The organism is Archangium lipolyticum (assembly GCF_024623785.1).
Taxonomy (GTDB): Bacteria; Myxococcota; Myxococcia; order Myxococcales; family Myxococcaceae; genus Archangium; species Archangium lipolyticum.
In genome coordinates, this window is the sequence record NZ_JANKBZ010000034.1 from 1 (window position 1) to 112,365 (window position 112,365).

The window sequence follows — 112,365 nt, forward strand, 5'->3', positions numbered from 1 at the left end:
CCCTGGAATCGACTCACGCCGACTCGCTCCGGAGTGCCGCTTAGAATTGACTGCGGTTTCCGCAATCTGTCTTCTTGGGCTTGCTATTTGGTTTTCAAAGACCGAGTCGCTTGTTGCTGGGGCGACTTTCTGCTACGTTGTGTTTCTCAGCTGCACCCCATTCAACCTCGGGGGCCGCATTCTTTATTTCGGAGCGGCTTTTCTGTCAAGCGGCCGTTGCCGCTTCGCTTCACCGCTTCGCCTCGTTGGGAAGTAACATCGCGCCGGAGCGCTTTGTTTCTTCCTTTTTTCGAGGAGGGGCGCGGAACCTACTTCGCTTCCGCTTCCCGTGTCAACTCGCTTCGTCGACTCTCTTCTTCCCGCCAACCCGGCTTTGTCGCCAATGCGACTTTCGCCGTTTCGGAGGGCGGCGGCTTCTACCACCACCGCGTTGGGAGTCAACTCGCTTCGTCGACTTCGTATTTCGTCTGTCACTGCTTCGTCCGGGGGACTCCGTCGCCAGTGCGACTTCGCCTGTCCGTCCGAGGGGCGCGGCTTCTACCTCACCGCTCCGTGGAGTCAACCGCTCATTTCAGCCGGTCGGTTCCGCTCGACATGGGCTTTTTCAGCCGCACCGCCGAGATGCCCTGTATCTAGGACCGCGTTCAGAACTTGTCAACTTCATCGACCCGCTCTGTCCCGTTCAGGCTCGCTACCCCGCTCATCCTTCAGCGTGGAGACGCCAGCCTTCGGTCATATTGATGCTCAAAAGAACAGCCCCACGTCGCTGAAGTGTCACCGGTGTGACACCGCGCCGTCAGGTGAGGCGGCTTATCCACCAACTGATCAGGCGGCGCAAGCTCTTTCACCTGCACCGCTCTGTGCGCCCCACCCGGACTCACCGTCTCCGCGGCACATCCCGCAGTCAGCTCATCCAGCTCCGGTTCGAGGTGGTGTGGGGGAAACCACACCCGGCGCTCAAGACATTCCCTCGGGGTCAGCGCCCCGAGTCCGAGGTCCCAGGCATCTCCAACCGGAGTTTCGCGAGATCCACCCGCCCCCGCCTGCAGCGCTCGGCGATGACCACCGAGTGCAGGTCCTTATAGGCGCGCTCGAAGTCGTCGTTCACGATGATGTAGTCGTAGGTCGCGATCCCCCGCTCGATCTCCGAGCGAGCCGCCAGCATCCGGCGGCGGATGGTCTCCTCGGAATCCGTCCCACGATCGCGCAGGCGCCGCTCGAGCTCATCCATCGAGGGCGGCAGGACGAAGGCAAGCACCGCGTCGGGGTGCTTGCGCTTGATCGCATGCCCGCCCTGCACGTCGATGTCGAAGATGGCCACGCCCCGCCGTGCCCGGGCCTCCTCCACCACCGCCTGGGAGCTCCCGTAGAAATGGCCGTGGACCTCGGCCCATTCGACGAACTCGCCCCGCTCGATCCGCTCCTGGAAGGAAGCGACATCCACGAAGTGGTAGTCCACCCCGTCTTGCTCCCGGCCTCGCGGCTTCCGGGTCGTGACGCTGATGGAGAAGATGGCGTCCGGCAGCTCGCCGAGCAGACGGCGCGCCAGGGTCGTCTTTCCCGTCCCCGACGCAGCGGAGAGGACGAGCAGGATGCCAGGCTGGAATGGAGTGGGCTCGCTCATTCGACGTTCTGAACCTGTTCGCGGATGCGCTCGACTTCTGCCTTCATCGACACCACTCGCGTGGAGATCTCCGCGTGCTGGCTCTTCGAGCCCGTGGTGTTCACCTCGCGGTGCATCTCCTGGACGAGGAAATCCATGCGACGGCCCGACGGCTCGCTCCCCGCTATCAGCTGACGGAACTGCTCGAGGTGACTCGCCAGCCGGGTCATCTCCTCGGCAATGTCCGTCCGCTCGGCGAACACAGCCACCTCCTGCGCCAGTCGCTGCTCGTCCACGGAGATGCCACGCGCCAGCTCGGCCACCCGCTCGGCCAGCCTCTGCCGGTACTCCTCCACCGACCGGGGCGACAGCTCCGCCACCTCCCGGCTCCAGCGCTCGATGAGCCCCAGCCTGGTTTCCAGGTCGGCCTGGATGGCCCTTCCCTCCACCTGGCGCATCTGCTCCAGCGCGCCCAACGCCTGTGCCAGCGCCTCCTGTACCGCCTTCGAGGCCGACTCCACGTCCATGCCCCGCTCCTCCAGCCGCACCACGCCCGGCTGGTTCGCGACATGGGCCCAGCCCACTTCGATCTGATCCCCGAGCGCCCCAGCGACCTCCCGGAAGGCCCGCGCGTACTCCCTCGCCAGCGCCACGTCCACCACCGGCACCGTCCCGGCCGCCGTCGCCGTCTGACGCTTGATGAAGACCTCCACCGAGCCGCGGGCGAGCCGGTCCTTCACCTGCTTCACCACCACCGACTCCAGCGCCGCCAGCTCCCTCGGAAGCCGTGCCTTCACCTCGCAGAACTTGTGGTTCAGCGAGCGCAGCTCGACCGAGAACTCCTCGTCTCCTACCCGGGCGCGTCCCGCGCCGAATCCCGTCATGCTCTTCAGCATTGGCGGCTTGCTAGGCGCTTCCGGCCAACAGGTCAAGCCACCTGCGCGAATCCTCTCTGCTATGGTCCGCCCCCCGATGGTCTGGCACAAGCGGCTCGAGTCCTGGGCGAAGCTGGCACTCGCTCTCGTGGCCTCCGTCCTCCTCTGGCGCCCTGGTCGCCGGCGGAAGGCCGGAGCGCCCCTCCCCTCCCCCAAGCGCGTCCTCCTCGTCCGTATCGACAACCGGGTCGGCGAGGCGCTCCTCACCACCCCCCTCCTCAGCACCCTCAAGGCCTCCCCCCAACCCCCGGCGGTCCACGTCCTCGTCCACTCCAAGGTCGCCCGCGTCCTCTCCGGCCACCCCCACGCCGACCGCATCATCCCCTTCGACCGGCGGCTCATCTGGCTCGGCGCGCTCGCCCCCGGCATCCGCGCCCTGCGCCGCGAGCGCTATGACGTCGTCGTCGACTGCGCCAACTGGTCCACTCCCTCCGTCACCTCCGCCCTCATCTCCCGCCTCGTGGGGCCTCGTGCCATCGTCATCGGGCCCCGCCAGTGGCCCATTCATTACCTCCACTCGATCTCCGTCCCCGCCCGCTCCGATACCCCTCGCGAGGTGATACAGCGCGTCCATCTGCTCGATCCCCTCCTCCAGGGCCCTCCCCATGAGCTGATGTCCTTCCGCGAGCCCCAGGTCAGCGATTCGTTCCGCGCCTGGCTCGAGGCGGGCTCCGGCTCTCCCCGCGCCGTCGTCAACCCCGGCGGGCGACTCGGCTGGCGCCGCATTCCTCCCGAGGCCTTCGCCTCCGCCGCTCGCGCATTGATCGCCTCCGGCCGTACACCTGTCGTCACCTGGGGCCCCGGTGAGGAGGAGCTCGCTCGCGCGGTCGTCGCAGCCGCCCCCGGCGCCGTGCTCGCTCCCCCCACCAGCATCGACGAGCTCGCCGCCCTCATGCGCTCCGCCGGTCTCACCGTCTGCAACAACACCGGCCCCATGCACCTGTCCGTCTCCCTCGGGACTCCTACCCTCGGACTCTTCCTCCGCATGGACATGGCTCGCTGGGGACACCCCCATCCTCCCCACCGCATGGTCGACCTGACTCCCGTGGTCGACTCGGGTGGCGATCTCGAGGCCCGTGTCTTCGAAGAGGTGCGGGCCTTCGCCCAGGGGTTGGCCGCGCAGGTCTCCGCCCAGTGAGGTCAGTAGCGGCGCGCCGAGGCGTTCAACAGCTCTGGTACTGAGTCCCTGATCGGGTACGCCAGACGGCAGTGCTCGCAGTGCAGCTCGTCCTCGGACCCAGGGGTTGAAGCGCGAAGACCCTCACCCCAACCCTCTCCCAGAGGGAGAGGGGGCTTTCCTCGGGATTGGAACACCAGTGCGCCCTTGCAGCTGGGACAGGCCAATGTCGCGAGGAGTTCGTCGGGGAGCCTCATGCTCGCGCTCCTACTTCGTTCCTCGCTCCGACTGCAGCCTCTTCGCGAGCTCCGTCGTGCTGTGGTTCTTTGGATCTCCCGCCACCGCTACACGTCCCCCGTAGGCTCTTACCTCGTCCGCCTCGGGAATCGTGTCCGGCGTGTAGTCCGTCCCCTTCACGTGCACGTCCGGCTTCAGCTCCCGGATGATGTTCCTCACGTTCGGCTCATCGAACACCACCACCCGGTCCGTACACGCCAACGCCGCCACCATCTCCGCCCGCTCTCCCTCGGGGATGTGTGGTCGGCCCGGCCCCTTGTACGCCCTCGTCGAGGCGTCCGAGTTCACCGCCACCACCAGGTAGTCCGCCAGCTCCTTCGCCCCCTCCAGATAGCGCACGTGCCCCACGTGGATCAGATCGAACACCCCGTTGGCCAATGCCACCGTCTTCCCCTCCGCCCTCCAGCGCTCGCGCTGCTCCACTACCTCCGACAGCTTCCCCACCTTGTGGCTCGTATTCACCGCGCACTCCTCAGCTCGCCCAGCAGCTCGTCCCTCGCCACCGTCGCCGTGCCCAGCTTCTGCACCGCCAGTGAGCCCGCCACGTTCGCCAGCCGCGCCGCCGCTCCGAAGCTCCCCCCCGCCGCCAGCCCCAACGACAAGGCCGCGATCACCGTGTCCCCTGCCCCCGTCACGTCCACCGCTTCCTTCGCTCCGTGCACCGGGATCATGTCCACCCCTCCCTTCGCATCGAAGAGCGCCATCCCGTGCCGGCCCCGCGTCACCAACAGCGCCTCGCACTTCAACCGGCGCACCACCTCGTGCCCCGCCTCCACCAGCTCCTCCTCCGTCCTCAACGCCCGGCCCACCAGCGCCTGCAACTCCGGCTCGTTCGGCTTGCACACCGTCACCCCGGAGAACGCCATCAGGCTGTACCGGCTGTCCACGCACACCGGCAGCCCCTCCGCCGCCAGCTTCCGCAGCGCCTCGCGCATCTCGTCCCCCACCACCCCCGCCCCATAGTCCGACACCACCACCGCGTCCGCGTCCTTCGCCGCCTCCTCCACCCGCTTCACCAGCGCTCGCCTCAGCCTCGGCGGCAACGGCCCCCTCTGCCCCCGGTCCAGCCTCAACATCTGCTGCCGCGTCGTGCTCAACCCGCCCGCCAGGATGCGCGTCTTCGTCTCCGTCTCCACGCCCCTCGCACTCACCGCGCTCAGCTCGATTCCCGCTTCGTCGAACAGCTTCCGCAGCGCCCGCCCCATCTCGTCCGCCCCCAACACCCCCACCGCCGTCACCTGACCCGATAGCGAACGCACGTTCGCCGCCACGTTCGCCCCGCCCCCCAGCTTCACCTCCGAGGACTCGTGACGAACGATCAGCACCGGCGCCTCTCGGCTCACCCGGTCCGTCTGGCCGTAGATGTAATGGTCGGCAACCAGATCCCCCACCAGCAGCACCCTCCGGCGCGCGAAGGCCAATGGAAGCTGGGCCAGGGTGGGAGTCGCTCGGGCGGGCAGGACGGCAGCCATGGCGGCGCGTTGTCCCACAGCAGCACCCCGCCGACAAGCCGACCTTTTCCTACCCGAGCCCGAGCGCCCGCCGGAGGTGCGACTCTCCCTCCAGCACCTCCACCCCCAAGCGCACCGTCCACGCCTCGAAGCCCCCAGGCAGCCTCACCCGATCCTTCTCCGTCGTCACCACCCTCGCCCCCAGGCTCGCCGCCCGCGTGCCCACCTCGTGCAGCTCCCGCTCCGTGAATCGGTGGTGGTCCGGGAAGAAGGCCGTCCCCCTCACCTCGGTCCCCAACTCGCCCAGCGTCCTCAGGAAGCCCTCCGGCCGAGCAAGCCCCGCCAGCGCCATCACCGGTCGTCCCGATAGCGCCTCCGGCGGATGCGGCGTCCCCGAAGGATCCACCCACGCCGTGGGCCGATAGCGCGTCCTCACTCGCGGCGCTGGCAGTGGCGGCAGCTCCGGCCCCGGCGTCGACGCGGCTCGCACCCAGAAGAGCGTGGCCCGGCCCAACCCCGAGAGCGGCTCCCTCAGCGGGCCTCTCGGCAACATCCTCCCATTGCCAAACCCCACCGCCTCGTCCACCACCACCACGTCCTCGTCCCTCGCCAGCTTCCGGTGCTGGAATCCATCGTCGAGCAGCACCACCTCCAGCCCGAACTCGTCCCTCGCCCGGCGCGCCAGCTTCCGCCGATCCGCTCCCACCAACAGCCTCGCCTCCGGGCAACGGCGCGCCAGCAACAGGGGCTCATCCCCCGCCTCCTCCACCGACGGCAGCGGCCCCTTCCCCGTGAAGGTGAGCGGCTCCTTCGACTCCCTCCCGTACCCTCGCGTCAGGATTCCCACCCGCCTCCCCTCCCTCACCAGCAGCTCCGCCAGGTACAGCACCGCCGGCGTCTTCCCCGTCCCTCCCACGTTCAGGTTGCCCACCGACACGACCCGCACCCCCTCCACCCGCTCTCCTCTCCACACGCCCGCGTCGTAGAGCGCTCCCCTCAGCCTCACTCCCGCCCCGTATCCCCAGGCCAGCACCTCCAGTGGCGCCAGCAACGCCCGTCTCCCCCAGGGCTCCGCTCTCCCCGGGTAGAAGACCCGCTCGATGGCCGTCGGCTCGCTCACCGCTCCGCCCTCGCCTGCTCGTACAGCGCGAGCATGTCCTCCGCGATCCTCGCGTTGCTCGGGTGCGCCACCAGCGCCCTCTCCCCCGACTCCGACGCCGCCAACACCGCCTCCGGCGTCGGCTCCTCCACCAGCGCGTCCGCCAGCGACGGCAGGTTTCCCTCCGCCACCGCCACCACTCGCACCCCGCAGGCCCTCGCCTGCACCGCCGCTCTCGCGCTCCAGTCGTTCCCCAGGCCCAGCACCCAGACCTCGTCCAGTGCTCGCAGCCAGCGCGCGAACGCCTCGCCTCGCTGGTAGCCCGCGAACGTCACCGCCTCCTCCAACCCCATCGCTCGCACCTGCTGCCGCACCGGCTCCAGCAACTCTCCATCCCCCACCAGCACCAGCCTCGCCCCCGCGTGCGCCTGCCGCAGCTTCGCGAAGGCCTCCACTCCCACTCCGTGCCGCCGTGACGCCTGGAAGGTCGACACCATCCCCACCAGCGGCGCCCCCGTCAGCCCCAGCTCCCTCCGCAATGCCTCGCGATCCTCCGCCGGCCTGAACATCCCATCCACCAGCGGAGGGAGGACCCTCACCCGATGGCCCAGCAGCCGTGTCACCAGTGACGACGCCGGCACCGTGTACGCGTCCGCGTACGGCAGCGACGCCCTCAGCGACCTCGGCGCGTGCACCGAACGGATCAGCACCGCTCTTCTCGGTCTCGCCCACCTCGCCACCAGGTGGTCGTGCGTGAAGTGCGTGTGCACCACGTCCACGTCACGGGCCCTCAGCCCTCGCATGTCCTTCCAGATCCCCCACGGCGGGGACTTCACCGAGAGCTCCAGACCGCCCTCATCCAACAGGCCCAGCGTCTCGAGGCGCGGTACCGCCGGCTCCTCCGCCGCTACCTCCGTCCTCCGGCGATCCACCGCCACCGTTACCTCGTGCCCCTCCTCGCGCTGCGCCAACGCCAGCAACGCCACGTTCTCCGCGGGACCACTCCAGAAGGGACTCGCGAGCAGGTGGAGGATTCTCATGGCTCTCAGGTCTCCATCACGGTCACGCCTACCCTCACCCCGTCCCTCTCCCGGAGGGAGAGGGGAGGATTCGTGCCATCTGATCCACGTTGCGCTGGCTCGCTCCGGAGATCTGTCTCACCGTCGCCCTCGCCAACTCCCCCAGCGCCGTCACCGTCTCCGGCTTCGCCAACAGCTCCGTCATCACCCGGTACAGATGGTCCGCGTCCTTCACCTGGATCCCTCCCCTCCCCACCAGCACCTGCACGCTGTCCCGGAAGTTCTCCATGTGCGGCCCGAACAGCACCGGCTTCCCCTGCCCCGCTGGTTCCAGGATGTTCTGGCCCCCTCTCTTCGTGAACGACCCTCCCACGAACACCAGCGTCGCCAGCCTGTACGCCCTCGACAGCTCTCCAATCGTGTCCAGCACCACCACCCGCCCTCCCTCCTCGTTCCCCTTCGACCGCAGCCCCGCCCCCAACCCCGCCTCCTTCGCCAATGCCACGATCCTCCCCGCCCTCTCGATGTACCTCGGCGCGATCACCAACCGCAGCTCCGGGTGCGCCCCCAGCAGCCTCCGGTACACCCCCAGCAGGTGCTCCTCCTCCCCCTCGTGCGTGCTGCCCGCGATCCACACCCGCTCCCCTTCCTTCAGCCCCAGCGCGCTCCGCAGCGTCTCGTCCTCCCTCCCCACGTCCGCCGCCGCCAGCGCGTCGAACTTCGTGTTCCCCGTCATGAACACCCGCTCCCGCGGCGCCCCCAGCCCCAACACCCGCTCCGCCTCGTCCTCTCCCCTCATCAGGAACAGATCCATGTCCCTCAGGGGATTGCCGATGAGCGAGAACAACAGCCGGTACTTCCCCTGATGCGCCGGGGAGAAGCGCCCGTTCGTCAGCGCCACGCGCACCCCCGCCCTCCTCGCCGCCCGGATGAGGTTGGGCCAGATCTCCGTGTACTCGAGCACCAACAGGTCCGGCTGGATGGCCCGCACCGCCCTCCTCGTGGCTCCCCACAGGTCGTAGGGCGCGTACACCACCCCGTCCACCTGCTTCGCCAGCCGCTCGCGCCCCATCATGTAGCCCGAGTTCGTCATCGTGGAGAGCACGATGCGGCACCCCGGGAAGCGCTCCCTCAGCGGTCCGAACATCGGCGAGAGCGCCAGCAGATCCCCCGCGCTCGCCCCGTGCATCCAGATCGTCGGCCCCGGCCCTCGCGGCGGCAGCTCCCCCTCCGCGTAGAAGCCCAGCCGCTGCCGCAGCCCGTGCCGCGTCTTGCGGTGCAGTGACAACACCGGAAAGAGCACGGCGAAGAGCAGATAGCTGGCGAGGATATAGAGGAGGCGCATGGGGACCCGGGCCGCGGACCCTCTACCAGATGCACCCCCGTCCCGCAGCACGCTCCACCGCTTCCACCCACACCACCCCACTCACGGCCAGAGCAAGATTTTCTCACCTTTTGTGAAAACGGTAAAAACGCAATTTATCAGCAATCCTTGAAATGACTGTCCTTTTTTGGCACACTGCTTCGCGTCCCTGAGGCAACAGGGACACAGGAGGCAGCACAGTGGAGAATCGGATCCGCGGAGTCATTGGAATCGCGGCCCTGTCGATGATGATGGGTGCCTGCAACGAGAACACCGCCCCTGCGGGCGACAAGCCGGCGGGAGTGCGGACGCTGGCCTCGGCCCTGGGCAACAGCAGCACCGTCGTGGATGCGGAGAAGGACGGCACCGCCCGGTTCATCACCGGCGAGCTGGGCACCCTGCCCGCGTCCCTGTCCGCCGAGGCCGCCCTCACCGCGGACCTGGCCCCCGCGCTGGCGAGCATCGCTCCCCAGTTCAAGCTCGAGACGAACAACCTCATCCTCAAGCGCGCCTACGCCGACCGGCAGGGTGACCTGCACTACCGCTATGGCGTGCTCCACAACGGGCGGGCCATCATCGGCGGCGAGCTGCGCCTGCACGCGCGCAACGGGAAGATCTTCGCGGCCAACACCAACGTCCGCGGCGACCTGGCCGGCCCCGAGAAGGCGTCCGTGGCCCCCGAGGCCGCCATCAGCGCGGCGGCCGAGGACCGCGCCGCTCCCCAGGGTGCCCGCGTCGAGGGTGAGCCGTCGCTCTCCTACTTCCGCGCTGGCGACAAGCTGGTCCTCGTCTACGAGGTCCGCCAGAAGGGTGAGCAGGCCGACGGCACCCCCGTGGATGACTCGGTGCTCGTGAACGCCGTCGACGGCTCCATCGTCGAGCGCATCTCGCACGTGCACACCGCCCTGAACCGCAAGCTGTACGACGGCAAGACGCTGTCCACCCTGCCGGGTACCCTGGCGCGCTCCGAGGGCGAGGCGCCGGTCGCCGACGCCGTGGTCAACACCAACTACGACCACCTCGGCACCGTCTACAACTGCTACAGCAGCCTGTTCGCCCGTGACTCCATCAACAACGCGGGCGCCACCCTCATCAGCACGGTGCACCACCGCGTCAAGTACGTGAACGCCTTCTGGGACGGCACCCAGATGGTGTACGGCGACGGCGACAACGTCACCGCCACCAACCTGGCCAACTCGCTGGACGTGACCGCCCACGAGCTGACCCACGCGGTGACGGACAACGAGTCGGACCTCATCTACTCGGGTGAGTCCGGCGGCCTCAACGAGTCCATGTCCGACATCTTCGGCGCCGTGTGCGAGTGGTACGGCGACGGCAAGGTCGTCAGCGACCGCACCTGGCTCATCGGCGACGACGTGTGGACCCCGGCCACCCCGGGTGACGCGCTGCGCTACATGGCCAACCCCACGCAGGACGGCGACTCGCTCGACTACTACCCGGACTACGCCTCGGGCGTGGACGTGCACTACAGCTCGGGCATCTCCAACCTGGCCTTCTACCTGCTGAGCCAGGGCGGCACGCACCCGAAGGGCAAGACCACCCAGGCCGTCGCGGGCATCGGCATCGAGAAGGCCGCGCAGATCTTCTACAAGGCCAACGCCGACATCATGACGCCGAGCACCACGTTCGAGCAGGCGAAGATCGCCACCGAGCAGGCCGCTCAGCAGCTCGGCTACGACGCGGCCACCATCGCCTCCGTCTCCAACGCCTGGAAGGCCGTGGGCGTGGGCGTGCCCGTTCCTCCGCCGGTCAACACCCCGATCGAGAAGAACGTCCCGGTGACCGACGTGTCCGGTACCAAGGGCTCCAAGCAGTACTACAGCTTCACGGTGCCCGAGGGCGCCACGGACCTGACGGTCAGCATCAGCGGCGGCACGGGTGACGCGGACCTGTACCTGCGCTTCAACAACGCGCCGACCACCACCCAGTACGACTGCCGTCCCTACAAGTCCGGCAACGCGGAGTCCTGCGTCGTCGCCGCTCCGTCCCAGGGCACCTGGTACGTGATGCTCAACGCCTTCAGCGCCTACACGGGCGTGACCCTGTCGGTGACCTGGAAGGGCGGCTACATCCCCATCGAGGAAGGCGTGAAGCTCTCCGGCCTCTCCGGCGTCGCGGGCTCCGACCAGGTCTACAAGCTGCCGGTGGTGACCTCGACGAGGGCCAACACCCGCACCGACCTCTACGTGATCATCTACGGCGGCAAGGGCAACGCGGACCTCTACGTGCAGAACGGCTCGGCCCCCAAGGCGTACGAGTACGAGTGCCGCGGCGTGAGCGAGCACAACCTGGAGATCTGCCGCATCAAGGGCGTGCGCGACGGCAACTACTACATCCAGATCTTCGGCGCGAAGGGCGGCTACGAGGGTCTCAACCTGGTGGGCAAGACCACGACGGTGCGCGTGCGCCCCGGCCACCACGACCGGGATGACTTCGGCGGCATCGGTGATCTCGCCGGCCTGGGCATCAACATCAACGACTGATCGCAGCTGACACGGAGCCGGGGGCGAAGCGTGGCTCCCGGACCCGGATTCACCCTCGGGTGACAAGGGACACCGCGCCGATGCTGGGCGGCGCGGGGGTCCCAACCTGAAGGGGCTGTACCAAGAACGGCTGCTCCCGAGTTGTTCCGGGGGCGGCCGTTCGACTTTGCGGGCCATGGGCCACGGCACGGTGGGGAGGACGGGGACTACACCCTCACCCTTTCCCTCTCCCAGAGGGAGAGGGGTGGATGCGCGGGTAGCCCCCCTGGTTCAGGGGGCTTCGCTTCTTGGGAGCACTCGCACCGGGCTCGGGACGATCCAGGGTCGCCACGTCGTGCCGAAGAAGCTCCCCGGTGCCCGCCCCCAGACCTCCACCTGCACCGCTCCTTCCTCCACCAGTTCCACCGACCGGCCATCCGGTCTCAGCCTCCCCGCCCCCCAGACCTCGAGCCGCACCTGCTCTCCCGCCTCCGGGGGGAGTTGCACGGTGAGCACCTGGCCCACCCGAGCCTCCCGTCGCTCCGCGTCCAGGCCCTCCAACGCGAAGCCCTCGGGTTCGCCCAGCGCCCGGAAGGCGCACACCGCCCTTCCACTCGCGAGCCCCTTCACCACCACCTCGGCCGCGGCGCGCGGCTCCTTCGGTAACACCGGGGGAATGCCTCCCTCCGAGGGCGGCAGGTACACCGCCAGCGCCCGGAAGACGTCCTCGTAGCGCGGCAGCCCGTGCGCGTCGTGCGAGCACAGCGCCACACGCGGCTTCTCCCGCTCGAGTTCCAACAGCCGCGCCGTGGACTCGGGTTGCGGCTCGACGAGCAGCATCACCCCGTGCACCGGCTGGCCGAAGGACGCCCCCACCGCCGGCAGCAACCGGCTGAACGGGTGGCGCAGCGCGTCCCGGAAGAACGTGTCCGCGGAGTAGAGCTCGAAGCCATCCGCCCGCCTCGCGGCCTCCTCGTGCCGCCAGGGGTTGCGCTTCTGCACCGGGTGCGCGAGCACGCTCACCCCGCCCGCCTTCTCCACCGCCGCCTCCGCCTCCCCTCCGTCCATCCACGGCCGCACGCCCTCCAGCGGCTGCCTCATGCCGAACGCCACCAGGTGGCCGTGATCCGTCGAAATCTCCACGCCCGGCACCAGCAACACCCCGTCCATGAAGACGGGCTCGCGCGGTGCGAAGTCGTTGTGGTCCGTCAGCACCACGAAGCGCAGGCCCGCCGCCTTCGCCGCCGCCGCCACCTCCTCCACCGTGCCCCTCCCGTCCGAGCGCGTCGTGTGCACGTGGAAGGCCCCTCGCACCCACTCGGGTGCGCCCTCCTGGCGCGGCACCACCGGGTACTCGGCGAAGGAGGCCGCCAGCGTGAAGAACCCCGCCACCCCCAGCAACAGCAGCACCAGCCCCAGCAGCGCCCGGAGCAGCTTCCCCACCACCGCCGACGCCTTCACGCCGCGCCCCGCTCCGGCGCCGTCTGCAGCGCCCACAGCCGGGCGTAACGGCCTCCCGCCTTCAGCAACTCCTCGTGACTGCCCCGCTCCACCACCCGTCCCGCCTCCACCACGCACAGCAGGTCCGCGTCCACCACCGTCGACAGCCGGTGCGCGATGACCAGCGCCGTCCTCCCCGGCAGCACCGCCGCCAGCGCCGCCTGCACCTCGCGCTCGCTCTCCGGATCCAGGCTGCTCGTCGCCTCGTCCAGCACCAGCACCGGCGCCCTCGACAGCACCGCCCGCGCGATGCACAGCCGCTGCCTCTGCCCTCCGCTCAGCTTCACGCCCCGCTCCCCCACCCGGGTGTCATAGCCCTCGGGCAGCGCCCGGATGAAGCCGTCCGCGTTCGCCACCCGCGCCGCCTCCTCCACCTCCTCGCGCGTGGCTTCCGGCCGCGCATAGCGCAGGTTGTCCAGCACGCTGCCCGAGAAGAGCAGCGGCTCCTGCGTCACCAGCGCGAACTTCGCCCTCACGCTCGCCGCCGTGTAGCGGTCCACGTCCACCCCGTCGAAGAGGAGCCGTCCCTCCTGGGGGCGCTCGAAGCGCAGCAGCAGCTGGGTGAGCGTGCTCTTGCCTCCACCGCTCGGCCCCACCAGCGCCACCACCTTCCCCACCGGCAGCTCCAGCGTCAGCCCGTCCAGCGCGCGTCGATCTCCATAGGAGAAGCGCACGCCCTCCACCTGGATGCCCTTCTCCAACGCCGGCGCGGCCGTGGCCCCCGGCGCGTCCTCCACCGGGTGCTTCAGATCCAACAGCGAGAAGAGCCGCTCCCCCGCCGCGCCCGCCTGCATCGCGAACTGCGTCACCCGGCCCAGGTCCTTCACCGGCTGGTACACGAGAATCACCGCGGTGAGGAACGACAGCAGGGACTCGGGCTCCATCGCGTGGGTGGCCGCCGCGTAGGCCAGCGCTCCCGCGAGCGCAGCCGCCGCCAGCACCTCCATCACCCCGGGCACCCCACCCCGCGCCCACGCGGCCTTCACCAGGGCCCGCTCGTGTGCCGTCGCGTGCGCCGAGAAGCGCGCCAGCTCCGCCGCCTGCCCGTTGAAGGCCTGGATGGTCCGCATGCCGCCCAGCCCCTCCTGCAGCTGCCCCGCGAGATGACCGAGCTGCACCTGCCCCTCGCGCGTGCCCTTCAGCGCCTTGCGCGTCAGCCTCGAGGCCGGCAGTGCCGCCAGCGGCAGCACGCACAGCATCAACGCGCCGAGCATCGGACTGAGGGACAGCGCCACGCCCGCCAGCACCACCACCTGGAACGAGTCCCGCAGGTACGAGCCCACCGTGTACATGGCGGCCACCTCCACCGCCTGCACGTCCGCGGAGAAGCGGCTGAGCAGATCTCCCATCCGCTCGCGCGACAGCTGCGCCGGAGACAGCGAGGTGAGGCGGACGAAGAGCGCCCTCCTCACGTCCGCCGCCACCTTCTGGGCGAAGTAGCCCATGAAATAGAACTGGCCGAGGTACCCCACGCCCTTCACCACGCCCACCGTCACCACCACCACCGGGAAGCCCCAGAGCGCGGCCTCGCGCGGGAGGCTCGACAGCCAGGGCACCGGCTGCGCGCCCCCGAAACCCTCCGAGCCACCCGACAGCAGGAAGCGCAGCGCCGGCCCCATCAGGTACGCGTACGCCCCCGTGGCCAGGCCCACCACCGCCATGCACGCGAAGGCCGCCACCAGCACGCCCACGTGCGGCCGGGCGAACCCCAGCAACCTCCACAACGACTTGTGCATCACCGACCTACTTTGCGCAGCGCGGCCTTCGCGAGCTTCGCGTTGGGGTTGAGCTCGAGCACCTTCAGCAGCTTCTTGCGTGCCCCGGATTCGTCACCCATCTCGCTGTCGATGATGGCCGAGATGATGATCGCCCGCTCCAGGTACGCGTTGAGCGAGAGCGCCTTGCGCAGCACCTTCTGCGCCGCCTTGGCCCGGTCCTCGCGCGGCCCCGTGCCCGCCAGGAACGTGGCCCACGCCAGGTACGAGTAGTACTCGGGCTCCTGCGGGTTGAGCGTCACCGCCTCCTCGAAGTGGATCAGCGCCGAGCGGTACTGCTTGCGCTTCAGCGCCGCCTCGCCCCGCCGCAGGATGATCTCCGCGTCCACGTTCACCGTGGTGGAGCGCCCCACGTCCATGCGCGACATGAGGTACTGCAGGTACGCCTTGCGCTTCTCCTCCACCGACAACACCCGGTAGGCCGCCGACAGCTTCTCCTGCACCGAGTCCAGCAGGTCCTTCGTCTCCGAGGTGTCGAACTCGGCGTAGCTGTCCGGGTGGAAGCGCGTGGCGAGCTCGTGGTAGGCGCGCTCCACGGCCTCGGAGTCCGCGGCGATGTCCAGCCCCAGGCAGCGGAAGTAGCTGCCGGTGATGATCTTCACCGCGCCCTCGCGCAGGGACGCCTCCGTCTCCGGCGGCAGCGGCTTGCGCTTGCGCGGAGCGATGGACTCCGGCACGGCCACCACCTCGCCCGGTCCGGTCGCCACCGGCACCGGGGAGAAGCTCATGCAGCCCGTCAGCTTGAGGAACCACAGCAGCGAGTACCCGCGCCGCAGATCCCCTCGCCCGTGCGCCAGCAGGTCTCGCAGCGCGATGCGCCCGTTCACCTGCATGGCGATCTTCAGGTCCTCCGTGTTCATCCCCAGCGCGCCCAGATCCCTGCCGAACTCGGGCGTGCGCACCGGGAACTCCGCCTGGTGCGAGCGCAAGGGGGCCGCCATCACCTTCAGCGGCAGGGCCCGCCGCGCTCCATCGAGGATCGGCGCCAGCGCCGGCGTCTCCACCGTGGCCACCTCGGCCTGGAACTCCTCGCCCGGGTAGAAGGCGTAACGGCCCTCGCGCATGCCGATGACCTGGGCCAGCCGGTCGCTCGTGTAGTCGCGCAGCAGCTGCAACAGCTCCTCGCCCGCCGCCTCCACCCCGGCCTCGGCCAGCGCCGCGCCGATGCGCAGACCCGAGCCCAACGCCTGCACCACCCGCTCCGCCTGCGTCTCCGTCACCACCTGGCGCTGCAACAGGTAGTTGGGCAGCGCGTCCTGCCTCGCGCTGGAGTCGTAGTTCACCGCGCCGCCCCGGGCGAAGAAGACCCGCCGCGTGAGATCGCGGTACGCCACCACCAGCACGCCATCGCGGCGCAGCCGGTACAGCGACACCAGCAGCGCCGGCAGCGGGAAGCCCTTGAGATCTCCACTCACCACCGCCGGGCGCGCCAGCACGGCCCGCACGCCCTTGAGCGGAACCTCGTTGCGCGTGGAGGTGCTCGCCAGCGACTGCAGCTTGCCCACCAGCTCGCCCGGCTTGAGCGGGTCCGCCACGTAGGCGTTCACCTTGAGATCCAACACCGCCGCCACCCCGCGCGCCCGGCCCAGGTGCCCCTTGTCGATGGCCACGATGGGCACGCGCGCCCCCTGGCTGTGGTTGCGGATGAGGTGGCCCACGTGCGCTCCGTCCAGGCGCGGCATGTCCACGGCCACCACCACCATGTCGGGGTTGTCGGCGACGAAGTGCTCCATCGCCGAGCCGGGGTCGCTCACCGCACGCACGGTGAACCCGGCCTGAGACAGCAACCCGGTGAGGTGCTCCAGAGTGGGCGGATGGCTCTCGGCCAGAAGAAGCGTCTTCAAGGGCCGCCGAGTGTACACATTCGGCCCGCGTGCATCAGTCAGGAATCTCGTCCGCCCGCCCTCCAGCACGCCCTCGCGCGGCGGTGCGACTCGCCCGGCTGCCCGGCGGGTGGAGCGCCTTCTCTCCGGGAGTGAAAGAGTTCAGGCAGACCGTCTCCCGAGGGGGTGTGACCTCCTTGAAGCGGCACCAGAGCGCCCCCACCTTGGCGGTGGAGGTGGCCCATGGCCCAGGAAAGATCCGACGTCTTCGAGAGAGAGGGAAAGCCGCCCGTTCGCGATGAAAGGCAGGCCCAGTCCGACGAGGCGAAGCAGGACCTTCAGCGGCAGGCCCGCGAGAGCGAGAATCCGAAGCATCCGGGCGAGGCCACCTCCGCCGAGTACGAAGGCAAGGAGCCGAGCGACTGAGTGATGAGGTCTCGATGAAGACGGACACGACGTGGCGCGGCTACACCCTGCGCCGGGCCCGGCCCGAGGAGCTGGCCCGGTTGCCGGAGCTCGAGCACCTCGCCGCGCAGCAGTTCCTCCAGTCAGCGCATCCCTTCATCGCCCAGGCGGGCGCGCAGACGCTCGAGCAGCTGCGCGAGTACCAGCGGCAGGGCGGCGCGTGGGTGGCCGTCGCGGCGGACGGGGAGGTCGCCGCCTTCGCCCTCAGCAAGGAAGTGGATGGCACGGCCTACATCGCGGAGATCGACGTGCACCCGGCCCACGCGCGCCAGGGACTGGGCCGGGCCCTCTTCGAGGTGGTGCGGCAGTGGGCGCGAGAGCAGGGCTACCGGACCGTGCTGCTCACCACCTTCCGGGACGTCCCCTGGAACGCACCCCTCTACGAGCGCTGGGGCTTCCGCGTCATGCGGGACGAGGAGGTGGGCCCCGGCCTGCGCGCCATCCGCGAGAACGAAACGCGAATGGGACTCCCCGCCGCGAGCCGCGTCTGCATGGAGCTCGCACTGGACAGCCCGCCCCGCGCTCACTCCCAGGAGATGTCGAAATCGCAGTCCAGCGGCCCCGTCTGACGCCCGAGTACCTTCATGGGGCGGGGGTTCCCCAGCTCCAGCACGGACAGCATCAGCCCCTCGTGGAAGGGATGGGGCATGATGACATTCCTCAGGGAGATGCGAGCGCTCGTGGGCCCCATCCACGCCAGGGACTGCTCACCAAAGCTCACCGAGACCCGGTAGGCCGCGAGCACGGCATCCAGACGGCTCCTCATGTCCCCCGTGCGCATCATCGACAGGGCCTTGCCCGCCGCGGAGCCCTGGAGGTCCGCCATCGCCTGCCTCCCGAGCACTCTCAGCGACTCCTCGACGCTCCCGTACCGCTCCGCCAGGGGAAACAGCACGGCGGAGACCATCCGGAGGTACGTGACGACGGGATAGCTGAAGAAGTCGACGAACTTCTCCTCGCCCCCCGCCGCCAGGCAGCGCTTCAGCTGCTTCTCGCAACCGAGCCCCCCGACGAACCGCACCAGGCCGTTGCAGAACACGCCGCGGAGGGTGTCCTCGGGCTTCACCAGGGTGACCCGCCGCGCGAAGTCCCGCGCCCAGAACTCGGCGGATCGACCCGCCACCGGGGCCTCACTGTCCTGGTACATCAGTCACCCCCTTGGTCACGAGACAGAAAGCCCGATCACTCCCAATACCGGAGCAACCGGAAGCGTAGGGAAACGCTTCCATGTCCGGGCCCGGATGTCGATCCCGCGCCCGAACCTCCGCCCCATTCTTCTCAGAACATGAGAACAGTCCAGGTCCAAATACAGCCTCCGCGCGACCCGCGAGCGACTGGTGCATCTGGAGAGGCTCCTCACACCCGAGCGCCCATGCCCTCCTCCCTCCAGCACATGCGGCTGGCCCTGCTGCTCCTGCTGAGTGTGTCCTTCGCTGCCCAGGCGGCCGAGGTGACTCCCGAGTCCTTCCTCGCCACGCACAGCTCACCGCCCGGCTGGTGCCCGCCCCCAACAGCGTGGGGCTCATGCTGACGTGGCCGTGAGCGGCGCTTCGGGTAGGATGCGCGCCGCTTCCCATGTCCCCTGCCCCCCAGATTCTCGTCGTGGCCGGCGAGGCGTCCGGTGACGCCCACGCCTCCGAGCTCGTCGCCGCCCTCAAGGCCCGCCGTCCGGACCTCACCTTCTTCGGCATGGGAGGCTCGCGCCTCGCCGCCCAGGGCGTGGAGCTCCTCTACGGCGCCCACGAGGTCAACGTCATGGGCATCACCGAGGTGCTGCCCAAGATTCCACGCATCCTCCAGGTCATGGGAGGGCTGGCCCAGGCCGCCGCCGAGCGCCGCCCCGCCTGCGCCATCCTCGTGGACATCCCCGACTTCAACCTCCGGCTCGCCGCCCGCCTCAAGAAGCTCGGCATCCCCGTCGCCTACTACGTCTCGCCGATGATCTGGGCCTGGCGCCGCGGCCGGGTGAAGACGATCGCGAAGCTGGTGGACCGGATGCTCTGCATCCTCCCCTTCGAGGAGGACTTCTACCGCGAGGCCGGTGTCACCGCCCGCTACGTGGGCAGCCCCGTGGTGGAGCAGGTGCCCTCCCCCGCCAGCGCCGCCGCCTTCCGCCAGAAGCTCGGGCTGCCCGTGGAGACCCCCACCCTCGCCCTGCTGCCCGGCAGCCGCATGAGCGAGATCCGCCGCATCCTCCCCGCCATGGTGGGGGCCGCGAAGCAACTGGTGGCCGAGCGCCCCGGGCTCCAGGTCGTGGTGCCGGTGGCGCCCACCATCCCCCGCGAGGAGATCATCTCCCGCTTCGAGGGCAGCGGCGTGCAACCCGTGCTGGTGGAAGGCAAGGCGCCCGAGGTGGTGGGCGCCAGCGACGCGGCCATCGTGGCCTCGGGGACGGCGGCCCTGGAGGCGGGGCTCATGCAGCGCCCCTTCGTGGTGGTGTACCGCGTCTCGCTCGTCACCTACCTCGTGGGCCGGCTGATGCTGAAGGTGGCGCACGTGGCCCTCGTCAACCTGCTGGCCGGCCGCCGCGTGGTGCCCGAGCTCCTCCAGGGCGACATGACCCCCGAGCGCATCGCCGGTGAAATCCGCCGCTTGTGGGTGCCAGGCACACCACGCGAGGAGATGCTCCAGGGGCTGGAGGAAGTGCGCACCCGGCTCGGGGCGCACGGGGCCGCCGACCGGGCGGCCGAGTCGGTGCTGGAGCTGCTCCCCCCCACCGCGAAAGTCTAGAGGCGGATACCCCGCCGCTCTGGTATGTCCCGCCGCGCGATGAATCCAGCGCTGGTCTGCATCCCCACCTACAACGAGCGGGACAACCTCGAGCCCATCACCCGAGCGGTGCTGGCGGCCGATCCCCGCGTGGACATCCTCGTCGTCGACGACAACTCCCCGGATGGAACGGGGAAGCTGGCCGACGAGCTGGCGGCGAAGGAGCCGCGCATCCGCGTCCTGCACCGCGAGAAGAAGCAAGGCCTGGGGCGCGCCTACCTCCATGCGTTCCGCGTGGCGCTCGACGCGGGCTACACGTACATCCTCGAGATGGACGCGGACTTCAGCCATGACCCGCGCTACCTGCCCACCTTCCTGGACACGGCGCAGGGTGGCGCGGACCTGGTGCTGGGCTCGCGCTACGTGAGCGGCGGCGGCACCGTGAACTGGGGCGTCGGCCGGCAGATCATCAGCCGGGGCGGCTCGCTCTACGCGCGTTCCATCCTGGGCGTGGGCACGAGGGATCTCACCGGCGGCTTCAAGTGCTTCCACCGGCGGGTGCTCGAGTCCATCGACCTGGAAGCGGTGAAGAGCACCGGCTACGCATTCCAGATCGAGCTCACCTACCGCACCCTGAAGAAGGGCTTCACGGTGAAGGAAATCCCCATCGTCTTCGAGGACCGCCGCGTGGGGCAGTCGAAGATGAGCCGGAAGATCTTCCTCGAGGCCCTGACGATGGTGTGGAAGCTGCGCCTCACGGTGTAGAGGGGCGTATGTCCGAGCAGCTGTCCCTGTTCCTCGTGTCGCTTCCGGCGGTCCTCTTCGTGGTGGACCCGATCGGCGTGGTGCCCATCTTCCTGGCGATCACTGCGGGGGACTCGGAGGAGAAGATCCGGAGCACGGCGCGGCGCGCGTGCGTGGTGGCGTGCTCGCTGCTGCTCTTCTTCGCCGTGTTCGGCGGCGTCATCTTCAAGGTGTTCGGCGTGTCGCTGGGCGCCTTCCGGGTGGCGGGCGGCATCCTGCTGCTCATCACCGCGCTGGACATGCTGAGGGCGAGGCCCTCGGAGACGCGCACCACGCCGTCCGAGACGCAGGAGAGCGTGAAGAAGGAAGACGTGGCGCTGGTGCCGCTGGCGATGCCGCTGCTGGCGGGCCCGGGCGCCATCGCCACGGCCATGGTGCTGATGGCCCGCGGCGGAGAGGATCTGCTGTCCGCCGTGCCCGTGCTGGTGGCGATCGTGCTCACCTTCTTGACGAGCTACTTCGTGCTGCGCGCCGCCGGCTTCGTGCAGCGCGTGCTCAAGCAGTCGGGCGTGGCCATCCTCGAGCGCGTGATGGGGCTCATCCTCGCGGCCATCGCGGTGCAGTTCATCGCGGACGGAGGGAAGGACCTGCTCCGGGAGAAGGAGGAGCCGGTCCGGACGTCTCAGAGGCCCGAGGCCACCCAGCCGCCGCCGTCGTCCCTGCTCACCGCGCCCTTGGCCTCCCCGCCCAGCGACAGCTCATTGGGGGCCGCGAGCTGCGCGTCGTAGATGTAGCCGTTGCCCCGGGGCTGGAGGAAGAGCACCACGGCCTTCATGGTGATGTCCTGCACCGCCCGGTAGTTGGCGCCGCCGCACGTGGGATCGCCCTGGAAGAGGCGCTCCAGCATGCCCTCCTCGGGCCGGCGCACGAAGACGAGCACCTGCGCGGGCCCGTCACTCCCCTGCGACGCCAGCTGCGACAGGAGGCCCTGCGACACCTGCTCGCGCATGAGCGTCTGGACCAGCTCGCACTTGCCGGCTTCCTCGGCGGGGTTGATGAGGGCCTGGGGCGAGTGCATGCAGCCAGTGGCGGCGAGGGCGATCAGGGCGGGTGGCACGAGTCGCTTCATCCGTCGGGTCTCCTTGGAGGGGGACATCACAGCTTCCGCCACTGAGGCGGAAAGGGGGTGGAGGAAAGGGCCGGGGGCTCCACGGCCAGGATGTATTCGGCGCGCCGGTTGCCGGGCTCGTCCGTCTCGTCGGGAGTGGCCACGCGCGGGGCCTGCTCGCCGAAGCCCTCGTAGAAGATGGGCAGCTTGAGACCCTTCTTGCGCAGGTACGCCGCGATGCCGCGGGCGCGCTTCAGGGACAGCTCGCGGTTGGATGCCGTCTCCCCCACCGTGTCGGTGTGCCCGAGGATGTAGAGGCGCATCTGCGCCAGGCGGCCGTAGCGCGACACCGCGTCGGCGATGAGCGCGTAGCTGGCGTCCAGCTTGCGCCGCTCCGCCGCGGGCACCTCGGCGCTGCCGGAGGCGAAGTTGATGTCCTCGTGGGGAATCTCCACCCGCCAGGGGAAGAGGTCCACGATCGTATAGAACTCCGAGGTGTCGAAGGCCTTGATGGAGATGCTCAGCACCCGGCCTTCCGCCGCCGGCCAGGTCACCTCGAGCGGCGTCCCGGCGGGCGCGTTCTGGAAGGGCACCTCGCCGTCGAAGGCCTTCTTGCCGGTGTCCATCAGCACCGTCACCTGCGCGCGAGACGCGGGCCGGGACAGCTTGAAGCGCAGCTTGCGCCCCGCCACGTCCACGTCCTCCGGCGCCACCGTCAGCTGGGGAGGCCCGAGCAGCTCCGCGTCGAAGGACAGCGGCATCGAGGCCTCCTGGGAGTCCGGGAAGCGCACCACCAGCTCGCCCTCGTAGTGGAAGCGGCCCTCGGGCTGCTCCAACGAGAGGGTGCGCGTCACGCCCGGCTCACCGCCGCCCTTCACCCGCACCTCGTGGCCGTCACCCCGCTTCAGCTTCAGCTCGAAGCCGGCGATGGGCTCGTCGATGTGCACCTGGAGAGCGGGCAGCCCCTTGCCCACGGCGGCGCGGGGCTGGAGCGACACGCGCACCGCGTCGGCGAACGCGCACAGGGGAGACAGGGTGAGGCACAGCAGCAGCAAGCGGGAGTTCATGCGGGGTGGTCACCTCCGGGCCGAGGCACACCCTGTCCGGGACGCGTCCCTCGTGCAACGCGAACCGGGGTCGGGTCCCGGAGCAGTGTCCAGGAACAGGCCCTTGGACGGGGAGCATTCCACACAGGGCCGTGAATTGACGACCCTCCTCGCGGGCCTCTCCCTGGGGAGCGGGGAGGCAGGCTCTCGATGATGTAGACACTCCGGCCCGCTATGTTAACGAGCCCTTCACGGCGGTCCCGCCGTGGGCCTACGGGCGCCCGTTCACTCTCCGTACGAATCGTCCATGACCGCTCGGAACTACACCGGCCTCAGCCGCGATGAACTGATCCAGTTGCTCGAGGAGCGCGATGCCGAGGAGTCCGGTGGGCTCCGGCTGCGCTACAAGGGACAGACTCCTCCGTGGCGCATCGTGCGGACCGTGAAGCCGCGGAGGCAGAAGCTCGAGCCCAAGCTGTCCGTCGGCTCCGAGGAGGAGCAGGCCCGCAACATGATCATGGAGGGCGAGAACCTCCAGGCCATGGCGTCGCTGTACAAGTACCGCGGCCAGGTGGACCTCATCCTCACGGATCCGCCCTACAACACGGGCGAGGACTTCCGGTACAACGACAAGTGGGACGAGGACCCGAACGATCCGGACCTGGGCGCCCTCGTCCCGGCCGAGGACGGCTCGCGCCACAGCAAGTGGCTGCGGTTCATGGTGCCGCGTCTCTGGATGATGCGGGAGATGCTGAAGCCCACGGGGGTGCTCGCCATCTGCATCGACCAGCGGGAGTTCTTCCGGCTGGGCATCGTCCTGGACGAGATGTTCGGGGAGACGAACCGGCTCGCCATCATCAACTGGCAGAAGACCACGCCGAAGAACGACGCGAGCCACGTCTCCGCGACGACCGAGTACGTCCTCGTCTACGCCAAGGACAAGAACGCCGCGAAGACCGAGGAGCTGGAGCGCTCGAAGAAGTCGAACGCGCGGTTCTCCAACCCCGACAACGACGAGAAGGGCGAGTGGAAGCAGGACAACCTGACCGCCCGGAGCGGTGGCCCGACCAACCGCTACGCCCTTCAGTCCCCCTTCACCGGCGAGTTCCACACGTCCGAGCACCGCTTCTGGGCGTACAAGCGCGCGCGGCTCAAGGAGTGGCTCGAGGCGTGGGGTCCCGCGTACGAGGACTTCGACCTCGGCGATGACCGGGGCAAGGCGCTGGTCCTGAAGGGTTGGGGCAACGCCGGGACCGACAAGGAGCGCGAGGCGATCATCGCCGCGGCCCGGAAGAAGGCAGAGGCCCGTCTGAAGGCGGGGAACTGGCCCTTTCTCTACTGGGGTCACGACGGCCTCCAGAAGCCGGTCCGCAAGACGTACAAGGAGCTGGTCAAGACGGGGGCCGTGCCGACGACCTTCTGGGTCGAGGAAGACGAAGTGCCGGTGGAGCTCGACAGCGTCTCCTGGCGCGCCGACCAGAGTGGCCGCAGCCGCGACGGCGTGGACGAGCTGACCGCCATCGTCGGCCGCGGGCACAAGTTCGACACCGTCAAGCCGCTGCGGCTCATCAAGAAGATCATCCAGATCTGGTGCCCCAAGAGCGGCATCGTGATGGACCCGTTCGCGGGCTCCGGAACGACCGGGCACGCCGTGCTCGAGCTCAATGCGGAGAACGAGGCGGACCGCCGCTTCATCCTCATCGAGCAGGGGCGGCCCGAGCGGGGCGACCCCTACGCCCGGAGCCTCACGGCCGAGCGCATCCGCCGGGTCATCAAGGGGGAGCGGGCCGACAAGCAGGGCGATCTCTTCCAGGGAGCCGAGCCGCTCCCCGGCGGCTTCCGCTTCTCCAAGCTGATGCTCGCCGTCGACGCAGAGGCGGTGCTCGCCCTCAAGCGCGAGGAGATGCTCGACCTGCTGCTCACGACGCACTGGGATCAGCGCGAGCGGGCCTCGTCGCACCTGCGGCGCCTGCCCGCGGGACAGCACGCCCACCTGTTCGCCATCAGCCCCCGGGGCGAGGGCTTCTTCCTCATCTGGAACGGCCCGGACGAGTCCTCGGTGCTCGACCGGAAGGCGTTCCGCGCCATCGTGGAGGAGGCGAAGGCCGAGAAGCTGTCGCCGCCGTACCACGTGTACGCGCGCACGGCGATCTACCCGGGCCCCAACATGGAGTTCTATCAAATCCCGGATCGCATCCTCGAGAAGCTCGGCTTCAACGAGGCCATCGAGCCCTACACGGCGGACGAGCCGAAACCCCTCGAGGATGACGCGGCGTGAGCATCCAACTCCTCCCCTTCCAGGTCCGAGCCTCGCAGCAGATCGTCAACCGGTACTTCAAGCTCACGTCGGACCCGAAGCGGCCGTCGGTGCACAAGTCCTGGGACGTACCCTTCTACCAGGCGCTGTCCGCCCTGACGGGCGCGGGCAAGACGCCCATCCTCGCCGACGCCGTGGCGCAGATCCGCTCCACGATGAGCCCCCAGCCCATCGTGCTGTGGATCTCCAAGGCGAAGGCGGTGGTCGACCAGACCTTCACGAACTTCGAGCCGGGGGGCAAGTACAGCCACCTCATCCCCCAGTTCACGGTGGAGTACCTGTCCGATCTGACCCCGCAGCAGATCTCGGACGGGAACACCGCGTTCCTCGCCCTGACCACGGTCGGCACCTTCAACCAGAAGGACAAGGGTGACGGCACCCTCAAGGTGCACAAGATCAGCCAGGACAGCGGCGCGGAGTCCCTCTGGGCCACGCTGGGCTCCCGGAAGACGGGGGTGGGCCAGCGGCGCCCGCTCGTCATCGTCTACGACGAGGCGCAGAACCTGGCCGACCAGCAGGTCGAGCTGCTGCTGGAGCTCGAACCGGACGCCATCCTGGTGGCCAGCGCCACCATGCGAGTCCCGGGCAGGCTGGGCAAGCTGATCGACCGCCTGAAGGATCATGGCTGGTCGGACGTCGTGCAGAGCGATCCCAAGGAAGGGCCGCTGCCGTGCCTCGTGACGGCCGTCAGCAGCAAGGCCGTCGTCAAGGCCGAGCTGGTGAAGCGGCAGGTCGTCCTCGGGGGCTACACGTCGATCATGGAGACCATGCTCGACGAGATGCATGAGTCCATGAAGGCCGCCGCCGAGAAGGCCAGGGTCATCCAGGCGGGCTTCGAGCCGAAGGCGATCTACGTCTGCCGGACCAACATCAACCAGGAGGACGGCACCCCGGATCTGCCGTCCAAGCCCTTCAACGAGCGCAAGGCGCCCCCCATCCTGATCTGGCGCTACCTGGTCGAGCAGAAGAAGGTCGACCCGGCCAGCATCGCGGTCTACTGCGACCTCAAGTTCGACCGGATGTCCCATCCGCCGCCCGCGGACTTCAAGCTGTTCTCCGGGGGCGAGCAGGACTTCGCCGTCTTCTCGGCGGGCAACTACAAGCACATCATCTTCAACCAGAGCCTCCAGGAGGGCTGGGACGATCCGGAGTGCTGCTTCGCCTACATCGACAAGTCGATGGGCTCGGACGTGCAGATCGAGCAGGTCATCGGCCGCGTCCTGCGTCAGCCCGGGGCGAGGTACTACCAGGACCCCGACCTGAACACGGCGAGCTTCTACATCCGGGTGGACAACAAGCAGGAGTTCCCCCGCATCCTGAAGATGGTGAAGGAGAAGCTCGGCGCCGACCTGCCGGAGGTGCGGGTCGAGGGCTACAGCGACCCGAAGGAACGCCAGCGGGTCCGCCATGAGCCGAAGAAGGTGCTGACCGTCCCCTCCATCCACATCGACGCGAGCGAGGCGGTCCAGCCGCTGACGCAGGCCGTGAAGAACCTGCACGACTACCGGAAGGATCCGGAGAACACCGTCGGCCAGGGAGAGGTCTACAAGGCGGTCCAGCCCATCGGTACCGGCACCAAGGCCGAGGTGCAGACGCAGAGCACGCCGCACTCGCACCGGGTCATGGCGCGGTGGATCGTGCGGCGGGAGATGCTCGGCCTCTACCCCGAGGTGGTGAAGGCCATCGAGTGGTCGAAGGGGGTCTTCGATGCGCGCGTGGAGATCACCAGCAAGGCCGCGGCGGCCCTGCGAAGCGAGGCGGAGAAGCTCGTCGACACCTACCTGAGCAACAGCGCGCTCGTGTTCGAGGAGGAGAACCCCTACACGGTGGGACCCCTCCTCGTGAACCCGGCGAAGGCCAAACCCTTCACGAACGCCCTCCACGACACCTACGACCTCAGCCCGTTGGAGTATTCGGTCGCCGAGGCCATCGACGAGACCGGCCTCGACTGGGCACGCAACCCGTCTCCTGGCGGCTACTCCATCCCCCTGCTGCACAAGGGGGACACCCATCGCTTCTTCCCGGACTTCCTCGTGTGGAAGGACGGCGTGGTGTTCGCGATCGATCCCAAGGGCGGCCACCTCCTGTTGAAGGACGCCGGGCTCAAGCTGCTGAACATCCAGGACGAAAACGGGAAGAAGAAGATCCGGGTGCGGCTGATCTCCGTGGGCCGCTGGAACGACCAGGTGCAGTGCCTGAGCGACAACGCCGGCTACACGGTCTGGTCGTTGACGAAGACGACCCAGAAGCTCAAGGCCACCCCCGTGGAGACGGTGAAGGAAGCGGTCGAAACCGCGCTGAAGGGCTGACGGAACGGCAGGGCTTCAGGGCACGCCGACGAGGGTGATGCCCACCTTGTCGGCCGCCCGGAACAGCTCCGGCGCGTCCAACAGCACCGTCTTGCCCGCCTCCAGCGCGAGCACCTTCGCCCCCACCTCCTGCATGACCTCCAGGGTGCGAGGACCCACCGCCGGCAGGTCGAACCGCAGGTCCTGCCCCGGCTTGCAGCGCTTCACCACCACGGCCCCCGCCCCGCCGTACTTGCCGCCCCGGCGGATGGCCTCGTCCGTGCCTTCCACGGCCTCCAGCGCCAGCACGTGGCCGCCGCGAACCACCACGGTCTGCCCCACGTCCGCCTGGCCCAGCAGCAGGGCCACCTCGCGCCCCAGCGCCACGTCCTTCTCCTGCGCCGCATGCAGCGCGGGACCCGCCAGATGGCCCGCGGGGCACAGCGCCTGCGCCAGCCAGTCCGTGGGGGCCACGATGGTGATGCCGTGGGACTCGAAGTAGTCCGCCACCGCGCGCAGCAGCGCGTCGTCCCGGAAGCTGCGCAGGCGGGAGATGATGCGCAACGCGCCCAGGTCCGGCCTCGCCTCCGTGAACGCGCGCACCCGGCCGATCCCTCCGGCCATCGCCGCCCGCTTCACGCCCGCCTTGACGAAGGCGCGGACGATGCGATCCACCTGCCCCAGCCGGACCCACGTCAGCTCGGCGACCTCGGCCTCCAGGGCCGGATCCGCCTCGCCGCGGTGGGCCACCGCCACCACTTCCAGCCCCTGCTCCCGGGCCGCGCTCGCGAACAGGAAGGGCAACCGTCCGTTGCCCGCGATGAGGCCGATGCGCTCCACGGTCACGTCAGCGCGTCAGCCCGCGCTTGCTCTGACTGATGAAGTCCACCAGGTAGTCGATCTCCGGGTGGCCACCCATGTCCGCCTTCAGCCGGCCCAGGGCCTCCGTCAGCTGCAGCTTCGAGCGGAAGAGCACCTTGTAGGCCTCCTTGATGCGGCCGATCTGCTCCTCGTTGAAGCCGTGCCGCTGCAGGCCCACCACGTTGAGGCCGGCCAGCTCCGCCCGGTCTCCCTGCGCCGTGCAGTACGGGGGCACGTCCATGGTCACCATGGAGCCACCGGCGATGAAGGCGTGCTTGCCCAACCGGGTGAACTGGTGCACCGCGGACAGGCCACCGAGGATGACGAAGTCCTCCACCTGGACGTGCCCGGCCAGCGCCACGCTGTTGGCGACGACGCAGCCGTTGCCCACCAGGCAGTCATGGGCCACGTGGCTGTAGGCCATGAAGAGGTTGTTGTTGCCCACCCGCGTCACGCCACCCCCGCCAACCGTGCCGATGTTGAGCGTGGCGGACTCACGGATGGTGTTGCCGTTGCCGATGATGAGCTGGGTGTCCTCGCCCGCGTACTTCAGGTCCTGCGGGGCACCGCCCACCGCGGCGAACGGGTAGATGACGTTGCGCTCGCCCAGAGTGGTACGCCCGTCGATGACGACATGGGGGCCCACACGAGAGCCCGCGCCAATCGTCACCTTCTCGCCGATGACGGCGTAGGGGCCGACCTCCACTGTCTCGTGGAGGCGAGCACCGGGATGGACCACCGCCGTGGGGTGAACCTGCGCCATGGTGAGCCTCCTCGCCTGCTCAGGACGCCTCGGTCGCCGAGCCGCCCGGGTCCTTGTTCTTGTCCTTGTCCACCACGGTGGCCATGAACTCGCCCTCGGCCACCCTCACCCCGTCCACCGTGGCCGTCCCCTTGGTCTTCCAGATGGCCCCCTTGTGGCGGACCACCTCGACGGTCAGCAGGAGGCGATCTCCCGGCACCACCGGCTTGCGGAAGCGCGCCCCGTCCACGCCCATCAGGTACGACACCTTCTGCGTGGGATCCATCTGCTCCGTCTTGTAGGCGAGGATGGCCGACACCTGCGCCATCGCCTCCAGGATGAGCACCCCCGGCATCACTGGATGTCCGGGGAAGTGACCGTTGAAGAAGGGCTCGTTCATCGTGACGTTCTTGTAGGCCGTGATCTTCTGGCCCGGAACGATCTCCACCACCCGATCCACCAGAAGGAACGGATAGCGGTGGGGCAGCAACTGCTGGATCTCCTGGATGTCCATCATCCGCCCTTCTCCTTCTTCTCGAGCGTCTCGACCCTGCGACGCAGGGTACGCACTTCCTTGAGCAGGTCGCTGATCTGCCCGAGTGCGGCCGACATGCGCAACCACTCTCTGTGTGGCATGGCCGGGCTGCCGCTCACCACCTGCCCGTCCTCCACGTCGTGCGCCACCCCGGACTGGGCGCCGACCTTGGCCAGGTCTCCCACCCGGATGTGCCCCACCACGCCCACCTGCCCCGCCAGGACCACGCCCGTGCCCAGCTCCGACGAGCCGGACACACCCGCCTGCGCGCAGATGAGCGACAGCGGGCCCACCTTCACGTTGTGGGCGATCTGCACCAGGTTGTCGAGTTTCGACCCACGGCCGATGACCGTCTCGCCGATCGTCGCCCGGTCGATGGTGGTGCAGGCCCCCACCTCCACGTCGTCCTCGATGCGGACGATACCGGCCTGGGGCACCTTGTAGTGCTCCGGCCCGTTCTCACCCTCGGGGTTGAAGGCGAAGCCGAACCCGTCCGCGCCCACCACGCAGGAAGCGTGGAGGATGACGCGCGCACCCACCTGGCAGTGCTCGCGCACGGTGACGTTGGGGTACAGGAGGCTGTCCTCGCCGATGCTCGCGCCCTCGCCCACGTAGGCGCCGGGAAAGAGCACCGCGCGGGCGCCCACGGTGGCGTTCTTCTCCACGGTGGCACCGGCCATCACCGCCGCCTCGGGGTGCACGCGCGCCTCGGGGTGCACGTGCGCGCCGGGCCGCACTCCCGCGACATACGACGGCCGCGGATGGAAGAGGCTGGAGAGCCTGGCGAAGGCCAGGTGCGGATTGGCCACCCGCACGAGCGACACGCCCTGGCGGACATCCGTGTCCGGACCCACCAGCACGGCCGAGGCCCGCGAGGCCTCGTACTGCCGGCGGTAGCGCGGGTTGCCGTAGAAGGAGAGCTCGCCAGGTCCAGCCTCGGCGAGCCCGTTGAGGCCGGAGATCAACAGGCCGGCGTCTCCGACGAGCTCACCGCCAACATGGGCGGCGAGCTCCCCGAGCCGGCGGGGGGTGGGTGCTTGCACGGAGAGGCCTACTTCTTGGGGGCGTCCTTGGCGACAGGGGCGTCCTTCGGAGCGCTGGCCTTGCCCTTGGAGGTGTTGTAGGTGCGGATGACCTCGTTGGTCAGGTCATACTGGTTGAGGGCGAAGACCAGACCGGAGTCGCGCTTCTCGAAGACCATGCCCAGCCCCTCGCGCTCGGCGATCTTGCTGATGACCTCGTCGATCTTCGCGATGATGGGCTCCATCTCCTTGCGCTCCTTCTCGGCGGCCTCCCCGCGGCTCTGCTCCCACTTCTGGGCAAGCTCGTAGACCTTCTTCTGCAGGTCGGTGGCCTTCTGGATGCGCGTCTCCTCGCTCATGGCGCTGGCCTGCTTGTCCAGCGTCTCCTTCTCCTTGCGGAGGGCCTCCTGCTGCGAGTCGATCTCCTTCTGGCGGGACTCCAGCCACTTCTGGAGACGGTTCTTGGCGGCCTTGCCGTCATCCACCTCGAGCAGGACGCGCTGGTAGTCCACGTACGCGATCTTCAGGTCGGCGGCCGCGGCCAGCGTCGGCACGGCAAGCGAGAGGGCAAGGGCCAGAACCGACAGTTTGCTTCGAAGCGACATGTGCGACAGCTCCTCGGGGGAAGTTTGAAACTCAGACGTCCCATTCCAGTCCATCTTCAAACGGCCGTGAAAACGGCCGCTCGAGGACCGGGCGGACGACCTATCAGAAGAAATTGCCGATCGTAAACTCGAAGAGGAGGGCCTGGTCTTCCGGACGTTTCGTGAGCGGGACTCCCCACTCGAAGCGCAGGGGACCGACCGGCGAGAACCACCGGAAGCCGAAGCCCACCGAGTGGAAGAGCCCCAGGGGCAGGTTCCTGTTCTGGTTGCTCTCGAAGAAGTTCTCGTTGACGGCGAAGGCATTGCCCGCGTCGTAGAAGAGCACGCCGCGGATGCCGGCCTTCTCGACGATGGGGAACTCCAGCTCGACGTTGAGGATGAACTGCTTGTTACCACCCACGTCGAGCCGCTGGATGGCGGCGTCCGGAGAGGCCGAGCGCGGCGCCAGCAGCGAGGGGCTGATGGTCCGCAGCGCGTAGCCGCGCACCGAGTTGATGCCACCCAGGTAGTAGAGCTCCGAGATGGGCAGCGGGCTGTTGGCATCCAGCTGCTGGATGTAGCCGATGGTGGCGTTCGTCTTGAAGACGGCCCCCAGGGGCAGCGGGAAGTAGAGGCGCGAGTAGGCCGAGTAGCGCGAGAAGAGGAACGAGCCGCCGAGCCAGCTGGGCGCGTACTCCACCGAGCCATAGTGGATGAAGCCCTGGGAGGGGAAGAGGCGGTTGTTGCGCTTGTCGTAGGTGACGGACAGGCGCACCGAGCTCGTCACGCCGCTCAGGAAGCGGTTGGCCAGCAGCACGCCGCCCAGACCTTCGGCGGCCTGCACGTTCACGTGCTCCTGTGAGTAGCCCACGTTGACGAGCAGGTCCTCGAGGACCTGGTAGCCCAGGGACAAGCTGCCACCCGTCGATTGACGGATGAAGTCGTCGTACTCCGCTTCCACGCGGAAGAAGTCCGCGGACAGCAGGAAGTTGGTGTCCAGGAAGTACGGGTCGAAGAATGACAGCTGGACGAGCGAGCGCAGGCTGGAGATCTGCGCCGAGGCCGACACGCTCTGGCCCCACCCCAGGAAGTTGTTCTGCGACACCTGGGCCGTGAAGATGAAGCTCTCCACGTTGGAGAAGCCGAGGCCCACCTGGAAGGTACCGGTGGCCTTCTCCTTCACCTCCACCTGGATGATGATGGTGTCCGGGCTGGTGCCGGGCTTCTGGGTGACCTCCACCGTCTCGAAGAAGCCGAGCGCCGTGACGCGCTCCTTGCTGCGGCGCACGCCGGTGCCGCTGTAGAGCTCGCCCTCGTAGACGCGCAGCTCGCGGCGGATGACCTTGTCGCGCGTCTTGGTGTTGCCGACGATGTCGATGCGCTCGATGGAGACCTGGGGACCCTTCTGCACGTCGAAGGTCAGGTCCACCGTCTTCGTCTCCGCGTTGACGGCGGTGACGGGGTTGATGTTGGCGTAGGCGTAGCCCTGGTCGTAGTAGACGTCCGTGAAGGCCTGGATGTCCTGGCCCAGCTGCGCGCGGCTGAAGTGCTGGCCCGTCGAGGAGCGCATCTGCTTCGCCAGCGCCTCCTTGGGCACCACCAGGTCACCGGAGAAGTCGATGGTGCCGATGTTGTAGCGCTCGCCCTCGGTCACCCGGATGGTGATGAAGATGTAGCGCTTGTCGGCGGAGAGCGAGACGGTGGGCTTGTCCACCCGGACGTTGATGTAGCCCTCGTCGTAGTAGGTGGCCTGGATGACGGCCAGGTCGCGCTGGAACACCTCCTCGCGGTAGGTGCCCTCGCCGGTGAGGAAGGACAGGTAGCCGCCCTCCTTGGTGAGCATCACGTCCTTGAGCCGGGAGGCGGGGACCTGCTCCGCGCCCAGCAGGAGGATGTCCTTCACCATCACCTTGGCGTGCTCGTCGATGTTGAAGGTGACATCGACCTGCCCGTTCTCGACGGGGCTGATCTTGTAGTTGACCTCGGCGAGGAAGTAGCCCTTGTCGACGTACTTCTCCTGGATCTTCTTCTGGGTGCGGCGCACCACGTCCAGGTCCAGGATGGAGAGGGCCTTGACCTCGATGGCCTCCTTCAGGTCGTCCTGGCTCAGCTCTTCGTTGCCGGCGAGCTTGACGGCGCGGATGGAGGGGCGCTCCTGCACGCGCACCACGTAGGCGATGCCACCGTTGGGCAGTTGCTGCGTCAACAGCTGCACGTCGCTGAAATAGCCGAGCGCCCAGACCGCCCGCAGATCCTCCGCGGTACGCGTCTCGTCGAAGACCTGACCCACCTTGGTGCGGAGGGCGCGGCGGACGGCCTCGGCCTCGACGCGGCGGTTGCCTTCGACGCGAATGTCGACCACCTCACCCTCGCGGACCTCACGGTCGGCGGGGGGCGCGGGGGTATCGGCACCCGGCGCGGGGGGAGCCGAGGGGAGCGCCGCGGGCGGCACGGAGCCCGGCGGGGTGCCCCCATCCGCCTGCGCGAGCACGCGACCGGGCATCACCGTCCAAACGGCGGCGAGAAGCGGGACAAGGAACCTGAGCGAGAGAACGGGGAGCCTCAAGAGCAATCGCCAGTAAAGGGCGGGGCAATCTACGGGAGGAATTCGGCGGGTCTCAACGGGAAATCGCGTGGAGGGGGGGCTGGAGCGTCAAGCCTCGGTCACCTGGCCGGCCACCAACCGCAGCCGCCGGGGCATGGAGCGGGCCAATGTTTCATTGTGTGTCACCACCACGGCGGTGATGCCCAGGTCCCGGTTCACCTCGCGCAGGAGCTGGTGGATGCCCTCGCCGGTGGCGGGGTCCAGGTTGCCGGTGGGCTCGTCGGCGAGCAGTACCGCGGGCTTGAGCACCAGGGCCCGGGCCAGGGCCACGCGCTGGGCCTCGCCGCCGGACAGCTCGCCGGGCCGGTGCTCCACCCGGCTCCCCAGCCCCACCCGCTCCAGCAGCTCGCGGGCGTAGGCGTAGGACTGGGTCCGGTCCCGGCGCTGGACGAGCGCCGGCATGGCCACGTTCTCCAGGGCGGTGAACTCGGGCAGCAGGTAGTGGCTCTGGAAGACGAAGCCGATGGTGCGGTTGCGGAACTCGGCGATCTCCGCGTCGTTCATCGCGAAGACGGAGCGGCCCTCGAAGAGCAGCTCGCCCGCGGCCGGCATGTCCAGCGTGCCCAGCACGTGCAGGAAGGTGCTCTTGCCCGCTCCGGACGCGCCGATGAGACTCACCAGCTCGCCCTTCTCGATGTCCAGGGTCACGCCCCGGAGCACGTCGATGCGCTTGCCGTGCAGGAAGTAGCTCTTGAAGACGTTGCGGATGGAGAGCAGCGCCATCGTCCTCACTCCGCCTTCAGGCCTTCCACCGGCTCCACGCTGCTCGCCTTGAGCGCGGGATAGATGGATGCCAGGTAGGTGACGAGTACCGCGATGACCACCGACAGCGCGGTCTGAAGGGGTTCGATCTTCACCGGCAGCGCCGGGATGTAATAGACGGACGGATCCAGCTTGATGCCCACCTTCTCGATGAAGAGGCACCAGCCCAGGCCGGAGATGAGGCCCAGCAGGCCGCCCGCCACGCCAATCTGAAGGCCCTCGGCGAGGAAGATCTTCACGATGCCGCCGTCGGACACGCCGAGCGCCTTGAGCACGGCGATCTCCTTGCGCTTCTCCAGCACCAGCATGATGACCGTGGCCACGATGAGGCCGGCGGCCACCACGATGATGATGGACAGGATGATGCCCATCACCAGCTTCTCGAGCCGGAGCGCGGAGAAGATGTTGCGGTGGATCTCTCCCCAGTCGCGGGCGCGGTAGGGGTAGCCGCCCAGCTCGCGCGACACGAGGCTCGCGATGCGCCGGGCATCATCCACGTCCAGCACCTTCAGCTCGATGCCGCTGGGGCCATCCGTGCCGAAGAGCTTCTGCGCCTCACCCAGGAGGATGTAGGCGAACTTGGCATCGTACTCGTACATGCCCGAGTAGAAGATGCCGGCCACGCGGAAGGCCCGGCTCTTGGGGATGAGGCCCGCGGGGCCCAGCTCTGCGCCCTGCGGGGAGATGACGTTCACCCGGTCCCCCACCACCACGCGCAGGATGGTGGCCAGCTCACGGCCGAGCACGATACCGGGCAGCACCTTCTCCTGGGCGCTCTTGGTGCTCTTGCCGATGATGGGATCGTCGGACTCCTCCTCCTCCTCTTCCTGCTTCTGGGAGGACTCGGTGCCGAAGCCCAGCGAGCGCCGGGGGGAGATCTTCTCGGGCGCCTGGAGGTAGTCCAGCTCGCCACCCGGCAGCATGTTCTTGCGCAGATCCAACACCGAGCCCACGGTGTCCGGGTCGATGCCCTTGAGCACGATGCCCTGCACCTCGTCGCCCTCGCCGAGCACCATGACGGGGTTGTCGATGGACGGCGTCTGGCCCACCACGCCGGGCACCTTGGCGATCTGCTCCATCAGCCGCTTGTACTCGGACAGGTTGCCCGCGTACTTGGACACCACCACGTGCGAGTGGGCCCCGAGGATCTTCTGCTGGAGGTCCACCTCGAAGCCACTCATCACCGACAGCACGATGATGAGCGCCATCACGCCCACGCCCACGCCGCCCACGGACAGCGCCGTCATCATCATGGTGGGCGACTGCTCGCGCAGCTTGAGGTTGTTGAGCGCGGACGCGGCGGCCAGCGGATCCTTCATGCCGAGCGCGCGGATGCGGGTGCGCTCCACGGCGGCCTCCACCGCGCGGATGATGCCGTAGACGATGAGCGGCGGGACGATGCCGAACATCAGCACCGCCAACGTGCCCAGCAGCAGCGAGGGGCGGAACACGCCCACGTGCCGGCGAGCCACGAACAGCTCGAAGCCGAGCTTCAGGTCCACGCGCCCGCTGCCCGCGGCGATGAAGCCCGTGTTGATGCCCAGCACCAGCATCAGCACCAGCAGCGAGAAGACGAGCCAGTAGCCGATCACCGGACGGCCGAGCATGTCCGCCAGGTACGTCACCTCGCGCAGCCGGTAGCCCAGCGACATCTGGAGGTCCGGCAGCTGCTCGATGAGCGTCAGCAGCACGGGCACGGGCAGGCCGAAGTAGATGACACCGATGGTGGCCTCGGGCATGGCGAGCCGCCGCGCACGCGAGGCCCCCACGAAGCCGCTCCCGAAGGCCACGAGCGACGAGACGATCAACGAGATGGCGAAGGCCCCCGTCGGCGGCAGCCCACCCTCCCCTTCCGATCCCGCGCCGCCCCCACTGGACAGGAACGTCTGCAGGAGGATGAGCACCAGCTCCGCGAGCAGGATGCCCCCGCCGTAGGCGCCCAGGGTGCTCCAGTAGAAGTCGCGGTACTGGGCCAGCCGCGGGTAGAGCTCCGCTCCGGCGGCCGGGCTCGGCCCCTCGGAGGAGGCCGGAGCACGCCGGATGCCGGCGGCGATGATCGCCCAGCCCACCAGCCAGGCGGCCGCACCGGACAGGAGGAACTGCGTGCCGGAGACGTTCACCGAGGAGCGCAGGGCGGTGGACTGCACCGCCGTCAGCCCCAGCGCCTGCAACGTCTGCAGGAGCCCGCCCCAGGCGAGCGCCGACATCCCCAGCACGCCGCCGACACGCGCCCAGGCGTCGGACTTGGTGATGGCCACGCCGAGCAGCACGGCCCCCACGAGCGCCACGAAGGCGCCGCTCCAGATGAAGCTCCAGCGGTAGACGGTCTGCCGTTCGGCGTTCACGAGGTTTCCTGCCTACTTCGCAAGCGGCTTGAGGAGGGGGAACAAAATGACGTCGCGGATCGACGGTGCGTCCGAGAACAGCATGGCGACGCGATCAATCCCGATGCCCTCACCGGCCGTGGGCGGCATGCCGTGCTCGAGGGCGCGGATGTAGTCCTCGTCGTAGTCCATCGTCTCCTGCTGGCCGCGCTGCTTGGCATCCAGCTGGGCGAGGAAGCGGCCCTTCTGGTCGATCGGGTCGTTGAGCTCGGAGAAGGCGTTGCCGATCTCCCGGCCGGCGACGAAGAGCTCGAAGCGGTCGGTGATCTCCGGGTTCTGATCGTTGCGGCGCGCCAGCGGGCTGACGGCGGTGGGGTAGTGCGTGATGAAGGTGGGGTGCACCAGCTTCTGCTCCACGTGGTGCTCGAAGAGCGCGCCCACCAGCTCCCCGTGGTGCATGGTCTCGATGGCGCGGCGCTCGGCCTCGCCGTGCGTCGTCTTGAGCAGCTCGGCGCGCAGCCGGTCCGCGTCCGCCATGTCCTTGTCGGACAGCGAGGGGACGACCTCGCGGATGGCCTCGGTCATGGGAATGCGCTTCCAGCCCTTGCCGAAGTCCAGCACGTGACCCTGGTAGGTCACCTTCGTGTCGCCCGTCACCGCCTTCGCCGCGCCCGAGAGCATCTCCTCGGTGAGGTCCATCAGGTCCTCGAACGTGGCGTAGGCCTGGTAGAACTCGAGCATCGTGAACTCGGGGTTGTGCCGGGTGCTGATGCCCTCGTTGCGGAAGTTGCGGTTGATCTCGTAGACGCGCTCGATGCCGCCCACCACCAGGCGCTTGAGGTACAGCTCCGGGGCGATCCGCATGTACAGATCGATGTCCAGGGCGTTGTGGTGGGTGATGAACGGGCGGGCCGCCGCGCCGGACACCAGCGGGTGCATCATCGGGGTCTCCACCTCGACGAAGTCGCGCGTGTCGAGGAAGTCCCGGATGAAGCGGATGAGCTTGTTGCGCTTGAGGAAGGTCTGCTTCACCTCGGGGTTGGAGACCATGTCCAGGTAGCGCTGGCGGTAGCGGATCTCCACGTCCGTGAGGCCGTGCCACTTCTCGGGCAGGGGCCGCAGGGACTTGGTGAGCGGCACGAACTTCGTGGCGGACAGGGTCAGCTCGCCCGTCTTGGAGCGGAAGATGGTGCCCTGGACGGCGACGAAGTCACCCATGTCGGTGAGCTTGAAGAGCTCGTAGGCCTCCCCGAGGGCGTCCTTCTTGAGGTGGGCCTGGATCTCCCCCGAGCGGTCGCGCAGCTTGACGAAGGCGGCCTTGCCGAAGCTGCGCACGGCCACGATGCGGCCGGCCACGTCGTAGGAGATGGGCTCGGCCTTCTCCAGGTCCTCGATGGACTGGTCTCCATGGCGGGCGAGGATGTCGGCGGCGAGGTGCTGGGGACGGTAGCCGTTGCCATACGGGTTGAAGCCGGAGTCCCGCCATTTGCGCGCCTTGTCGAGGCGCTGGTCGTAGATCTCCTGCTCCTTGGACCCGAGGTCCGCTTCCGCGTTCTTGTTCTCTGGAGTGTCAGCCATGGGGCATCCCGTAAGGGCGCGGCACCGTAGCCAAGCGCACCCCGGGACGCAACGAATGGGTAAGGCGGATGTTCCCGGCGGGCATTCCCCCGAGGGGCAGGGGAAGTCAGGTCGGGCCCGGGGATGTGACCTCTCAAGTCATCTCACGCCTGACCGGAGCAGGCTGCGGGGCGTCTCGGGCCGCGTGCTACCCTCCCGTGGGGAGGAGGGAAGCTGCATGCCTGGACGTATCGCACTCATACCCGCCCTGCTACTGCTCGTCATCGGGACAGGATGCCCTCATGACTGGATGATCGGTGGCACCATGGATGAGGCGCTGCAGAAGGACCTCCAAGAGGAGCGTGAGGCGCGGAAGGAGTGCCCTCCCCACCTGCCGCGCCGGCAGGAATGCTACGGCCCCAATGGGCAACCTCCATGTCGCTGGATATGCGAGTGAGTTGGAAACGAGCCGCCGGCATCATCGCGGGACTGCTGCTGCCCTTGCCGCTCGTACTCACCCTCTACGCCGCGACTTCCTGGACACACTGGCCCGCCTTCTCACCTGGAACGGACGTCAGCCCGATCCTGCCCCCAGACGAGCGTCGACAGCTCCAGACCTTCGAGAAGCACTGCACCCAACGCGAGGACTGTGAGCCACCCCTCGGGTGCCTCGAGATCTACACGGGAGGGCCCCGCTTCTGCGTCGCCAGTGAGTGCCAGTCGGATTCACAGTGCGAGGAGGGCTTCACCTGCCAAACACGCCCCACCCTGGACAATGGCCCACGGGTGCGGCGATGTGCCGTCATCGGTACGCGCCAGGAGGGACAACCCTGTGTCTCCAGCGCGGACACGCGGGAAGAGGCCTGTGCTCAGGGGCTCATCTGCAACGGTGTCTGTGGCAGACCCTGCGTATTGGAAGACCCCACGAGTTGTCCGGACGGCCTTGCTTGCCGCAATGGCTCCGATGGTCCCTCTTGCCGACCCCACTGCAAGGACAGGGAGTGCCCCGAAGGGCAGGAGTGCATCCACCACGACGACGAACTCCCCATGTGTGCGGTTCTCCGGGGAAACAACTGTCAGCGAACGACCTGCCCCGAAGGACGCGAGTGCCAGGTCCGTTATCAGCTCGGAGGGCAGCGGCCCACTGTCGACATGGAGTGCGTGGTGCCCTGCGGCAAGGACAAATCCCCGTGCCCGGACGGACTCGTTTGTGACTTTGGCGCCTGCCGCCAGCGGTGCAACCCGAACGGGCCAGATACATGCGGCCCGAACAACACGTGTGGCTACCTTCCCGTCGAAGAGTCGTGGCTGTGCTTTCCGAGGTACGACTGACGGGCTCCTGGTGTCTCAGGAGCCCCCCTCGCGGCTCAGGGCGCGGACATGATGAGGAAGGCGCCCACCGCCGCCGCGATGAGCAGCGGGATGAGCACCTCCACCGGCAGCCGGTACTGCGCGTGCGTCAGGTGCAGCCGCTTCAGCCCGAAGCGCCGCTGCCGCTTCAACCGCGTCATCACCATCGAGGCCAGCGCCGGCGGAGCCTGCTCCTTCTCCACCTTCCGCAGCCTCAACACGGTGCTCGAGTAGCTCTGCCAGCCCTTCTGGCACTCGCCGCACCCTTCCAGGTGCGAGCGCACCGCCTGCTCCTTCTCGGCCGAGAGTTCCTCGTCGGCGAGCGCGATGAACAGGGCCTTGGTCTCGCGGTGGCTGAGCTGTGCTGACATGTCCCGGAGTCTCCGCTGAAAACCGTTCATTCCTCAAGCCGTCCCAGGAGATCCCCCAGCTTCTCCCGCGCCCGGTGGAGCCGGCTCTTCACGGTTCCCAACGCCAGCTCGGTGATGTCGACGATCTCCTCGTACGACAAACCCTCGATGTCCCTCAGCGCCACCAGCATCCGCGCGTCCGGCTCCAGCTTCGAGATGGCCCACTGCACCCGCGCCTGCTCCCGTGCCGACTCCAACGCCGCGTCCGGCCCCGGCTGTGCCCCCAACGCCTCCGCCAGCGCCCCCTCGCTCTGCTCGCCGTACTCCTCCGACCGTCCCCTCCCCCGCCGCTTCAGGTACTTCAGCCGGTTGATGCAGTGGTTCTTTCCAATGCGGAACAGCCACGTAGACAGCTTCGCGTCCTCCCGGAACCTCGACAGGTTCTGGTGGGCGCTCACGAAGATGTCCTGCACCACGTCGTTCGCCTCCTCGCGATCCCCCAGCATCCGCACGCAGAAGTCGTAGAGCCGGTCCTGGTTGGCCCGCACCAGCGCCTCGAAGGCCTCCGGCTCACCCCGCCTCAGCCGCGCCAGCAGCAGGCGCTCCTCGCGCGCGGCGGCCTCGGACTCGCCAGTCACCGGCCTCCCCTCCAGCTCCATCCCGAGCACCTCGCTCGAAGACACCGGTGACCTCCCACGCGGCCTACACCGCGCGCTTCCATCCTACCCCACCCTCGGCTCCCCGTTCCGCGACCTTGGACAACGAGGTCGCGGAAAGGTTCCCACCGCGGTTTCGGACTACTCGGGGATGTTGCGGTTGGGGTTCTTCACCCCCATCAGCTGGGCGGTGACGAACTCCTCCAGGGTACCATCCAGCACCGCGTCCACGTTGCCCGTCTCCACGCCGGTACGCAGGTCCTTCACCATCCGGTAGGGCGCCAGCACGTAGGAGCGGATCTGCGAGCCGAAGGAGATGTCCTTCTTCTGCGCCTCGTCCGCCGCCTGCTCGGCCTCTCGCTTCTTCAGCTCCATCTCGTAGAGCCGGGCCCGGAGGATCTTGAACGCCATGTCCTTGTTGGCCGACTGCGAGCGCTCCGTCTGACAGGTGATCAGGATGCCCGTGGGCAGGTGGCGCAGCTGCGCCGTCGACGAGGTCTTGTTGACCTTCTGACCGCCCGCGCCGCCGCCGCGGATGAACTTCAACTCGTAGTCCTTCTCCGGGATGTCGATCTTGATGGTGTCATCGACCTCCGGGTACACGTCCACCGAGGCGAACGCCGTCTGCCGGCGCGCGTTGGCGTCGAAGGGGCTGATGCGCACCAGCCGGTGCACGCCCACCTCCGCCTTGAGGTAGCCGTAGGCGAACTCGCCCTCGATGCGCAGCGAGACGTTCTTGAAGCCCGCCTCTTCACCCGGCACCGAGTCGTTGAGCTCGACCTTCCAGCCCTTCTGCTCGCAGTAGCGCGTGTACATGCGCATGAGCATCGCGGCCCAGTCCATCGCGTCCGTGCCACCCGCGCCCGCGTTGATGTCCATGAAGCAGTTGGACCGATCCTGCTCGCCCGAGAGCATCCGCGCCAGCTCCAGCTTGGAGACTTCCGTCTCGAGCGTGGTGAGCGAGTCCTCGGCCTCCTTCGCGCTGTCGGCGTCGTTGGCCTCGGCCGCCAGCTCGAAGAGCACCTGCGCGTCGTCCAGGCCGCGCAGCGTCCTCTCGAAGGAGTTCACGCTCGACTCCAGCGTGGACTTCTCCTTGAGCATCGCCTGAGCCTTGGTGTTGTCGTCCCAGAAGGTGGGGAGCGTGGATTCGCGCTCGATCAGCGCGATACGTGACCGCTTGCGGTCGAGGTCAAAGATGCCCCCGGAGCGCCAGCAGGCGCTCCCGAAGGCCGTTGATCTTCTCCATCGAGTCGTTCGCCATGTGTGTCCTCAGTGTGCGGCGGGCAGTCCCCGCGCGCGATTGCCGAAGCTTCTTAGGAAGCCTTCAGGGAAGAAGCCAGCGCGTCCGGAGCACGAGCCGCCGCCGGAGCCCGGCCCAGTCTCAGCGCCCCGGCCATGCCCACCGAGATGGGCAGGATGAACGCGATGAGGCGCCAGTTGTCCTGGTCGAACATCGGCAGCGCCTTGAGCACCAGGCCCAGCACGCCCAGCCCGGCCAGCGCCAGCCACAGGCGCCGCAGCCGCTCGGGCGCCCGCGCCGAGCCGAAGATCATCTGGATGCCCAGCGGCAGCGCCAGCAACGTGAGCGGGTTGGCCAGGAAGAGGTTCTCATTGCGGTGCGTCACCGTGTGCTCGGTGAACACCCACATGATGAACAAGGCAAAACCCGGAATCCCGAGCACCAGGCCCACCAGGACGTTCTGCAGGCCAAGCAGGATGCGAGGCGCCCGGGCTCCGCTCCGCCGGCTCCAGAGGGACAAACCGACCGCGCCACCGCCGAACACGAGGCCCAGCACCAGCAGCACCGGCCCGTACTTCGGCGGCTGCTCGGGTGTCTGGGGACGGCCCTGCGAGGCGTAGGAGGTCATGTTCCTCGCCACCAGCGGGTGCTTCTGCCCGTCCGCCCCCACCACCTGCATCTCCGCCACCTGCCGCTCCAGCTCATCCGGGAGGAAGGCCTCCTGCCACCGGGTGATGGGCTGGTCGATCTCATCGTTCATCAGGAAATCGAGCAGCAGGCTCATGGGCGGACCCACCGCCGTGTAGCGGCGCACGTGGTCGCGCAGCGTCATCCGCCCGGGCGTGCTCATCGCCTGTTGGAGCTGCCCGCCCAGCACCTTGTCGATGCCATCGCGCAGCCGCGTCACGCAGTTGTCGCTGTAGTGCTGGTACAGGTAGTTGCGGTTCTCCGGCAGCACGTTCACCGCCAGCAGTCGCGCCAGCTCCACCTTCTGCGCCAACGACAGGTTCAGCTCCTGCAACCGCACGTCCCGGTTCAGCGACCGGTAGAAACGGAACGTGGCCCCGGGGCTCGCGTCGTCCACCCAGAACTCGAGCCGCCCCATCGCGTAGCGCAGCAGCATGGTCTGGTCGAAGGAGAACATCCCGTAGTTGTAGAGGCGCGCCTGCTGGGCCTTGTGGTCCTCCACCACCAGCGAGCCGTGCCCCCACCACGACGCCACGTCATCGCCCGGCCCGAAGGTGACCAGGTAGATGCTCAGGTCCTCGCCCCGGCTCTCGCCCGTCCCCCAGGGAGGCATCTCCTGGGCATGTGCCGGGTTGGCAGCCAGGAGGAGCAGGCCGAGCAGGCAGGTCAGCAATGGGGCAAGGCGGGGCATTGTCCGTCCCAACAAACGAGGGCGGGCCTACCTATCATGCGTAACGCCCGACTCAACCCCATGTGTGACCGCCAGGTGAGGGGGCGTTCAGCTCACCTGGGCATGCGCCGCGTTGTCGACGATGGCCCTGGCTCCCTGGGCGTGGGCACAGTGGGCGCTGCAGTAGAACGTGTCGTTGGCTTCGATGCCGTGGCCCAGGATCTTGCAGCCGCACGTGTTGCAGATGGGGGCCAGCTTGTGGATGGCACACTCGAAGCAGTCGAAGGTGTGGGTCACTCCCGCGGTGACGACCTGAAAGGCCAGGTAGTACTCGTTGCCACAGACTTCGCACTGGGCCATGGGAAACCTCCTCGAGGTGCGGCGCGCTGGATGCGCATCACTTGAGACGGAAAGTGGCTCCGCGCTCCCACCCGTGCCAGTGAGGGACGGCGGGCCACGCGCGGGCTCGCCAGGCCGCGCGGGAGGGCTGAGGAGCGCTCGGGCCCAGGACAAGCGCTGACCCGGCCTCGCCAGCGTCCCTTTTCGCCACAGTCCCCCCTCCTGGGGCGAAATGCCACACCCTCCGCGGTACGCACCTCCGAGGGGAGTGCATCGGCACAGGCATTGCTTGCCCATCCAATCATCCACCGCGAATCCAGGCACGCCGACACGCGAGGCCCGACGGACGCAAGGAGACGGTAGCCATGAAGGCAATTGACGAGGCCGGCGTTCAATCCACCGCGGACGAGACCCCGAGGCCCCCCCTGGGCGAGGTGTTGGAGTTCATGCGCCTGTTGTGGGCCGTGGATCATCAGCTGAAATCGACCTCGAAGCTCATGGAGTCCAAGCTGGGACTGACGGGCCCTCAGCGGCTGGTGCTGCGGCTCGTGGGCCGGTACCCCGGCATCACCGCGGGCCAGCTGGCGCGAATCCTCCATGTCCACCCCAGCACGCTCACCGGCGTCATGAAGCGCCTGGAGAAGCGGGGCCACGTGGAGCGCACGGCGGATCCGCTCGACGCGCGCAAGGCGCGCTTCTCCCTCACCCAGGGAGGCCGTGCGCTGGATGTCCCCACCACCGGCACCGTGGAGGCCGCCGTGGAGCGCGCCCTCTCCCGCGTGCCGGAGGCCCAGCTCGTGGGTGCCCAGGACGTGCTCACCGCGCTCGCCGAGGAGCTGGGCGTCGGCAACGCCCCGCTCCGTCGAGAGCCCCCCCACCTCTCCCTCCGAGCCGGATGAGCCCGGGCCCCCCGGGGCTCAGAAGGGCGGTCCGCGCACCTGCACGTCGACGCCACCGGCGTTGACGAAGACGGCGAACCGCCGCATGAGCTCCTCCCGCTGGGCCCCACTCAACCCACTCATCATGCGCCGCAGCTCCCGCGCATCCTCCTGCCTCCACCGCCGCGCCCGGCTGGCCTCGTCGATGAGGCGGTGTCCCTCCTGGAGCGACGCCATGCTCTCCGGCGAGGGCTCCGGTGGGGGTTCCCGCTTCGCCTCCACGTGCCGCGCGCCCAGCTCCTCGTCGAGGATGCGCGACAGCTCCGCCCGGAGCCACGCGGCATCGAGGCCACCTCCGGCAGGCGCGGCCACGGCACATTTCATCTGCTGGGGGGCGGAACCGAGCCGGGCCTCCAGCGCCGAGAGCTGCGCGCCCTGTCGCTCGAGCAAGGTGCGCAGCTCGTCATGCGTGTCCGGCGGGGCCGAGCCCCTGCCCACGAGGAAGCCCAGGCCTCCTCCCAGCCCCAACGTCACCAGGAGCAACAGCTTCATCCGTGTCTGCATGGGCAATGACCTCCCGGCTTCAGGGAGGGCGCGGCCACGAGGACCGCGCGCCTCCACGCTGGCCTACTGCAGCTTCGGCTCGTACTCCGAGCTGTTGCCCACCCCCAGGTACGTGCACGCCCCGCTCGTGTTCCACTCGAAGTAGACGAACGAGTCGCCCGAGATGCCCTGCGCCGCATCCACGAGGGCCGCCACGCTCGACGCGCAGTACACGTAGGTGCCCGCCGTGGTCTTCGCGGCGCAGCTCATGTTCTTGCTGCCATCGGCGTAGGCGTGCGTGTCACACGAGATGAACTGGACCGGATCGTTGCTGTTCCGCGCCGCTCCGAGCGTGCCGTAGGCCTTCCGTCCCGTCTGATCGACGAAGACCGGATAGGAATACCAGCTCCCCGCCCACGCCACCGTCCCCGCCAACAGGCTCGCCACCGCACACCCCAGCACCACGTTCTTCTTCGTCATGTCGTCTCCCTTTGGATTCTCAGAGCCGGTGAAAACCGGCGTCCCCGTGAGACGGGGAGCGGAAGAAATCCGCGCGCAGGGAGACGGCCTTCACGGAACGGCATTCAATCCAAACGGAGCGGGGCGGCTCACACCACGACTTCGCTCCCTGAGCCACGGGGCACTCCGCTCAGGTCATGAGCTTGCGGGCCCGAGGGGCCACCGCGTCGCCCACCATGCCGCTCTCGCCCAGCAGCCGCTCCTCGGCACGCGCCATCTTCTGCGCGTCCTTGGGGCGCTCGTGGTCGTACCCCAGCAGGTGCAGCAGCCCGTGCGCCAGGTAGCGCGCCACCTCGGACTCCAGCGTGCGCTCATACTCCTTCGCCTGCAGCTTCGCCGTGTCCAGCGAGATGACCACGTCCCCGAGCTGCCTCGGCCCCGGCGTTCCCTTGGGCAGGTCTCCCGCCGGGAAGCTCAGCACGTCCGTCGCCTTGTCCTTCTTGCGCCACGTGCGGTTGAGGCGGCGGATGGCGTGGTCGCCCACCAGCGAGATGGACAGCTCGCATCCCGTCAGCTCCAGCTTGCGCAGGAACGTCTCCGCCAGCTCCGTCACCAGCTTCGCGAAGCGCTTGCCCTGCGGGTGCGCCACCTGCAGCGTCACCCGGTTGGCCTCCTGCTCCTCGGGCTCCTCCTCGAAGTTCGCCAGTTCCACCCGGAAGGCCGGCGCGCAGACCGAGTAGTAGTCGCACGCCCCCTGCCCCTCGTTGCGGAACACCACCCGGTGGTCCCGGGGCACCAGCCCCATCTCCCCTTCGGCGATCCGCTGGCCGCGTCCATCCACCACCAGCGTCAGCTCGCCCTTGAGGACGATGACCACCTCGTCGAACCGGGCGGTGCGCGCCGTCGCGGACCAACCCGGCGGCGCCAGCATGCGAGCCACCGACATGGACTCGGTGCCCGTCGTCGCCGCGCCCACGAACTCCTCGACGCGCTTCCCATCCTCGCGGGGAATGAGCTTCCCCTTGCGCAGCTTCACCACGTTCGGCCTCCCACCGCCTCGAGCTCAGGTGCCCGCCGGGCGCGCCTTGCCGTCCTGCTTCGTCCCCGCCACCGTCAACGCCGCCCCCTTGGGGCCCGCCTGCAGCGCGCCCGCCGGGTACTCCGGACGCGCATGGTAGATGCCCTCCAGCGTGTGCAGGAAGGATTGCGCGATGAGGTTCAAGTCCCGCAGGGTCAGATCGCACTCGTCCAGCTGCCCCTCGGAGAAGATGAGGTTGATCATCTTCTGCACCTGCGAGTGCAGGCGGGGCGTGGTGGGCTCGGGCAGCGAGCGCGTCGAGGCCTCCACCGCGTCGGCGATCATCACCAGCGCCGCCTCGCGGAACTGCGGCTTGGGGCCCGGGTAGCGGTAGATGCTCTCGTCCAGGGGCGGCGCGCCTTCCTTGCCCTCCTGCTCCTTCATCGCCTTGTGGAAGAAGTAGCCCACCAGCCGCGTGCCGTGGTGCTGGGGAATGGCATCCGCCACCAGCTTGGGCAGCCGGTACTGGCGCGCCATCTCCAGGCCCTCGGTGACGTGGCGCTTGATGATGACCGCGCTCATCGCCGGGGCGAGGCTGTCGTGCTTGTTGTCGCCCTTCTGGTTCTCACCGAAGTAGAGCGGATTCCGGCCCTTGCCGATGTCGTGGTAGTACGCGCACGAGCGCGCCAGCAGCGGGTTGGCGCCAATGGCCTCCGCCGCGTTCTCCACCAGCGTCCCGATGATGATGGAGTGGTGGTAGGTGCCCGGCGCCTGGACGATGAGCTCCTTGAGGGCCGGGTGGTTCAGGTTGGCCAGCTCCAGCAGCTTCAGGTCCGACGCGTAGCCGAACACGGACTCGATGAGCGGGGTGAGCGCCAGCACCACCACCGGCACCGCCAGCGACGTGCCCGCGAAGGCGAACACCGCGGTCAGGGCCGTGTCGCTGTTGAGCCCCTTGCCCTCGGCCATGAAGAGGCAGAACACCGCCAGCAGGTTGACGGCGCCCGTGGACAGGCCCGCCTTGAAGATGCCCACCCTGTCCTTGGCCTTGGTGATGCGGTCGGCCGCCACCAGCGCGCCCACCAGGGCGTAGATGCCGAAGGACAGCGAGTTGCCCAGCATCACCCCGGCCAGGCACGCCATCACCAGCGCGAAGAAGAGCGCCAGCTCCTCGGACAGGACGAAGCGCACCAGCATGGCCCCGGCCGCCACCGGGAAGGCGTAATAGAAGGCCTCCAGCGGCAGCGCCGTGTACCGGTCCTGCACGGCGTCCGCGATGGACACCCAGATCTGCAACAGGCCCAGCATCGTCACCAGCAGCAGGCCCAGCAGCAGCCCATCCTTGCGCGTGGGACGGAAGCGCCGGAAGGCCGCCCGGCAGAAGAGGTACGTGGCCGAGATGAGCAGCGCCACCAGTCCCGTGCCACCCACCTGAAGCTGCAACAGGTCCAACCGGTCCGTCTGCGAGCGCATGCCCCGGATGGTCACCAGGTGCGTCTCGTTGACCAGCTCTCCGTCGCCGATGACCCGCTGGCCCTTCTTGATGGAGATGACGGCGTCCTTCACCGCCATGGCCGCCTGGCGCCGCCGCGCGTCCGTCTCCGCCAGGTTGATGGTGAGGTTGGGCCGCACCAGCCGCTTGGCCAGCCGCAGCACCGCCCGGCGCTGCACGCCCGGCGAGTCCGGCAGCAGGTTGCCCGGAATCGAGGCGAACCGGTCCAGCTCCATGTACGCCTCGCGCACATCCACCACCGTGGGCGCCGTCCCCGGCAGCGTCTGCTCGCCGTTGTGCCGCAGATCCCTCACGGTGATGCCCTGGGGGCCCTCGCGCGACAGCTCCTCGCGCGAGTTGGCGATGAACACCGCCGTGGGCTCGGAGAAGCCGTACGCCCGCTCCACCAGGGCCAGCGTGGCCGCCTCCACCGACTCGGAGAAGCGCGCCGCGTGCAGGGCCTGGAAGTCCTCCGGCTCGAGCACCGCGTCCTTCCGCCCGAACAGGAGCACCTGGAAGTCCTCCCGCAGCGTGTCCAGCTCGCGGCGCTGGCGCTCACGCTCCTCCGCGGCCGAGGCCGGCTTGCGCACCTGGGGCTTCTGCCCCTCCACCGGCTGGGCCGCCACGGCCTCGTCGGTGGGCTCCTTCGCCACCAGGCGCTGGCGCATCTCCGCGAAGGCCCCGCTCACCGAGGCGCGCACCTCCGACACCACGCCCGGGCTCAGGTCGTACACCGGCCGCACCGCGCCGCGCGCCTCCTGGCGCCGCTGCTCGGTCATCGCCTGGTGGATGATTTCGTAGTCGCGCCCGGCCTTGAAGCCCGCCGGGGAGCTCGCCCGGAAGGGCTTGCCCAGATGCTCCTCGGTCAGGGCGGGGATCTGCTGGCTGTAGAGGCCGGGGGAGATGACGAAACCGGACGCCACCGACACCGCCAGCAACAACAGCACGCTCGTCAGACGCCGACCCCACCGGGGACCAAGCCGGAAGCGCTGTGCGAGTGCGTCCAGCGGACTGGGTCCGGGGGGCGACGATTCCGGTTCGGCCATGGGGGTGCTCAACCTATGGGAGGGGTGGCGGGTTCTTCAAGCAAAGCGGGCGGCGGGAGTGCCTGTCCGCCGCCCCTGCCCGCTCGCCCGTTCATCGACCCTGTGAAATCAAGGGTTTGGCGTGTCGGATTCCGTCGTCTCAGCCGGGGCGGGAGCCGCTCCGGGAGCCGTGGCCCCCTCCGCTTCCTTGGCGAGCGCCTTGGCGGCCTGCTGCGCCGCGTCGAAGCGATCGTAGGCGCGGATCACCTCCTGGACCAGCGGGTGACGGACCACGTCCACCTCGGTGAACTCGGAGATGTTGATGCCCTCGATGTTCCTCAGGATGGAGCGCGCGTGGTGCAGGCCGCTCGTCTTGCCCGTGGGCAGGTCCACCTGCGTCACGTCGCCGGTGATGACCGCCTTGCTGTTGTAGCCCAGACGGGTGAGGAACATCTTCATCTGCTCGACGGTGGTGTTCTGCGCCTCGTCGAGGATGACGAAGGAGTCGTTGAGCGTGCGGCCGCGCATGAAGGCCAGCGGGGCCACCTCCACCACACCCTGCTCGATGAGCTGGATGGCGCGCTCGACGGCCATCATGTCGTGGAGGGCGTCGTAGAGCGGGCGCAGGTAGGGGTTGACCTTCTCGGCCAGGTCACCCGGGAGGAAGCCCAGCTTCTCGCCGGCCTCCACCGCGGGACGCGCCAGGACGATGCGCTTGACCTTGCGCTCCTGGAGGAAGGACACCGCCATGGCCATGGCCAGGTACGTCTTGCCGGTACCCGCCGGGCCGATGCCGAAGACGATGTCGTGGGCGCGGATGGCGTCCACGTAGCGCTTCTGCGCGATGCTCTTGGGGGAGATCTGCTTGTTGCCCGAGCTCTTGAGCACGGGGCCGAGCATGACCTCCTGGAGGCTCTCCGCGCCGCCGCGGCCCAGGACCTTGATGGCCTGCTCCACGTCCTCCCGGTACACGGGACGGCCGGCGCGGATGATGCCCTCGAGGTTCTCCACCAGGCGCACCGTGAACGCGACGGCGTCAGCCGGTCCGGACAGGTGGAGCTCGGTGCCCCGTTGTCCGATCCGGACGCCGAGGCGCCTCTCCATGAGCTTCAGGTTCTCGTTCTGGTTGCCGCACAGCGCCAGGGTCGTCGCGTTGTCACGAACATCCACCTTGGCGGAGGTGGGGCTGCCTGCCGGGGCCTCTACAGTGGCGGGGTTTCGCAATTCGTCCAATCCCTCGGGGCGGGTTTCCGGTCCCAAAATCGACCTCACACTTCAAGCTAACGTCCTCCCGCTGCCAGCGAAAGGCGGAAGCAAGCGTGCCGCCTAGCGCAGGGGAGGTAGGAGGATGAACTGCCGATCTGACGTGCGGCGATAATAGTAATCGTCCCGCCAGGGATAGCGCAGATCCTCCCGCTGTAGGAGTCCCACCTCCACCAGCGCATCCAAACGCTCTGGAAGGTTCCCCTTTTCAAGACGGAACACCTCCAGGGCGGACTCGATTCGGGCCTGTTGTGCCCGGGCCAGCAGCCGCTGGGCAGCCGGGTCCGCGTACGAGGAGGCGGACTCGTCACCCAGGTCCCAGGTGTCCGGCTTGAGCCGGGAGCCGACGAAGCCGAGCGCGGCCAGCACCACCATGGTGACGACACCCCGGGCCACCATGCCGCCCACCCGGACGAGCATGCCAGCGCCGCCCCCGGAGGCGGCCCGGCCCGTGGGCTGGATGGCGCGGATGTAGTCGAGGTTGAGCAGGTTGACGAGCGCCTTGCAGGTCTCGAACTCGCCCAACCCGCTGAGGTCCACCAGCTTGCGCACGTCACGGCCGGAGGCGATGAGGCCGTAGACGCGGCGCTCGGAGCTGCCGATGGACTTGAACTCACCCTTGTTCTCGTCCTTCTTCTCCTCGGAGAAGGCATCGTCGAAGGCGGCGTCGAAGTCGTCCTCCTTCTCCTTGGCCTTGGAGGCGGGCAGCTCCTTGACCTTCTCGAAGGTCATCGCCTCGTTGGAGATCTTCTTCCGGACGTGGGGCCACTCGTCCACCATCCGGAAGCCTTCCATCAGCACGCTCTCGGCGCGCAGCGGCGTGATGGAGTCCCCGTCGGCCTGCACATCCTCCTGCTTGAACTCGTAGGTGCCCGCCTTCCAGGAGAAGAGCCCGTAGAGGGTCTCCGTCACCTGGAGCTGCATCATCTGCTTGAGCTTCTCGGCGGTGATGAAGCCGCTGGAGATGAGCACGTCCCCCAGCCGCTTGAGGGTGCGCTTCTGCACGTCCAGCGCGCTCTCGAGCTGCTGCTCGGAGATGAGCTCGGCGCGCACCAGCATGTTGCCGATGAGATCCTTCCTCTTCCGCGTGACGCTCTCGGCGCGGACGATGTTGCCGTCCCGGAAGAAGACCTGGACTTCCTGCTCCTTGCTCTTGAGGTAGAGGACACCGGTCTTCTGCTGCTGCCCGATGAGCTGCAGGATGTCCGCGATACCAAAGTCCTTGAGCGTTCCCGAGAGGGCCATCGTCGTTCCGACCTACTCGTTCTGGCGGCGGTACAGGCCGCGCAACGTCAAAAGGTGGAGGGGAATGAGGAAGAGCAGCAGCGGGGCCAGCTTGAGGTACATGGGCACCTCGCCGTAGGGCGAGCGCAGCACCCCGGAGCGCAGCAGCACGCCCGACACCGCCAGGAGGAAGAAGAAGGCGTAGATGGCGCCGCGCACCGCCAGCCCCTGGAAGAGGTGGCCCGCGCCGGACACCAGCGAGCCGAAGGCGAACGACACGCCGCTCTCCAACCTGCGGTTGCGCTCGATTTCGATCTGCTTGCGGGCCCGGACGCGCGCCTCCACCGCGCCCTTGCGCGAGAAGACGTTGACGCACTGGGCGCACATCTTGGCGGCCACGCCCAGCTCCTTGTCGCACCGCCGGCACACCGGACGGCCGCACTTCTCGCACTCGTGCGAGGCCTTCATCGACCGGGTCGCGAAGCCGAACCCGAAGACGAGCAGCGCGCCCAGCACCGGCAGGCCCCAGGCGGCCATCCCCGAGCCGCCTCCGAGCAGCCGGCGCGACAGCTGCGCCTCCACCCTGTCTCCCGCCACCGCGTCCTCCGTCGCCGGCAGGTCCGCCTCGGCGAGCGCCGGGCCGAGCAGCACGCGGTTCATCAGCAGGCGATCCTCCGGCGGGCGCTGCCACATCAGCAGGGAGGGATCCAGGCGCTGCGCGGCGCCCAGGGCATCGCGCGCCTTCTGGTTCTCGGAGCCGATCTCGGAGTCCGGCGCCACCGCGGCGCGACGGCGGTACACCTCCGCCAGGTTGAAGGCGGGAGCGGCCAGGGACGGGTCCGCCCCGGAGGCCGCGGCGTAGAGCCGCGCCGCCCCGTCCTGATCGCCCGTGGCCAGCATCGCGTTGGCCAGGTTGGTCATCAACACCGCGTGATCGGGCTTGAGGACCGCCGCGGCCTTGTAGTGGGCGATGGCCTCTTCCATCTGCCCGCGGCGGGCCTCGAAGTGCCCGAGCGCGAACAGCTCCGCGAAGCCGGCCTGCTTCTTCTCGTGGCGCACGCGCACCCGGTCCGCCACCTGCTCCGCCGCGAGCCCACCGCGCTCGAGCACGTAGACGTCCTCGGCCACCGTCCCGGCGAAGGAGGCGGACCGGGCGATCTGCCCGGCGGCGAACGGCACCATCGCGGCCAGCACCAGCAGCACCACCGCCACCGCCCGCTCCACCACCGTGAGGTACAGGGACACCGACGCCAGCAGCAGGAGCAGCACGGGCACCAGGCCCCACCGCAGCGCCAGCGGCGTGCCGATCACCAGCAGCACCGCGAGGGCCGCCGACTGCCACCTCGCCGCCGCCCGGGGAAGCAGGTGGTGGAAGTCGTGGAGGAAGTAGCGCACCCGCCGCAGGAAGAGCACGCCCACCACCACCGCCGCCGTGGCCAGCACCGCCACCAGGAACACCGCCCCCAGGTCCGCCAGCGCCGGACGCCGGTAGCGCGGGTCCTTCAGCATCACCTCGAGCGCGGCCTTGATTTCACGCGAGTACGCCCCCACGTCGCCCGGGGAGCGGCGGGCATAGGCCTCGGCGAGCGCGAGCCGCGCATAGGGAAGGTTCGGCGAGAGCGCCACCGCGTGCTCCACCAGTTGCAGCGCGCCGGCCGTATCGTTGGCCTTTCGCCGCCCCTCGGCCGCCCGGATGAAGCCGATGCTGAGGGCCTCCATGTCCAGGGCCCCCACGTCGTCCTTCAGGGACACCAGCTCCTGCTGGGCCTTCCGGGCCGCCTCCATGTCCAGCGCGGCCACCGCCTTCTGCCACCGGTCCCACACGGCCTGCAGATCCGCATCGGTGACGCGCGGGGTGAGGATGGGCGGAGGCGGAGGACGGACCACCGGCGCCGGAGCGGGCGGAGGCGTCGCGGGGACCACGGGGGTCTCCGTCATCTCCAAGGGCTGCTCGGCCTCACTCTCCTCGTCCGAGCCCTTCTTGTTCTTGCCCTTCTTGCCACGGCCCTGACGCGTGGAGCCCTCGTCCGACTCCTCGGAGGAGTCGTCGATCTCCGTCTGATCGGGCTCGACCGTCATCTCCTCCGGCTCCAACAGCGAAGGATCCTGATACGACGGTTTCTGCACCGCGGGAGCCTGACGCTGTGACTTCTTCTGCGCATGCGCGGGACGTGCCGGCAGCAACAGCGCGAGGCACGTCATCATCAATGACAGCAAGCGCAACAGGGGGAGGCGCGACATTCAGGCCGGGATGATAGGCGACGGGGCCGCTCACAGGAAGTTGTCCCGCCTCGCGGGCGGTTCCCCGCATGCTACAGGAGCCCGCTTGCTCGGAGAGGAGAGGAAAACGTGAGTGCAGCAGGGGAGCAACTGGACAGGCTGATGGGAATCATGGCCCGCCTCCGAGCCGATTGTCCCTGGGACAGGGAGCAGGACCTGCGCTCGCTGCGCCCGTACCTTCTCGAGGAGGCATTCGAGGTCCTCGACGAGATGGACCGGGTGGCCGATGGAGGGCCGTGGCGGGCGCTGTGCGAGGAGCATGGGGATCTGCTCTTCCAGATCGTCTTCCACGCCCGGCTCGCCGAGGAGCTGGGGGAGTACTCCATGGCGGACGTGTGCCAGTCGATCAGCGACAAGCTCACCCACCGGCACCCACACGTCTTCGGCGAGAAGCAGGCGGATGGCACCCCGCAGCCGCTGGCCAACTGGGCGAAGCTCAAGGCCGAGGAGCGCAAGAAGAAGACGGGCCGGGAGGGCTCGGTGCTGGATGGTGTCCCCACGGCGGCCCCCGCGCTGATGCGCGCCGAGCGCCTCACGGAGAAGGCGAGCCGGATCGGCTTCGACTGGCCGAGCGTCCGGGAGGTGCGCGCCAAGCTGTACGAGGAGCTGGGGGAGCTGGACGAGGCCATCGCCTCCGGAAACCGGGACGAGCTGGAGCACGAGCTGGGCGACGTCCTCTTCTCGCTGGCCAACCTCGGGCGCGTCATCCACACGCCGGCCGAGGACGCGCTGCGCATGGCCATCCGCCGCTTCACCACGCGCTTCCAACACATCGAGTCCGCCCTGCGCGCGGAGGGCGTCCCCCTGGGCGAGGCCACGCTGGAGCACATGGAGCGCCACTGGCAGGCCGCCAAGGCGGTGGAGAAGGGCCTGCCGCCCCCGACCCGCGTACCCCGTGCACCCCTGGTGGGGCTGCGCCTGCCGGTGGCGGACCTCGCCGCCCAGCGGGCCTTCTGGGACGCCGTGGCCCCCCTCCTGGGATGGAGCGCCGAGCGGACGGGTCCGGACGAGGCGGTGTACGGCGATGGACTGTACCGGCTCGCCTTCACGGCGGGGGCCGGTGCTCCCTCCCCTGCTGCCCTCACGTTCGGGGCACCGTCCGCCGCGGCGGTGGAGCGGCTGCGCACCACCCTGGAGAAGACGTCACCCGGGTGCGTCGTGGAGGGCGAGGCCCACGCCGGACGGATCACCTTCCGGGATCCGGCCGGCCTCCAGTGGGAATATGCCTTCGGAGGCCGCTGATTGATGTGTGATGGGCGTCCGATCCGTGGCACGGATCACGCAAGCCTTGACGCTCGGTAGGCGCCGAAGTAGGTACGGCCCCTCTTTTCCACAGAAGTAAGCTGGAGATCACCTTGGCCAACACCAAGTCCGCAGAGAAGCGTAACCGCCAGGCGCAGAAGCGCCGCGCCCGCAACATCAACATCCGCACCACGGTGAAGGACGCCGTGAAGAGCCTGCGCGAGACCCTGACCACGAAGGACGCGGGTAAGACCGCGGACGCGCTCAAGGCCGCCACGCGCACCATCAACAAGGCCGCCTCCAAGGGTGTCGTGCACAAGCGCGCCGCCTCGCGCCGCATCTCCCGGCTGGCCAAGGCCGCCAACCGCGCCAAGGCCGCCGCCGCCGCGAAGTAGTCGTCGCGGTCTCACCAGCCGTTGGCCAACCGGTCGAATCCCTCGCGCATCAACGTCTCCGCGAGACGATGAAGCGCGGCCTGCCGGTTGGCCTCCGCCTCCAGGACATCGCCGGACGCGCTCGTCGTGCCCGGAAGGAAGTCCTCATTGCCGGAGACGGTCGTCTCCGACATCACCCGTCCAGCCTTCGAGAGCCGCAACAGCACCGCCGCCGAGGCGCGATAGCTGGCGAGCCGCGGGCCGGTCACCAGCGTGTTCCCCTGATAGACGGGCTCCGCGCCGGTGGTGGGCGCGCTGCTCACGGACACCACCACGCCCTCCACCGAGGCATCACACGCCCCCGTACCGCCGAGCGCCCCGGCCCGCACCAGTTCCTGACGGAAGGCCTGGGTGAAGAGCAGCTCCAGGCCCGGCTCGGGCGTGTCGTTGCGGAAGACGGGAGCGCACACCGCGTGCACCCCCTCGGGCAGCCCCGCGCTCCTGGACGTGAAGCGGTAGCCGCACCCGAGACCTGACAGCAAGAAGACCCACCCCACCGCGCTCAGCCGGGACATGACGTCCACAGTAGCGGTGTGATCCGGCGGGTCAAGCGCGAGGGGAACCCCCCCGCGAGAAGGATTCGCTCACCTCCACGCCCCGAGCGCGGACCACGTCCGCGAGCGTGCTCCAGGCGGCCCGCAGGCGCCCCTCCAGGCCGGAGCCCCGCTGCACGGCTCCCAGGTCCCAGCGCGTCTCCACGTGGCCCGAGGACTCCAGGACGAGCGTGTAACGCCGCCCGGAGAGCACGAGGGCCACGCCCAAAAGCGCCATCAGGCCGAGCCCCCACCGCGCCACCGCCAGGTTGACGAAGGGCAGCAACCCGAGCGCCAGGGCGGTGAGGAGCAGGGACTCGTAGCGCGGCCGGTGCACCAGGGAGAGGCGGCGCAGCCCGGGCAGCTCGAGGAGGAAGGGCGTGGCGGAGGCGCCCGGACGGAAGGAGAGGCGGTTGCCCTCGCCGACGAGGACGCGCCCGTCCGCGAGCTCCAACGAGAGGAAGCGGCTCGAGGAGGAGCCGGCCGGCGGAGGCAGGGGCGCATCCGGCAGCCCGGCACCACACGCGGCACAGCGGCCCGCCCCCGCGCGCTGGGGGCGGCCACACCGCGTGCACATGACGAGAACCTCGGTCGGCACCGGGCCTCCGTCTCAGCCGACGACGAAGTTCACCAGCCGCTTGGGCACGAAGACGAACTTGCGCAGCGTCTTGCCCGCCATGGCGGCCTGTACCCGCTCATCGGCCTCGGCCGCGGCGCGCACGTCCGCCTCGGCCGCGTCCGCCGACACGCGGATCTCCGCGCGCAGCTTGCCATTCACCTGCACCGCGTACGGAATCACGTCGTCCACCACCAGGGCCGGGTCGAACTCCGGCCAGCCCTGCGTCACGGTGAGCTCCTTGGAGCCGTAGGCCTCGGCGATCTCGTCGGCCAGGTGCGGGGCGAACGGCGTCAGCACCACCGTCAGCGTCCGGATGGCCTCGACCATGGCCGCCTTCTCCGCGGCCGTCTCCGGCGTGCCCAGCGCGTACAGCGCGTTCACGTACTCCATGGTGCCGGCGATGGCCGTGTTGAAGGACAGGCGCTCGATGGCCTCCCCCACCCGCTTCAGGCACTTGTGCGCGGCGCGGCGGATCTCCAGCGCCTTGCCCTCGAAGGCCCCCGTGTGCGTGGCCCCGACCGCGCCCTGGTGCTGCACGGCCAGCGTCCACACCCGCTTCAGGAAGCGGAAGGCGCCCTCCACCTGGTCATCGGACCAGTCGAAGTCACGCTCCGGCGGGCCGGCGAACAGCACGTAGGTGCGCGCGGTGTCGGCGCCGTACTTGGACACGATGGAGGCGGGCGCCACCACGTTGCCCCAGCGCTTGGACATCTTCCGCCCGTCCGGGCCGTTGACGATGCCCTGCGTCACCAGCCGCGTGACGGGCTCGTCCACCGGGCTCAGCCCCAGCAGCTTCATCACGCGGGTCCAGAACCGGAAGTACAGCAGGTGCATCACCGCGTGCTCGGGGCCGCCCACGTACACGTCCACCGGCAGCCAGCGCTGGGCCTCCTTCGGATCGAAGGGCGCCGCGTCGAACTTCGGCGACAGGTAGCGCGCGAAGTACCAGCAGGAGTCGACGAAGGTGTCCATCGTCTCCGTCTCACGCCTCGCGGGGCCGGAGCACTTGGGGCAGGTAGTGTTCACCCACGAGGGCACCTTGGCCAGGGGCGGCTCGCCCTTGCCCGTCAGCACCGCCTGGGTGTCGATCTCCGGCAGGCGCACCGGCAGCTGCGCCAGGGGCACCGGCTGGCCCTTGCGCTCCGGGTCGCACTTCTCGCAGTAGACGATGGGGATGGGCGTGCCCCAGTAGCGCTGGCGGCTGAAGCCCCAGTCCTTCTGGCGGTACGTCACCTTGGGCTCGCCGCGGCCCTCGGCCTTCAGCTTCGCGCCCATCTTCTGGCGCGCCTCGGCCGAGCTCAGACCGGTGTACTCACCCGAGTCCGCCAGCACGCCGTCCTCGGTGTACGCCGCCTCCAGCGCATCTCCCGACGGCAGCTTGTCACCCGAGGCCGGCTGCACCACCACCTTCACCGGCAGGCCGAACTTGCGCGCGAACTCGAAGTCGCGCTCGTCGTGCGCCGGCACGCTCATCACCGCGCCCGTGCCGTAGTCGGACAGCACGAAGTTGGCGATCCAGATGGGCACCGGCTGGCCGGTGAACGGGTTGATGGCGTGGGCGCCCGTGAAGACACCCTCCTTCGTGGCGCCCTCGGCGGTGCGGTCCGTCTTGGAGACGGCCGCCATCTTCTTCACGAAGGCCTCCACCTCGGCGCGCTGCGCGGGCGTGGTGATCTGCGACACCAGCTTGTGGTCCGGCGCCAGCACCACGTAGGTGCAGCCGTGGATGGTGTCCACGCGCGTGGTGAAGACGCGGATGCGCGCACTCCCGCCCTGGACGTCGAAGTCCGCCTCCACACCCTCGGAGCGGCCGATCCAGTTGCGCTGCATGGAGGTGATGCGCTCGGGCCACTCCTTCAGCTGATCCAGCCCGTCCAGCAGCTCCTGCGAGTACTTCGTGATGCGGAAGGACCACTCGGGCAGCTCCTTGTCCACCACCGGGGACTCGCAGCGCTCGCACGTGCCTTCCTTCACCTGCTCGTTGGCGATGACCGTCAGACAGCCCGTGCACCAGTTCACCTTGCTGAACCGGCGGTACACCAGCCCGCGCTCCAGCATCTGGATGAAGAACCACTGGTTCCAGCGGTAGTACTCGGGCTCGCTGGTGTTGACCTCGCGGTTCCAGTCGTAGCTGTAGCCCAGCGAGCGGATCTCCTTCTTGAAGGAGTCGATGTTCTCCCGGGTACGCACCGCCGGATGCACACCGTCCTTGATGGCCGCGTTCTCCGCCGGCAGACCGAAGGCGTCCCACCCCATGGGGTGCAGCACGTCGTAGCCCTTCATCTGGAAGAAGCGCGCGTACACGTCCCCGATGAGGTAGTTGCGCACGTGCCCCATGTGCATCTTCCCGCTGGGGTACGGCAGCATCTCGAGGATGTACTTCTTCGGAGCCCCCGGACGCTTGCCCGCCCGGAACACCCCCGCCTCTTCCCAACGGGTCTGCCACTTCTGCTCGATTGCCTGCGGCTCGTAACGCTCGTTCATGGCCATGACGGGGTGCGTCTTAGTGGGACGCCAGCCCCCAGGCAACAGCAGACGCGCCAGTCCGTGTCCCACTGACGGCTGGAGCACGGGGCCAGGGGCCAGCCCTGGGACGAGCACTCCCCCGGCGGGCCACCGTCATTCGAGGCGCAACAGGCTCTTCACCGTGTCCTGGACGACCTTGGACTGCACGGGCTTGATCAGGTAGGCGCTGGCCCCGAGCGCCATGGCGCGCTCCCGGTCCTCGACGGCGGACTCGGTGGTGATGACCACGATGGGGACGGAACGGTACGCGTCCGTCTGCCGGAGGTGGCGGATGAGCTTGAGCCCATCCATCAACGGCATGTTGATGTCGGTGAGGACGAGATCGTACCGCCCCTGGGTGAGCTTCTTGAGGCCCTCGGCCCCATCCTGGGCCTCGTCGGTATGGACCCACGTGCCCAGGCGCTGCAGCGCGTACATGAGGCTGCGCCGCATGGGCATGGAGTCGTCCACCACGAGCGCACGGATCTGCTGCGTCATGGTGGACACCATAGCACCCGCCGGGCGCTTACAGGGTCTTGTCCTCGCAGGCGGAGGCGCCACAACCGTAGGCACGGCTCTCCACGCGCTCGACCACCTGCGCGAGCGGCTTGCACTCGGGCTCCGTCCTCAGCAGCCGCCACCGCTTCACCATCAGCTGCTCGTCGTAGTGCGGGATGTCGCTGAGGTGCGCGGGCAGGCGCACGTACGGCTGGGTCCGGGTCTCCCCCACCGTGGTCGTCGCCACCTCTCCGGGGCTCGACGCGACGGTCACCTGGGGCACGTGGACATGCATCGGCGCCCGCATCGGGAAGTGGGGCCGCTGCAACGTCTTGCTCTCCACCGCCACGACGGGCAGGTAGTGGGTCCGGCACTCCAACCGTTGCCCGTTGTCCTCGGCCGCGTACACCACGTCTACGTCACTCAGGTACTTCGCCCCGGAGGCCTCGGCCTGGGCCAGCAGCTTGAGCACCGACGCGTCCTCCTCCTCGCCCAGCGGCATCGCCAGCGACCACGCCGGCTGCCCCGTCTTCACCGCGTCGCGCTCCGTGACCACGACCACGCGCTGCTCGCCCTCTCCGGGAACCCGGTAGCCCACCGGCGTGTGCGTACAAGCGACCAGAGCCGGAACAGCCATCGCGACCGCGAGCAGACCACCACTCCGAATCTTCATTTTCTTCTCCTGTGAGAAGGCAGCCAGGTCAGTGAGCAGGCAGCCAGACACGCGACGTGGACCGCGCCCCGGATATTCACGGCCTGAACATCCAGGCGAGCGAGTTTTCCCCAGACCGACGAGACAGGTCATGTGCTCCGCGTTACCTGGGAGGAATGCCCGAAGGGAACATCATCCACCGTATCGCCCGCATCCACCGCCGGTGGCTCGTGGGGCGTGGCTTCACCGCGGACTCGCCGCAGGGACGCTTCTCGCCAGGAGCCCGGCACCTGTCCGGACGGACGCTCCTCGGCGTGGAAGCCCATGGCAAGCACCTCTTCCACCGTTTCGAGGGCGGAGTGCTGCTGCACATCCACCTCGGCCTCTTCGGCCACATCCGGCACTTCCGCGCCGGAGCACCCCTCCCCTCCTCCTCGTGCCGGCTGCGGCTCGCCTCGCCCCGGGCGACACTCCACCTCGCCGGGCCCCAGGCCTGTGAGCTGCTGAGCCCCGAAGCCGAGGCCACCCTCCGCTCCCGCCTCGGGGATGATCCTCTGCGCCCGGATGCCTCCCCCGCGCGGGCCTTCGAGGCCCTCCGCCGCGGCCGGACGCCTCTCGCGGCCGCGCTGCTCGACCAGGAGCGCATCTCGGGCGTGGGCAACATCCTGCGCGCCGAGGCCCTCTTCCTCGCCCGCCTACCGCCCCTGCGCCCCGCCTCCGAGCTGCGCCCGGCCGAGTTCGAGCGCCTGTGGGAGGCCCTCCGAGGCTTGTTGGAGGACGCGGCCCGGGATGGACGCATCGTCGCGCCCCATGCGCCCCCGGCGCCCTGGGAGACTCCCGGCAAGCGCCGCGAGGACAGGTTCAGCGTCTATGGCCGCGAGGGACAGCCCTGTCCCCGGTGCGCCACATCCATCTCGCGCCAGGAGCTGGCGGGCCGGTCGTTGTTCTTCTGTCCGCGCTGCCAGGCTGCTCGCCGGAGCACGAGGTGAGGTGTAGGGTTGACGCGGAGTATAGGGTTGTCGCCCACTCGTGGATGGACGGAGGAGCGGAATTCCCACTAAGTAAGAGAGAAGCGCGGAGAAGGGGTCACACCATGATCGAGAATCAGTTCATCACCGAGTTCCGCACCCTTCACGAGAAGGCACGGCAGGGACAGCTCGATGAGGCCGAGCGGCAGAGCTACCTGGGCGCTCGCGAGCAGTTCGCGAAGACACTGCTCAAGGCCCAGGGACTGATGCTCGAGGGCCCCGAGGCCCGGCGCCACTACCGCGTGGCGCTGTCGCTGCCCGTGGAGCTCCAGATGAACTACGGCAACGTGTGGACCAAGACCCTGGACATCTCCTACGGCGGTTTCTCGGTGATCATGCCCCACCCGGTGGATCAGGCGGAGCGGCCCGACGTGGTGCTTCAGCTGATGGATGGCTCGACGCTGGCGGGCCGGGTCCGGGTGGTCTCCCAGTTTCAGAAGCACGAGAAGCACCGCGCCTCGTTCAACTTCCTGGATCTCACCCAGCGGGAGCTGGACCTGTTGGAGATCGCCCTCATCGACTTCGCCCTGGAGCGGGTGAACTCGACCCAGCAGTAGCAGGGGACCGGGCCCCTGTTCCCCGGAAGACGCCTTCCGGCAACGGCGTCCTCCTCCCACGTTGTCCCCGTCGATCAACTCGGCGATCCTCCCGGGGCACCGCGCCGTTCCTCGCGCTCCCGCGAGCCCCTCCAAGGAGCCGCCGTCGATGTCCCTGCGAGCTTTCGCGAAGAAAGCCCTGCCCTGGATCGCACTCGCCCTGGCGATCGCGTCCCTCGGTTATTCGTGGAAATGGGCCCTCACGAAGGCTTCCGAGCGTCATCGGACGCACCACGCGTTCGTCACCGGCACCTCGAAGTACATCTTCGGCCTCTGCCCGAGCACTTCGCTCGTGGACGCCATGCCGCCCTGGGCGAGCGAGATGCGCGGGTTCTGCCAGGCCCATCAGCCCTCCTGGGGGAGCGCGGAGCAAGGCACCCCCGGCCGAGACCTCGACATCGAGACCGGCTCGACGTGGCAGGCGGTCCAGCTCGTCTCCAAGCTCGTGCTGGAGATCACCCCGGGCAAGGCGCTCTCCCTGCTCACCCTGGTCGTCATCTCGTTGGCGGGTCTCCTGGGCCCGCGGCGGGGCTGGTTCGAGCGCCCGGACCTGCAATCGAGCTCGCGCATCACCCGCGGCGCCGCGCTGACGATGCTCTCCATCGTCCTGCTCGCGCTGAGCGCCTCGCTCGTGCTGCTCGACTCGCAGGATGCGGTGTCGATGTGCCAGATGACCGGCAACACCTACGCCAACCTGCTCTCCATCGACGCGCGCTGCTCGCAGCAGACGACGCTGCTGCGCGACACCCAGGCCCTGCTCGATCAGAAGAAGGCCGAGCTGGACTCCCGCGCCAGGGAGCTGGAGGACCTCAAGCGGGAGATCGCCTCCCTGGGCGCGATGCGTGACGCCCTGGGCACCTTCAAGACGGAGCTGAAGAGCCAGAGCGAGAGCACCCAGCAGCTCATCATGGCCGTCACCGGCGCCACGCTCGACAGCATCAGCAAGGCCGTGGACCCGCTCCACAAGGACGTGAAGGGGTTGGATCAATCGCTTGGCCAGCTGCGCGGGGACGTGAAGGCCCTGGTGCAGGACGAGCTCAAGGCCGCCCTCCAGAGCGAGGAATTCAAGGACGTCATCCAGCGCGAGGTGCGGGCCGCGGTGCAGGAGGACTTCCGCGCGGTGGTGCGCGGGGAGCTGCGCGACTCGATGAAGCCGCTCCTCGCGGCGGCTCACGCGCCCCCGCCCGCGACCCCCGTCCAGGTGAAGGCGGTGGCCCCGGCGGCGAAAGCCGTACCGCCGCCCACCCGGAAGCCCACGACCCAGGGGACGCAGGGCAAGCCCTCCCCCACCAAGACCCCCGCGCCCGCCCAGGGCAAGCGCTGAAGGGTCAGGCCGCGGGCCGGTTGCGCGAAGGGGGCTCGGTGGCCCGGCCCCGCTCGTCGAGGGCGCGCACCACCGCCTCCAGCGCCGCGATGCGCCGTCCGGCACGTCCCGGCGCCCAGGGCTCCGGAAGGGGCGCCCCCAGCAGCGCCGCGCCCTGCTCCACGCCTCCCGACTTGTGCTTGAGGGCCCTCGCGCACGAGAGCCGCACGTTCACCGCATCGGGCACCGGGAAGCCGTCGCGCCGCAGCAGATCCAACGCGAACGTCGTCCATACCGCGAACTTGTCCCCCGGACGCAGGAAGGCCTGGAAGCGCGCGAGGCCCGCCTCCAGCGGCTCTCCGGCCAGCAACGTCTCCTCCGGAAGCTCCACGTGCAGCGGCGTGCTACGCGCCAACGGCTGACGCGGCGCCAGCACGGCCTCGAAGCGCTCTCCCGTGGAGGGACGCATCGCCACCAGGTGCACCAGCTCGGCGGGAATGCCCTCCCCCGACGGGTGCGCGTTGGCCTCGGCGTAGAGCAGCACGAGGTGCTCGAAGTCCTCGGAGATGGCACGCAGCTCCGACGGCGGCTGCCACGCGGACTTGTAGATGCGCCGGCGCGGCGGCTCCGTCCGCGTCGCCTGGCGGTCCAGCTGCGTGTCCACCATGTAGTTGAAGGCGCGCAGCATGCTGTCGAAGCGCTCCTGCTCTCCTTCGAGCGCCCCCAGCACCTCCACCACCGCTTCGATCGTGGAGACGCAGTGGTCCGCCGGCTCGGCCCGGATGCGGTAGTTGCTCGGACGGCGCGGCACGAAGCCGATGCGCGGCAGCCCCGCCAGCAGCGGGTTCGTCTTCACCACCTTGCGCGCCAGCGGCCAGGTGCCGTCCACCACGATGAGCGTCTCGGGGGGCTGCTCGCGCGCCTCCTCCAACGGGATGGCCTCCTCACCCGGGAAGAGGACGGCGACGCGCTCGGGGCGGGCGGCCAGCTCCTCGAGCCGTGAATGGCCGGAGAAGTCCACGCCGACGTAGAGCTCGGAGTTGGGCAGCGCCAGGTGCGCCATGCGGGCCGTGCCGATGGCCACCCGACGCTCCCGGGGATGCTGAAGGAAGACGACCCGCGTGCGCGACTCCACCTGGGGCACTTGCGCGCAGTAGCAGGTGACCTGGGGACGAAGGCAGCGGAGACAGAGGGAACGCACCTCGCCGCTTTAACGGCATGCCCGGGGGGCCGGCAAGGGCCGAGGTGTGGGATGGGTCCAACCGGGTGTAGGCGCCCGGCTCCCCGGCTGCCCTCCCAAGGACCGGCGTTGCCCTCCGCTGGAAAGCACGGGAGATTGCGCGCCCGCCAAGGCCCGCGCCCCCGCGCGGCAGGAGGGACCTACGTGAAGCTTCGCAGACTGGGACAGTCCGAGATCGAGATCTCCCCCATCGGCCTGGGGTGCTGGCAGTTCTCCGAGGGCTCCGGTCTGGCCGGCGGCTTCTGGGAAGCCCTTCCCGCCGACACCGTCCAGGAGATCGTCGACGCGTCCTTGCGCGGCGGCATCAACTGGTTCGACACCGCCGAGGCTTATGGAAATGGCCGCTCGGAGCGCGCGCTCGCCGCCGCCCTCACGCGCCTGGGCAAGAAGCCCGGGGACGTCGTCGTCGCCACGAAGTGGTTTCCCTTCCCACGCTTCGCCTCCCACATCGGCAAGACGATCGGCGATCGCCTCTCGGCGTTGAGCCCCTTCCCCATCGACCTGCATCAGATCCATCAGCCCTTCTCTCTCGCCACCGTCAAGGCCCAGTCCAATGCGATGGCCGACCTGGTCCAGGCGGGGAAGATCCGCACGGTGGGCGTCAGCAACTTCTCCGAGAAGCGGATGCGCAAGGCCCACGCCGTGCTCGCCGCGCGGGGCGTGCCGCTCGTCTCCAATCAGATGCAGTACAGCCTCCTGGACCGGCGCATCGAATCCAACGGGGTGCTCGCCGCCGCCAAGGAGCTGGGCATCACGATCATCGCGTACTCGCCGCTCGCCCAGGGCTTGCTGTCGGGCAAGTTCCACGAAGACCCCTCGCTCATCCGCAACCGCGTCGGCCCCCGCAAGTTCCTGCCGAGCTTCCGCGCCAAGGGGCTCGAGCGCAGCCGGCCTCTCATCGAGGAGCTCCGGAAGATCGCCACTGCCCACGGCGTCACTCCTTCGCAAGTAGCCCTCAACTGGCTGGCCACCTTCCATGGCGACACGGTGGTCGTCATCCCGGGCGCGACGAAGCGGCGCCACGCCGAGGAGAACGTCGGCTCCATGGGATTCACCCTGTCCCAGGACGAGCTGCGCCGCATCGACGAGCTGTCGCGGCAGTTCCGTTGAATCACACGTGAAGTGTGGGCAACTCCTCCTTATCGAGGGGCGCGAAACGCCATTCAGGTCAGGCGCTCCGGAAAGCGAGGATGCGCCGTGAGCACGGTACTCCTGGTCGATGACGAGATGGATCTGCTGGAGCTCTACACCGACGTGCTGGAAGTCGTGGGCTACCAGGTCATCCATGCGCACGATGGTCTGGAAGCCCTGGAGCTGGCCCGACGGCATCGGCCGGACCTGATCGTGACGGACTGGATGATGCCTCGCCTGGATGGAGTCGAGCTCTGCAAGCGCCTCCTGCAGGACCCGGAGCTCAAGTCCATTCCCATCATCCTGCACAGCACCCGGCGGGCCCCCTGGATTCCAGGCGTCCGCTACGTCCTCTCCAAGACCTGTCCTCTGGAGGAGTTCGAGGAAGCCGTGGCCCTGGCGATCGACAGCACCCTCGAGCCCCCTCCCGAAGTCGTGGAAGCAACCACGCACCCGTGGTGAGGCGAGCACCCGGGCTCACGGACGTCCGCCATTGCAAGCCAGCCGAGGAGCTTTCATTGTCCCCACCGTGCTTGCCCCCACCCATCTGATCGTCATCCGTCACGGAGAGACCGCCTGGAATCGCGAGCGGCGGTTGCAGGGACAGCTCGATGTGCCTCTCAACGCACACGGCGAGGCCCAGGCGGCCGCACTGGGCCTGGCACTCCAGTCCGAGCCGCTCGATGCCATCTACTCGAGCGACCTCTCCCGGGCCCTCCAGACGGCGCGAGCCCTCGCGGCCGGGCGGCCGTTCGCCGTGCAGACCGAACCGGGACTGCGCGAGCGCCACTACGGTGAGTTCCAGGGACTGACCCAGGCCGAGGTCTCCGAGCGGTACCCGGAGGCATTCGCGGCGTGGCAGGCACGGGTGCCGTACCATGCGCCGAAGGGCGGCGAGCGGCTCGTCGACTTCCACGCCCGCGTGGTCGACATCACCCTGACGCTGGCGCGCCGCCACCCCGGCGGACGCATCGCCCTGGTCGCGCACGGCGGAGTGTTGGATTGCCTGTACCGGGCGGCGCAGGGCATGTCGCTCGATGCACCGCGCAAGCATGAGCTGCGCAACGCCGGCATCAACCGGCTCCACAGTGACGGCCACCGCCTCACCGTCACCCAATGGGGTGACGTGGCCCACCTCGACGCTCGCGGGCTCGACGAGGTGGACCAGCGGCGCGTGCCTTGAGCCATCCGCGTTCACTCGGTGGCACTCCCCGGGAGCTTTCCCCCTCCGGAAACGGCGGTTGGAGCAGGCTGTCCACCGCACATGGCCTCCGAGTCACGACCTTCTCTCGCGCGCGCGCTCATCCTCGGTTGCCGGGCTGGACTGCTCGTCTTCCTGGCGCTGTACACGCTTTGCGCCATCTTCAACATGCAGCTCGGCTATCAGGGCAACGAGAGCCGCGTCCTGGAAGAGAGGGTGTGGAACGAGTTCCGGAGCGTGGTGCTCGGACAGGTGGGCCGCCTCATCCTGGCGTACACCGTGGTGGGGCTCATCCTGGGAGCATGGATGGGGGCCGGGCTGTGGGCCCTGCGCGCCAGCCGCCGCACCGTGTTCTGGGGTAGCGCGCTCGCGTGCCTGGTGATGGAGGTGCCCTGGGTGCTGGCGGACATGGCCCACCACCCGCACCTCTACGCCGCCACCCTGTACGAGCGCTCGGCGTGGACGAAGGCCCTGCTGCTCTCGCTCGGTGGCGCATCGCCCGCCACGTGGCGCGCCGTGGCACTCGGGCCCGTGGTGATGGTGACCCTCGCGCTCACCTTCCGCGGCGTCCGCCGCCTGCCCCGGTGGGGGTATGCACCCGTCTCGCTCGCCGTGCTGACGGCGCTCTGTTTCCTGGGCTGGGCACTCCAGGAGGAGCCCCAGATCACCGCGTCTCCCCGCCCCAACCTCCTCATCCTCGCGTCGGACGGGTTGCGCCCGGATCACCTCTCCGGCAACGGGTATGGCCGCGCGACCTCACCGCACATCGACCGGCTGATGCGAGAGGGCACCCGCTTCCGGGAGACCGTCGTCCAGGTGCCTCGCACCGCGCCCTCGTGGGGCACGCTCCTCACCTCGCAATGGGCGGGCGAGCACCCCCTCCGTCATACGTTGGTGGGCCGCGAGGCGCGTGAGGCTCCGCTCACCACGCTCGCGAGCGCACTGGGCGCGGCGGGTTGGCGGACCGCGGTGCTCTCCGACTACGCGGGCGATCTCTTCTCCCGCTTCCGCTTCGGCTTCCATCACGTGGAGGCCCCCGCCTTCAACTTCCCGGACCTCATCCGCCAGCGGATGCTCATCACCCATGTCGCCCTGCTGCCGTGGACGGCGCTCGTGCCCGGCCTGTTCCCGGAACGTGGCCAGCTCCCCGAGCTGACCGACCCTTCGCCCCTGCGCCGCGCCGCGCTGCGCACGCTCGATGGCTTCCGGCCCGACGAGCCCTTCGCGCTGCTCGTCTTCGCGTCCACGACGCACTTCCCCTACTCCGCGCCCCACCCGTACGAGGGCCGCTTCATCCCCGAGGGCTATCGCGGCCCCTGGCGCTTCGGCGCCACGCCCCAGATGGAAGTACCTCCGAACGCCACGCCCCCCACGCCCGAGGACATCGCCGCCCTCATCGCCAACTACGACGCGGGGGTGCTCGCCTTCGACACGTTGGTGGGAGAGCTGCTCGCGGCACTGAAGCGGCGGGGGCAGGCCGACTCCACGCTCGTGGTGCTGCTCTCGGACCACGGCGAGCACCTGGCCAACGAGGAGGGCCGGGGCCTCGGTCATGGCGAGCACCTGTGGGGGAGTGCCGCGCTCCGCATCCCCTTCGTGCTCCGCCTCCCCGGGCGGGTGGAAGCGGGCCGGATCGTGGAGGGGCGGACCCGGTCCATCGACGTGGCGCCCACCCTGCTGGAGCTGCTCGGCGTGCCCGCCCCGGACACCTTCCGGGGCCGCTCCCTGGCCTCCTGGGTCGCGCCGGGCGCCCGGGTCCCGCCGGTGCCGGATGCGCCCGCCCTCCTCGAAACGGACCTCTGGTTCTCCGACCGCGACGGTCAGCCCTACCAGGAGGTGCGCATCCCCTACCCCTGGGTCTACGAGACCGCGATGGTGGACCCCACCACGGGGGACATCGCCCTGAAGCCCGAATGGGAGGCCACGGTGCGGGCCGCCAGACACCGGGGGCTGTACCTGGATCGCTGGAAGCTGTTGGAGCTGCCCACTCCGTCGGGCGTGAAGGTGGAGCTGTACGACGTCACCGCCGACCCGGCCGAGAAGCACGACGTGGCCGCCGAGCATCCCGAGGTCGTCACCCGGCTGCGCGAGGTGCTCGCACGCGAGCGCCCGGGAGGAACGGGTGCCCGCCAGGGCCGGGGTGAGTGAGCGGCCAGACCCTACGCGGCGCGAGGTGGCTCGATGGCGGAACCCCGGCGGTGCTCCCTCGGGGCGTCCAGGAACGTGCCCAGCAGCACCCACCGACGCGCATCCTCCTCGCCGCGCGGCTTCGCCATCAGGGGCGTGGTGTAGTGCCAGAAGGGCAGCCGGTACACCGTCACACCGCCCAGGGTGTTGACGCTCTGCATCTCCGTGAAGTGCCCACCCTTGGAGTAGATGAGCCACTGGTGCGCCACCGCGGGCGTGGCGAACGTGAGGTGCATGTCCACGTAGCCGTCGAAGGCCTCGGGATCCTCGGGGTGGTGGTCGTTGTGCGGACCCGCGTAGTCCCCCGGGCCGTAGCACAGCACCTGGATGCCCCACTTGCGCCGCAGCGCCCTGCCGCTCACCGCCGCCGCGAACGCCGCGAAGCTCTCCGAGTGGAGCATCCCCACCAGCCCCACCTCCTCCGCCGCCTTCCACGAGCGCGAGCGCCGACTCTCCAGCAGCGCCGTCCTCACCCGCACCGTCTTGGGCAGCTGCTCCGCGTAGTTCTCCGTCATCCCCCAGATGCTCTCCGGGGGAATCGGGTCCTCCATCTCCGTCAGCGTGCCCCGCAGCGCCTTCTCCAGCGCGTCCCGGCACGCCGCCGCCTTGCGCGCGTCCAGCACCCCGCCGAGCGCCACGAAGCGCCGCCCCGGTTGCATCAGCGCGCCGCACGCGTCGCGGTCGCGGCCCTCCAGGATGCGCCGCCCCTTGGGCGTCAGCAGGTCCGCGAACTCGGTGGGAAAGGTCTTCATGTCACCGCCTCCTGCGCGCCAGCTCTACCAGCGAGGGGCCGATGTCGCCCAGCGGCAACACGCGGCTCACCGCCCCGGTGGCCACCGCCTCCTGAGGCATGCCGTAGATGACGGCCGTCTCCTCCGACTCCGCCCAGACCTCGCCTCCAGCCTTCTGGATGGCCCTGGCGCCCACGGCGCCGTCCGAGCCCATGCCCGTCAGCACCACGCCCACCGCCTTGGAGCCGAACGCCTCGGCCAGGCTCATGAAGAGCCGGTCCACCGAGGGCGCGTGCTTGTCCTGCATCGTCGGAGGCGGCGTGCCCAGCACGTACTGGCCCGTCTGCCGGTACACCACGAGCTGCCGCCCGCCGGGCGCGATGAAGACGTGGCCCGGTGCCACGACGTCCCCCTCCTGCGCCTCGCGCACGGAGAAGGGCCCCAGCTTGTCCAGCCGCTCCGCGAAGGCGCGGGTGAACTGCTTGGGCATGTGCTGACACACCAGCAGGCACATCGACGGCTCCGGCGCGAGCGACTCCAGCAGCCGCTGCACCGCGGGCGGCCCGCCCGTGGACGCTCCGATGCCCGCCACGAACGCGGGCTCCACCGTCACCGTCTTCGGCCGGCGCACCGGCTTCGGATCCGACGAGCGCACCAGCCGCACCGCCTGCACCTTCTCCTGCAGCTCCCGGCGCAGCTTCTCCACCGCGTCCGGCGTGGGCCTCACCGGCTTGGCGATGAAGTCGAAGGCTCCCAGCTCCAGCGCCTTGAAGACGTCCGTCTTGTGCGCGTAGCTCGAGATGACGATGACCGGCGTGGGCGCCGTGCTCTTGAGCAGCCGCAGGAAGGAGTAGCCCCCCAGCCTCGGCATCTCCAGGTCCAACGTCACCACGTCCGGGTGCAGCGCCATCACCTGGCGCAGCCCCTCGTTGCCGTCGGCCGCCGTGCCCACCACCTTCACGTCTGGCGAGGACTCCAGCAGCTCCGTCAGCAACCGGCGGTTGTGCGCCGAGTCGTCCACCACCAGCACCTTCACCGGTTCCATCAGGCTCATGGCGCGAGCCCTCCGCCGAGCTCCGGCTTGCGATAGACGAGATCACTGCGCAGGTGCACCAACTCGAAATCCGCGCTCAGGTTGATGAGGTTCTCCGAGTGCCCCAGGAGCAGATACCCTCCTGGCACCATCTTGTCGTAGATGTGACGAAGCACCCGCTGCCGGGCAGGGGTGTCGAAGTAGATCATCACGTTGCGGCAGAAGACGGCGTCCATCCGGGACACGAGCAGGCCCGTCTCCGGATCCTGCAGGTTCTGGTGCGCGAAGGTCACCCAGGAGCGGATGTCGTCGCGCACGCGCACCCGGGTGGGTCCCACGTGATCGAAGTAGCGGGCGATCTTGTCCGGCGCCGTGGCCCGGAGCGCGGAAGGCCCGTACTCGCCCTGGCGCGCCACCGCCAGCACCCGGCGCGAGATGTCCGTGCCGTGCACCTCCACGTCCCAGCCATCGAAGCGCCCGCTGTCCTTGACCAGCATGGCCACCGTGTAGGCCTCCTCCCCGGACGAGCACCCCGCCGACCAGATGCGCAGCCGCTTCGTGCGCGCGTTGCGGCGCTCCAGCCGCGGGAGCACCTCCTCGGAGAAGGCCTTGAGCTGACGCGGCTCGCGGAAGAAGTACGTCTCGTGCGTGGTGAGCGCCTCGATGGCCGTCTCCAGCTCGGCGCGGCGCTGGGCGTCGAAGCGCAGGTAGCGGTAGTAGGAGCTGAAGTCCGTCAGCCCCAGCACCTCCAGCCGTGGCCACAACCGCCGCTGCATGACGAACTTCATGTCGTCACGCACGAGGATGCCGCAATGGCCGTAGACGAAGTCCCGCAACAGGCGGAACTCCTCCGCGGACATCTCCGGCTTGCCTGTATCGAAAGGCATCACCCCCCGGACCTCCCAGCTCCTCAACGTCCCGACAGTCGATCCACCGCGTCCTCGAGGGCGCGGCGGGCCAGTGAATCCATCTCCGCCGCCAGGGCGGCACGCGTCGCCGGCAGGCACTCGGGACCACCCGAGTCTCCCAGCACCCGCGCCGCGGCGGCCCTCACGTCCCAGCTCGGGTGGCCGAGCAGCTCCACCGCCAGGGACACGCCCTCCGCCGAGACGGCGCCGGCCAGCAGCGCCGCCTTCACCACCTCATGATCCTCATGGTCCACCGCGCGTTGAAGCACCTCGTCCCGCAGGGCCCCCAACCGGGCCAGCGACTGCACCGCCCGGAAGGCGATGGCCCCATCCGGGTGCTGCACCAGGGCCTCCAGCTCCGCCGCGCGCTCCACCGCGCCGCACTCGCCCACCGCGTCCAGGGCGGCCAGCCGCACCTCCATCGTCTCGTCGCCCAGGGCCCGCTTCAGCAGTCCCGCCATCGAGGCATCTCCGAGCTGGCCCAGCACCCGCACCGCCGCGACACGCACCCGCGGGGCCTCGTCCGCCAACGCCTGGCGCGCCAGCTCCAGCCCTCCCATCGGGTCCACCACCGCCAGCACCTCCACGGCGGTGGCGCGCAGCGGCACGGACGCCTCGCGGGCGGTACGCCGCACCAGGGGCAGCATGCCCGTTCCCCCCACGCGCACCAGCGCGTTGAGCACCGCGGGCTCCGCCCCGTGCGTCAGCGCATCCTCCAAGACCTGGAGCACCTGCGTGGGGAAGCTCGCCGCCAGTGACACCAGGGCGCGCGCCGCCAGCGCACACAGCTCCGACTGGGACAGCAGGCGCGACAGGGGCTCCACCGCATCCAGCGAGCGCGTCCTGCCGAGCGCCTGCACCGCCACCATCTTCAAGTCCAGGTCGCCCCACTCCAGCATCTGGACGAGCTCGGGCACGTACGTGGCGTCCACCATCTCCACCAGCGCCTGTCCCGCCACCTCGCGCGCCGGGAAGGAGAGCCGGTCCATGCTCGACAGCAGCTCGCGCCCGGCCTCCGGGCCGAAGTACGAGAGCGTCCGCACCACCTCCGGCATCAGCCGCTCCTCCTGCGCCACCTCCGCCACCAGCGGGGCCAGCCGAGGCTCGCGCAGGGCCGCCGCCGCGACGAGCCCTCCCGCCTTCAGCTCCCCGTCCTCTGACACCAACGCGGCGGCCACCCACTCGGCCGCCTGGGGCAGCCGCCTCAGCACCAGGCGCACCGCCGCATCCATCTCGGAGCGCTGGGTGGACTCGGACAGGAGCGCCTGGGTGCCCAGTGCCACGAGCGCCGCCTCCCGGGTGGAGCGGGACTCCGAGCCCAGCCCCCGGCACACCAGCTCCGTGGCCGCCAGCTGCGGAATGAGGCCCAGCACCCGGTAGGCGCTGCGCTTGAGCGTGGGGTTGGCCAGCAGCCTCACCACCTCCGGCAGCGGCGGCGGGTGGCGCAGCGCCGCGAGCGACTCCAGCGCGCTCAGCTGCAACAGCGGCTCGGGGTCATGGAGGATGCGCTCCAGCGCGCGCGCCGCGACCCTGCCACCCATCCGGCCCAGCGCCTCCGCCGCGGCCACCCGGACGTTGAGATCCACGTCCTCCACCATGGCGCGCACCAGGGCGTCCTCGGCCTCCAGCCGCCCCAGCTGGCCGAGGATGTCGGCGGCGAACTTCCGCTGGTCCGGATCCGGGTGCAGCAGCAGCCGCACCAGCGGCCCCACGGCGTGCTCGCCCATGGCCGACAGCGACTCCGCCGCCGCGTTGCGCGCGCCCGTCTCGTCGCGCTCTCCCAGCACGGAGACGAGCCGCTCCACCACCGCCTCGCGCTCCGGCAGCCGGGTGAGTCCCTCCGCCGCGGCACGGCGCACACGCCAGCTCTCGTCATGGAGCCCGGCCACGAGCTCCTCGCGCGCATCCGGCGAGGACACGTCCAGCTCCAGCAGGGCCCGGTAACGCGCCTCCTCTGCGTTCCGCCCCTCTTCCATCATCCGTTCATCCTCCGGCCGGTGTCGCGCACCAGCTCCGCCAGCAGCAGCGCCTTCACGTCCAGCAGCAGCTTGAGCCGCTCCGGCGGGCCGCACACCCCCACCACGAAGGGCGCCGGGCCCACCGCGCCAATGGCTGGGGCGGGTTTGATCTCACTGCGCCGCATGCGCACCACCTCGGAGACCCGGTCCACGACGAGGGCCACGCGCCTGCGGCCCAGCCAGCACACCAGCAGCCGCGTCTTGGGAGTGGCCGGCGGGGCCTCTCCGCCGAGCAGCCGCTTGCGCAGGTCCACCACGGGGATGATGGAGCCGCGCAGGTGGATGACGCCCTCGATGAAGGGCGGCGCGCCGCGGATGGGCGTGAGGCGCTGGGGCGGGAGGATCTCCTCCACCCGCATGATGTCCACCGCGTACTCCTCCGGCCCCACGAAGAAGGCACACAGCTGGACGAGCGGATCCCGCTCCTCCCTCGCCGCCGCCTCGTCGGGCCGGGGCTGTGACAGGACATTGAAGCGCTGTCTCATGCCAGGGCCTGCCAGATGTCGAGCAGGATGAAGAGCTGCTGGTTGCGCCGCCCGAGCCCCACCACGCAGTCGCGCTCCCCGCCGCCCACGCCCGGCGGAGCCACCTCCAGCATGGAGGGCCGCAGCCGCACCACCTCGGAGACGGAATCCACCCAGATGCCAGCCAGCCCGTCCTCCGCCTGCACCACGATGATGCGCGCGCGGCGCGGAGGCTCCGGTGCGTCCGGGCCCGCCACCAGCGGGGCCTTGTCGGTCAGCCGCAGCTTCACCTTGACGTCGTAGACGGGCAGCACCTCGCCGCGCAGGTACATCACCCCGAGCAGGTTGGCCGCGGCGCGAGGCACCTCCGTGAGCGGTGGCACCTTCACGATCTCCCGCACCGCGCGGATGGGCACCGCGTAGTGCTCCTCCTCCAACCGGAAGGCCAGATACTCCTCGGGAGGTTCCTCGGCGATGGGCTCGACCGTCTCGTCGGTGCCGGCCACCAGTTCCTGCAGGAGACCGACGTCCTCGTCCGGACGGTAGAAGAAGCTGTCGAGCAGGACGGACAGGGAGGGCACGGTGTGGAGGATAGCAGCCCTGGGGGAGGTGGCGTCACGCCCGCCGCCGCTCCAGGCTCATTCCCTCTTCGAGCAGGGCGCCGACGTCCAGCACCAGCACGGTCCGCCGGTTGGCCAGGTCCGCCGCTCCGGAGATCCCTCGCACGCCCTGCAGGCGGCCTCCAAGGGACTTGACGACGATGTCCTGCTGGCCCTGCAGCTCGTCCACGGCGATGCCCAGCCGCTCCTGGGCCAGCCCCGCCACCACCACGAAGTGCCGGTCGTTGGTGCGCTCGGGGTGGCCGAAGAGCCGTGCCAGGCGCATGAGGGGCAGCGTGGTGCCGCGCGTGTCCAGCACCTCGCGCCGCTCCACCGTGCGGATCTCCGAGGGCTTCACGGAGAGGATCTCCAGCACGCTGTTGAGCGGCACCGCGTAGGTGCGCCCACTCACGCCCACCACCAGGGCGCGGATGATGGCCAGGGTGACGGGCAGCGTGAGGTGGAAGGCGGTGCCCTGCCCCCGCTCGCTCCACACGTCGATGATGCCGGACAGGTTGCCGATGTTGTTCTTCACCACGTCCAGGCCCACGCCGCGGCCGGACAGCTCGGACACGCTGCGCGCGGTGGAGAAGCCCGGCAGGAAGATGAGGTTGAGCATCTCGCGCCGGCTCATCTCCCGCGCCTGGGCCTCGGTGATGAGGCCCTTGCGCAGGGCCATCTCGCGCACGCCCTGCTCGTCGATGCCCGAGCCGTCGTCGCTCACCTCGATGACGACGTGGTTGCCCTTCTGCTCGGCCCGCAGCGACACCCGGGCCCGCCGCGGCTTGCCCGCCGCCTCGCGCGCCTCCGGCGACTCGGCGCCGTGGTCGATGGCGTTGCGGATGATGTGCATCAGCGGATCGCTCAGCTCCTCGACGATGAGCTTGTCCAGCTCCACCTCGCCGCCGCTGATGACGAAGTCGATCTCCTTGCCCGCGTCCTTGGCGATGCGGCGCACCAGCCGGGCCAGCTTGTCGAACACCTGGCCCACCGGCACCATGCGCGCCTCGAGCAGGCCCTGCTGCAGCGCGTCCAGCTTGCGCTCCAGCTGCCGCGTCTCGCGCGAGAGCTCCTGGCCCCACATCTTGGAGACCGTCACCGGGCCATCCTGCCGCGCGGCCTCCGCCATGCGCTGGAGGTTGGCCTTGATGAGCAGCAGCTCGCCCACGGTGTTCATCAGCGCGTCCAGCCGGCCGATGTCCACGCGCACCGTCTGGGTGAGTGAGCGCAGCGACTCGCTCTCCGACCGCGTCCCCCGGGAGCCCGAATCCTCCATCAGCGTGCGCACCGGAGGCGCGGACGTCTCGGACCGGAGGTGGGTGGGCGCGTCGGACTCGTCGTGGAACAGCGGCTCCTGCCGGTGCGGCTTCGGACTGACCGGCTCGACCACGTGCAGGGCCGGAGCCTGGGGGGCGGGAGTCTCCGAGGTGGCGCCAGCCTTGGAGCTCCTGGCCTTCTTCCGCGCGCTCTTCTTGGGGGCGGCGGGAGCGGCGGGAGCCTCCTCGGGGGCCTCGGCGCCAGAACGCCGGACGACCTGCGCCACGGGGGCCGGGGCGGACTGCGCCTCGGAGCCCGCGGCGGGGCGGACCTTCAGCTCGAAGAGCTGCGCGGGCGTGCCCTGGAGCTTCGCGGCCAGCTCGTCGGCCGAGACCTTGGCGCCGAAGATGAGATCGAACGCGATGCCGGTGGCCCCACCCGGCTCCGACGAGGGGAGCGTGCTGACCACCTCGCCCAGCGGCTTGAGGCGCGAGTTGAGCTCGCCCAGCCCCGTGTCGAAGTCGGACAGGTCGAACGCGGCCCGGACGCGCCAGAGGGACACGCCGCGGCGCACGTTCTCGCGCAGGCGGTGCTCCTCGTACTCGGTGAAGACGGCGCGGACCTGCGGATCCAGCTCCAACCGGTCCAGCGGATCCTCGTCGACCGCCGCCGACGCGGCGCCCATGTTCGCCAGCCGCGAGCCCAGCTCCACCGCGCGCTGGGACATGACGGGCGTGGACTCCTCGCGCGAGGCCTCCGCCAGCAGGCCCTGGAGCACGTCCAGCGACTCGATGAGGGTGTCCAGCACCCGGTCATCCAGCGACAGCTTGCCCAGGCGCAGCCGGTCCAGCAGATCCTCCGCCTGGTGGCCCAGCTTCGCGATGCGCTCCTGGCCGAAGAGCGCGGAGAGCCCCTTGAGCGAGTGCGCCGCCCGGAAGATGCCGTTGATGAGATCCGGATCCGGCTCCTGCCCGCGCTGCTGATCCAGCACGAGCAGATCCCTGCCCAGCGCCTCGAGGATCTCCGTGCCCTCGGCGACGAACTCCGACAGTGCTTTTCCCGCCTGGTTCACGCGAGCTTCAGGTAGCGGCGCACGAGCCCTTCCAGGCTCTGCGGAGAGAAGGGCTTGACGAGGTACTCGGCCGCGCCCAGCGCCAGCCCGCGGTCGCGGTCCTTCTCGCGCCCCTCGGTGGTGACGATGAACAGCGGCGTGTCGCGGTAGTTCGGGTTCTTCTTGACGAAGTTGATGAGCTCCAACCCGTTGATGTCCGGCATGTTGATGTCGGTGATGATGAGGTCGAACCGATGCCGGGGCAGGAGTTTGAGGGCCTCGAAGCCACTGCTGGTGACGATGGCCTCCAGACCGGAGATGGACTCCACCGTCGCGGCAATCAACTCCCGCGAGGCCTTGGAATCCTCCACGATCAGGATCTTGAACTTCATTCGTTGGAACCGGCCCCCCATCGTACCAGAACGACTGGCGGCACGGATCGTCAGCCCTTGCGGCCGGGCAGCCGGCGGGCAAGCTCCTTGTCAGCCAGTACGGCGACCCGTTGTCCCTTGAAAGCCGGGAGGAACTTGTCGTTCAAAGCGGAAGCCCGGGCGGCGTCTTCCAGCTTTCCAACGCCGGGCACCTCGAGGGCCACCCCCTCCACCTTCGCCTTGGCCAGCACCCGGGCGGCGTTGGCGAGCGCCTCGCCGAGCGAGGAGACATCCAACGCCTGCCGACGCCCCAGGCCGATGACGAAGATGCGAGGCACGGAGAAGCGGCCGTCCGTGGGCAGCAGGAGGGAGTCATCCTGGGCGCCCACGAAGAAGCCGGACTGGAGGATGCGCGACAGGGCGCCGCACAACCGCCAGTCCACATAGCCGGCCGAGCCCGGTAGGGGCCGGTCGTCCTCTCCCACGAAGAGGCAGAGGGCATCCACGCCCTGCAGCGCGTCCAGGCCCTCGAGGCCGAGCTCGTAGGAGGTGACGTTCACTGCTTCCCCAGTGCCGCGGCCACGCGGTCCAGCAGGCCGTTGACGAAGGCGCTGGACTCCTCGGTGCCGAAGTTCTTGCCCAGCTCCACGGCCTCGTTGATGGACACCTTCTTGGGGATGTCGGGGCGGTACTTCAGCTCGAAGACGCCCACGCGCAGCACGTTGCGATCGATGCGGGACATGCGATCCAGCCGCCAGTTATGGCTGTGCTGCTCGATGAGCCGGTCGATCTCGGCGCGGTGCGCCATGACGCCATCCACCAGCTCGCGGGCGAACTTGACCGCCTCGGGCTCCTTGCGGGCCTCCTCGGTGGCGGCCCACGCGGCCTCGAGGGCCTCGTGGACGGAGCCCGGCGTCATCTCCAGCTGGTAGAGCGCCTGAAGCGCCCGCTCCCGTGCCGTCCTGCGCGCGCCCATGGCTAGCTCCTCTTTCCTTCCGTCGCGAGCGTAGCCAGCTTGGCGTGCAGGTTGACCATCTCGATGCAGGCCATGGCGGCCTCGGCGCCCTTGTTGCCGGCCTTCACGCCGGCCCGGTCGATGGCCTGCTCCACGGTGTCGCACGTCAGCACGCCGAACGTGACGGACGCCTGGGAGGTGAAGGCCACGTTGCCGATGCCCTTGGCGCACTCACCGGCCACGTAGTCGAAGTGGGGCGTGCCACCGCGGATGACGGCACCCAGGGTGATGATGCCCACGTAGGCGCGCGACTCCGAGACGCGGCGGGTGAGCGCCGGCAGCTCGTAGGTACCGGGGCAGCGGTAGACGTCGATGTCGCCGTCGGCCACTCCGTGACGGACCAGCGTGTCGACGGCGCCCTTCACCAGCTCCTCGGTGATGAACGCGTTGAAACGGGCCACGCAGATGGCGAAACGGCCCTTGGGGGGAAGAAAGTCACCTTCGATGTAGCGAGGCATGTGCGGTTCCTCTCTACACCAGCCACCCGGCTGGCGTCGCCAAGGAGTTTTCCTGGGTGCCGCCTTCAGGACGTCTTGCGGCGGCGGGGCGGGCGGCGCGCGGCCAGGCGGCGGGGCGGCTCGGCGGACAGGGTGAGCGGAATCTGCTCCACCACCTCCAGGGAGTAGCTCTCCAACCCCACGATCTTCTTGGGGTTGTTGGTGAGCAGCCGCAGCCGGGACAACCCCAGGTCCTTGAGGATCTGCGCACCCACACCGAACTCGCGCAGACGCGTCTGGTCGTTGTTGCCCGGCACGGACACCTCGTTGGAGACGTGGGTGCACTCCAGCCGGTGCTTCGCGGGCACCTCGCGCTGGAGGACGATGACCACGCCTCGCCCCTCCTCCTGGATGCGCTGGAAGGCCTGCTCGAGCTGGCTGCCGCAGTCGCACCCGGCGCTGCCCAGCAGGTCGCCCACGAGGCACGCCCGGTGGACGCGGGTGAGCACGGGCTGACGGCCGGAGATATCGCCCTTGACGAGGGCCACGTGCACCGAGCTGTCCACGTCACTGCCGTAGGTATAGGCCTGGAAGGCGCCCTGCCCCCGGCGCTCGATGGTGGCCTCGCTGATGCGCTTGACGAGCCGCTCGCGCTCCAGCCGGTAGCGGATGATGTCGGCCACGGACAGCAGCACCAGCTTGTGCTTCCGGGCGAACTTCACCAGGTCTGGCCGGCGGGCCATGGTCCCGTCGGGGTTCATGATCTCGCAGATGACGCCGGCGGGCTCCAGGCCGGCCAGGCGGGCCAGGTCCACGCTGCCCTCGGTCTGGCCGGTGCGCACGAGCACTCCGCCGTCACGGGCGCGCAGGGGGAAGACGTGGCCGGGACGCGCCAGGTCACTGGGCTTGGCGTTGGGGGCCACCGCCACCTGGATGGTGTGGGCGCGGTCCGCGGCGGAGATGCCGGTGGAGACGCCGTGGGAGGCCTCGATGGAGACGGTGAAGGCCGTCTGGAAGGACGAGGTGTTGTCCTGCACCATGAGGGGCAGGTTGAGGCGGCGCAGGCGCTCGTCGGTGAGGGACAGGCAGATGAGCCCGCGCCCATGGGTGGCCATGAAGTTGATGGCCTGGGGCGTCACCTTCTCCGCCGCCATGACGAGGTCGCCCTCGTTCTCACGGTCCTCGTCATCGGTGAGGATGACCATGCGCCCCTTGCGGATCTCCGCGAGCGCCCGCTCCACCAGGGAGATGCTGTCCGACTCTTGCTGCCTGCCGCGCGCCATGCGTGCTCCTGGCCTTTCCTTCGATTCAACCGCCGAAACCGGCCGCCTTGATGACAGCCTCGGAGAGCCCACCACCGGGCCCCTGGCGCAGCGACACCAGCCGCGCCACGTACTTGCCAATCATGTCCGCTTCCAGGTTCACGCGCTCGCCCACGGCCTTGGCGCGCAGGGTGGTGCGCTCCTGGGTCTCGGGGATGAGCTGAACGCCGAAACGGTCCGGGCCCACCGAGTTGACGGTGAGGCTGATGCCGTCGATGGCCACCGAGCCCTTCTCGATGAAGAAGGGGGCGAGCTCCGGGGGGAGCCGGAAGAGCATCACCCACGAGCCGCCCTCGGGCCGGGTCTCCAGGACCTCGCTGACGGCGTCGACGTGGCCGCTGACGAGGTGTCCGCCGAGCCGGTCGCCCAGGGCCAGGGCGCGCTCGAGGTTGACGCGCGAGCCGGGGCTGGCACCGCCGAGGGTGGTGCGCCGGAGCGTTTCCGGGGCGGCCTGGACGCGGAACGAGTCCCCGCCGCGCTCCACGACGGTGAGGCAGGCGCCATCGACGGCAATGGACTCGCCGAGCGCGAAGTCCCGGGCGCCCAGCGCCGTGCGGATCCACACGTCCGTCATCCCGCCGGGGATGATCCGCTCCACCACACCGATGTCCTGGATGAGTCCTGTGAACATTTCGGGCACGCTTATAACGGATTCGGGGCTGGGGATCCGCCGCCCTGGTCATCCGCCCTCCCCTGCCCGGCAGGCGGGCTCACCGGAGCCATCATCCCGGTTCCCGAGGCCGGTCCTGGGGTAAGAGAGCGCCCATGAGCGGAGCCCCCCGAGTCCTGTTGGTCGGTGCAGGTGCGGTCGGCCAGGTGTTTGGGAAGTACCTCCAGGCGGCCGGCTGCGAGCTGGCCTTCCTGGTCAAGGAGAAGTACGCGGAAGAGGCGCGGCGGGGCTACCCGCTGTACGAGCTCGGCCTGTTCTCACGCAGCCCCCGGCCGGTCCTGTTCTCCGGGTTCGGCGTGCGCGTCTCGGCCCGGGAGGTCGCGGCCGAGCGGTGGGACCAGGTCTGGCTCTGCGTCTCCTCGACGGCGCTGCGGGACGGGAACTGGGTGGGAGAGCTGGCCCGGGCCACGGGGGAGGCCACCTGGGTCATGCTCCAGCCCGCGCTGGACGACCGGGACTGGCTGCTGCAATGGGTTCCCGAGGAGCGGCTCGTCTCCGGGATGATTCCCTTCCTCAGCTACCACGCGCCGCTGAAGCCCGGAGACCCGGTGGGACCCGGCACGGCCTTCTGGATGCCCCCCATGGCGCGCGGCCTGTTCAGCGGGCCCGAGGAGCGGCTCCAGGGAGTCCTCCGGGGACTGCGCGCCGGTGGGTACCCGGCCAGCCGCAGCGGGGACGTGACCCGGGCCGCGGCGATTCCCACCGCGGTGCTGACCGTCTTCATCAATGAGTTGGAATCCGCGGGATGGCGCTTCGACCGGTTCCTCGAGCCGGAGCACCTGGAGCGGCTCCAGGGGGCCGTGCGGGAGGCGGTCCAGATCGCGGCCCGGCACACACGGACGAGCGCATCCTCCGTGCTCCCGCTCCTCCGGCCGGCCTTCTTCAGGGTGCTGCTCGCCGTCGCCTCCCGGGTGGCGCCCATCGACCTGGAGACCTACCTGCGGGTCCACTTCACCAAGGTCGGAGCCCAGACCCGCCAGATGATGCGGACCTACATCGACCTGGGAAGGACGCAAGAGCAACCGGTCCAGGCGCTTCAGGCCTCGGTCCTCAGTACTTCATGCCGGGGATGAGGCCGCCGGCCGTCCACCCGCGGCCATGGGCGCTGAAGATGCCCACGCCGTACTTGGAGCCCTTGGCCTCGATGGTGCGCCCATCGCCCAGGCTGATGGCGACGTGGCCCGGCCGGAACAGCAGCGCGCCCTTGGTGCGCAGCGCCTGCTCGACGGAGATTCCCTTGCCCGCGCGCTGGATGTGCGGCAGCTGGTTCATCGTCCCGTCGGGGATGGAGACGCCCACCTGGTGCGCCGCCCACTGCACCAGCTCCGAGCAGTCGAAGGCCTTGGGGTTGGGATCGTTCAGGTTGGTCTCGGCGCCGAAGATGTAGCGGTCACCGTTCTGCGCGAGCGCCTTCTGCACGAACGCATCGGCCGTGCCGCGCCCGCCCGGGCTCGGCGTCGGACCCGGGGTCGGAGCCGGACCACCGGCGCCCTTCAGCCGGCCCCACGTCTGGGGACCGACGATGCCGTCCGCCGCGATGCCCTGGGAGCGCTGGAAGGACAGCACCGCCGCCTTCGTCTTGGGACCGAAGACACCATCCGCCGCGCCGGGGTTGAAACCCTTGCTCTTGAGCAGGGTCTGGAGCTCGCGCACCGCGGGGCCGCGGGAGCCCTCCCGTACGGTGGGCATCGCGGTCCGGGCAGAAGCAGTCAACGCCGTCGTGCGGCTCGAGGAGATGGGGGCGACCATGGCAACGAACCTCGTGAAGGAAGAAACCGTCACAGGGGTTATCGCGGGATGATTTTCCGGGTTGCGTCGGAAAGAGCCGGCCTCGCGAGAGTCCCGGGAACTTCGCGGTGACGCGGGCGGAGTCACGTAGACCGCCACCCGCGCCGCCAGTCCGACGGGGCCAGCTATTGCCGGCTGACGTACTTCAGCTTGAAGGGCGAGGGGCTCTCGCTCATCGTGAAGTAGCCCGCGCCATTGGCCTCGTATTCGATCGCCTCACCCTGCCCTTCCACGGTGTCCGTCAGGGACACGGGGGTGGCGGCGAAGGCCGTCTCGAAGGAGCCCCCCGCCGGAGCGCGGTACTCGTAGACCTTGCGGTAGGTCCTGAGCAGGAAGCGGTTGGCGCACGGGTGGATGGCCGCGGCCGTCGCGGAGGCGAAGTTGGTGTCACCATTCGTCGGGAGCTGAAGATTCGCCACGAAGAGGAGGGTCGACATCGTCCCCGGGGCCGGCAGCGGCTGGGGGAACTTGTAGACCTTGCTCAACCCGGACCCGTCCTTGGTGATGACGTAGATGTCACCGGTCACCGGGTGCACCATGATGGACTCGGCGTTCTGCGGCGTGTCCGGATACTTGAACGGGAACTGCTCCGCCGTCAGGGTGCCGCTCGTCTGGCCACCCGCGATGTTGGGCTCCTTCATGCGGTAGACCGCGAAGGTGGACGGAGGCGTGGGGAAGTTCGCGCTGACCCGGCCAATGTCTCCCATGTAGATGCACTGACCGGCCGGGCACGGACCCGTGGCGATGTCCTCCCAGTCCGCCGGCGTCACGTTGGCCACGGTGAAGCTGCCCACCGTGCTCGCGTTGCTGGTGCTGATGGCGACCACGGCGGTGGTGTCCTCGTTGTGCACGTAGAGGACGCCCGGGGTGACGCGGCTGGCGGCCAGGCCGGACGGCTCCACGATGGCGGTGGACGCCACGGTCCCCACCGTCGTCACCGTGGTGGAGAACGTGTCTCCGACGGTGCAGCCCGCCGTGCGCGCCGGACGGAGCGCGACGACCTGGGCGATGTTCGTGTTGGCATATGGCGAGCTGCCGTTGAACGCGGGCTGCGGTCCAGCGGCGCCCAACTGCTGGTACGCCGCGTCATAGATGATTCCCGTGGACGTGGAGACCAGGCACGTATCGAACACCTCCGTGAAGCCCGAGGGAGGAACAATGGGGCTCGCCGGGCAGGCGGAGCCCGTCCAGATCTGCGAGCCGAACCAGACCGCCACGCCATTGGAAGTGGTGGTGGTGATGGCGGGCGTGATGAAGCTCGCGGTGAGTCCGTTCTTCTGGCCGCTCTGCGTGTCGATGGGGTTGGCGGTATCCGCCCCGGAGAACGCCACGATGCTGCCCGCGAGGTTGCTCTTGAGATCGATGCCGAACGCGTAGCTCGCGGGCTCGGCGCCGCCCGCGACCTTGTAGAAGACCCAGGCCTTGAGCTGCGAGGCACTCTGGTCCGAGCGGATCAACGTCCAGCCCGCGGGCGGTGTCACGGTCGCGGTGACGTTGTCCCGGTTGACGATCCGCGCGAGCAATACATCCCCCATCGCGGTCCCCGCCGGCTTGGAGATGCCAAGGGACGTGAGCCCCACTCCGCTGGCCGTGGCGCTGCTCCGGTAACTCACCGTCGCCAGCGCCTGCTGTTCGGTCTCCACACCCAGGGGGGACTCGTCGGTCATCGGCCCACACCCCATGACGGCGACAAGCGAAACCGAATACACGAAGCGTGAAGCATTCTGCGTGAAGTTCTTCAACGTCATTCCAACCTCGGGTTGTTGGCCCGGCACATTCGCGGAGCCACTGCCTTCTCCCATCTCACACCCCGGGAACCCAGCGAAACAGGAAAACTGGCACTTACAAAAGCCTCACATGTGCTCCTTCCGCGGCGGCGGATTCTCACCCACTGATAAGCTTTCAACCCTGGATTTGATTGCTCAATTGGTGTATCAATAAAGCCGCATCGAACCCGTTCGAGTTCACGGCCGTTTACGGTTCTGACAGGCAGGAGTTCGCGATATGCACAATGGTTCCGGTTCAGGAAGAATTCCTTCGAGACGGTTTCCCAGACAAGGATTGGGATTGACGGTGGGGATCATGGCGGCTGGCGTCTCGGGGTTGTTCCCCGCCGCCAGTCAGGCCGAAGGGCCTCCCTCCAATGTCATGTTCCTGGTGGACAACAACGCGTCCATGCAGGAGTTCTCCCAGTATCTCCCCGAGGATTTCACGCCCGGCTACTACCCCACCCCCGAGGAGCCCGCCCCCGGAGATCTCGGAGGAGATGGGCCCGCCGGATACAACATCAACACGGGCTGCTCGGACCCGGCGCTGGTCTCCTCGATGAGCTGGTTCGACAAGAACAGCCCCGATCCGGCGAAGAATGGCTCCGTCATCTACGATGCGGACCCCGACCTGTTGTCGAAGTTCTTCGAGCCGGACAAATTCTATCAATCGCGCGGGCGGCGTCTGGCCTGGCAGACGGAGGAATACCCGTACTCCCTCTCCAGCTTCTTCAACGCGGTGGCCCCCCAGGGTGACGCGTTCAGCGCCTGCTACACCGTGGTCAACTGGAAGTCCGCGTACTACGACTCTCCCGTGATGCAAGAGTGTATGTCGTGTCTGGAGACCAAGGGGTGGTGGCGCGGACCGATGGTCTCCGAGCTGACCGAGCCCGGTCTCAATGGCCCGACACCCAATCCCGGGGATCCGCCGCTTCCCGCCGAGGCGTATCGCAAGTGGGTCATCAGTGGCCGCATCCTCAACCTGCGTCCGCCCAAGTTCGTGGCGGCGCGCAAGGCCATCAAGGAGGCCATCGCCCAGGCCACCAACGCGCGCATGGGCGTGGCTGCCTTCGGAAGGGATCAGGGCTGGTTCGATCCGCCGGACCTCATCAAGGGGATGAGCCCGAGCTGCGACAAGTCCACCCCCGCCATCGACGAGACGGCGCTCGACCGTGCCGCCCTGAAGCGTGCCGTCAACCAGATCCAGTTCCGCAACCAGGACCGCAACGCCGGTGAGGCGTTGTTTGGCCTGGGCGGCTACTTCTCCTCGCAGACGCAGGACAACCGCTGGGGGAGCTGGTTCGCACAGCCCATCGATCCGGGTTGGGGCTGGCCGGGGTGCTGCGACGGTGGCACGTATGACAATCCCTACACGGGCCAGCCGGGCGCGACCTGGGCCGCCGCCCCGGACGAGTGGCTCAAGGCTCCCTACAACGATCCCGTGAACGGAACCTACCTGCCGGGCCAGCCCTGGGAGGGAGAGGGCAACAACAAGTCCATCTGCTTCGACAACCAGCGCACCGCCGTCATCCTGGTGACCGGCGGAACGCCCCGGTATGAAGACAACTCGGTGCCCATCACCCGGATGATGGAGCTCCTCCAGGCCCAGGGCGCCAGGCATCCGGATGGGACGCTGGTCCAGTTCAGCCCGGCCAACCCCGAGCAGAACCCGAACGTGGGTGGCATCAATTACTGCCATCAGGCCGTGAAGTATCCCCCGGCCAGCGGGACGTACACCCAGGCGGACTGCGATTACACCGACTACAACTGGCCGGTTGGTCTGGGCGCGGGCAACAAGAACTTCATGGATGATGTGGCCTTCTTCCTGTCGCACTCGGATCTGCGGGGTGACAGGAGCGGCAACCAGTCCGTGCAGACGTTCGTCGTGGGCCAGAACGACCACAGCCCCATGCTCCAGAGCATCGCGAAGGCGGGCCAGGGTCAGTTCTACCGCGCGAACAACGAGGCCGAGCTGCGCAGCTCCCTGACGTCCATCCTCGCTGGACTCGGCGCCTCCCCCGCGCCGTAGCATCAAGGGCCCCCGAGCCTTCCGGGAAATCGGGGGCCCTCTTCTCGGGCAGGATGTCGTATACACCGGCCGTGAACCTGAACCGAGACACCTTCCTTTCCAAGGCCGAAACCACACTCGCCGGGCTCGACGGCGCCGTCCTCGAGGCGCTCTCCCATCACGGAGCGCCCGAGGTCGAATCCCTCGCACAGGAGTTCGGCGATGCCGCGTCGCGTTCCCCCGCGCGGCTCGCCGAGGCGCTGTGCCCCGGGCCCCTCACGAATATTGGCTTCGCGGCCGTCGTGATGCGCGGGCTCCTCGAGCCCAGGGACGAAGTGCTCGACTCGTCGGTGTCCGAGGCAACGGTCGTCACCGGCAACGCACGCGCCTCTGGCTCGCTGAACATCACCAGCCCCCTCGTCGTCCTCGGCAATCTCGAGGTCGAAGGAGTGCTCGAGGACTGCGGACCCGATTCGACGGTCGTCGTCGTCGGCAACTGCGTCGCGCGCGGGCTCCGGACGTCGGGGAATTTCCTGGTCCTCGGCGACCTCGTGGTGCGCGATGTCATCCAGGGCATCTACAACGATGACAGTCTCGTGGTCGCCGGCGAGCTCTCGGTGCGCTTCCTCGACGAGTACGACCATGACGTCTCCTGCTACGGCGAAGTGCACGCGGAGCATCACTTCGAGAACGGCCGTTCGGGTGAGGAGGCGGCGTCCCTCGCCTCCGTCTTCCTCGTCCCGGGGCTCTATGATGTCGATCTCGGCGAGATCCATCACGACCAGCTCTTCGAGCGTCTCGAACGGAACGAGCCGGTTTTCACCGAGACGCCCCAGCCGAGGCAGCGGCGCGAACCGGACGGGCCCACGGCCGAGGAGCTCGAGGGCATCGACGTGGCCGGAATCGTGGCGCGCTCGCCCGTCAGCGCGACCGCCAGGGACGTCGTCTATGCACAGCGGAAGACCGGCGAGGTGTGGTTGCTGCGCCCGGGCGCGTTCCGCGTGCACATCTATGATGGGGAGAAGTTCCTCGAGAGCCAGCCTTCGCCAGCCCCCGAGGCCACGAAGGCCTCGGAGCGCGTCACCTTCTGGCGCAAGCGGAGCGATCTGTTCCTCGAGATCGAGCGCTTCGACGCCCTCGTGCAGGTGCATGCGGGCTACAACAATGGGACGAAGACGACGCTTCGCTTCGCCTTCGACGGTCCCGACGCCGCCGCGCGCGAGGTGCGGCGCCTCGCGGCCCGCTACGAGGGGGACTTCCTCCGCGTCACGACCACGATTCCTGGCCGCGGCCCTCTCGAGCGCGAGCTCGCCAGGTACGGCGGAAAGTCCGAATACACCTCGGCCATCGTCAAGGGCAACACACTCGTGACACGGGATGGCGAGAGCCAACGCTTCGATGACGAGGCCTCCGCGCTGCGCGCGCTCGAGGACTGGCTCGCCGAGAAGAGACGGGCCGGGTTCGAGCTGAAGATCCTCGAGTGGAAGCCCTATGGGCTCCTCAAATAGACACCCCTTGAACCACCAGAAGCTCTCCGACATCGAACGGCGGCTCGCCGAGCTGGAGGCACGTCGCCCCCGGCTCGTCGAGACGCTCGGGGCTTCGCACAAGCGAGGATGAGATGAACCGCAGGGACCTGTTGAAGAACACCGCACTCGGGGCCGCCACCCTCCCCCTCGGTGCACACGCACTCGGGCCACGGCCCGCTTCACGCTCGACGAGCAGGACCTTCCTGCTGGTGCACGGCGCCTGGCACAACGCCTTGCATTGGGGACGCGTCGCGCGGCACCTCTCGGGCCTGGGACACCGCGTGGTCTCGATCGACCTGCCGGGCCACGGCCTCAACGCCCGTTTTCCCTCCTCGTATCTCACGGGTGATTGGAAGCGGTTCGCCGAGGAGCCCTCTCCGCAGGCGGGCATCACGCTGGAGGACTGCGCCTCCGCGGTGATCGACACGCTCAAGAAGCTTCAGGGCGGAACCCGGCCGCTCCTCGTCGGCCACAGCGTCGGCGGGACCGTGATCACCCGGGTGGGAGAGCTCGCCCCCGAGCTGGTCGGCCGGCTGGTCTATCTGAGTGCCTACTGCCCCGTGCGGCTGAAGAAGCCGAGCGCCTATGGGGCGCTGCCCGAGGCGAAGACGGGGTACGGAGAGACGCTCTTCATCGGAAACCTCGCGACGCTGGGGGCGGTCCGGATCAACCCGCGCGGGGATGCCGCCTACATGGAGGCCCTGCGCACGGCCTACTACAACGACGTGGACGCCAGTGGCTTCCTCCCCTTCGCGCTCACCCTCACGCCGGACCTGCCCACCGCGCTCTGGACGACCGAGGTCGGTGCGACGCGCGAGCGCTGGGGCCGCATCCCGCGCACCTACATCCGCTGCACCAAGGACCGTGCCCTGGCACCCGCCCTCCAGGATTTGATGATCCGTGACGCGGATGCCTTCACCCCCGGCAATCCGTTCGAGCAGAAGACCCTGGATGCCAGCCACTCGCCCTTCGCCTCGCAGCCGGAGCGACTGGCCGAGCTGCTCGCCGGGCTGGGCTGACGTCCCCCCCGGGTTGCGCCGGCCGGTGGAGTTCGCTAAACATGTTCATTGAACGTGTTCAGCGAATTGGAGCGCCATGCCCACCGGCCGTGCCCAGCAGAAGGAAGAGACCCGCCTCCGGGTCCTGAAGGCCGCGCGCCGGCACTTCGAGGAGCACGGCTTCGAGGAGGCCAACCTGCGAGCCATCGCGGCGGAAGCGAACGTGTCGGCGGCGACGGTCATCGTCCACTTCAAGGACAAGAAGGAGCTGCTGCACGCCGCCCTCTTCGATGACCTGGAGGAGACGATCGAGCGGGCGCTGCGCGAGCTGCCCGAGGCGGACCTCGAGGCGCAGCTCCACGCCATCACCGAGTCGTTCTTCGGCTACTACCAGGCGCACCCGAAGCTCTCGCGGACACTGTTGAAGGAATCGCTGTTCGCCGAGCCGCCGTGGGCGCAGCGGTTCTCCGGACAGGTGACGAAGGTCCACGCACGCATCGCCGGGCTCTACCAGGCCGCCGCCACGAAGGCCGGAGTCGACGCGACCGGCGAGGCCCCGCTCTTCGCCGTGGCCTACCTGTCCTTCTATTACTTCGCGCTCATCGCCTGGGCCCAGGGCGCGAACGACGCACCGGTGCGGATGGTCGACGGCCTCGTCGCCCAGCACCTGCGCGGACTCCTGCCACGACCCCCTACCCGGAGGACCCGCAAATGAAATCGCTCGTGAAGACGCCCGCCGCCCGCACCGCCCTCGAGGGCTGGTACCAGACCATCCGCTCCCGGATTCCCGCGAAGACCACCGAGCGCCGCGTGCCCACGCGCTACGGCGAGACCCACGTCCTCGTCGGCGGCCCGGAGGATGGCCCCCCGGTCGTCGTCCTGCACGGCGCGCTGGCGTCGTCCGCGCTCGTGCTCCGGGAGATCGCCCCCCTGCTGTCCACGTTCCGGGTCCATGCGGTCGACATCATCGGCCAGTCGGTGAAGAGCGCCGAGGTGCGGCCCTCGGTGAGCGACAACTCGTATGGAATCTGGCTCGCCGAGGTCATGGAGGGCCTCGGGCTCGCGAAGGCGCACGTCATCGCGGTGAGCTACGGCGGCTTCGTCGCGCTTCGGCTCGCGGCCCATGCACCGGAGAGGATCGACCGGCTCGTGTTGCTCGTCCCGGCGGGCATGGTCAGCGGTCCGCCCCTCGATGGTTTCTTCAAGCTCGGCCTGCCGATGCTCCTGTATCGCGCGTTCCCGAGCGAGAAGCGGCTCGAGCGATCCGTGCAGCACCTGTTGACCACGGTTGGCGACGACTGGACGCACTACCTGGGCGAGGCCTTCCGCGGCATCGATCTCGACATGCGAATCCCGCCCCTCGCGAAGCCCGAGGAGCTCGCGAGCCTGACCGCGCCGACCCTGGTCATCGGAGCCGACAAGGACCTCAGCTTTCCGGGGCGGAAGCTGCTCGACCGGGCGGCGAAGGTCCTGCCGAACCTGAAGGACACGGAGCTCATCGAGAACTGCCTGCACTGCCCTCCGACGACCGATGAGTTCCGGGCCTGGCTATCGGGGAGGATCTCCCGGTTCCTGCTCGATGCGCGGTGGAGTCAGTGAGGCGCCGGCGCACCTCCTCACGAGGCGGGCGGCACGGTGATGTGGAGCTGGACCCGGCGGTTGACGGAGCGGCCCTGCTCGGAGCCGTTCGAGGCCACCGGGGTCGACTCCCCCATGCCCAGCACCAGCATCTGCCGCGGCGTCACGCCCCGTGAGGTCAACACCCGCGCGACGGCCTCGGCGCGGCGCAACGAGAGCTCCTCGTTGTAGGCCACCGTGCCCCGGCTGTCGGTGTGGCCCTCGACCCGGATGCGATCCTCCGGGTACTTCGTGAGGATGTCTCCGATGCGCGATACCTGGGTGATGGCGTCCTCGGTGAGGACGGAGCTGTCGGTGTCGAAGAGCAGCTCGCTGCGCAGGTTCAGCAGGATGCCGTGGTCCGTCCGCCGGGTGTCCGCGACCTGTTCCAGCTCGCGCGCCTGCCGGTCGAGGTAGTTGCCCACGGCGCTGCCCGCCGCGGCCCCCACGCCGGCTCCGATGGCCGCCCCCTCCCAGTTCCTCCCCGCCACGGCCCCGGCTCCCGCCCCCACGATGGCGCCCGCCGCCGCGCCCGTGGCCGTCCTCTTGCCCGGAGTCACACAGCCCATCCCGCCCAGGAGCAGCGCCGGGACGAGCACCCAACCCATCTTCCATGCGTTCACGTGCAGCCTCCTCGTGTGTGTCACCCTTTCGAGCGGACCTCGGGGTGAGGCATTCACGTGCTCTCCGGCCGGGGCCCGATGCCTGGCCGCTGTCCTGGCGGGAACTCGAGGACGCGTTTCCACGCCACCCGAGGGGACGGCATGTTTAGTTCGGGCCGGGAAGTCCGGGGTGACCCCCGAGACGCCCCACCCGGAGGAGAGAGAGCGATGAACCGCACTTTGGATGTGACCACGTCCCTCGCGGCCAGCGTGGCCCGGCTCGGATTGGGCATGCGCGTGAGCGCGCTCGGCAAGCGTCCCGAGAAGCCGCTGGAACTCTACGAGTTCGAGAACTGCCCCTTCTGCCGCAAGGTGCGCGAGGCCCTCAGCCTGCTCGACCTGGAGGCCTTCATCTACCCGTGCCCCAAGGGCGGCACCCGCTTCCGTCCCCGAGCCGTAGAGCTGGGCGGCAAGCAGCAGTTCCCCTACCTCGTGGACCCGAACACCGGCCAGCGGATGTACGAGTCCAACGCCATCATCCGCTACCTCTTCGAGACGTATGGCGATGGCAAGGTGCCCACCGCGCTGGCGCTCGGGCCGCTCACCACCGCCGGCTCCATGCTCGCGTCGTGGACGCGCGGGCTCGGCGGCGCGAGGGCCCGGCCGAACCGCGCCCCGGAGAAGCCCCTGGAGCTGTGGAGCTTCGAGGCCTCCCCCTACTGCCGCATCGTCCGCGAGGCGCTCTGCCGGCTGGAGCTCCCCTACCTGCTGCACAACGTGGCCAAGGGGAGCCCGCGCCGCGCGGACTTCGTCGCGCGCTCGGGACGGATGATGGTGCCCTACCTCTCCGACCCGAACACCGGCACGGCGATGTTCGAGTCCGCCGACATCGTCGCCTACCTGGAGAAGACGTACGGCGCGTGAGCTACAGCGAGGAGCGGCTCGGGAGGGTGGGCCCACAGGCGGCCACCAGCAGGACTCCGACCCAGACTCCCAGCACCCGCTTCATCCGGGTACCGGAGTGACTCACGCCGAGGGCGAGCGGAGCTCGACCTCGAGCGCCTCCATCCGGCGGATGACGGGGTGCGGCCCGAACGAGGGCTGCTTCGCGAGCCGCAGCTCCGGGAACCGGCGCACCAGGGTGCCCACGGCGATCTGCACCTCGAGCCGCGCCAGGTTGGCCCCGATGCAGTAGTGCGCCCCGTGGCCGAACGCGATGCTCACGTTCGTGTTGCGCCGCACGTCGAAGACATCCGCCTTGTCGAACGTGCTCTCGTCGCGCAGCGCGCTGTTGAGCATGAGGAGCAGCATCTGGCCCTTCTTGATGTGCACCCCGCTCAGCTCCACGTCCTCCAGGGCATAGCGGGCGATGCCCATCTTCCCGAAGTTGTCGAAGCGCAGCACCTCCTCGATCAGGTTCTTGAACAGCTCGGGCTCGCTCTTCACCTGCGCGACCACCTCGGGCCGCTGCAGCAGGTTGTACACGCAGAAGGCGATCAGGTGGACGGTGGTCTCGAAGCCTCCCACGATGAGCGCGGACACCAGCGAGAGCAGCTCCTCCTTGTTGAGCTTGTCCCCCTGCTCCTCCGTCTGGATGAGCGTGGTCATGATGTCGTTCTCCTGCGGATTGCGGCGCCGCTCGTCGATCGTCTCGCTCACCAGGGCGAGCCCGTCGCGGATGTGCCGGCGGAGGATCTCCTGCTCCTCGGGAGCCACCAGGCCGGGGAGGAAGTTCTTGACCACCGCGTTCGTGAAGTCCTGGAACAGCTCCTCGCGCCCCTTGGGGATCTTCAGCATGGAGCCGATAACGCGCGCGGGGATGCGCTCGGCGAACTCATTGACCACGTCCAGCCGGCCCTTGGCCGCCACGCCGTCGAGGATCTCATCGACGATGGCCTGGATCTCCGGGCGCAGCCGCTCGATGGCGCGCGGGGTGAGCGCGGGGCTGACGAGCTTGCGCACGCGGGCATGGTTCTGCGCGTCCAGGGCGAACAGCCCGTTCTTGTTCAGCTCCGCCAGCTCGGGGACGATCGCGGAGTCGCCCAGCGCCGAGGCGAACTCCCAGTGATTCCGGTTGGGCGAGAACCGCTGGCCATCGCGGAGCACGGCCACGGCATCCTCATACCGGCTCACGAGCCAGCCGCGCCCCTGCTCCCAGTAGAAGATCGGCGCCTCCGTCCGCAGCTTCTCGAGCGCGGGATAGGGATTCACGTCATAGCCGGGTGCGTAGGGATTGAACTGCATCTGGGCGGACATCGATGAACTCCTTTTCAGGGGGGTACTGCGCGGGTCAGTCGTTGGACAGGGAGAGCGCCTGGCGGGGGCAGTCACGCACGGCCTTCTCCACCTTGGCTCGCAGCTCGGGTGGCACGTTCTCCGTGAGCACGTGCAGCGTGTCCTTCTCGTCCAGGTTGAAGGCCTCCGGCGCCACGTTCATGCACACGCCGTTGGCCTCACAGCGGTCCCAGTCGACCACGATCTTCATGCCCATCTCCTTTTGATTGACTATTTTATCAATCAAAAAATCCACACGAGGGTAACAGAGCGGAGCGCCATCCAGCAATCGGAGAAACCCGACGGGACCGAACTCCTGGACGGTGACCGACAGAGGAGGCTTGCTCCGCCCCGCCTACCGGCAGTCGGCCCGGCGCAGGGAGACGCCAGACTCGGTGCGGTACTGGTAGAGGACGCCACCCTCGTCGAGCACGGTGAAGTCCCGGAAGGTCTCCTCGGGCAGGGTGTTGAGGGGCAGGTCCGTCTGGCCGATGACCTTGCCGTCCAGCGGCTCCACGCAGAAGAGCCGCACGGCGGGCTCGGTGGCCGGGCTGGCCTTGCCGGTGGGCAGCTCGCCCGCGACGGCCAGGTAGAGGATGCCGGCGCGGTCGGAGTCGAGCAGCGTGATGAACATCAGCGGGAACTGAAGCCGGTACTCGCGGGTGTAGCGGTGCTGGCCCGACGGGCGATCGACGACATTGAGGAGGAGGCGGCCGCTCGGGCCGTCGATGATGCGCGCGAGGACGTAGGCACGGCCGTCGCGCGTGGGGCGGCCGGGAATCTCCGGGCGCGTGGTGTCGGCCTTGCCAGAAAGGTCTCCGATGCGGATCAGCGCGCCGTGCTCGCGCTCGACGTACACCGAGTCTCCATCCACGAAGGTGCCGGTGATGCCGCCGGGATTGGGGATGCCCTCGCCCTGTACGGGCAGGTCTCCTTTGAGGGCGCCCGTGTAGGGATCGATGATGGCCACGGTCTTGTCCCGCAGCCGGTCGAGCACCAGCACCGTGCCGTCCTTCGCCACGGCGACGTCCTGAGGGGCCTGCTGGGTGATGGGAAGAGTGCCGGTGACCTTGCCGTCCGGGCCCAGCCGCACGAGCCGGCCGTTGACCTGATCCAGCACAACGACGTCCCCGAGCGGCGACACCGCGAGGGACATGGGCGCCTCGGGGTTTCCCTCCTGGGGACGCTCGCGCCCGAGCTGGGAGTCGCCAGAGCCCCAGGCCAGCTCCGCGAGAACCTCCCCGGGCCTGGAGGCGGGCTGGGAGGCACCCGACGCCTGTCCGCCCCCCTTGCTTCCCGGAGAGGCCATGGCAATGGCACCGCCGCCCCGGGCCGCCGCGGCCTCCGGCCCCCCCGGCCGCGGGCCGGACTCCGAACGGTCCTTGCCGCCCGTCGCCGCCGTCACGGCCACGATGCCGAGCGCGAACACGACGAGCCCCAGGATGACGACGACAGCGCGCTTGCGCGACTCCATGGCCTCTTCCCTTCCGGACATCGGCTCGAGCCTCCGAGGGGCTAGAAGTGCCGGATGGCGTGATAGGTCGTGGTGGCGGTGCGGAGGTTGTGCACGCAGCCGTACGCGCAGCCCTTGCACTCGTAGGCCCACATGCTGCCCCAGCCGTCCCCCGACTCGTAGAGGAAGGTGTGGCCCGCGCCGTCCTGGTTGTACACGAGGGCATCCGCCTTCAGCAGGCTGTCACGGGAGATGGTCGTCCACTGACTGGTGTCGGAGTTGAAGTGGATGGTGCCGTAGGGGTGCGAGTCGACCGACACGTTGCTGTTGGTGGCAGGCACCACCCAGGCCTTGGCGAGGAAGCCGGAGCAGTCCGCGCCGTACGAGCCGCTGTGCGTGCAGCTCGGGCAGTTGCCCGAGCACGAGCCCACGGCGGCGCCAGACTTCCAGGCGCCATGGCCCCACCAGTAGGAGAAGCCCATCGCCCCCTGGGCCCGGGTGATGGCGTCGTCGCGAGTCGTCGAGGAGCCGGCCACCAGGGTGAGATAGGTGCCCGAGGCCCAGCCCGTGACGCCGCTGTAGGTGAGCTTGTACCAGCCGCTCGTGGGACAGCCCCCGCCCACCTCCCGGGCGATGCTGCTGCCCGGCATGGTCAGGAGGATGCCGTAGCTCGTCCCGGGTCCGCTCCTCAGGTTCAGGTTCGTGGTCGTCTGGAGGCTCGCGCCGGCGGTGACACAGCCGGTCAGCGCGTCGGCGCTGGTGCCGAGCTCCTCATCGGCCCCCTTCAGCTCGACGCTCTCCACGGACGACGGGCCGCCACCGCAACCCACCGCCACGACCGCCAGCACCACCAGCCACTTCAAGGGATGACCGCTCCTGCTCCGGCTGCTCATACGAACCTCCACCCCGAGGGAACCGCGAGGGGAAAGACGGGAAGGTAGCGTTGATAGCCTTTCCTTGAAGAACTGAAAAACGAGATTAATGCACCCGGCGGTTTTGTCCGAAAAAGCACGCTAGAATGGCGCCTCGGAGGACCCATGGACTTTTCCGCCTGGCTGACGAGCTTCCGAGAACTTCACGAGCGGGCGCGCCGGAAGCTGCACACGACCGAGGAGCGCGAGCTCTATCTGGAGGCGAGAGAGCAGCTGGCGAGCACGCTGCTGGCGGCCCAGGGACACAAGCTCCAGCCGGGGGCCGCCGCCCGGCGCAACTTCCGCGTCCCCAAGGGCATGTCCGTGGACATCGGCTTCCGCTCGGGCTCCGCGCGCAGCCGGACCCTGGACATCTCCTCGGGAGGTTTCTCCTGCATGCTGGCCGGCACTCCCGCCCAGGGGGAGCTCGGCGGCTTCGTGCTGTGGCTGCCGGAACAGGACGAGGAGCCGGTGGTGGGCCGCGCGCAGGTGGTCGCGCTCGCCCCCGCCGCCCCCGAGGGTCCTCGGCGGGTCTCCTTCACCTTCACGGACCTGGGCGAGCAGGACCGCGAGCGGCTGGAGATGCTCATCTTCGATCTGGCGCTCGGATACATCGCGGCCTGAGCGGGGCCCGCCGCGCGGCCCTCAGCGCGGGGAGCGGATCCGCCGGGTCCGCACGGCCTCCGCGCCTCCCAGCGACTCGAGCACCTCCCCCAGCAGCTTGCGCGTGTCCTCGAGGGCGCGACGCCCCTGGAGGCTCTCGAAGCGCTTCTCGAGCTCGGCGCGCGCCGAGCGGCTCCGCTCCACGGAGGCCTGCCCGCGCACCGACAGACGGACCCGGCGGACGCGTGCGTCGTCGGACCCGGCCTCCTCGACGTAGCCCAGCTTCTCCAGCTCGGCGACCGTCTTCGACGCGGCCTGCTGCGTCACCTCCAGCAACCCCGCGAGCTCGCCGATGGACCTCGCGCCTCCCAGCAGGTGCTGGAAGACGTACCCGTGCGCCTGGCGCAGGCCCGTGAAGCCCGCCGCGTGCAGTTCCTCGAGCACGAGGTCGTTCACCCTCATTCCCACGAAGAGGGCCAGGTGCCCCAGGTCCAACGTGTCCAGCCGCACCGCGGCGGCCTCTGTCCGGCGTGTCATGCGGGGAAGCTTGCATCCACAACTCGGGTTGTGCAAATTGAGTTGTGCAACCCTGGTTGTGCATCAGACGGGAGGCAGCACCATGTCCACGACGAATCTGGAGACCGCGCGCCGCTACCTGAGGGCCCTGGAGCAGGGAGCGACCGGCGAGGCGCTGGCCGCCTTCTTCCACCCCGAGGTCTCCCAGCGGGAGTACCCCAACCGGCTCACGCCGTCCGGGAAGACGAGGGATCTGCGGGCGCTGCTCGAATCGGCGGAGAAGGGCCAGACGTCGGTGTCCTCGCAGCGCTACGAGGTCCGTCACGCGGTGGCGGAGGGAGACACCGTGGCCCTCGAGGTCGACTGGAGCGCCACGCTGAAGGTGCCGGCGGGCTCCCTGCCCGCGGGAGGGACGATGCGCGCCTCGCTCGCCATGTTCATGACGATCCGCGACGGGCGCATCACCTCGCTGCGCAACTACGACTGCTTCGAGCCGTTCTAGGCCCGCGCCGTCACTTCGCGCCCCGCAGCCGCGCCCGGAGGAGCAGATCCTCGCCCACCTGCTCGAAGGAGAGCGTGTTCACGGTGAGCGCCCGGGCCATCTGCTTGATGCCCAGGGAGCCCGACCAGGACAGGCCCTCGCCGCCGATCAGCTTGGGAGCGACGAAGAGGAGGAGCTCGTCCGCCAGCTCCTGGCGGAGGAACGAGCCGTACATCTCCGCCCCACCCTCCACCAGCACGTGGTTGAGGCCCTCCTTCGCGAGGCGGCGCATCAGCGCCTCGAGGTCCACCCGCCCGTCCTTCTCGGGCATCCGCCAGACGTCGGCGCCCGCCGCGAGGAAGCGCTTCGCCTTGCGGTCCGCGGGGTCCTCCAGCGTGGCCACCACGGTGCGCGCCAGGGAGCGCTGGGTGAAGACGGTCAGCTTCGGCGACAGGCGCAGGTGCGAGTCCACCAGCACGCGCACCGGATCCTTCCCGCCGCCGTCCGGCAGCCGGGTGGTGAGCTGGGGGTTGTCCTTCCGGACAGTGTTGGCGCCCACGAGGATGACGTCCACCTGGTCGCGCAGCCGGTGCACCCACGCGCGGGCCTGCTCACCCGTCACCCAGCGCGAGTCCCCGGTGGCCGTGGCCAGCTTGCCATCCAGCGTCACCGCCGCCTTGAGGGTGACGTAGGACAGGCCCGTGCCCACCGCCTTGAAGAAGGGCCGGTTGAGCTTGTCGGCCTCGTCCTTCAGCACGCCGGTGACGACCTCCACGCCCGCGCGCCGCAGCCGCGCCACGCCCTTGCCGTTCACCTTCGGGTTGGGGTCCGACGAGGCGACGAAGACCCGGCGCACGCCCGCGTCGAGGATGGCCTGGCTGCACGGCGGGGTGCGCCCGTAGTGGTCGCACGGCTCCAGCGTCGTGTAGAGGTCCGCCCCACGCGCCTTGCTGCCCGCGGCCTCGAGCGCCACCACCTCGGCGTGCGCCGTTCCGGCCCGCCGGTGGTAGCCGCGCGCGATGATGCGGCCGCCCTTCACCAGCACCGCGCCCACCACCGGGTTGGGGCTCGTCCGTCCCAGTCCCTTGGCGGCCTCCTCCAGCGCCAGGCGCATGAAGAACTCCGCCACCGCCCGATCGAAGTCCGCCGCGCGCTTCGCCCGGGGGGTCCGCCTCGCCTGCATCCGCGCTCGCGTCAAGAGCCGCATCGCCCGTCAACCATCCTTGCCCGCCGGCTTCGGCGGCTTGAGCTCCCGCGTCCGGTCCGACAGCAGGTCCTTCAGCTCCTCCATGAACTCGGAGATGTCCCGGAAGCTCCGGTACACCGAGGCGAAGCGCACGTAGGCCACCTCGTCCAGCCCGTGCAGCCGGCGCATCACCTCCTCGCCGATGACCGACGAGGGCACTTCCTTCTCGCCCATCCCCTGCAACAACCGCTCGATGGCGACCACCGTCTCCTCGAGCTGATCCGCGGAGACCGGCCGCTTCTCACAGGCCTTCTTCAGCCCCGCCAGCAGCTTGTCCCGGTCGAACGTCTCCCGCCGCCCATCCTTCTTCACGATGAGCGGGTAGAGCTCCTCCACCCGCTCGTATGTCGTGAAGCGCCGCTTGCACTGCAGGCACTCGCGCCGCCGGCGGATGACGGACCCCTCGTGCGACTCGCGCGAGTCGATGACCTTGTTCTCGGCGTCCTGGCAGAAGGGGCAGCGCATGGATGGGGGGCACGGGAGTGAGGGGAAGACCCTCACCCCGACCCTCTCCCAGAGGGAGAGGGAGAGCGATGGCTACTTCAGCCGCGTGGCGTAGAGCGGGAAGCTCCGGGTGAACTCCTGGATGCGAGCGCGGATCTGGGCCAGCCGCTGGTCGTCCGAGGCGTGATCCAGCGCCTCCACCACGAACGCGCCGATGGTGGCCATCTCCGCCTCCTTCATCCCGCGCGAGGTGACCGCCGGCGTGCCGATCCGGACTCCCGACGTCACCGTCGGCTTCTCCGGGTCGAACGGAATCATGTTCTTGTTCACCGTGATGCCGGCCTTGTTCAGCACCTCCTCGGCCACCTTGCCCACGAGGTTCTTCGGCCGCAGGTCCACCAGCATCAGGTGGTTGTCCGTACCGCCCGAGCACAGCCGCAGGCCCCCGCGCCTGAGCGCCTCGGCCAGCGCCTGGGCGTTGGCGACGATCTGCCGCTGGTACGCCTTGAACTCGGGTGACAGCGCCTCGCGGAAGGCCACCGCCTTGGCCGCGATGACGTGCATCAGCGGGCCGCCCTGGATGCCCGGGAAGATCTGGCTGTTGAGCGCCTTGCCGTACTGCTCCTTGCTCATCACCAGGCCACCGCGCGGGCCGCGCAGCGTCTTGTGCGTGGTCGAGGTGACGATGTCCGCCAGCGGCACCGGCGAGGGGTGCACCCCCGCCGCCACCAGGCCGGCGATGTGCGCCATGTCCACCATCAGCGCCGCGCCCACGCTGTCGGCGATCTCCCGGAACTTCGCGAAGTCGATGGTCCGCGGGTACGCCGAGGCACCCACCACCACCACCTTCGGCTTGTGCTCCTTGGCCAGCGCCGCCGCCTGCGCGTAGTCCAGCGTCTCCGTGTCCCGCGTCAGCCCGTAGTGGACGATCTTGTAGAGCTTGCCGGAGAAGTTGAACGCCGCCCCGTGCGTGAGGTGGCCGCCCGAGTTCAGGTCCAGCGACAGCATCGTGTCACCCGGCTTCATCAGCGCCATGTAGGCGCCCATGTTCGCCTGGCTTCCCGAGTGCGCCTGCACGTTGACGAAGTCCGCGCCGAAGAGCTCCTTCGCCCGGTTGATGGCGAGGTTCTCCGCCACGTCCACCACCTCGCAGCCACCGTAGTAGCGCTTGCCCGGGTAGCCCTCGGCGTACTTGTTCGTCAGCACCGAGCCCATCGCCTCCATCACGGCCGGGCTCACGAAGTTCTCCGAGGCGATGAGCTCCAGGCCTTCCTCCTGGCGCCGCGTCTCCTCGAGTACGACCTTGGCGATCTCCGGATCGACCTCGGCCAGCTTGCGGATGTTCTCCATGGATGCGGTCTCCCTCGGGTAGGAACTGCCGGCCTCAGCGTCCGTTCTCGGACTCGGCCTCGCGAATCTTGTCGACGCGCTTCTGGTGCCGCCCGCCCTCGAACGGCGTCGCCAGGAAGGTCTCGAGGATGCTCCAGGCCACCCCCAACCCCACCACCCTCTGGCCCAGGCACAGCACGTTGGCGTCGTTGTGCGCTCGCGCCATCCGCGCCTCGAACTCCGTCGTACACAGGGCCGCGCGCACGCCCCGGTACTTGTTGGCCACGATGCTCATCCCGATGCCTGTTCCACACACCAGCACTCCGTGTGTGTAACGGCCCTCGGACACCGCTCGCGACACGTTCTTCGCGAAGTCCGGGTAGTCCACCGAGGCGTTCGTCGTCGGGCCCACGTCGTCGAACGCGTGGCCCTTCTCCTTCAGGAGGGCCACGAGCTCGCGGCGCAGCTCCAGTCCCGCATGGTCCGACGCGATGATGAGCTTCACGTGCTCCCTCCCTGCTTCAGCTTCGGGCCGGGTTAGACCCTCACCCCAGCCCTCTCCCAGAGGGAGAGGGAGCGGACACGGGCATGACTCCTCGGTCCGCTCTACCCTCACCCCGTCCCTCTCCCGGCGGGAGAGGGGGTTCTACTTGAAGCGCTTGAACAACAGCACCGCGTTCGTTCCGCCGAAGCCGAACGAGTTGCTCATCGCCGCGTCCACCCGCTGCTCACGCGCCTTGTTCGGCACGTAGTCCAGATCGCACTCCGGATCCGGCGTGGTGTAGTTGATCGTCGGCGGGATGATTCCTCGCAGCAGCGTCAGCGCGCTGATCACCGCCTCCGCTCCACCCGCCGCGCCCAGCATGTGGCCCGTCATCGACTTGGTCGACGACACCGCCAGCTTCTTCGCGTGCGCCCCGAAGACCGTCTTGATCGCCTTCGTCTCGTTGGCGTCGTTGAACGGCGTCGACGTGCCGTGCGCGTTGATGTAGCCCACTTCCTCCGGGTTCATCCCCGCCGAGGCCAGCGCCAGGCGCATGCAGCGCGCCGCGCCCTCGCCCTCGGGGGCCGGCGCCGTCACGTGGTGCGCGTCCGAGTTCGCCCCGTAGCCCACCAGCTCCGCCAGGATGTTCGCGCCGCGCTTCTTCGCGTGCTCCAGCTCCTCGAGCACCACGATGCCCGCGCCCTCGCCCATCACGAAGCCGTCGCGCTCCTTGTCGAACGGGCGGCTGGCCTTCGTCGGATCCTCGTTGTGCGTGGACAGCGCCTTCATCACCGAGAAGCCACCCATCCCCAGCGGGGTGATGGCCGCCTCGGCACCGCCCGCGATCGCCGCGTCCGTCTCACCCAGCCGGATGGACTTCCACGCCTCGCCAATGGCGTGGGCGCTGGTGGCGCAGGCCGACACCGGCGACCAGTTGGGCCCCTTGCAGCCGTAGCGCATGGAGATGAGGCCCGGGGCCATGTTGATGATCATCTGGATGATGAAGAAGGGCGACAGCCGGTCGAACCCCTTCTCCAGGCCCTTGCGGTGCTGCTCCTCCAGCGAGGAGATGCCGCCGATGCCCGAGCCAACGATGACGCCCACCTTCTCCTGCGCATAGCCATGGGGAGCATCCGGCCCGATGGGCAGACCGCTCTCCTTGACGGCCATGTCGGCCGCCGCGAGCGCGTATTGGGCGAACAGGTCCATCCGGCGCACTTCGCGCTTGTCGATGAACTGCTCGGGCTGGAAGTCCTTCACCTCGCCGGCGAAGCGGGTATCGATCTTTCCCACCTCGAAACGGGTGATGGGTGCGATGCCCGAAGTACCGGCGAGCATCGCCTGCCAGTTCTTCTCGGTGCCCGTACCCAGCGCCGTGATGAGGCCGGTTCCGGTGATGACGACTCGACGGTTTGACACGTTGCTCTCCACTCGATGCGCGCTACTGCCATGGAACGCTGGGGGACCAGCGCTCCCCGGCCCTACGGTGATGCCTACTTCTTGTGCGTGTTGATGTAGTTGATGGCGTCACCGACGGACTTGATGTTCTCGGCCTCCTCGTCGGGGATCTCGACCTCGAACTCCTCCTCCATCGCCATCACCAGCTCCACGATGTCGAGGCTGTCCGCGCCCAGATCCTCGATGAACGAGGACTCCGGCTTGATCTCCTCCTCGCCCACGCCCAGCTGGTCCGCGATGATGGACTTGACCTTGGCCTCGATAGCAGAAGTCGACATAGGTATTGAACCCTCCAGGAACCACGTGGCGGTCCGGTGTACTCCCCGAACCTGGGTAAATGCGGGCGCGGTATATCCCACGCCCGACCCTGATCCAACCCTTGGCTACATGTACATGCCGCCATTCACCTTCAGAACCTCTCCGGTGATGTAGGCGGCGCTGTCGCTGGCCAGGAAGAGGACGGCGTTGGCCACGTCCTCGGGGGACCCCAGCCGGGCCAGGGGGATGGCGGCCAGCATCTTCTCCCGCGTCTCCCCCTCCAGGTGGGAGGTCATGTCCGTGCCGATGAAGCCCGGCGAGACGGCGTTGACCCGGATGTTGCGGCTGGCCAGCTCCCGGGCCACCGACTTGGTGAGTCCGATGAGACCCGCTTTGGAAGCCGAGTAGGCGGCCTGTCCACCATTGCCCATCTCGCCGACCACGGAGGTCAGGTTGATGATGGCCCCACCCTTCTGCTTCATCATGGGGCGGCTGGCGGCGCGGATGAGCGCGAAGGCACCCTTGAGGTTGGTGTCCAGCTGCTTGTCCCAGTCCTCGTCCTTCACGCGCATGACCAGGCCGTCCACGGCCACGCCGGCGTTGTTGACGAGCACATCCAGCCGGCCGTGCGTCTTGACGAGGCCCTCCACCGTGCTGGCGCACGCGGCGGTGTCCGCCACGTCGAAGCGCACCGACTCGCCCTTGCCCCCGGCCGCCTGGATGAGGCCCAGCGTCTCCTGCGCCGCGGCCTCGTTGCCCGCGTAGCTGATGACCACGGTGGCGCCCTGCTTCGCGAACGCCACGGCGATGGAGCGGCCGATACCTCGCGAGCCACCCGTCACCAGCACCACCTTGTCCTTGAACGCGCTCATCTCTCAGGCCCCCAGTGCCGCGAGAGCCTTCTCCAGGCTGGCGGCGTCTTCCACGTTGAACGACTCGATGTCCTTGGTGATGCGCTTGGTGAGCCCGCTCAGCACCTTGCCAGGGCCCAGCTCGATGATGCGCGTCACGCCCTCGGCCTTGAGGGCCTCGATGCACTCGATCCACCGCACCGGGGAGCTGACCTGCTCGAGCAGCAGCGGCACCACGCGGGAGGCATCCGCGTTGGGCTTCGCCTCCACGTTCGTCACCACGGGGACGGACGGAGCGGACACCTTCACCTTCGCCAGCACCTCGCCCAGGCGGGGCTTCACCGGATCCATCAGCGCGCAGTGGAAGGGGGCGGACACGGGCAGGGGCATGACGCGCTTGGCGCCCAGCTCCTTGCACTTCGCCCCGGCCCGCTCCACCGCCTGGGCGTTGCCGGCGATGACCGTCTGCTCCGGCGAGTTGTAGTTGGCGGGGGACACCACCTGGCCCTGGGCCGCCTCGTCACACGCCGCCTTCACCTTGTCCGGCAGCAGGCCGAGGATGGCGGCCATGGCGCCCACGCCCTCGGGGACCGCCTCCTGCATGAAGGAGCCGCGGGCGCGCACCGCCCGCACCGCGTCCGCCAGCTGCAGCGAGCCCGCCGCCACCAGCGCCGAGTACTCGCCCAGCGAGTGCCCCGCCACGAAGGCCGGCGCCGGCCCCCGCTGGGAGAAGACGGCGTGCGCCGCCACCGACACCGTGAGGATGGCCGGCTGCGTGTTGGCCGTCAGCTTGAGCGCCGCCTCCGGGCCCTCGAACAGCATCTGGGAGAACTTCTCGCCCAGCGCCTCGTCCGCCGCCTCGAAGACGGCCCGTGCCTCGGGGAACTTCTCGTACAGGTCCTTCCCCATGCCGACGGCCTGACTGCCCTGGCCGGGGAAGACGAACGCGATCTTCGACATGTTTCCTGCTCCCTCCCTGAATGTCTCGTCCCTACCAGCGCATCACCGCGCTGCCCCACGTCATCCCCGCGCCAATGGCCATCATCGCCACCACGTCGCCCTTCTTCAGCCGACCCGCCCGGTTGGCCTCGTCCAGCGTCATGGGCAGGGACGCCGAGGACGTATTGCCGTACTCGTGCAGGTTGAGCCAGCACTTCTCCACCGGCAGCTCCAGCCGCTGTAGCACGGCTTCGAGGATCCGGATGTTGGCCTGATGGGAAATGACGTGATCCACGTCCCGGGCATGCATTCCATTGGACTTCAGGGCCGTGACGGTGGAGTCCGCCAGGGCGCGCACCGCGAACTTGAAGACCTCACGGCCGTTCATGTGCAGCGTGTGCAGCTTCTCCTTCAGCACCTCCTCGCAGGCGGGCTTGCTGGTGCCGCCGCCCGGGATGCAGAGGATCTCCGCGAAGGAGCCGTCCGTATAGAGGTGCGTGGAGAGCAGCCCGCGCGACGCGTCCTCGGTGGGGGCGATCACCATGGCGCCCGCCGCGTCCCCGAAGAGCACGCAGGTGTTGCGATCCTCCCAGTTGACGGTGCGGCTGAGCATCTCGGCGCCAATCACCAGCGCGCGCTTCACCTGGCCGGTGCGGATGAATTGATCCGCCACGCTGAGGGCATAGAGCGAGCCGGAGCACGCCGCCGACACGTCGAAGGCGAAGGCGTTCCTCGCGCCCAGCCTGGCCTGCACCAGGGCGGCGCAGGAGGGCATGGGCATGTCCGGCGTGACGGTGCCCACCACGATGAGCCCCAGCTCCTCCGGCTTGACGCCCGCCATCTCCAGCGCACGCCTGGCCGCATGAACGGCCATGTCGCTGGTGGTCTCGCCCGGCGCGGCGACCCGGCGCTTGCGGATGCCCGTGCGCTCGGTGATCCACTCGTCCGTGGTGTCGACGAGCTTTTCGAGGTCGGCGTTGGTCAGGACCTTCTCCGGTGCGTACGAGCCGGTTCCGATGATCTGCGTGCGTGCCAAGAGGGGCTCCCTGTGGGGGGTTCCCGACACGAACGCCTCGCGCGCGCTCTCTAATCGGAAAGAGCCTCGTCTGTCGCCCCCTTTCCCCTCTGTCGGGCAGGGAGCCAGGCGGCGGCTTCCGCGATGCATCGCGTCAATTCGGCGCTCAACCCCGCCCGGGCCGTCTGCAGGGCGGCCTCCAGGGCCTGCTGCACCGCTCGGGGCGAGCTGCGGCCATGGGCCACGATGCCCACCCCCTGGATGCCGAGCAACGGCGCGCCTCCGTACTCGGCGTAGTCCATCATCTTCTTCAGGCCGGTGAAGGTGGGCTGGAGCAGCAGCGCTCCCAGCTTCTCCGGCAGACCCCCCCGGCGCTCGATGGCCGAGCGCAGGAGCCCCGTCACGGCCGCCGCCACGCCCTCGGACGCCTTGAGGACCACGTTGCCGGTGAAGCCGTCGGTGACGACCACCTCTACGTCCCCGGAGAAGAGATCCTTCCCCTCCACATAGCCGATGAAGTCCAGATCCGAGGCGCGCAGCAGCGCGCAGGCCTCTCGGGTGAGGGGCGTGCCCTTGGAGGGCTCCTCGCCATTGGAGAGCACCGCCACGCGCGGACGGGCGATCCCCAGGCGGGACCGCACATAGGCGGCCCCCAGCACCGCCCACTGGGCGAAGTGGACGGGCCGGCACTCCACGTTGGCCCCGGCGTCCAGCAGCAGACAGCGGCCGCCGCCCTCGAGGGTGGGCAGCAGGGTGGCGATGGCCGGGCGCTCCACCCCGGGGATGCGGCCCAGCACCAGCAGCGCCCCCGCCATCACCGCCCCCGAGTGCCCTGCGGACACCAGCGCCTCGGCCTCGCCCCGGCGGACGAGCTCGAAGCCCACCCGGAGGGAGGAGTCCTTCTTGCGGCGGATGGCCGCCAGGGCGTGATCCTCCATCTCCACCACTTCCGAGGCGGGGTGGAGGCGCACGTTGGTGGGGGCTCCGCCGGCACGGGCCAGGGGCTCGCGCAGGCGCGACAGGTCCCCCACGAGCACCACTTCGTGCTCCGGGTGCTCGCGCGCGAACAGGAGGGCACCCTGTACGGGCGCCTCGGGGGCATGGTCACCCCCCATGGCATCCAGGACGAGCCTCATGGGGGGCGCATCCTTCCATGGACGCCCCGGACTCGGGAGCACGGAGAGCAGGCAGGTGGACACCCCTGGGGGAGTGGACATAAGAATGCCGACCACCGGGCCGGGGTTTGCAGGGAACGTGGCGATACCCTGCTCTCGCGCGTTGACTCACACGCGGTGAGCGGCTAGGGTCCGCCGCCTTCCGAGCTTTTGCCGGTCTGAACCATGAGGGGAAACCCGGGGTCCCGGACCGTGACGATATAGAGGTGAGCCGTGGGTGTTCCCAAGAAGCGTACTTCCAAGATGCGTCGTGACCGCCGCCGTGCGGCCAACAACAACCTGCGCAGCGCCGTGCAGGTGATCCACTGCGCCAACTGCAAGGAGCCGGTGCTTCCCCACCGCGCCTGCGCGGCGTGCGGCTTCTACAAGGGCCGCGAGACGGTACCCGGCGCCCAGGCCTGAGCCTCGGCGTCCGTCCAGCTTCGCTGGAAGGCAAGAAGGCCGCTCCCTCCCACGAGGGGCGGCCTTTGTGCTTTCTAGGGGCCGAAGCCGCGGTGCAGCCCCAGGGTCACGATGGCGGGGTAGCGGAGCTGTCCGGGGTCTCCCCCGTGGACGTGCCCGGCTTGGATGAAGTGCTGGTACACGGGCACCTTCACCGCCAGGGAGAGGGCCAGCGCGCCGACGGGGTACGCCAGCGAGGCGCCCACCAGCACGTCCGTGCGGCCCACGTTGCCGTCCTGCTGCACCACCCCGTCCCAGCGCTCGGGCTGCTCGTTGAGCACGTCCGCGCCCAGCGAGGCCCGCAGCCGCTCCACCACCGTCATCTCCGCTGAAGCTCCCGCCGCGAAGCGGTTGCCGGCCTGATAGCCATGGCCGTTGCGGTAGAGGAAGAGCTGCGCCTGGCCATACCCCTGGAGCCGGACGCGCCCCAGCGCCCTGCCCACGTCGAGCGACAGCACCGGGTTGACGGTGCCCGTGCCGAACTGGATGTGCTGGTGGGGCAGGCCCCGCGCGCCCAGCGCGAAGGGGTTGGGCTCGGTGCGGCCCAGGGGCAGCGACACGCCGAGCCGCCCGGCGAGATTCACCTCCCCCACCCTCCACGAGGCCCGGCCGCTCAACCAGGGATCGCCCAGGCCCACCAGCGTCTCGTTCCGGTGGTGGATGTTCTCGTAGTCGGGCGTGAAGGCCGTTCCATCCAGCCGGCGGAACACCACCGTGGTGCGCGTGAAGCGCAGGGGCACCTGGGCCTCCAGCCCGAACCGCTCGGTGAGGCCCACCTCGAACAGGGGGCGCAGCTCCGCCACGTAGAACTGCTGATCGTGAAGCTGGGGCGGCTCGTCCCGCACGTCGCAGATGGGGCCGATGTCCGGACAGAGCTCGCTGTGGACGACGTTGACGGCCGTCATCGTCAGGTTGAGCGTGGCGGACACCTCGCCCGGGCGCAGGTCTCCGCTCGCGCTGCGGCCCACCGGGAGGTTGGGGTTGCTGCACCCGGCGCACGCCTCGGCGGACTCCGCCCAGAGGAACAGCGCGGCGGCCAGGGAGACGAAGAGCAGGCGCATCACCGCGCGGCCCCCTCGGCGATGGCCTTGTCGAGCGCCTGGGTGTCCCCACCCGAGAGCGTGGCCACCTTGCCGCCATCCTTGCCGTACACCACCAGCAGGGGCAGACCGGGAGCATTCGAGAGGTAGCGGCGCGCCAGCGGCGTCTCCCACGAGACGACGTTGAGCTTGACGTAGGCCACGTCCGAGCGCCGGTTGAGCAGCGCGAAGACGTGCCGGTCCACCTCGCGGCACACCGTGCACCAGTCGGCGTAGAAGTCGAACACCGTCACCTTGCCCGGCACGAGGTGAGCTTCCAGCGACGGCACGTCCTCGCCCTTCTCCGCCACCTGGCGCAGGTCGGCCTCCGCCGAGAGCGTGGGCAACGGCTCGAAGGACAGATCCGGATGGCACACGAAGCACTGGGACTCGGGCACGCCATGGGGGGCGCACCAATCCCCGACGGCCTTGAAGCGGGCCTGCAGCTCGGGATGGCAGCGGGTACAGGCCTCGGCCGGCACGCGGTGGGCGCAGAACTCCGTCGCCGGCCCCCGCGCGGCGCTCAAGTCACTCAACGTGCCGTGGGGAGCAGTCGTGGTGGCGCATCCCCACGAGAGGACAGAGGAGAAGAAGACGACGAAAAGGAAGCGGGGGCACACGAGGCGCCCGGAGACGATGGAAGAAGACATGGAGGACTCCGCGAACCGGGAGACCCGGTCCGACGAAAGGGACAAAAGCCACACGAGCGGCACACTCCGTCGAAGACGGTCAGGCCTCTCGCGGAGGCTGGAAGACCTCTCCAGGCGGGCCACTCGACTCGGCGCCTCCCTGCCCCGGGGGGATGGTGAGCATGAGCCGCGGCACCTCGGGCAACGAGACTGGCGAGGGCAGCAACGACACCGGAGGCCCGGCGCACACACAGGCGGAGCAGCTGGCGTCACAAGGCGCCGCCGATGCCCCACCACCGCAGTCGTCATCGCCCGACAGGCCCTGCTCCAGGCAGGCACTCGCACAGGCGTCCTCCGCGCACAGGCGCGGCAGACCCGTGAGCACGAATCCCAGCCAGCACAGCAGGACGATGTGGACGAAACGAGGCATCGCGGGGGCCGTTTCCTCTATACCCGGTATCCCTTCCCGAGTATCGGGGTCGCCTCGTCTCCGACCGCCCCCTACATGAATGCCCCCCCGCGAGGAACCAGGCCCGCGGACGAGACGCCCTCCAGGCCGACACGTCAGCACCCCGGGCCGGACATGTCAGCCGACGTGTCGACACGGACACCGCGTCCCGCGCAACTGGCCCCAGGCACGTCGTGCCGAGGGTTTGCGCATGGGTCGGCTGCTGGCCCGAGCCATGCTATGTCATCCGGATAACATGGATGCTCTCATCGAACAGTTGAAGTCGTTGGCGCTCACCCAGGCCGTGCCCTTCCTGATCAAGGTCGTCGGTGGGCTGGTGCTGTGGTTCGTGGGCCGTACCCTCATCAATGGCTTCCGGCGCGTGCTGAATCTGGGCCTCCAGAAGCGCCAGCTCGACGCCACGCTCATCCGCTACATCGAGTCGCTCTTCACCGGCTCGCTGACGATCCTCCTGCTGATCGCCATCCTGGGCCTGATGGGCGTCGAGACGACCTCGTTCGCGGCGCTGCTGGCGGCGGCGGGCATCGCCATCGGTACGGCCTGGTCCGGCCTGCTGTCCAACTTCGCCGCGGGCGTCTTCCTGCTCGTGCTGCGCCCCTTCCGGGTGGGAGATGAGATCTCCGCCGGAGGCGTCACGGGCCTGGTGCAGGAGATCGGCCTGTTCGCCACGACCCTGGACACCCCCGACAACCTGCGCATCTCCGTGGGCAACAGCCGGCTGTTCGGCGACAACATCGTCAACTTCACCCACCACCCCCACCGGCAGGTCACGATCAAGGTGCCGCTGCACCACGGCGGTGACGTGTTCGGACTGATGAATGCCCTCAAGGAGCGCGTCTCGGTGGTGCCCGAGGTGCTGCAACAGCCCGGCCCTTCCGTCGGCGTGGCGGAGTTCACCGCGCTCGGGCCCGTGCTGGCGGTACAGGTGTGGGCCAAGCCGTCCATGGCGGGGCCGGTGACGGGCGCCGTGGCCCACGCAGTCGAGGAGATCCTCCTGTCCGCCGGCTACACCGTTCCCGCTCCGACGGTCCAGGAGCCTCTCGCCAAGGCCAGCTGAGGCCGCTGAAAGACGCCGAAACACGAGAGGCCGCCCCTCTTCACGAGGTGGCGGCCTCCGTGCTTTCCGGGCCACACGGCACCGGCTCAGCTCTTCTGGAGCTTGATGTTCTTGAGCACCGCGAGCCGGGGATCCACGAACTTCGCGTCGCAACCGCACTGCTTCTCGTTGAGGTTCTGGCCGCACTGCGTGCACAGCCCCTGGCATTCCTCACGGCACACGGCGCTCATCGGCAGGGCGAGCAGCGCCTGCTCCCGGATGATGGGATCCAGGTCGATCACCTTGCCGTCGAACACCTCCTCGTCCGCGTCATCGATCGCGAACGAGCCGCCGTTCTCACCCTGGTTCCGCTCCTTCTCCTCCACCTCGTCCTCGTCCAGCACGTCCGAGCCACGAGCGAGCGACTCGGGCACGAGGTTGAGGGTGAAGCTCACCGGCAACTCGAGCTTCGACTCCGTGAGGCAGCGCTTGCACTCCGCCACCACGCGCTCGGTGAACTTGCCTTCGAGCAACACACCCCCGCCCACCTTGCGGAGGTTCGCCGAGAAGGCCAGGGGCTCGGTGGCCCGGAAGCCGGAGCCCTCGAGGGCGGCCTCGAGCAGCTCCAGGCTCATCCGATCATTGATCTTGAGCCCTTCGTCGCGAATTTCTTCAATCTTTACGAGCATCTACCTGGCTTCCTATCCAAAAAGGGGCGCGCATCATGGGGAGGTGCCCCCCCGCAGTCAACGCGTCCGAACTCCAATAGATGTCACCGGCCCGCCACCGTTGCGGGACCGTCCTTCATTGGAGGCCCGCTCGGCCGTCTGCTAGGGTGGGTGCCAATGTACCCCTCGCGGAATCGCCTGGTGGCGGGTCTGGTGCTGGCGAGCCTGCTATCGCCCGGAGCCTCGCTCGCCCGCCCCCTGTTCCCACAGCCCCTCCTCTTCCAGGTGGCCCCTGCCCGGCCGGAGATCGCTCGCGCGCAGGAGCAGATCGAGAACGGCGAGTTCGAGGAGGCGGTGAAGACGCTGGAGGCCGGCCTCGACGCGCCAGACGTCACCGACGATCAGCTCGTGGAGCTCTACCGGCTGCTCGGCCTCACCTCCCTCTACCTGGGCGACGAGGCGCGGGCGCGCGAGGCCTACGAGATGCTCCTCCAGGCCCGGCCCGACTACGAGCTGCCGCGCACCGCGCCTCCGAAGATCCGCCAGCTCTACGCGCGCATCAAGGAGGACATCAAGAACCGCCGGGTCCGCCCCGTCACGCTCCAGGTGGAGCCGCTGCCCGACGTGGCCGGGGGCGAGCCAGTGGTCGCCGTGGCGCGCATCGAGGACATGGCGCTCGGGGCGCGGGCCCGGCTCTTCTACCGGCGCGCTGGAGCCCAGGCCTACAGCTCCGTGGACTTCGCTCGCGACCGGGCCGACAAGGAGCGCTACGTCGCCACCATCCCCGCCTACGAGCTGCCCGCCGCCCGCACCACCTACCAGGTGGAGTACTACTTCGAGGTGGTGGACGCGGCGCAGCGCCGGCTGGCGGGCCGGGGCGATACCTTCAACCCGCTCGTCTTCCAGGTGGCCCAGGAAGGAACGGCGGTGGCCCCGGCGGGCGAGCGTCCCTGGTACAAGGGCCCGTGGCTCTGGGTGGCGGTGGGCGCGGCGGCCGTGGCGGGCGCCGCCGGAGCCGTCATCTATTCCGGTTCCGAGGAGCGGGGCCGCGTCCCCATCACCGTCCGCGTCAATCCATGAGCTCGCGTCCTTCCCTCCTCGTCCTGTTGGGTGCCACCCTCGCCGCCGGTTGCGGGGCGGAACCTCCCTCGTCCGGAGCCCGTCTGGGCCTGGACGTGCTCATCGACCGGGCCGTCGCCGATGAGCTGGGTGCCTTCCAGGTGGTGGTGCTCCCCGAAGGCCAGTCGCGCCGGTGCGGCGACATCCAGCGCACCTGCCTCAACCAGCAGGTGAAACCCGAAGAGGCGCTCGTCCTCCAGGGACCGGATGGCAAGAAGGCGCGCGCCCTGCGCTTCGACGCGGGGCTCCAGGGCGGCGCCCAGGAGCTGGCCGTGGACATCCCGGTGGGCCGCGACTACGTCGTCGTCATCGAGGCGCTCTCGCGCTCCAACCCGCCGCGCTTCCTGGGCAGCTCCTGCAACTACCTGGAGTCCGTGAGCGCCACCCGGAACGAGCCGCTCATCGCCGCCGCCATCTCCCTCACGGATGGCGAGTGCGATCCCACCTTCGCCCCCTGAGCGGCGGCCGGGCGGACGGACACGCCTTGTCACCCAGGCGTCACATCGTCGTCATGCACCCGCCACGG

General features: G+C 69.1%; 108 protein-coding genes and 1 pseudogene. 33 read left to right on the forward strand and 76 right to left on the reverse strand.

The features are described 5' to 3' along the window. Positions 1-976: 976 nt before the first annotated feature. A complete protein-coding gene (gene gmk, locus NR810_RS42600) occupies positions 977-1,624 on the reverse strand; it encodes a guanylate kinase (protein WP_257461129.1) in 648 nt (215 codons plus the stop codon). Beyond that, positions 1,621-2,499, reverse strand: a complete 879-nt coding sequence (locus tag NR810_RS42605; protein ID WP_257461130.1) for a YicC/YloC family endoribonuclease — start codon at positions 2,497-2,499, stop codon at positions 1,621-1,623. The genes gmk and NR810_RS42605 overlap by 4 nt, the downstream gene beginning before the upstream one ends. Before the next feature lie 76 nt (positions 2,500-2,575). Here NR810_RS42605 and NR810_RS42610 point away from each other — a divergent pair, with 76 nt between their 5' ends. After that, entirely contained in the window at positions 2,576-3,676 is a 1,101-nt protein-coding gene (locus NR810_RS42610; RefSeq protein WP_257461131.1) for a glycosyltransferase family 9 protein, read from the forward strand. 2 nt (positions 3,677-3,678) lie between these two features. On the opposite strand, the gene NR810_RS52940 is transcribed toward NR810_RS42610, so the two are convergent. From NR810_RS52940 to NR810_RS42635, 6 genes are read right to left on the reverse strand one after another with little or no spacing between them, the layout of a single operon-like run. Further along, on the reverse strand, positions 3,679-3,912 hold the full coding sequence (locus tag NR810_RS52940) for a Trm112 family protein (protein WP_407653892.1): 234 nt from the start codon (positions 3,910-3,912) through the stop codon (positions 3,679-3,681). A gap of 10 nt (positions 3,913-3,922) precedes the next feature. Next, on the reverse strand, positions 3,923-4,414 hold the full coding sequence (locus NR810_RS42615; RefSeq protein WP_257461133.1) for an adenylyltransferase/cytidyltransferase family protein: 492 nt from the start codon (positions 4,412-4,414) through the stop codon (positions 3,923-3,925). Next, on the reverse strand, positions 4,411-5,424 hold the full coding sequence (locus tag NR810_RS42620; RefSeq protein ID WP_257461134.1) for a bifunctional heptose 7-phosphate kinase/heptose 1-phosphate adenyltransferase: 1,014 nt from the start codon (positions 5,422-5,424) through the stop codon (positions 4,411-4,413). Before NR810_RS42620 ends, NR810_RS42615 begins: the two co-directional genes overlap by 4 nt. 49 nt (positions 5,425-5,473) lie before the next feature. Beyond that, positions 5,474-6,523, reverse strand: a complete 1,050-nt coding sequence (lpxK, locus tag NR810_RS42625) for a tetraacyldisaccharide 4'-kinase (protein ID WP_257461135.1) — start codon at positions 6,521-6,523, stop codon at positions 5,474-5,476. Beyond that, the gene (locus tag NR810_RS42630; protein WP_257461138.1) at positions 6,520-7,542 is read right to left on the reverse strand and encodes a glycosyltransferase; all 1,023 of its coding nucleotides are present in this window, start codon (positions 7,540-7,542) and stop codon (positions 6,520-6,522) included. Before NR810_RS42630 ends, lpxK begins: the two co-directional genes overlap by 4 nt. Positions 7,543-7,576: 34 nt before the next feature. Next, positions 7,577-8,866 carry a 3-deoxy-D-manno-octulosonic acid transferase gene (locus tag NR810_RS42635; protein WP_257461139.1) on the reverse strand — a complete coding sequence of 430 codons (1,290 nt, stop codon included), beginning with the start codon at positions 8,864-8,866 and terminating at the stop codon, positions 7,577-7,579. Positions 8,867-9,084: 218 nt separating this feature from the next. Between NR810_RS42635 and NR810_RS42640 the strand changes: the two genes are divergently transcribed. Continuing rightward, positions 9,085-11,388 carry a M4 family metallopeptidase gene (locus tag NR810_RS42640; protein WP_326522544.1) on the forward strand — a complete coding sequence of 768 codons (2,304 nt, stop codon included), beginning with the start codon at positions 9,085-9,087 and terminating at the stop codon, positions 11,386-11,388. Between the two features lie 270 nt (positions 11,389-11,658). Here NR810_RS42640 and NR810_RS42645 read toward each other — a convergent pair whose 3' ends face one another. Genes NR810_RS42645 through NR810_RS42655 form a run of 3 tightly spaced genes read right to left on the reverse strand, consistent with a single transcriptional unit; the run spans position 11,659 to position 16,486 of the window. After that, a complete protein-coding gene (locus NR810_RS42645) occupies positions 11,659-12,828 on the reverse strand; it encodes a PHP domain-containing protein (protein ID WP_257461140.1) in 1,170 nt (389 codons plus the stop codon). Further along, a complete protein-coding gene (locus NR810_RS42650; protein WP_257461142.1) occupies positions 12,825-14,603 on the reverse strand; it encodes an ABC transporter ATP-binding protein in 1,779 nt (592 codons plus the stop codon). The genes NR810_RS42645 and NR810_RS42650 overlap by 4 nt, the downstream gene beginning before the upstream one ends. Beyond that, the gene (locus NR810_RS42655) at positions 14,603-16,486 is read right to left on the reverse strand and encodes a DUF4388 domain-containing protein (RefSeq protein ID WP_257461144.1); all 1,884 of its coding nucleotides are present in this window, start codon (positions 16,484-16,486) and stop codon (positions 14,603-14,605) included. Before NR810_RS42655 ends, NR810_RS42650 begins: the two co-directional genes overlap by 1 nt. A 222-nt stretch (positions 16,487-16,708) precedes the next feature. Between NR810_RS42655 and NR810_RS42660 the strand changes: the two genes are divergently transcribed. Beyond that, the gene (locus NR810_RS42660) at positions 16,709-16,891 is read left to right on the forward strand and encodes a hypothetical protein (protein WP_257461145.1); all 183 of its coding nucleotides are present in this window, start codon (positions 16,709-16,711) and stop codon (positions 16,889-16,891) included. Between the two features lie 14 nt (positions 16,892-16,905). Further along, positions 16,906-17,499: a GNAT family N-acetyltransferase gene (locus NR810_RS42665; RefSeq protein WP_326522545.1), complete on the forward strand. Its 594-nt coding sequence runs from the start codon at positions 16,906-16,908 to the stop codon at positions 17,497-17,499. Here the strand turns inward: NR810_RS42665 and NR810_RS42670 are convergent. Further along, a complete protein-coding gene (locus NR810_RS42670) occupies positions 17,454-18,077 on the reverse strand; it encodes a DUF2378 family protein (RefSeq protein ID WP_257461146.1) in 624 nt (207 codons plus the stop codon). The two genes, NR810_RS42665 and NR810_RS42670, sit on opposite strands and share 46 nt — an antisense overlap. A 225-nt stretch (positions 18,078-18,302) precedes the next feature. On the opposite strand from NR810_RS42670, the gene NR810_RS42675 reads away from it, so the two are divergent. From NR810_RS42675 to NR810_RS42690, 4 genes and pseudogenes are all read left to right on the forward strand, one after another. Beyond that, the gene (locus NR810_RS42675) at positions 18,303-18,461 is read left to right on the forward strand and encodes a hypothetical protein (protein WP_257461147.1); all 159 of its coding nucleotides are present in this window, start codon (positions 18,303-18,305) and stop codon (positions 18,459-18,461) included. Positions 18,462-18,505: 44 nt separating this feature from the next. Further along, positions 18,506-19,660 carry a lipid-A-disaccharide synthase gene (gene lpxB, locus NR810_RS42680; protein ID WP_257461148.1) on the forward strand — a complete coding sequence of 385 codons (1,155 nt, stop codon included), beginning with the start codon at positions 18,506-18,508 and terminating at the stop codon, positions 19,658-19,660. 39 nt (positions 19,661-19,699) lie between these two features. Next, the gene (locus NR810_RS42685; protein WP_257461149.1) at positions 19,700-20,404 is read left to right on the forward strand and encodes a polyprenol monophosphomannose synthase; all 705 of its coding nucleotides are present in this window, start codon (positions 19,700-19,702) and stop codon (positions 20,402-20,404) included. A gap of 8 nt (positions 20,405-20,412) precedes the next feature. Continuing rightward, a pseudogene (locus NR810_RS42690) lies at positions 20,413-21,039 on the forward strand (MarC family protein); the annotation flags it as partial. 26 nt (positions 21,040-21,065) lie between these two features. On the opposite strand, the gene NR810_RS42695 reads toward NR810_RS42690, so the two are convergent. Further along, positions 21,066-21,512 (reverse strand): hypothetical protein, encoded by a 447-nt coding sequence (locus NR810_RS42695; RefSeq protein WP_257461152.1) that lies wholly within the window; start codon positions 21,510-21,512, stop codon positions 21,066-21,068. A 26-nt stretch (positions 21,513-21,538) separates the two neighbouring features. After that, positions 21,539-22,558, reverse strand: coding sequence for an OmpA family protein (locus NR810_RS42700; RefSeq protein ID WP_257461153.1), 1,020 nt, complete (start codon positions 22,556-22,558; stop codon positions 21,539-21,541). 286 nt (positions 22,559-22,844) lie between these two features. On the opposite strand from NR810_RS42700, the gene NR810_RS42705 reads away from it, so the two are divergent. Together NR810_RS42705 and NR810_RS42710 are read left to right on the forward strand one after the other, a co-directional pair. Beyond that, positions 22,845-24,815: a site-specific DNA-methyltransferase gene (locus NR810_RS42705; RefSeq protein ID WP_257461154.1), complete on the forward strand. Its 1,971-nt coding sequence runs from the start codon at positions 22,845-22,847 to the stop codon at positions 24,813-24,815. Continuing rightward, complete coding sequence (locus NR810_RS42710) at positions 24,812-27,163, forward strand: DEAD/DEAH box helicase family protein (protein ID WP_257461158.1); 2,352 nt, start codon at positions 24,812-24,814, stop codon at positions 27,161-27,163. The genes NR810_RS42705 and NR810_RS42710 overlap by 4 nt, the downstream gene beginning before the upstream one ends. 15 nt (positions 27,164-27,178) lie before the next feature. On the opposite strand, the gene NR810_RS42715 is transcribed toward NR810_RS42710, so the two are convergent. From NR810_RS42715 to NR810_RS42780, 14 genes are all read right to left on the reverse strand, one after another. Continuing rightward, positions 27,179-27,982: an LpxI family protein gene (locus NR810_RS42715; protein WP_257461303.1), complete on the reverse strand. Its 804-nt coding sequence runs from the start codon at positions 27,980-27,982 to the stop codon at positions 27,179-27,181. Positions 27,983-27,989: 7 nt separating this feature from the next. Continuing rightward, positions 27,990-28,766: an acyl-ACP--UDP-N-acetylglucosamine O-acyltransferase gene (gene lpxA / locus NR810_RS42720; protein ID WP_257461159.1), complete on the reverse strand. Its 777-nt coding sequence runs from the start codon at positions 28,764-28,766 to the stop codon at positions 27,990-27,992. Positions 28,767-28,785: 19 nt separating this feature from the next. Further along, positions 28,786-29,259 carry a 3-hydroxyacyl-ACP dehydratase FabZ gene (gene fabZ / locus NR810_RS42725; protein ID WP_257461305.1) on the reverse strand — a complete coding sequence of 158 codons (474 nt, stop codon included), beginning with the start codon at positions 29,257-29,259 and terminating at the stop codon, positions 28,786-28,788. Then, a complete protein-coding gene (lpxD, locus tag NR810_RS42730; protein WP_257461161.1) occupies positions 29,259-30,323 on the reverse strand; it encodes a UDP-3-O-(3-hydroxymyristoyl)glucosamine N-acyltransferase in 1,065 nt (354 codons plus the stop codon). Before lpxD ends, fabZ begins: the two co-directional genes overlap by 1 nt. 8 nt (positions 30,324-30,331) lie before the next feature. Continuing rightward, positions 30,332-30,907: an OmpH family outer membrane protein gene (locus NR810_RS42735; protein ID WP_257461162.1), complete on the reverse strand. Its 576-nt coding sequence runs from the start codon at positions 30,905-30,907 to the stop codon at positions 30,332-30,334. A gap of 103 nt (positions 30,908-31,010) precedes the next feature. Then, positions 31,011-33,389, reverse strand: coding sequence for an outer membrane protein assembly factor BamA (gene bamA / locus NR810_RS42740; protein WP_257461163.1), 2,379 nt, complete (start codon positions 33,387-33,389; stop codon positions 31,011-31,013). A 150-nt stretch (positions 33,390-33,539) separates the two neighbouring features. Beyond that, positions 33,540-34,214 (reverse strand): ABC transporter ATP-binding protein, encoded by a 675-nt coding sequence (locus NR810_RS42745; protein ID WP_257461165.1) that lies wholly within the window; start codon positions 34,212-34,214, stop codon positions 33,540-33,542. Positions 34,215-34,219: 5 nt separating this feature from the next. Further along, positions 34,220-36,598, reverse strand: coding sequence for an ABC transporter permease (locus tag NR810_RS42750; protein WP_257461166.1), 2,379 nt, complete (start codon positions 36,596-36,598; stop codon positions 34,220-34,222). A gap of 12 nt (positions 36,599-36,610) precedes the next feature. Then, positions 36,611-38,155 carry a lysine--tRNA ligase gene (gene lysS / locus NR810_RS42755; RefSeq protein ID WP_257461167.1) on the reverse strand — a complete coding sequence of 515 codons (1,545 nt, stop codon included), beginning with the start codon at positions 38,153-38,155 and terminating at the stop codon, positions 36,611-36,613. 1,346 nt (positions 38,156-39,501) lie between these two features. Beyond that, complete coding sequence (locus NR810_RS42760) at positions 39,502-39,855, reverse strand: anti-sigma factor family protein (RefSeq protein WP_257461168.1); 354 nt, start codon at positions 39,853-39,855, stop codon at positions 39,502-39,504. A gap of 26 nt (positions 39,856-39,881) precedes the next feature. Next, the gene (locus NR810_RS42765) at positions 39,882-40,517 is read right to left on the reverse strand and encodes a sigma-70 family RNA polymerase sigma factor (RefSeq protein ID WP_407653894.1); all 636 of its coding nucleotides are present in this window, start codon (positions 40,515-40,517) and stop codon (positions 39,882-39,884) included. A gap of 114 nt (positions 40,518-40,631) precedes the next feature. Further along, positions 40,632-41,751, reverse strand: a protein-coding gene (gene prfB / locus NR810_RS42770; RefSeq protein WP_257461169.1) for a peptide chain release factor 2 whose coding sequence is annotated in 2 segments (ribosomal slippage) — positions 40,632-41,681 and positions 41,683-41,751 — 1,119 coding nt in all. Because the reading frame shifts where the segments join, the coding sequence is not laid out codon by codon here. 52 nt (positions 41,752-41,803) lie between these two features. After that, a complete protein-coding gene (locus tag NR810_RS42775) occupies positions 41,804-43,108 on the reverse strand; it encodes an Lnb N-terminal periplasmic domain-containing protein (protein ID WP_257461172.1) in 1,305 nt (434 codons plus the stop codon). Between the two features lie 87 nt (positions 43,109-43,195). Then, the gene (locus NR810_RS42780; RefSeq protein ID WP_257461173.1) at positions 43,196-43,447 is read right to left on the reverse strand and encodes a hypothetical protein; all 252 of its coding nucleotides are present in this window, start codon (positions 43,445-43,447) and stop codon (positions 43,196-43,198) included. Between the two features lie 344 nt (positions 43,448-43,791). On the opposite strand from NR810_RS42780, the gene NR810_RS42785 reads away from it, so the two are divergent. Further along, positions 43,792-44,325: a MarR family winged helix-turn-helix transcriptional regulator gene (locus tag NR810_RS42785; protein WP_257461174.1), complete on the forward strand. Its 534-nt coding sequence runs from the start codon at positions 43,792-43,794 to the stop codon at positions 44,323-44,325. A gap of 18 nt (positions 44,326-44,343) precedes the next feature. Here the strand turns inward: NR810_RS42785 and NR810_RS42790 are convergent, their stop codons facing one another. The 7 genes from NR810_RS42790 to NR810_RS52390 all read right to left on the reverse strand — a co-directional run bounded on the left by NR810_RS42790 (position 44,344) and on the right by NR810_RS52390 (position 53,569). Next, positions 44,344-44,868: a hypothetical protein gene (locus NR810_RS42790; protein WP_257461175.1), complete on the reverse strand. Its 525-nt coding sequence runs from the start codon at positions 44,866-44,868 to the stop codon at positions 44,344-44,346. A 63-nt stretch (positions 44,869-44,931) separates the two neighbouring features. Further along, the gene (locus NR810_RS42795) at positions 44,932-45,327 is read right to left on the reverse strand and encodes a hypothetical protein (protein WP_257461176.1); all 396 of its coding nucleotides are present in this window, start codon (positions 45,325-45,327) and stop codon (positions 44,932-44,934) included. A gap of 169 nt (positions 45,328-45,496) precedes the next feature. Then, positions 45,497-46,342, reverse strand: a complete 846-nt coding sequence (ybeY, locus tag NR810_RS42800; protein ID WP_257461308.1) for an rRNA maturation RNase YbeY — start codon at positions 46,340-46,342, stop codon at positions 45,497-45,499. Between the two features lie 27 nt (positions 46,343-46,369). Then, positions 46,370-48,862: an HD family phosphohydrolase gene (locus NR810_RS42805; protein ID WP_257461178.1), complete on the reverse strand. Its 2,493-nt coding sequence runs from the start codon at positions 48,860-48,862 to the stop codon at positions 46,370-46,372. Between the two features lie 108 nt (positions 48,863-48,970). Then, complete coding sequence (locus NR810_RS42810; RefSeq protein WP_257461309.1) at positions 48,971-50,065, reverse strand: PhoH family protein; 1,095 nt, start codon at positions 50,063-50,065, stop codon at positions 48,971-48,973. Positions 50,066-50,167: 102 nt separating this feature from the next. Then, on the reverse strand, positions 50,168-51,349 hold the full coding sequence (locus NR810_RS42815) for a DUF4388 domain-containing protein (protein ID WP_257461180.1): 1,182 nt from the start codon (positions 51,347-51,349) through the stop codon (positions 50,168-50,170). Between the two features lie 12 nt (positions 51,350-51,361). Further along, positions 51,362-53,569 carry a hypothetical protein gene (locus NR810_RS52390; protein WP_306818988.1) on the reverse strand — a complete coding sequence of 736 codons (2,208 nt, stop codon included), beginning with the start codon at positions 53,567-53,569 and terminating at the stop codon, positions 51,362-51,364. 108 nt (positions 53,570-53,677) lie between these two features. Here NR810_RS52390 and mazG point away from each other — a divergent pair, with 108 nt between their 5' ends. Both mazG and rpsT read left to right on the forward strand, forming a co-directional pair. Further along, positions 53,678-54,850 carry a nucleoside triphosphate pyrophosphohydrolase gene (mazG, locus tag NR810_RS42825; RefSeq protein ID WP_257461181.1) on the forward strand — a complete coding sequence of 391 codons (1,173 nt, stop codon included), beginning with the start codon at positions 53,678-53,680 and terminating at the stop codon, positions 54,848-54,850. Between the two features lie 113 nt (positions 54,851-54,963). Then, a complete protein-coding gene (rpsT, locus tag NR810_RS42830; RefSeq protein ID WP_257461183.1) occupies positions 54,964-55,245 on the forward strand; it encodes a 30S ribosomal protein S20 in 282 nt (93 codons plus the stop codon). An 11-nt stretch (positions 55,246-55,256) separates the two neighbouring features. Here the strand turns inward: rpsT and lptE are convergent, their stop codons facing one another. The 5 genes from lptE to NR810_RS42855 form a co-directional block, all read right to left on the reverse strand. Then, the gene (lptE, locus tag NR810_RS42835; protein WP_257461185.1) at positions 55,257-55,799 is read right to left on the reverse strand and encodes an LPS assembly lipoprotein LptE; all 543 of its coding nucleotides are present in this window, start codon (positions 55,797-55,799) and stop codon (positions 55,257-55,259) included. A gap of 31 nt (positions 55,800-55,830) precedes the next feature. Further along, positions 55,831-56,415 carry a hypothetical protein gene (locus NR810_RS42840; protein ID WP_257461187.1) on the reverse strand — a complete coding sequence of 195 codons (585 nt, stop codon included), beginning with the start codon at positions 56,413-56,415 and terminating at the stop codon, positions 55,831-55,833. A 12-nt stretch (positions 56,416-56,427) separates the two neighbouring features. Further along, positions 56,428-58,926, reverse strand: a complete 2,499-nt coding sequence (leuS, locus tag NR810_RS42845; protein WP_257461189.1) for a leucine--tRNA ligase — start codon at positions 58,924-58,926, stop codon at positions 56,428-56,430. 129 nt (positions 58,927-59,055) lie between these two features. Beyond that, positions 59,056-59,439: a response regulator gene (locus NR810_RS42850; RefSeq protein ID WP_257461190.1), complete on the reverse strand. Its 384-nt coding sequence runs from the start codon at positions 59,437-59,439 to the stop codon at positions 59,056-59,058. Between the two features lie 28 nt (positions 59,440-59,467). Then, the gene (locus NR810_RS42855) at positions 59,468-60,112 is read right to left on the reverse strand and encodes a hypothetical protein (RefSeq protein ID WP_257461191.1); all 645 of its coding nucleotides are present in this window, start codon (positions 60,110-60,112) and stop codon (positions 59,468-59,470) included. Positions 60,113-60,267: 155 nt separating this feature from the next. Here NR810_RS42855 and NR810_RS42860 point away from each other — a divergent pair, with 155 nt between their 5' ends. The 3 genes from NR810_RS42860 to NR810_RS42870 all read left to right on the forward strand — a co-directional run bounded on the left by NR810_RS42860 (position 60,268) and on the right by NR810_RS42870 (position 63,039). Further along, on the forward strand, positions 60,268-61,080 hold the full coding sequence (locus NR810_RS42860; RefSeq protein ID WP_257461192.1) for an Fpg/Nei family DNA glycosylase: 813 nt from the start codon (positions 60,268-60,270) through the stop codon (positions 61,078-61,080). Positions 61,081-61,184: 104 nt separating this feature from the next. After that, entirely contained in the window at positions 61,185-61,676 is a 492-nt protein-coding gene (locus NR810_RS42865) for a PilZ domain-containing protein (protein WP_257461193.1), read from the forward strand. 148 nt (positions 61,677-61,824) lie between these two features. Continuing rightward, positions 61,825-63,039, forward strand: a complete 1,215-nt coding sequence (locus tag NR810_RS42870) for a hypothetical protein (RefSeq protein WP_257461194.1) — start codon at positions 61,825-61,827, stop codon at positions 63,037-63,039. A gap of 4 nt (positions 63,040-63,043) precedes the next feature. Here NR810_RS42870 and NR810_RS42875 read toward each other — a convergent pair whose 3' ends face one another. Beyond that, entirely contained in the window at positions 63,044-64,219 is a 1,176-nt protein-coding gene (locus tag NR810_RS42875) for a tRNA-uridine aminocarboxypropyltransferase (protein ID WP_257461195.1), read from the reverse strand. Between the two features lie 183 nt (positions 64,220-64,402). On the opposite strand from NR810_RS42875, the gene NR810_RS42880 reads away from it, so the two are divergent. From NR810_RS42880 to NR810_RS42895, 4 genes are all read left to right on the forward strand, one after another. After that, positions 64,403-65,368 carry an aldo/keto reductase gene (locus NR810_RS42880; protein ID WP_257461196.1) on the forward strand — a complete coding sequence of 322 codons (966 nt, stop codon included), beginning with the start codon at positions 64,403-64,405 and terminating at the stop codon, positions 65,366-65,368. Between the two features lie 87 nt (positions 65,369-65,455). Continuing rightward, a complete protein-coding gene (locus NR810_RS42885) occupies positions 65,456-65,851 on the forward strand; it encodes a response regulator (RefSeq protein ID WP_257461197.1) in 396 nt (131 codons plus the stop codon). Between the two features lie 67 nt (positions 65,852-65,918). Continuing rightward, a complete protein-coding gene (locus NR810_RS42890) occupies positions 65,919-66,572 on the forward strand; it encodes a histidine phosphatase family protein (protein WP_257461198.1) in 654 nt (217 codons plus the stop codon). Between the two features lie 81 nt (positions 66,573-66,653). Further along, positions 66,654-68,738, forward strand: coding sequence for a sulfatase family protein (locus tag NR810_RS42895; protein ID WP_257461200.1), 2,085 nt, complete (start codon positions 66,654-66,656; stop codon positions 68,736-68,738). An 11-nt stretch (positions 68,739-68,749) separates the two neighbouring features. On the opposite strand, the gene NR810_RS42900 is transcribed toward NR810_RS42895, so the two are convergent. The 13 genes from NR810_RS42900 to NR810_RS42960 all read right to left on the reverse strand — a co-directional run bounded on the left by NR810_RS42900 (position 68,750) and on the right by NR810_RS42960 (position 80,614). After that, complete coding sequence (locus tag NR810_RS42900) at positions 68,750-69,529, reverse strand: hypothetical protein (RefSeq protein WP_257461202.1); 780 nt, start codon at positions 69,527-69,529, stop codon at positions 68,750-68,752. Between the two features lies 1 nt (position 69,530). Next, on the reverse strand, positions 69,531-70,562 hold the full coding sequence (locus tag NR810_RS42905; protein WP_257461204.1) for a protein-glutamate methylesterase/protein-glutamine glutaminase: 1,032 nt from the start codon (positions 70,560-70,562) through the stop codon (positions 69,531-69,533). Beyond that, on the reverse strand, positions 70,559-71,428 hold the full coding sequence (locus NR810_RS42910; protein WP_306818990.1) for a CheR family methyltransferase: 870 nt from the start codon (positions 71,426-71,428) through the stop codon (positions 70,559-70,561). Before NR810_RS42910 ends, NR810_RS42905 begins: the two co-directional genes overlap by 4 nt. 23 nt (positions 71,429-71,451) lie before the next feature. After that, positions 71,452-73,428 (reverse strand): HEAT repeat domain-containing protein, encoded by a 1,977-nt coding sequence (locus NR810_RS42915; RefSeq protein WP_257461208.1) that lies wholly within the window; start codon positions 73,426-73,428, stop codon positions 71,452-71,454. After that, positions 73,425-73,952, reverse strand: coding sequence for a chemotaxis protein CheW (locus tag NR810_RS42920; protein ID WP_257461209.1), 528 nt, complete (start codon positions 73,950-73,952; stop codon positions 73,425-73,427). Before NR810_RS42920 ends, NR810_RS42915 begins: the two co-directional genes overlap by 4 nt. Continuing rightward, positions 73,949-74,512 (reverse strand): chemotaxis protein CheW, encoded by a 564-nt coding sequence (locus NR810_RS42925; protein ID WP_257461211.1) that lies wholly within the window; start codon positions 74,510-74,512, stop codon positions 73,949-73,951. The genes NR810_RS42920 and NR810_RS42925 overlap by 4 nt, the downstream gene beginning before the upstream one ends. A 34-nt stretch (positions 74,513-74,546) precedes the next feature. Then, positions 74,547-76,859 (reverse strand): chemotaxis protein CheA, encoded by a 2,313-nt coding sequence (locus NR810_RS42930; RefSeq protein ID WP_257461212.1) that lies wholly within the window; start codon positions 76,857-76,859, stop codon positions 74,547-74,549. Next, entirely contained in the window at positions 76,856-77,230 is a 375-nt protein-coding gene (locus NR810_RS42935; RefSeq protein ID WP_257461214.1) for a response regulator, read from the reverse strand. Before NR810_RS42935 ends, NR810_RS42930 begins: the two co-directional genes overlap by 4 nt. Before the next feature lie 50 nt (positions 77,231-77,280). Continuing rightward, positions 77,281-77,769 (reverse strand): M17 family peptidase N-terminal domain-containing protein, encoded by a 489-nt coding sequence (locus NR810_RS42940; RefSeq protein WP_257461215.1) that lies wholly within the window; start codon positions 77,767-77,769, stop codon positions 77,281-77,283. Beyond that, positions 77,766-78,185, reverse strand: a complete 420-nt coding sequence (gene nusB, locus NR810_RS42945; RefSeq protein ID WP_257461217.1) for a transcription antitermination factor NusB — start codon at positions 78,183-78,185, stop codon at positions 77,766-77,768. Before nusB ends, NR810_RS42940 begins: the two co-directional genes overlap by 4 nt. Before the next feature lie 2 nt (positions 78,186-78,187). After that, the gene (gene ribH, locus NR810_RS42950) at positions 78,188-78,682 is read right to left on the reverse strand and encodes a 6,7-dimethyl-8-ribityllumazine synthase (protein ID WP_257461218.1); all 495 of its coding nucleotides are present in this window, start codon (positions 78,680-78,682) and stop codon (positions 78,188-78,190) included. A 65-nt stretch (positions 78,683-78,747) separates the two neighbouring features. After that, positions 78,748-79,944, reverse strand: coding sequence for a 3,4-dihydroxy-2-butanone-4-phosphate synthase (gene ribB, locus NR810_RS42955; protein ID WP_257461220.1), 1,197 nt, complete (start codon positions 79,942-79,944; stop codon positions 78,748-78,750). Between the two features lie 25 nt (positions 79,945-79,969). Further along, positions 79,970-80,614, reverse strand: coding sequence for a riboflavin synthase (locus NR810_RS42960; protein ID WP_257461221.1), 645 nt, complete (start codon positions 80,612-80,614; stop codon positions 79,970-79,972). A 134-nt stretch (positions 80,615-80,748) separates the two neighbouring features. Between NR810_RS42960 and NR810_RS42965 the strand changes: the two genes are divergently transcribed. Continuing rightward, the gene (locus NR810_RS42965; protein WP_257461222.1) at positions 80,749-81,726 is read left to right on the forward strand and encodes a ketopantoate reductase family protein; all 978 of its coding nucleotides are present in this window, start codon (positions 80,749-80,751) and stop codon (positions 81,724-81,726) included. On the opposite strand, the gene NR810_RS42970 is transcribed toward NR810_RS42965, so the two are convergent. After that, entirely contained in the window at positions 81,704-82,402 is a 699-nt protein-coding gene (locus tag NR810_RS42970) for a peptidoglycan-binding protein (RefSeq protein WP_257461223.1), read from the reverse strand. The genes NR810_RS42965 and NR810_RS42970 overlap by 23 nt on opposite strands. 164 nt (positions 82,403-82,566) lie before the next feature. Continuing rightward, a complete protein-coding gene (locus NR810_RS42975; RefSeq protein WP_306818991.1) occupies positions 82,567-84,108 on the reverse strand; it encodes a cell wall anchor protein in 1,542 nt (513 codons plus the stop codon). Between the two features lie 415 nt (positions 84,109-84,523). On the opposite strand from NR810_RS42975, the gene NR810_RS42980 reads away from it, so the two are divergent. The 5 genes from NR810_RS42980 to NR810_RS43000 all read left to right on the forward strand — a co-directional run bounded on the left by NR810_RS42980 (position 84,524) and on the right by NR810_RS43000 (position 90,341). Continuing rightward, the gene (locus NR810_RS42980; RefSeq protein ID WP_257461225.1) at positions 84,524-86,236 is read left to right on the forward strand and encodes a hypothetical protein; all 1,713 of its coding nucleotides are present in this window, start codon (positions 84,524-84,526) and stop codon (positions 86,234-86,236) included. A gap of 71 nt (positions 86,237-86,307) precedes the next feature. Further along, positions 86,308-87,723, forward strand: a complete 1,416-nt coding sequence (locus NR810_RS42985; RefSeq protein ID WP_257461226.1) for a hypothetical protein — start codon at positions 86,308-86,310, stop codon at positions 87,721-87,723. A 113-nt stretch (positions 87,724-87,836) separates the two neighbouring features. Beyond that, complete coding sequence (locus NR810_RS42990; RefSeq protein ID WP_257461227.1) at positions 87,837-88,763, forward strand: alpha/beta fold hydrolase; 927 nt, start codon at positions 87,837-87,839, stop codon at positions 88,761-88,763. A gap of 76 nt (positions 88,764-88,839) precedes the next feature. Then, positions 88,840-89,457, forward strand: a complete 618-nt coding sequence (locus tag NR810_RS42995) for a TetR/AcrR family transcriptional regulator (protein ID WP_257461228.1) — start codon at positions 88,840-88,842, stop codon at positions 89,455-89,457. Next, positions 89,454-90,341 (forward strand): alpha/beta fold hydrolase, encoded by an 888-nt coding sequence (locus NR810_RS43000; protein ID WP_257461229.1) that lies wholly within the window; start codon positions 89,454-89,456, stop codon positions 90,339-90,341. The genes NR810_RS42995 and NR810_RS43000 overlap by 4 nt, the downstream gene beginning before the upstream one ends. Positions 90,342-90,358: 17 nt before the next feature. Here NR810_RS43000 and NR810_RS43005 read toward each other — a convergent pair whose 3' ends face one another. Beyond that, positions 90,359-90,982, reverse strand: a complete 624-nt coding sequence (locus tag NR810_RS43005; RefSeq protein WP_326522546.1) for an OmpA family protein — start codon at positions 90,980-90,982, stop codon at positions 90,359-90,361. Positions 90,983-91,189: 207 nt separating this feature from the next. Between NR810_RS43005 and NR810_RS43010 the strand changes: the two genes are divergently transcribed. Continuing rightward, positions 91,190-91,885 carry a glutathione S-transferase N-terminal domain-containing protein gene (locus NR810_RS43010; RefSeq protein ID WP_257461231.1) on the forward strand — a complete coding sequence of 232 codons (696 nt, stop codon included), beginning with the start codon at positions 91,190-91,192 and terminating at the stop codon, positions 91,883-91,885. A 102-nt stretch (positions 91,886-91,987) separates the two neighbouring features. Here the strand turns inward: NR810_RS43010 and NR810_RS43015 are convergent, their stop codons facing one another. From NR810_RS43015 to NR810_RS43030, 4 genes are all read right to left on the reverse strand, one after another. Continuing rightward, on the reverse strand, positions 91,988-93,217 hold the full coding sequence (locus NR810_RS43015; protein ID WP_257461233.1) for a cytochrome P450: 1,230 nt from the start codon (positions 93,215-93,217) through the stop codon (positions 91,988-91,990). Positions 93,218-93,251: 34 nt separating this feature from the next. After that, positions 93,252-93,446: a ferredoxin gene (locus NR810_RS43020; protein WP_257461236.1), complete on the reverse strand. Its 195-nt coding sequence runs from the start codon at positions 93,444-93,446 to the stop codon at positions 93,252-93,254. A 144-nt stretch (positions 93,447-93,590) separates the two neighbouring features. Next, on the reverse strand, positions 93,591-94,730 hold the full coding sequence (locus tag NR810_RS43025; RefSeq protein WP_257461237.1) for an NHL repeat-containing protein: 1,140 nt from the start codon (positions 94,728-94,730) through the stop codon (positions 93,591-93,593). Positions 94,731-94,750: 20 nt separating this feature from the next. Continuing rightward, positions 94,751-95,581 carry an SH3 domain-containing protein gene (locus tag NR810_RS43030; RefSeq protein ID WP_257461238.1) on the reverse strand — a complete coding sequence of 277 codons (831 nt, stop codon included), beginning with the start codon at positions 95,579-95,581 and terminating at the stop codon, positions 94,751-94,753. A gap of 144 nt (positions 95,582-95,725) precedes the next feature. Here NR810_RS43030 and NR810_RS43035 point away from each other — a divergent pair, with 144 nt between their 5' ends. Beyond that, positions 95,726-96,223 (forward strand): PilZ domain-containing protein, encoded by a 498-nt coding sequence (locus tag NR810_RS43035; RefSeq protein WP_257461239.1) that lies wholly within the window; start codon positions 95,726-95,728, stop codon positions 96,221-96,223. 21 nt (positions 96,224-96,244) lie between these two features. On the opposite strand, the gene NR810_RS43040 is transcribed toward NR810_RS43035, so the two are convergent. Next, positions 96,245-96,739 carry a MarR family transcriptional regulator gene (locus tag NR810_RS43040; RefSeq protein WP_257461240.1) on the reverse strand — a complete coding sequence of 165 codons (495 nt, stop codon included), beginning with the start codon at positions 96,737-96,739 and terminating at the stop codon, positions 96,245-96,247. Positions 96,740-96,821: 82 nt separating this feature from the next. Between NR810_RS43040 and NR810_RS43045 the strand changes: the two genes are divergently transcribed. Further along, positions 96,822-97,220: a nuclear transport factor 2 family protein gene (locus tag NR810_RS43045; protein WP_257461241.1), complete on the forward strand. Its 399-nt coding sequence runs from the start codon at positions 96,822-96,824 to the stop codon at positions 97,218-97,220. A gap of 10 nt (positions 97,221-97,230) precedes the next feature. On the opposite strand, the gene ribD is transcribed toward NR810_RS43045, so the two are convergent. From ribD to plsX, 10 genes are all read right to left on the reverse strand, one after another. Next, a complete protein-coding gene (gene ribD / locus NR810_RS43050; RefSeq protein WP_257461242.1) occupies positions 97,231-98,406 on the reverse strand; it encodes a bifunctional diaminohydroxyphosphoribosylaminopyrimidine deaminase/5-amino-6-(5-phosphoribosylamino)uracil reductase RibD in 1,176 nt (391 codons plus the stop codon). A gap of 6 nt (positions 98,407-98,412) precedes the next feature. After that, positions 98,413-98,910 carry a transcriptional regulator NrdR gene (gene nrdR / locus NR810_RS43055; RefSeq protein ID WP_204227377.1) on the reverse strand — a complete coding sequence of 166 codons (498 nt, stop codon included), beginning with the start codon at positions 98,908-98,910 and terminating at the stop codon, positions 98,413-98,415. A gap of 72 nt (positions 98,911-98,982) precedes the next feature. After that, a complete protein-coding gene (locus NR810_RS43060; RefSeq protein ID WP_257461243.1) occupies positions 98,983-100,239 on the reverse strand; it encodes a serine hydroxymethyltransferase in 1,257 nt (418 codons plus the stop codon). A 34-nt stretch (positions 100,240-100,273) separates the two neighbouring features. Next, positions 100,274-100,723, reverse strand: a complete 450-nt coding sequence (rpiB, locus tag NR810_RS43065) for a ribose 5-phosphate isomerase B (RefSeq protein WP_257461247.1) — start codon at positions 100,721-100,723, stop codon at positions 100,274-100,276. 141 nt (positions 100,724-100,864) lie between these two features. Further along, a complete protein-coding gene (gene fabF, locus NR810_RS43070; protein ID WP_257461248.1) occupies positions 100,865-102,121 on the reverse strand; it encodes a beta-ketoacyl-ACP synthase II in 1,257 nt (418 codons plus the stop codon). Between the two features lie 74 nt (positions 102,122-102,195). Next, a complete protein-coding gene (gene acpP, locus NR810_RS43075; RefSeq protein WP_204227373.1) occupies positions 102,196-102,438 on the reverse strand; it encodes an acyl carrier protein in 243 nt (80 codons plus the stop codon). 105 nt (positions 102,439-102,543) lie between these two features. Further along, positions 102,544-103,290 carry a 3-oxoacyl-[acyl-carrier-protein] reductase gene (fabG, locus tag NR810_RS43080; RefSeq protein ID WP_257461249.1) on the reverse strand — a complete coding sequence of 249 codons (747 nt, stop codon included), beginning with the start codon at positions 103,288-103,290 and terminating at the stop codon, positions 102,544-102,546. A gap of 3 nt (positions 103,291-103,293) precedes the next feature. After that, complete coding sequence (fabD, locus tag NR810_RS43085) at positions 103,294-104,229, reverse strand: ACP S-malonyltransferase (protein ID WP_257461251.1); 936 nt, start codon at positions 104,227-104,229, stop codon at positions 103,294-103,296. A 31-nt stretch (positions 104,230-104,260) separates the two neighbouring features. Next, positions 104,261-105,244, reverse strand: coding sequence for a beta-ketoacyl-ACP synthase III (locus tag NR810_RS43090; protein WP_257461254.1), 984 nt, complete (start codon positions 105,242-105,244; stop codon positions 104,261-104,263). A 50-nt stretch (positions 105,245-105,294) separates the two neighbouring features. Continuing rightward, positions 105,295-106,359 (reverse strand): phosphate acyltransferase PlsX, encoded by a 1,065-nt coding sequence (gene plsX / locus NR810_RS43095; protein WP_257461255.1) that lies wholly within the window; start codon positions 106,357-106,359, stop codon positions 105,295-105,297. A gap of 252 nt (positions 106,360-106,611) precedes the next feature. Here plsX and rpmF point away from each other — a divergent pair, with 252 nt between their 5' ends. Continuing rightward, a complete protein-coding gene (gene rpmF / locus NR810_RS43100) occupies positions 106,612-106,800 on the forward strand; it encodes a 50S ribosomal protein L32 (RefSeq protein WP_257461258.1) in 189 nt (62 codons plus the stop codon). A gap of 74 nt (positions 106,801-106,874) precedes the next feature. On the opposite strand, the gene NR810_RS43105 is transcribed toward rpmF, so the two are convergent. The 3 genes from NR810_RS43105 to NR810_RS43115 form a co-directional block, all read right to left on the reverse strand. Next, complete coding sequence (locus NR810_RS43105) at positions 106,875-107,903, reverse strand: hypothetical protein (protein WP_257461261.1); 1,029 nt, start codon at positions 107,901-107,903, stop codon at positions 106,875-106,877. Continuing rightward, complete coding sequence (locus tag NR810_RS43110) at positions 107,900-108,568, reverse strand: thioredoxin family protein (RefSeq protein WP_257461264.1); 669 nt, start codon at positions 108,566-108,568, stop codon at positions 107,900-107,902. The genes NR810_RS43105 and NR810_RS43110 overlap by 4 nt, the downstream gene beginning before the upstream one ends. Positions 108,569-108,647: 79 nt before the next feature. Then, a complete protein-coding gene (locus tag NR810_RS43115; RefSeq protein ID WP_257461267.1) occupies positions 108,648-108,977 on the reverse strand; it encodes a hypothetical protein in 330 nt (109 codons plus the stop codon). A 274-nt stretch (positions 108,978-109,251) separates the two neighbouring features. On the opposite strand from NR810_RS43115, the gene NR810_RS43120 reads away from it, so the two are divergent. Beyond that, positions 109,252-110,073, forward strand: coding sequence for a mechanosensitive ion channel family protein (locus NR810_RS43120; RefSeq protein WP_257461269.1), 822 nt, complete (start codon positions 109,252-109,254; stop codon positions 110,071-110,073). Between the two features lie 86 nt (positions 110,074-110,159). Here the strand turns inward: NR810_RS43120 and NR810_RS43125 are convergent, their stop codons facing one another. Then, positions 110,160-110,741, reverse strand: a complete 582-nt coding sequence (locus NR810_RS43125; RefSeq protein WP_257461270.1) for a YceD family protein — start codon at positions 110,739-110,741, stop codon at positions 110,160-110,162. Positions 110,742-110,897: 156 nt separating this feature from the next. On the opposite strand from NR810_RS43125, the gene NR810_RS43130 reads away from it, so the two are divergent. Both NR810_RS43130 and NR810_RS43135 read left to right on the forward strand, forming a co-directional pair. Next, the gene (locus NR810_RS43130; RefSeq protein WP_257461272.1) at positions 110,898-111,800 is read left to right on the forward strand and encodes a tetratricopeptide repeat protein; all 903 of its coding nucleotides are present in this window, start codon (positions 110,898-110,900) and stop codon (positions 111,798-111,800) included. Then, positions 111,797-112,297 carry a hypothetical protein gene (locus NR810_RS43135; protein ID WP_257461274.1) on the forward strand — a complete coding sequence of 167 codons (501 nt, stop codon included), beginning with the start codon at positions 111,797-111,799 and terminating at the stop codon, positions 112,295-112,297. Before NR810_RS43130 ends, NR810_RS43135 begins: the two co-directional genes overlap by 4 nt. Positions 112,298-112,365 lie beyond the last annotated feature (68 nt).

What these genes read in the sequence shown, in the direction of transcription:
- gmk (WP_257461129.1), bottom strand. Translation starts at nt 1,624, where the DNA reads ATGAGCGAGCCCACTCCATTCCAGCCTGGCATCCTGCTCGTCCTCTCC.
- NR810_RS42605 (WP_257461130.1), bottom strand. Translation starts at nt 2,499, where the DNA reads ATGCTGAAGAGCATGACGGGATTCGGCGCGGGACGCGCCCGGGTAGGA.
- NR810_RS42610 (WP_257461131.1), top strand. Translation starts at nt 2,576, where the DNA reads ATGGTCTGGCACAAGCGGCTCGAGTCCTGGGCGAAGCTGGCACTCGCT.
- NR810_RS52940 (WP_407653892.1), bottom strand. Translation starts at nt 3,912, where the DNA reads ATGAGGCTCCCCGACGAACTCCTCGCGACATTGGCCTGTCCCAGCTGC.
- NR810_RS42620 (WP_257461134.1), bottom strand. Translation starts at nt 5,424, where the DNA reads ATGGCTGCCGTCCTGCCCGCCCGAGCGACTCCCACCCTGGCCCAGCTT.
- NR810_RS42630 (WP_257461138.1), bottom strand. Translation starts at nt 7,542, where the DNA reads ATGAGAATCCTCCACCTGCTCGCGAGTCCCTTCTGGAGTGGTCCCGCG.
- NR810_RS42635 (WP_257461139.1), bottom strand. Translation starts at nt 8,866, where the DNA reads ATGCGCCTCCTCTATATCCTCGCCAGCTATCTGCTCTTCGCCGTGCTC.
- NR810_RS42650 (WP_257461142.1), bottom strand. Translation starts at nt 14,603, where the DNA reads ATGCACAAGTCGTTGTGGAGGTTGCTGGGGTTCGCCCGGCCGCACGTG.
- NR810_RS42660 (WP_257461145.1), top strand. Translation starts at nt 16,709, where the DNA reads ATGGCCCAGGAAAGATCCGACGTCTTCGAGAGAGAGGGAAAGCCGCCC.
- NR810_RS42665 (WP_326522545.1), top strand. Translation starts at nt 16,906, where the DNA reads ATGAAGACGGACACGACGTGGCGCGGCTACACCCTGCGCCGGGCCCGG.
- NR810_RS42670 (WP_257461146.1), bottom strand. Translation starts at nt 18,077, where the DNA reads ATGTACCAGGACAGTGAGGCCCCGGTGGCGGGTCGATCCGCCGAGTTC.
- NR810_RS42675 (WP_257461147.1), top strand. Translation starts at nt 18,303, where the DNA reads ATGCCCTCCTCCCTCCAGCACATGCGGCTGGCCCTGCTGCTCCTGCTG.
- lpxB (WP_257461148.1), top strand. Translation starts at nt 18,506, where the DNA reads ATGTCCCCTGCCCCCCAGATTCTCGTCGTGGCCGGCGAGGCGTCCGGT.
- NR810_RS42685 (WP_257461149.1), top strand. Translation starts at nt 19,700, where the DNA reads ATGAATCCAGCGCTGGTCTGCATCCCCACCTACAACGAGCGGGACAAC.
- NR810_RS42695 (WP_257461152.1), bottom strand. Translation starts at nt 21,512, where the DNA reads ATGAAGCGACTCGTGCCACCCGCCCTGATCGCCCTCGCCGCCACTGGC.
- NR810_RS42700 (WP_257461153.1), bottom strand. Translation starts at nt 22,558, where the DNA reads ATGAACTCCCGCTTGCTGCTGCTGTGCCTCACCCTGTCTCCCCTGTGC.
- NR810_RS42705 (WP_257461154.1), top strand. Translation starts at nt 22,845, where the DNA reads ATGACCGCTCGGAACTACACCGGCCTCAGCCGCGATGAACTGATCCAG.
- lpxA (WP_257461159.1), bottom strand. Translation starts at nt 28,766, where the DNA reads ATGGCGCAGGTTCACCCCACGGCGGTGGTCCATCCCGGTGCTCGCCTC.
- fabZ (WP_257461305.1), bottom strand. Translation starts at nt 29,259, where the DNA reads ATGGACATCCAGGAGATCCAGCAGTTGCTGCCCCACCGCTATCCGTTC.
- NR810_RS42735 (WP_257461162.1), bottom strand. Translation starts at nt 30,907, where the DNA reads ATGTCGCTTCGAAGCAAACTGTCGGTTCTGGCCCTTGCCCTCTCGCTT.
- bamA (WP_257461163.1), bottom strand. Translation starts at nt 33,389, where the DNA reads ATGCCCGGTCGCGTGCTCGCGCAGGCGGATGGGGGCACCCCGCCGGGC.
- NR810_RS42745 (WP_257461165.1), bottom strand. Translation starts at nt 34,214, where the DNA reads ATGGCGCTGCTCTCCATCCGCAACGTCTTCAAGAGCTACTTCCTGCAC.
- lysS (WP_257461167.1), bottom strand. Translation starts at nt 38,155, where the DNA reads ATGGCTGACACTCCAGAGAACAAGAACGCGGAAGCGGACCTCGGGTCC.
- NR810_RS42760 (WP_257461168.1), bottom strand. Translation starts at nt 39,855, where the DNA reads ATGTCAGCACAGCTCAGCCACCGCGAGACCAAGGCCCTGTTCATCGCG.
- NR810_RS42775 (WP_257461172.1), bottom strand. Translation starts at nt 43,108, where the DNA reads ATGCCCCGCCTTGCCCCATTGCTGACCTGCCTGCTCGGCCTGCTCCTC.
- NR810_RS42780 (WP_257461173.1), bottom strand. Translation starts at nt 43,447, where the DNA reads ATGGCCCAGTGCGAAGTCTGTGGCAACGAGTACTACCTGGCCTTTCAG.
- NR810_RS42785 (WP_257461174.1), top strand. Translation starts at nt 43,792, where the DNA reads ATGAAGGCAATTGACGAGGCCGGCGTTCAATCCACCGCGGACGAGACC.
- NR810_RS42790 (WP_257461175.1), bottom strand. Translation starts at nt 44,868, where the DNA reads ATGCAGACACGGATGAAGCTGTTGCTCCTGGTGACGTTGGGGCTGGGA.
- NR810_RS42795 (WP_257461176.1), bottom strand. Translation starts at nt 45,327, where the DNA reads ATGACGAAGAAGAACGTGGTGCTGGGGTGTGCGGTGGCGAGCCTGTTG.
- NR810_RS42805 (WP_257461178.1), bottom strand. Translation starts at nt 48,862, where the DNA reads ATGGCCGAACCGGAATCGTCGCCCCCCGGACCCAGTCCGCTGGACGCA.
- NR810_RS42815 (WP_257461180.1), bottom strand. Translation starts at nt 51,349, where the DNA reads ATGGCCCTCTCGGGAACGCTCAAGGACTTTGGTATCGCGGACATCCTG.
- NR810_RS52390 (WP_306818988.1), bottom strand. Translation starts at nt 53,569, where the DNA reads ATGTCGCGCCTCCCCCTGTTGCGCTTGCTGTCATTGATGATGACGTGC.
- lptE (WP_257461185.1), bottom strand. Translation starts at nt 55,799, where the DNA reads ATGTCCCGGCTGAGCGCGGTGGGGTGGGTCTTCTTGCTGTCAGGTCTC.
- leuS (WP_257461189.1), bottom strand. Translation starts at nt 58,926, where the DNA reads ATGGCCATGAACGAGCGTTACGAGCCGCAGGCAATCGAGCAGAAGTGG.
- NR810_RS42850 (WP_257461190.1), bottom strand. Translation starts at nt 59,439, where the DNA reads ATGACGCAGCAGATCCGTGCGCTCGTGGTGGACGACTCCATGCCCATG.
- NR810_RS42855 (WP_257461191.1), bottom strand. Translation starts at nt 60,112, where the DNA reads ATGAAGATTCGGAGTGGTGGTCTGCTCGCGGTCGCGATGGCTGTTCCG.
- NR810_RS42860 (WP_257461192.1), top strand. Translation starts at nt 60,268, where the DNA reads ATGCCCGAAGGGAACATCATCCACCGTATCGCCCGCATCCACCGCCGG.
- NR810_RS42865 (WP_257461193.1), top strand. Translation starts at nt 61,185, where the DNA reads ATGATCGAGAATCAGTTCATCACCGAGTTCCGCACCCTTCACGAGAAG.
- NR810_RS42870 (WP_257461194.1), top strand. Translation starts at nt 61,825, where the DNA reads ATGTCCCTGCGAGCTTTCGCGAAGAAAGCCCTGCCCTGGATCGCACTC.
- NR810_RS42895 (WP_257461200.1), top strand. Translation starts at nt 66,654, where the DNA reads ATGGCCTCCGAGTCACGACCTTCTCTCGCGCGCGCGCTCATCCTCGGT.
- NR810_RS42900 (WP_257461202.1), bottom strand. Translation starts at nt 69,529, where the DNA reads ATGAAGACCTTTCCCACCGAGTTCGCGGACCTGCTGACGCCCAAGGGG.
- NR810_RS42905 (WP_257461204.1), bottom strand. Translation starts at nt 70,562, where the DNA reads ATGAGCCTGATGGAACCGGTGAAGGTGCTGGTGGTGGACGACTCGGCG.
- NR810_RS42910 (WP_306818990.1), bottom strand. Translation starts at nt 71,428, where the DNA reads ATGCCTTTCGATACAGGCAAGCCGGAGATGTCCGCGGAGGAGTTCCGC.
- NR810_RS42915 (WP_257461208.1), bottom strand. Translation starts at nt 73,428, where the DNA reads ATGATGGAAGAGGGGCGGAACGCAGAGGAGGCGCGTTACCGGGCCCTG.
- NR810_RS42920 (WP_257461209.1), bottom strand. Translation starts at nt 73,952, where the DNA reads ATGAGACAGCGCTTCAATGTCCTGTCACAGCCCCGGCCCGACGAGGCG.
- NR810_RS42935 (WP_257461214.1), bottom strand. Translation starts at nt 77,230, where the DNA reads ATGAAGTTCAAGATCCTGATCGTGGAGGATTCCAAGGCCTCGCGGGAG.
- nusB (WP_257461217.1), bottom strand. Translation starts at nt 78,185, where the DNA reads ATGGGCGCGCGCAGGACGGCACGGGAGCGGGCGCTTCAGGCGCTCTAC.
- ribH (WP_257461218.1), bottom strand. Translation starts at nt 78,682, where the DNA reads ATGCCTCGCTACATCGAAGGTGACTTTCTTCCCCCCAAGGGCCGTTTC.
- ribB (WP_257461220.1), bottom strand. Translation starts at nt 79,944, where the DNA reads ATGGCGCGCGGCAGGCAGCAAGAGTCGGACAGCATCTCCCTGGTGGAG.
- NR810_RS42960 (WP_257461221.1), bottom strand. Translation starts at nt 80,614, where the DNA reads ATGTTCACAGGACTCATCCAGGACATCGGTGTGGTGGAGCGGATCATC.
- NR810_RS42965 (WP_257461222.1), top strand. Translation starts at nt 80,749, where the DNA reads ATGAGCGGAGCCCCCCGAGTCCTGTTGGTCGGTGCAGGTGCGGTCGGC.
- NR810_RS42970 (WP_257461223.1), bottom strand. Translation starts at nt 82,402, where the DNA reads ATGGTCGCCCCCATCTCCTCGAGCCGCACGACGGCGTTGACTGCTTCT.
- NR810_RS42975 (WP_306818991.1), bottom strand. Translation starts at nt 84,108, where the DNA reads ATGACCGACGAGTCCCCCCTGGGTGTGGAGACCGAACAGCAGGCGCTG.
- NR810_RS42980 (WP_257461225.1), top strand. Translation starts at nt 84,524, where the DNA reads ATGGCGGCTGGCGTCTCGGGGTTGTTCCCCGCCGCCAGTCAGGCCGAA.
- NR810_RS42990 (WP_257461227.1), top strand. Translation starts at nt 87,837, where the DNA reads ATGAACCGCAGGGACCTGTTGAAGAACACCGCACTCGGGGCCGCCACC.
- NR810_RS42995 (WP_257461228.1), top strand. Translation starts at nt 88,840, where the DNA reads ATGCCCACCGGCCGTGCCCAGCAGAAGGAAGAGACCCGCCTCCGGGTC.
- NR810_RS43000 (WP_257461229.1), top strand. Translation starts at nt 89,454, where the DNA reads ATGAAATCGCTCGTGAAGACGCCCGCCGCCCGCACCGCCCTCGAGGGC.
- NR810_RS43010 (WP_257461231.1), top strand. Translation starts at nt 91,190, where the DNA reads ATGAACCGCACTTTGGATGTGACCACGTCCCTCGCGGCCAGCGTGGCC.
- NR810_RS43015 (WP_257461233.1), bottom strand. Translation starts at nt 93,217, where the DNA reads ATGTCCGCCCAGATGCAGTTCAATCCCTACGCACCCGGCTATGACGTG.
- NR810_RS43020 (WP_257461236.1), bottom strand. Translation starts at nt 93,446, where the DNA reads ATGAAGATCGTGGTCGACTGGGACCGCTGTGAGGCCAACGGCGTGTGC.
- NR810_RS43025 (WP_257461237.1), bottom strand. Translation starts at nt 94,730, where the DNA reads ATGTCCGGAAGGGAAGAGGCCATGGAGTCGCGCAAGCGCGCTGTCGTC.
- NR810_RS43030 (WP_257461238.1), bottom strand. Translation starts at nt 95,581, where the DNA reads ATGAGCAGCCGGAGCAGGAGCGGTCATCCCTTGAAGTGGCTGGTGGTG.
- NR810_RS43035 (WP_257461239.1), top strand. Translation starts at nt 95,726, where the DNA reads ATGGACTTTTCCGCCTGGCTGACGAGCTTCCGAGAACTTCACGAGCGG.
- NR810_RS43040 (WP_257461240.1), bottom strand. Translation starts at nt 96,739, where the DNA reads ATGACACGCCGGACAGAGGCCGCCGCGGTGCGGCTGGACACGTTGGAC.
- NR810_RS43045 (WP_257461241.1), top strand. Translation starts at nt 96,822, where the DNA reads ATGTCCACGACGAATCTGGAGACCGCGCGCCGCTACCTGAGGGCCCTG.
- ribD (WP_257461242.1), bottom strand. Translation starts at nt 98,406, where the DNA reads ATGCGGCTCTTGACGCGAGCGCGGATGCAGGCGAGGCGGACCCCCCGG.
- nrdR (WP_204227377.1), bottom strand. Translation starts at nt 98,910, where the DNA reads ATGCGCTGCCCCTTCTGCCAGGACGCCGAGAACAAGGTCATCGACTCG.
- NR810_RS43060 (WP_257461243.1), bottom strand. Translation starts at nt 100,239, where the DNA reads ATGGAGAACATCCGCAAGCTGGCCGAGGTCGATCCGGAGATCGCCAAG.
- acpP (WP_204227373.1), bottom strand. Translation starts at nt 102,438, where the DNA reads ATGTCGACTTCTGCTATCGAGGCCAAGGTCAAGTCCATCATCGCGGAC.
- fabG (WP_257461249.1), bottom strand. Translation starts at nt 103,290, where the DNA reads ATGAGCGCGTTCAAGGACAAGGTGGTGCTGGTGACGGGTGGCTCGCGA.
- fabD (WP_257461251.1), bottom strand. Translation starts at nt 104,229, where the DNA reads ATGTCGAAGATCGCGTTCGTCTTCCCCGGCCAGGGCAGTCAGGCCGTC.
- plsX (WP_257461255.1), bottom strand. Translation starts at nt 106,359, where the DNA reads ATGAGGCTCGTCCTGGATGCCATGGGGGGTGACCATGCCCCCGAGGCG.
- NR810_RS43110 (WP_257461264.1), bottom strand. Translation starts at nt 108,568, where the DNA reads ATGTCTTCTTCCATCGTCTCCGGGCGCCTCGTGTGCCCCCGCTTCCTT.
- NR810_RS43115 (WP_257461267.1), bottom strand. Translation starts at nt 108,977, where the DNA reads ATGCCTCGTTTCGTCCACATCGTCCTGCTGTGCTGGCTGGGATTCGTG.
- NR810_RS43120 (WP_257461269.1), top strand. Translation starts at nt 109,252, where the DNA reads ATGGATGCTCTCATCGAACAGTTGAAGTCGTTGGCGCTCACCCAGGCC.
- NR810_RS43125 (WP_257461270.1), bottom strand. Translation starts at nt 110,741, where the DNA reads ATGCTCGTAAAGATTGAAGAAATTCGCGACGAAGGGCTCAAGATCAAT.
- NR810_RS43130 (WP_257461272.1), top strand. Translation starts at nt 110,898, where the DNA reads ATGTACCCCTCGCGGAATCGCCTGGTGGCGGGTCTGGTGCTGGCGAGC.
- NR810_RS43135 (WP_257461274.1), top strand. Translation starts at nt 111,797, where the DNA reads ATGAGCTCGCGTCCTTCCCTCCTCGTCCTGTTGGGTGCCACCCTCGCC.